The 115,343-nt window shown below is 62.0% G+C and carries 95 protein-coding genes (1 of these 95 running past the window's edge); 51 read left to right on the top strand and 44 right to left on the bottom strand.

Annotation, left to right across the window (positions count from 1 at the left end; genetic code table 11):
• Nucleotides 1–126, bottom strand: partial view of an MFS transporter gene (locus tag U5A65_RS27675; protein ID WP_321934224.1) — the beginning only. The gene continues 1,059 nt to the left of window position 1, outside the view; the window shows 126 of its 1,185 coding nt (coding positions 1–126); its start codon is at nucleotides 124–126; the stop codon falls past the left edge of the window.
• Between the two features lie 348 nt (nucleotides 127–474).
• On the opposite strand from U5A65_RS27675, the gene U5A65_RS27670 reads away from it, so the two are divergent.
• On the top strand, nucleotides 475–744 hold the full coding sequence (locus U5A65_RS27670; RefSeq protein ID WP_321913070.1) for a hypothetical protein: 270 nt from the start codon (nucleotides 475–477) through the stop codon (nucleotides 742–744).
• Nucleotides 745–810: 66 nt separating this feature from the next.
• Here U5A65_RS27670 and U5A65_RS27665 read toward each other — a convergent pair whose 3' ends face one another.
• The 3 genes from U5A65_RS27665 to U5A65_RS27655 all read right to left on the bottom strand — a co-directional run bounded on the left by U5A65_RS27665 (nucleotide 811) and on the right by U5A65_RS27655 (nucleotide 3,673).
• Complete coding sequence (locus U5A65_RS27665) at nucleotides 811–2,628, bottom strand: winged helix-turn-helix domain-containing protein (protein WP_321948540.1); 1,818 nt, start codon at nucleotides 2,626–2,628, stop codon at nucleotides 811–813.
• A gap of 87 nt (nucleotides 2,629–2,715) precedes the next feature.
• Nucleotides 2,716–2,895 (bottom strand): hypothetical protein, encoded by a 180-nt coding sequence (locus tag U5A65_RS27660; RefSeq protein WP_321948539.1) that lies wholly within the window; start codon nucleotides 2,893–2,895, stop codon nucleotides 2,716–2,718.
• The gene (locus U5A65_RS27655; RefSeq protein WP_321948538.1) at nucleotides 2,873–3,673 is read right to left on the bottom strand and encodes a crotonase/enoyl-CoA hydratase family protein; all 801 of its coding nucleotides are present in this window, start codon (nucleotides 3,671–3,673) and stop codon (nucleotides 2,873–2,875) included. The genes U5A65_RS27660 and U5A65_RS27655 overlap by 23 nt, the downstream gene beginning before the upstream one ends.
• Before the next feature lie 117 nt (nucleotides 3,674–3,790).
• Here U5A65_RS27655 and U5A65_RS27650 point away from each other — a divergent pair, with 117 nt between their 5' ends.
• Nucleotides 3,791–4,318: a plasmid fertility inhibition factor family protein gene (locus tag U5A65_RS27650; RefSeq protein WP_321913067.1), complete on the top strand. Its 528-nt coding sequence runs from the start codon at nucleotides 3,791–3,793 to the stop codon at nucleotides 4,316–4,318.
• 82 nt (nucleotides 4,319–4,400) lie between these two features.
• Here the strand turns inward: U5A65_RS27650 and U5A65_RS27645 are convergent, their stop codons facing one another.
• Nucleotides 4,401–5,381, bottom strand: a complete 981-nt coding sequence (locus U5A65_RS27645) for a LysR family transcriptional regulator (protein ID WP_321948537.1) — start codon at nucleotides 5,379–5,381, stop codon at nucleotides 4,401–4,403.
• A gap of 571 nt (nucleotides 5,382–5,952) precedes the next feature.
• Here U5A65_RS27645 and aspT (U5A65_RS27640) point away from each other — a divergent pair.
• The 3 genes from aspT (U5A65_RS27640) (at nucleotide 5,953) to U5A65_RS27630 (ending at nucleotide 11,150) form a co-directional block, all read left to right on the top strand.
• Entirely contained in the window at nucleotides 5,953–7,635 is a 1,683-nt protein-coding gene (aspT, locus tag U5A65_RS27640; protein WP_321948536.1) for an aspartate-alanine antiporter, read from the top strand.
• Between the two features lie 102 nt (nucleotides 7,636–7,737).
• Nucleotides 7,738–9,423 carry an aspartate-alanine antiporter gene (gene aspT / locus U5A65_RS27635; protein ID WP_321913064.1) on the top strand — a complete coding sequence of 562 codons (1,686 nt, stop codon included), beginning with the start codon at nucleotides 7,738–7,740 and terminating at the stop codon, nucleotides 9,421–9,423.
• Nucleotides 9,424–9,488: 65 nt separating this feature from the next.
• A complete protein-coding gene (locus tag U5A65_RS27630) occupies nucleotides 9,489–11,150 on the top strand; it encodes a bifunctional aspartate transaminase/aspartate 4-decarboxylase (protein ID WP_321948535.1) in 1,662 nt (553 codons plus the stop codon).
• Nucleotides 11,151–11,232: 82 nt separating this feature from the next.
• Here U5A65_RS27630 and U5A65_RS27625 read toward each other — a convergent pair whose 3' ends face one another.
• Nucleotides 11,233–12,495, bottom strand: a complete 1,263-nt coding sequence (locus tag U5A65_RS27625) for an MFS transporter (protein WP_321948534.1) — start codon at nucleotides 12,493–12,495, stop codon at nucleotides 11,233–11,235.
• A 475-nt stretch (nucleotides 12,496–12,970) separates the two neighbouring features.
• On the opposite strand from U5A65_RS27625, the gene xdhA reads away from it, so the two are divergent.
• The 3 genes from xdhA to xdhC are packed head-to-tail and all read left to right on the top strand — an operon-like array spanning nucleotide 12,971 to nucleotide 17,500.
• Nucleotides 12,971–14,512, top strand: a complete 1,542-nt coding sequence (gene xdhA, locus U5A65_RS27620; protein WP_321948533.1) for a xanthine dehydrogenase small subunit — start codon at nucleotides 12,971–12,973, stop codon at nucleotides 14,510–14,512.
• Between the two features lie 40 nt (nucleotides 14,513–14,552).
• Nucleotides 14,553–16,919 (top strand): xanthine dehydrogenase molybdopterin binding subunit, encoded by a 2,367-nt coding sequence (xdhB, locus tag U5A65_RS27615; protein ID WP_321948532.1) that lies wholly within the window; start codon nucleotides 14,553–14,555, stop codon nucleotides 16,917–16,919.
• Nucleotides 16,916–17,500 carry a xanthine dehydrogenase accessory protein XdhC gene (gene xdhC, locus U5A65_RS27610; protein ID WP_321948531.1) on the top strand — a complete coding sequence of 195 codons (585 nt, stop codon included), beginning with the start codon at nucleotides 16,916–16,918 and terminating at the stop codon, nucleotides 17,498–17,500. The genes xdhB and xdhC overlap by 4 nt, the downstream gene beginning before the upstream one ends.
• Before the next feature lie 57 nt (nucleotides 17,501–17,557).
• Here xdhC and U5A65_RS27605 read toward each other — a convergent pair whose 3' ends face one another.
• From U5A65_RS27605 to U5A65_RS27595, 3 genes are all read right to left on the bottom strand, one after another.
• The gene (locus tag U5A65_RS27605) at nucleotides 17,558–18,544 is read right to left on the bottom strand and encodes a LysR family transcriptional regulator (RefSeq protein WP_321948530.1); all 987 of its coding nucleotides are present in this window, start codon (nucleotides 18,542–18,544) and stop codon (nucleotides 17,558–17,560) included.
• Between the two features lie 143 nt (nucleotides 18,545–18,687).
• Nucleotides 18,688–19,341 (bottom strand): 2-hydroxychromene-2-carboxylate isomerase, encoded by a 654-nt coding sequence (locus tag U5A65_RS27600; RefSeq protein WP_321913057.1) that lies wholly within the window; start codon nucleotides 19,339–19,341, stop codon nucleotides 18,688–18,690.
• A gap of 79 nt (nucleotides 19,342–19,420) precedes the next feature.
• Complete coding sequence (locus U5A65_RS27595) at nucleotides 19,421–20,920, bottom strand: TAXI family TRAP transporter solute-binding subunit (RefSeq protein ID WP_321948529.1); 1,500 nt, start codon at nucleotides 20,918–20,920, stop codon at nucleotides 19,421–19,423.
• A 587-nt stretch (nucleotides 20,921–21,507) separates the two neighbouring features.
• Here U5A65_RS27595 and U5A65_RS27590 point away from each other — a divergent pair.
• On the top strand, nucleotides 21,508–21,861 hold the full coding sequence (locus U5A65_RS27590) for a BON domain-containing protein (RefSeq protein ID WP_321913055.1): 354 nt from the start codon (nucleotides 21,508–21,510) through the stop codon (nucleotides 21,859–21,861).
• 252 nt (nucleotides 21,862–22,113) lie between these two features.
• Complete coding sequence (locus U5A65_RS27585; RefSeq protein ID WP_321913054.1) at nucleotides 22,114–22,374, top strand: hypothetical protein; 261 nt, start codon at nucleotides 22,114–22,116, stop codon at nucleotides 22,372–22,374.
• A gap of 42 nt (nucleotides 22,375–22,416) precedes the next feature.
• Here the strand turns inward: U5A65_RS27585 and U5A65_RS27580 are convergent, their stop codons facing one another.
• Nucleotides 22,417–23,205 carry a sulfite exporter TauE/SafE family protein gene (locus U5A65_RS27580; RefSeq protein ID WP_321913053.1) on the bottom strand — a complete coding sequence of 263 codons (789 nt, stop codon included), beginning with the start codon at nucleotides 23,203–23,205 and terminating at the stop codon, nucleotides 22,417–22,419.
• 267 nt (nucleotides 23,206–23,472) lie between these two features.
• On the opposite strand from U5A65_RS27580, the gene rarD reads away from it, so the two are divergent.
• Both rarD and U5A65_RS27570 read left to right on the top strand, forming a co-directional pair.
• Entirely contained in the window at nucleotides 23,473–24,360 is an 888-nt protein-coding gene (rarD, locus tag U5A65_RS27575) for an EamA family transporter RarD (protein WP_321934213.1), read from the top strand.
• A gap of 145 nt (nucleotides 24,361–24,505) precedes the next feature.
• Nucleotides 24,506–24,886 carry a DUF5594 family protein gene (locus tag U5A65_RS27570; RefSeq protein WP_321913051.1) on the top strand — a complete coding sequence of 127 codons (381 nt, stop codon included), beginning with the start codon at nucleotides 24,506–24,508 and terminating at the stop codon, nucleotides 24,884–24,886.
• A gap of 30 nt (nucleotides 24,887–24,916) precedes the next feature.
• On the opposite strand, the gene U5A65_RS27565 is transcribed toward U5A65_RS27570, so the two are convergent.
• The 4 genes from U5A65_RS27565 to U5A65_RS27550 are packed head-to-tail and all read right to left on the bottom strand — an operon-like array spanning nucleotide 24,917 to nucleotide 27,798.
• Complete coding sequence (locus U5A65_RS27565) at nucleotides 24,917–26,536, bottom strand: TIGR01244 family sulfur transferase (RefSeq protein WP_321948528.1); 1,620 nt, start codon at nucleotides 26,534–26,536, stop codon at nucleotides 24,917–24,919.
• A gap of 29 nt (nucleotides 26,537–26,565) precedes the next feature.
• Entirely contained in the window at nucleotides 26,566–27,018 is a 453-nt protein-coding gene (locus U5A65_RS27560; protein WP_321948527.1) for a YeeE/YedE family protein, read from the bottom strand.
• Nucleotide 27,019: 1 nt separating this feature from the next.
• Nucleotides 27,020–27,454, bottom strand: a complete 435-nt coding sequence (locus U5A65_RS27555; protein ID WP_321948526.1) for a YeeE/YedE family protein — start codon at nucleotides 27,452–27,454, stop codon at nucleotides 27,020–27,022.
• Nucleotides 27,451–27,798, bottom strand: a complete 348-nt coding sequence (locus tag U5A65_RS27550) for a metalloregulator ArsR/SmtB family transcription factor (protein ID WP_321913047.1) — start codon at nucleotides 27,796–27,798, stop codon at nucleotides 27,451–27,453. The genes U5A65_RS27555 and U5A65_RS27550 overlap by 4 nt, the downstream gene beginning before the upstream one ends.
• Nucleotides 27,799–27,914: 116 nt before the next feature.
• On the opposite strand from U5A65_RS27550, the gene U5A65_RS27545 reads away from it, so the two are divergent.
• Nucleotides 27,915–28,802: an MBL fold metallo-hydrolase gene (locus U5A65_RS27545; RefSeq protein ID WP_321934208.1), complete on the top strand. Its 888-nt coding sequence runs from the start codon at nucleotides 27,915–27,917 to the stop codon at nucleotides 28,800–28,802.
• A gap of 83 nt (nucleotides 28,803–28,885) precedes the next feature.
• Here U5A65_RS27545 and U5A65_RS27540 read toward each other — a convergent pair whose 3' ends face one another.
• Nucleotides 28,886–29,989 carry an acyltransferase gene (locus U5A65_RS27540; protein WP_321948525.1) on the bottom strand — a complete coding sequence of 368 codons (1,104 nt, stop codon included), beginning with the start codon at nucleotides 29,987–29,989 and terminating at the stop codon, nucleotides 28,886–28,888.
• Nucleotides 29,990–30,259: 270 nt separating this feature from the next.
• Here U5A65_RS27540 and U5A65_RS27535 point away from each other — a divergent pair, with 270 nt between their 5' ends.
• Nucleotides 30,260–31,228 carry a zinc-binding alcohol dehydrogenase family protein gene (locus U5A65_RS27535; protein WP_321913044.1) on the top strand — a complete coding sequence of 323 codons (969 nt, stop codon included), beginning with the start codon at nucleotides 30,260–30,262 and terminating at the stop codon, nucleotides 31,226–31,228.
• A gap of 27 nt (nucleotides 31,229–31,255) precedes the next feature.
• Nucleotides 31,256–31,432, top strand: a complete 177-nt coding sequence (locus U5A65_RS27530) for a DUF1427 family protein (protein ID WP_321913043.1) — start codon at nucleotides 31,256–31,258, stop codon at nucleotides 31,430–31,432.
• A 72-nt stretch (nucleotides 31,433–31,504) separates the two neighbouring features.
• Here U5A65_RS27530 and U5A65_RS27525 read toward each other — a convergent pair whose 3' ends face one another.
• A complete protein-coding gene (locus U5A65_RS27525) occupies nucleotides 31,505–31,960 on the bottom strand; it encodes a host attachment protein (protein WP_321913042.1) in 456 nt (151 codons plus the stop codon).
• Nucleotides 31,961–32,302: 342 nt separating this feature from the next.
• Here U5A65_RS27525 and U5A65_RS27520 point away from each other — a divergent pair, with 342 nt between their 5' ends.
• Nucleotides 32,303–32,431, top strand: coding sequence for a hypothetical protein (locus U5A65_RS27520; RefSeq protein WP_321948524.1), 129 nt, complete (start codon nucleotides 32,303–32,305; stop codon nucleotides 32,429–32,431).
• A 35-nt stretch (nucleotides 32,432–32,466) separates the two neighbouring features.
• On the opposite strand, the gene U5A65_RS27515 is transcribed toward U5A65_RS27520, so the two are convergent.
• The 3 genes from U5A65_RS27515 to U5A65_RS27505 all read right to left on the bottom strand — a co-directional run bounded on the left by U5A65_RS27515 (nucleotide 32,467) and on the right by U5A65_RS27505 (nucleotide 35,359).
• Complete coding sequence (locus tag U5A65_RS27515) at nucleotides 32,467–32,601, bottom strand: entericidin A/B family lipoprotein (RefSeq protein WP_158757106.1); 135 nt, start codon at nucleotides 32,599–32,601, stop codon at nucleotides 32,467–32,469.
• Nucleotides 32,602–32,733: 132 nt separating this feature from the next.
• Complete coding sequence (locus U5A65_RS27510) at nucleotides 32,734–33,837, bottom strand: glycosyltransferase (RefSeq protein ID WP_321913041.1); 1,104 nt, start codon at nucleotides 33,835–33,837, stop codon at nucleotides 32,734–32,736.
• Between the two features lie 130 nt (nucleotides 33,838–33,967).
• Nucleotides 33,968–35,359, bottom strand: a complete 1,392-nt coding sequence (locus U5A65_RS27505; RefSeq protein WP_321948523.1) for a calcium-binding protein — start codon at nucleotides 35,357–35,359, stop codon at nucleotides 33,968–33,970.
• A gap of 584 nt (nucleotides 35,360–35,943) precedes the next feature.
• On the opposite strand from U5A65_RS27505, the gene U5A65_RS27500 reads away from it, so the two are divergent.
• The 11 genes from U5A65_RS27500 (at nucleotide 35,944) to U5A65_RS27450 (ending at nucleotide 50,733) form a co-directional block, all read left to right on the top strand.
• Entirely contained in the window at nucleotides 35,944–37,050 is a 1,107-nt protein-coding gene (locus U5A65_RS27500) for a sugar transferase (RefSeq protein ID WP_321948522.1), read from the top strand.
• 131 nt (nucleotides 37,051–37,181) lie between these two features.
• Nucleotides 37,182–38,423, top strand: a complete 1,242-nt coding sequence (locus U5A65_RS27495; RefSeq protein ID WP_321948521.1) for a polysaccharide biosynthesis/export family protein — start codon at nucleotides 37,182–37,184, stop codon at nucleotides 38,421–38,423.
• A 112-nt stretch (nucleotides 38,424–38,535) separates the two neighbouring features.
• Entirely contained in the window at nucleotides 38,536–40,734 is a 2,199-nt protein-coding gene (locus tag U5A65_RS27490; protein WP_321913037.1) for a GNVR domain-containing protein, read from the top strand.
• 309 nt (nucleotides 40,735–41,043) lie between these two features.
• Nucleotides 41,044–42,147: a glycosyltransferase family 1 protein gene (locus U5A65_RS27485; RefSeq protein WP_321913036.1), complete on the top strand. Its 1,104-nt coding sequence runs from the start codon at nucleotides 41,044–41,046 to the stop codon at nucleotides 42,145–42,147.
• Nucleotides 42,135–43,352, top strand: coding sequence for a glycosyltransferase family 4 protein (locus U5A65_RS27480; protein ID WP_321913035.1), 1,218 nt, complete (start codon nucleotides 42,135–42,137; stop codon nucleotides 43,350–43,352). Before U5A65_RS27485 ends, U5A65_RS27480 begins: the two co-directional genes overlap by 13 nt.
• Nucleotides 43,353–43,541: 189 nt before the next feature.
• The gene (locus U5A65_RS27475) at nucleotides 43,542–44,816 is read left to right on the top strand and encodes a hypothetical protein (RefSeq protein WP_321913034.1); all 1,275 of its coding nucleotides are present in this window, start codon (nucleotides 43,542–43,544) and stop codon (nucleotides 44,814–44,816) included.
• Nucleotides 44,809–46,107, top strand: a complete 1,299-nt coding sequence (locus U5A65_RS27470; protein ID WP_321913033.1) for an oligosaccharide flippase family protein — start codon at nucleotides 44,809–44,811, stop codon at nucleotides 46,105–46,107. Before U5A65_RS27475 ends, U5A65_RS27470 begins: the two co-directional genes overlap by 8 nt.
• 130 nt (nucleotides 46,108–46,237) lie before the next feature.
• Nucleotides 46,238–47,146 (top strand): glycosyltransferase family 2 protein, encoded by a 909-nt coding sequence (locus U5A65_RS27465; RefSeq protein WP_321948520.1) that lies wholly within the window; start codon nucleotides 46,238–46,240, stop codon nucleotides 47,144–47,146.
• Between the two features lie 21 nt (nucleotides 47,147–47,167).
• A complete protein-coding gene (locus U5A65_RS27460; protein WP_321948519.1) occupies nucleotides 47,168–48,262 on the top strand; it encodes an acyltransferase in 1,095 nt (364 codons plus the stop codon).
• Between the two features lie 255 nt (nucleotides 48,263–48,517).
• Nucleotides 48,518–49,624, top strand: a complete 1,107-nt coding sequence (locus U5A65_RS27455) for a glycosyltransferase family 1 protein (protein WP_321913030.1) — start codon at nucleotides 48,518–48,520, stop codon at nucleotides 49,622–49,624.
• A 32-nt stretch (nucleotides 49,625–49,656) separates the two neighbouring features.
• A complete protein-coding gene (locus U5A65_RS27450) occupies nucleotides 49,657–50,733 on the top strand; it encodes a glycosyltransferase (protein WP_321913029.1) in 1,077 nt (358 codons plus the stop codon).
• A gap of 224 nt (nucleotides 50,734–50,957) precedes the next feature.
• Here the strand turns inward: U5A65_RS27450 and U5A65_RS27445 are convergent, their stop codons facing one another.
• The 9 genes from U5A65_RS27445 to U5A65_RS27405 form a co-directional block, all read right to left on the bottom strand.
• A complete protein-coding gene (locus U5A65_RS27445; RefSeq protein ID WP_321948518.1) occupies nucleotides 50,958–51,875 on the bottom strand; it encodes a transcriptional regulator in 918 nt (305 codons plus the stop codon).
• 127 nt (nucleotides 51,876–52,002) lie between these two features.
• Entirely contained in the window at nucleotides 52,003–53,769 is a 1,767-nt protein-coding gene (locus U5A65_RS27440; protein WP_321948517.1) for a hypothetical protein, read from the bottom strand.
• 391 nt (nucleotides 53,770–54,160) lie between these two features.
• Nucleotides 54,161–54,616: a GtrA family protein gene (locus tag U5A65_RS27435; RefSeq protein ID WP_321934197.1), complete on the bottom strand. Its 456-nt coding sequence runs from the start codon at nucleotides 54,614–54,616 to the stop codon at nucleotides 54,161–54,163.
• Nucleotides 54,609–55,691, bottom strand: a complete 1,083-nt coding sequence (locus U5A65_RS27430; RefSeq protein ID WP_321948516.1) for a glycosyltransferase family 2 protein — start codon at nucleotides 55,689–55,691, stop codon at nucleotides 54,609–54,611. Before U5A65_RS27430 ends, U5A65_RS27435 begins: the two co-directional genes overlap by 8 nt.
• Nucleotides 55,692–55,886: 195 nt before the next feature.
• The gene (locus U5A65_RS27425) at nucleotides 55,887–56,873 is read right to left on the bottom strand and encodes a cupin-like domain-containing protein (RefSeq protein WP_321948515.1); all 987 of its coding nucleotides are present in this window, start codon (nucleotides 56,871–56,873) and stop codon (nucleotides 55,887–55,889) included.
• A gap of 41 nt (nucleotides 56,874–56,914) precedes the next feature.
• Nucleotides 56,915–58,135, bottom strand: a complete 1,221-nt coding sequence (locus tag U5A65_RS27420; protein ID WP_321934196.1) for an SGNH/GDSL hydrolase family protein — start codon at nucleotides 58,133–58,135, stop codon at nucleotides 56,915–56,917.
• A 31-nt stretch (nucleotides 58,136–58,166) separates the two neighbouring features.
• The gene (locus U5A65_RS27415; protein WP_321948514.1) at nucleotides 58,167–60,470 is read right to left on the bottom strand and encodes a condensation domain-containing protein; all 2,304 of its coding nucleotides are present in this window, start codon (nucleotides 60,468–60,470) and stop codon (nucleotides 58,167–58,169) included.
• A gap of 3 nt (nucleotides 60,471–60,473) precedes the next feature.
• On the bottom strand, nucleotides 60,474–70,397 hold the full coding sequence (locus U5A65_RS27410; RefSeq protein ID WP_321948513.1) for a non-ribosomal peptide synthetase/type I polyketide synthase: 9,924 nt from the start codon (nucleotides 70,395–70,397) through the stop codon (nucleotides 60,474–60,476).
• A gap of 433 nt (nucleotides 70,398–70,830) precedes the next feature.
• The gene (locus U5A65_RS27405; protein WP_321948512.1) at nucleotides 70,831–71,595 is read right to left on the bottom strand and encodes a 4'-phosphopantetheinyl transferase family protein; all 765 of its coding nucleotides are present in this window, start codon (nucleotides 71,593–71,595) and stop codon (nucleotides 70,831–70,833) included.
• A gap of 781 nt (nucleotides 71,596–72,376) precedes the next feature.
• Here U5A65_RS27405 and U5A65_RS27400 point away from each other — a divergent pair.
• From U5A65_RS27400 to U5A65_RS27390, 3 genes are all read left to right on the top strand, one after another.
• Entirely contained in the window at nucleotides 72,377–73,279 is a 903-nt protein-coding gene (locus U5A65_RS27400; protein WP_321948511.1) for a glycosyltransferase family 2 protein, read from the top strand.
• A 319-nt stretch (nucleotides 73,280–73,598) separates the two neighbouring features.
• Complete coding sequence (locus tag U5A65_RS27395; protein WP_321948510.1) at nucleotides 73,599–75,470, top strand: HAD-IIIC family phosphatase; 1,872 nt, start codon at nucleotides 73,599–73,601, stop codon at nucleotides 75,468–75,470.
• Between the two features lie 149 nt (nucleotides 75,471–75,619).
• Nucleotides 75,620–76,858, top strand: coding sequence for an acyltransferase (locus tag U5A65_RS27390; RefSeq protein WP_321948509.1), 1,239 nt, complete (start codon nucleotides 75,620–75,622; stop codon nucleotides 76,856–76,858).
• Nucleotides 76,859–76,988: 130 nt separating this feature from the next.
• On the opposite strand, the gene U5A65_RS27385 is transcribed toward U5A65_RS27390, so the two are convergent.
• The 5 genes from U5A65_RS27385 to U5A65_RS27365 form a co-directional block, all read right to left on the bottom strand.
• Nucleotides 76,989–78,170 carry a hypothetical protein gene (locus tag U5A65_RS27385; RefSeq protein ID WP_321948508.1) on the bottom strand — a complete coding sequence of 394 codons (1,182 nt, stop codon included), beginning with the start codon at nucleotides 78,168–78,170 and terminating at the stop codon, nucleotides 76,989–76,991.
• A gap of 467 nt (nucleotides 78,171–78,637) precedes the next feature.
• Nucleotides 78,638–79,063: a GtrA family protein gene (locus U5A65_RS27380; protein WP_321948507.1), complete on the bottom strand. Its 426-nt coding sequence runs from the start codon at nucleotides 79,061–79,063 to the stop codon at nucleotides 78,638–78,640.
• Between the two features lie 590 nt (nucleotides 79,064–79,653).
• Entirely contained in the window at nucleotides 79,654–80,745 is a 1,092-nt protein-coding gene (locus tag U5A65_RS27375; RefSeq protein ID WP_321948506.1) for a TAXI family TRAP transporter solute-binding subunit, read from the bottom strand.
• A gap of 58 nt (nucleotides 80,746–80,803) precedes the next feature.
• Nucleotides 80,804–81,847 (bottom strand): hypothetical protein, encoded by a 1,044-nt coding sequence (locus U5A65_RS27370; protein WP_321948505.1) that lies wholly within the window; start codon nucleotides 81,845–81,847, stop codon nucleotides 80,804–80,806.
• Nucleotides 81,848–82,227: 380 nt separating this feature from the next.
• The gene (locus U5A65_RS27365; RefSeq protein WP_321948504.1) at nucleotides 82,228–83,007 is read right to left on the bottom strand and encodes a sulfotransferase; all 780 of its coding nucleotides are present in this window, start codon (nucleotides 83,005–83,007) and stop codon (nucleotides 82,228–82,230) included.
• A gap of 493 nt (nucleotides 83,008–83,500) precedes the next feature.
• On the opposite strand from U5A65_RS27365, the gene U5A65_RS27360 reads away from it, so the two are divergent.
• The 5 genes from U5A65_RS27360 to U5A65_RS27340 are packed head-to-tail and all read left to right on the top strand — an operon-like array spanning nucleotide 83,501 to nucleotide 88,450.
• A complete protein-coding gene (locus U5A65_RS27360) occupies nucleotides 83,501–85,267 on the top strand; it encodes a glycosyltransferase family 61 protein (protein WP_321948503.1) in 1,767 nt (588 codons plus the stop codon).
• A gap of 25 nt (nucleotides 85,268–85,292) precedes the next feature.
• Nucleotides 85,293–85,736, top strand: a complete 444-nt coding sequence (locus tag U5A65_RS27355; RefSeq protein ID WP_321948502.1) for an FdtA/QdtA family cupin domain-containing protein — start codon at nucleotides 85,293–85,295, stop codon at nucleotides 85,734–85,736.
• Entirely contained in the window at nucleotides 85,733–86,842 is a 1,110-nt protein-coding gene (locus tag U5A65_RS27350; RefSeq protein ID WP_321948501.1) for a DegT/DnrJ/EryC1/StrS family aminotransferase, read from the top strand. Before U5A65_RS27355 ends, U5A65_RS27350 begins: the two co-directional genes overlap by 4 nt.
• 37 nt (nucleotides 86,843–86,879) lie before the next feature.
• On the top strand, nucleotides 86,880–87,839 hold the full coding sequence (locus U5A65_RS27345) for a glycosyltransferase family 2 protein (protein WP_321948500.1): 960 nt from the start codon (nucleotides 86,880–86,882) through the stop codon (nucleotides 87,837–87,839).
• Nucleotides 87,840–87,874: 35 nt separating this feature from the next.
• Complete coding sequence (locus U5A65_RS27340) at nucleotides 87,875–88,450, top strand: GNAT family N-acetyltransferase (protein WP_321948499.1); 576 nt, start codon at nucleotides 87,875–87,877, stop codon at nucleotides 88,448–88,450.
• 156 nt (nucleotides 88,451–88,606) lie between these two features.
• Here the strand turns inward: U5A65_RS27340 and U5A65_RS27335 are convergent, their stop codons facing one another.
• The 9 genes from U5A65_RS27335 to rfbF form a co-directional block, all read right to left on the bottom strand.
• A complete protein-coding gene (locus tag U5A65_RS27335) occupies nucleotides 88,607–89,965 on the bottom strand; it encodes a hypothetical protein (RefSeq protein ID WP_321948498.1) in 1,359 nt (452 codons plus the stop codon).
• Nucleotides 89,966–90,065: 100 nt separating this feature from the next.
• Nucleotides 90,066–91,070, bottom strand: coding sequence for a glycosyltransferase family 2 protein (locus tag U5A65_RS27330; RefSeq protein WP_321948497.1), 1,005 nt, complete (start codon nucleotides 91,068–91,070; stop codon nucleotides 90,066–90,068).
• Nucleotides 91,067–91,468 (bottom strand): GtrA family protein, encoded by a 402-nt coding sequence (locus U5A65_RS27325; protein ID WP_321948496.1) that lies wholly within the window; start codon nucleotides 91,466–91,468, stop codon nucleotides 91,067–91,069. Before U5A65_RS27325 ends, U5A65_RS27330 begins: the two co-directional genes overlap by 4 nt.
• Before the next feature lie 22 nt (nucleotides 91,469–91,490).
• Nucleotides 91,491–92,417 (bottom strand): transketolase family protein, encoded by a 927-nt coding sequence (locus tag U5A65_RS27320; protein ID WP_321948495.1) that lies wholly within the window; start codon nucleotides 92,415–92,417, stop codon nucleotides 91,491–91,493.
• Nucleotides 92,414–93,220 (bottom strand): transketolase, encoded by an 807-nt coding sequence (locus tag U5A65_RS27315; protein WP_321948494.1) that lies wholly within the window; start codon nucleotides 93,218–93,220, stop codon nucleotides 92,414–92,416. The genes U5A65_RS27320 and U5A65_RS27315 overlap by 4 nt, the downstream gene beginning before the upstream one ends.
• Nucleotides 93,217–94,263, bottom strand: coding sequence for an NAD-dependent epimerase/dehydratase family protein (locus U5A65_RS27310; protein ID WP_321948493.1), 1,047 nt, complete (start codon nucleotides 94,261–94,263; stop codon nucleotides 93,217–93,219). Before U5A65_RS27310 ends, U5A65_RS27315 begins: the two co-directional genes overlap by 4 nt.
• 10 nt (nucleotides 94,264–94,273) lie before the next feature.
• Nucleotides 94,274–95,587: a lipopolysaccharide biosynthesis protein RfbH gene (gene rfbH, locus U5A65_RS27305; protein ID WP_321948492.1), complete on the bottom strand. Its 1,314-nt coding sequence runs from the start codon at nucleotides 95,585–95,587 to the stop codon at nucleotides 94,274–94,276.
• A gap of 13 nt (nucleotides 95,588–95,600) precedes the next feature.
• Nucleotides 95,601–96,668, bottom strand: coding sequence for a CDP-glucose 4,6-dehydratase (rfbG, locus tag U5A65_RS27300; protein WP_415765702.1), 1,068 nt, complete (start codon nucleotides 96,666–96,668; stop codon nucleotides 95,601–95,603).
• The gene (gene rfbF, locus U5A65_RS27295) at nucleotides 96,668–97,438 is read right to left on the bottom strand and encodes a glucose-1-phosphate cytidylyltransferase (protein WP_321948490.1); all 771 of its coding nucleotides are present in this window, start codon (nucleotides 97,436–97,438) and stop codon (nucleotides 96,668–96,670) included. Before rfbF ends, rfbG begins: the two co-directional genes overlap by 1 nt.
• 1,057 nt (nucleotides 97,439–98,495) lie before the next feature.
• Here rfbF and groES point away from each other — a divergent pair.
• Both groES and groL read left to right on the top strand, forming a co-directional pair.
• The gene (gene groES, locus U5A65_RS27290; RefSeq protein ID WP_028202123.1) at nucleotides 98,496–98,786 is read left to right on the top strand and encodes a co-chaperone GroES; all 291 of its coding nucleotides are present in this window, start codon (nucleotides 98,496–98,498) and stop codon (nucleotides 98,784–98,786) included.
• Nucleotides 98,787–98,830: 44 nt separating this feature from the next.
• The gene (gene groL, locus U5A65_RS27285; RefSeq protein WP_321912987.1) at nucleotides 98,831–100,471 is read left to right on the top strand and encodes a chaperonin GroEL; all 1,641 of its coding nucleotides are present in this window, start codon (nucleotides 98,831–98,833) and stop codon (nucleotides 100,469–100,471) included.
• A gap of 148 nt (nucleotides 100,472–100,619) precedes the next feature.
• Here groL and U5A65_RS27280 read toward each other — a convergent pair whose 3' ends face one another.
• Nucleotides 100,620–101,465, bottom strand: a complete 846-nt coding sequence (locus tag U5A65_RS27280; RefSeq protein WP_321912986.1) for a hydroxymethylpyrimidine/phosphomethylpyrimidine kinase — start codon at nucleotides 101,463–101,465, stop codon at nucleotides 100,620–100,622.
• A 284-nt stretch (nucleotides 101,466–101,749) separates the two neighbouring features.
• Between U5A65_RS27280 and U5A65_RS27275 the strand changes: the two genes are divergently transcribed.
• The 9 genes from U5A65_RS27275 to U5A65_RS27235 all read left to right on the top strand — a co-directional run bounded on the left by U5A65_RS27275 (nucleotide 101,750) and on the right by U5A65_RS27235 (nucleotide 109,576).
• The gene (locus U5A65_RS27275; protein ID WP_008342674.1) at nucleotides 101,750–101,920 is read left to right on the top strand and encodes a rubredoxin; all 171 of its coding nucleotides are present in this window, start codon (nucleotides 101,750–101,752) and stop codon (nucleotides 101,918–101,920) included.
• Nucleotides 101,921–102,181: 261 nt separating this feature from the next.
• Nucleotides 102,182–103,687, top strand: a complete 1,506-nt coding sequence (locus U5A65_RS27270) for a hypothetical protein (RefSeq protein WP_321948489.1) — start codon at nucleotides 102,182–102,184, stop codon at nucleotides 103,685–103,687.
• A gap of 234 nt (nucleotides 103,688–103,921) precedes the next feature.
• A complete protein-coding gene (locus U5A65_RS27265) occupies nucleotides 103,922–104,500 on the top strand; it encodes a YqgE/AlgH family protein (RefSeq protein ID WP_158757151.1) in 579 nt (192 codons plus the stop codon).
• Nucleotides 104,497–104,931, top strand: a complete 435-nt coding sequence (gene ruvX, locus U5A65_RS27260) for a Holliday junction resolvase RuvX (RefSeq protein ID WP_321948488.1) — start codon at nucleotides 104,497–104,499, stop codon at nucleotides 104,929–104,931. Before U5A65_RS27265 ends, ruvX begins: the two co-directional genes overlap by 4 nt.
• 19 nt (nucleotides 104,932–104,950) lie before the next feature.
• Complete coding sequence (gene pyrR / locus U5A65_RS27255) at nucleotides 104,951–105,472, top strand: bifunctional pyr operon transcriptional regulator/uracil phosphoribosyltransferase PyrR (RefSeq protein WP_321948487.1); 522 nt, start codon at nucleotides 104,951–104,953, stop codon at nucleotides 105,470–105,472.
• A gap of 92 nt (nucleotides 105,473–105,564) precedes the next feature.
• Nucleotides 105,565–106,575 (top strand): aspartate carbamoyltransferase catalytic subunit, encoded by a 1,011-nt coding sequence (locus U5A65_RS27250; RefSeq protein WP_321948486.1) that lies wholly within the window; start codon nucleotides 105,565–105,567, stop codon nucleotides 106,573–106,575.
• 26 nt (nucleotides 106,576–106,601) lie between these two features.
• Entirely contained in the window at nucleotides 106,602–107,879 is a 1,278-nt protein-coding gene (locus U5A65_RS27245; RefSeq protein ID WP_321948485.1) for a dihydroorotase, read from the top strand.
• Nucleotides 107,880–107,934: 55 nt separating this feature from the next.
• Nucleotides 107,935–108,711: a lysophospholipid acyltransferase family protein gene (locus U5A65_RS27240; RefSeq protein WP_321948484.1), complete on the top strand. Its 777-nt coding sequence runs from the start codon at nucleotides 107,935–107,937 to the stop codon at nucleotides 108,709–108,711.
• A gap of 49 nt (nucleotides 108,712–108,760) precedes the next feature.
• Complete coding sequence (locus U5A65_RS27235; protein WP_321948483.1) at nucleotides 108,761–109,576, top strand: 2OG-Fe(II) oxygenase; 816 nt, start codon at nucleotides 108,761–108,763, stop codon at nucleotides 109,574–109,576.
• A gap of 21 nt (nucleotides 109,577–109,597) precedes the next feature.
• Here the strand turns inward: U5A65_RS27235 and U5A65_RS27230 are convergent, their stop codons facing one another.
• On the bottom strand, nucleotides 109,598–110,449 hold the full coding sequence (locus U5A65_RS27230) for a symmetrical bis(5'-nucleosyl)-tetraphosphatase (protein WP_321948482.1): 852 nt from the start codon (nucleotides 110,447–110,449) through the stop codon (nucleotides 109,598–109,600).
• A 416-nt stretch (nucleotides 110,450–110,865) separates the two neighbouring features.
• Between U5A65_RS27230 and rfbB the strand changes: the two genes are divergently transcribed.
• From rfbB to rfaE1, 5 genes are all read left to right on the top strand, one after another.
• A complete protein-coding gene (gene rfbB, locus U5A65_RS27225; RefSeq protein ID WP_321948481.1) occupies nucleotides 110,866–111,927 on the top strand; it encodes a dTDP-glucose 4,6-dehydratase in 1,062 nt (353 codons plus the stop codon).
• Between the two features lie 11 nt (nucleotides 111,928–111,938).
• The gene (gene rfbA / locus U5A65_RS27220) at nucleotides 111,939–112,832 is read left to right on the top strand and encodes a glucose-1-phosphate thymidylyltransferase RfbA (RefSeq protein ID WP_321948480.1); all 894 of its coding nucleotides are present in this window, start codon (nucleotides 111,939–111,941) and stop codon (nucleotides 112,830–112,832) included.
• Nucleotides 112,817–113,368, top strand: coding sequence for a dTDP-4-dehydrorhamnose 3,5-epimerase (gene rfbC, locus U5A65_RS27215; RefSeq protein WP_321948479.1), 552 nt, complete (start codon nucleotides 112,817–112,819; stop codon nucleotides 113,366–113,368). Before rfbA ends, rfbC begins: the two co-directional genes overlap by 16 nt.
• On the top strand, nucleotides 113,361–114,260 hold the full coding sequence (gene rfbD, locus U5A65_RS27210) for a dTDP-4-dehydrorhamnose reductase (protein ID WP_321948478.1): 900 nt from the start codon (nucleotides 113,361–113,363) through the stop codon (nucleotides 114,258–114,260). Before rfbC ends, rfbD begins: the two co-directional genes overlap by 8 nt.
• A 76-nt stretch (nucleotides 114,261–114,336) precedes the next feature.
• Nucleotides 114,337–115,311 (top strand): D-glycero-beta-D-manno-heptose-7-phosphate kinase, encoded by a 975-nt coding sequence (gene rfaE1 / locus U5A65_RS27205; RefSeq protein ID WP_321948477.1) that lies wholly within the window; start codon nucleotides 114,337–114,339, stop codon nucleotides 115,309–115,311.
• The last annotated feature ends 32 nt before the right edge of the window (nucleotides 115,312–115,343 follow it).

Raw genomic sequence — 115,343 nt, 5'->3', positions numbered from 1 at the left:
CATGCCCGCCGCCGGGATCGAGACGCTCAGGTCGCGCGCGACGTCGGGCAGCAGGCCCATGATCACAAATTCGGTGGTACCGATACCAAAGGCGGCAACGGCAAGGGCGAGCAGAGGCAGGGGCATGGCGTGGGGTCGGCGCGGTTCGGCAACGGGCTGAGCACGAAGCCGTTTTATTTAAGTCAACACGGAATTGTACTGAAACCTGACACAACGCATACGGCACGCTTTTCGACACTGTTGGGAAAACAACAGGTGCGCGCGCCGGACCTCGTTCACCGTTCCTTCATATTTCTTGACGATTTCTACAGGTTACGTGCATGGCGCAACGCGCTCCCGGGCCGCACGATACCTAACACGAACCCACGAGCGAAACCGTTCCCCATCCGGCCCGCCTGCCGGTGAGCGCGTCCTCGCCTCGTCCGTCCCGCGCATGACGGAACCGAACATGCGCAACCTTGCTGGAGCGATGACATGAACACGATGAACACAGTACGCATCGCAGTGACCGCAGCGGCCGCCTTCTTCGCAGCGAGTGCGTTGGCGCAGTCGCAGAGCGACGACCAGACCCAACAGGCCGCGACGCCGCCGGCGGCACAGGACGTGGGCGGCTCGCCGATGTCGACAGGCGCCTCGGGCGCGCCGATGGCGCTCACGCACGCGCAGGTCTATCAGGATCTCATACGCTCCGAGAAGTCGGGCCAGCAGAAGGCGCTGAGCGAAGGGCTCTATCACGGGAACTGAAGGGACTACGCAGACCAGGGTAGCAGGACGGCGACGCGACGCGCTCTCGCGCCTTGCGCCAACCGCTCAGCGTGTCGGGCCGCCGCCAATATGTTTTTCGATGAGCCGCATGCGCCCCGTTGGACGCCAGGGCGCGAACCACGGATTCGTGCGCAACTCGCATAGCCGCGAACTGCGCTCGGCCAGCGCCGTTTCGAGCCAGCGGAACATTTCGTCGGGCTGCGCGAGGCGCGCATAGGCCTCGGCGATGAGAAGCGGCGAGGTGTAGCGGGCCCGTCGCCGCGCGAGCAGATCTTCCAGATACCAGCGCAGCACCGCGTCATAGCCGCCCGCTTCCCAGCGGGCGCGGATGATGCCAGCGCGCGCTTGCTGGTTGCAGCGCTCGAGTGCTTCCACGGTCGCGTCCACGGCCTGCGCATACAGCTTCTTCACTTCGAACGCGGTTGCGAGCAGCTGATACACGAGCGGCGGATGGTCCATGTGCCCCGGCGCGAGATATTCGCTCACGACTTCCGCATGCCTGCCCGACATCACCATGCCGAACGCGCGCGAGCCCTGGAACGCCAGCGGATCGATGCGTTCGGCGCGCTCCATCGCTACGTCGCCCTCGGCGCGGCGGCCCGCCGCCACGAGCATGCGCGCATAGAGCCTGTGCGCCTCCGGGTAACTCGGATTGCGCCGCAGCGCGTCCTTGAAGCCGGCCTCGGCGAGATCCCAGTCCCAGTCGTAGAAGTAGCGCACGGCCGCGAGTGCGTGATGTGCCTCGGGCAGATCCGGATCGAGTTCGAGCGCGCTCTCGGCAAGCGAGCGCGCGACCGGCCAGCCATCGTCGGGGGCGACGAAGCCGTGCACCACCGTCGATCCGTAGTAGTTCGAAAGGCCCGTATAGCCGAGCGCGTAGCTCGGGTCGTGCTCGAGCGCGGACTCGAAGTACGTTCGGCTGCGCACGAAGTCTTCGCCGTCGATGCCGTGATGCGCGCAAAAGCCCGCTTCGAAATGCACGCGGCGATACCAGAAGAAACGCCCGCGCACATACGCGTCGTGTGCGGCGGGATCGACGGGCAGGCGACGCTCGAGGCGCGTGCGCTGCTGCTCGGAAAGCGTGGACGCGAGATTCTCGGCGAGCGCCGCGACCGCTTCCTTGAGGATGTCGAGCGCGCCTTGCGTGGCGCTCTCGTGCGCGCGGCTCCAGATCTGTGCTTCGTCGGAACAGCGGATAAGACGCGTGAGGATGCGCGTTTGCTGCCCCGCGCACGTGAGCGAGCCTTCGAGCACGTAGTCGAGCTTCAGTTCGCGCGCGATCTCGCCAATGCTCTTTTGCGTCGCGCGGTAACGCGCTGCCGTGGTGCGTGCGATCGTGAGCAGGCGCTCCGGGTTGAGCGCGCCGAGCGTGACCGAGATTTCGTCGGCGAGCTGGTAGCACAGGCTCTCCTGGCTCGCGTCGCCCGTGTGGTTGTCGAACGGCAGCACCAGCATGCGTACGGCGGGTGGCGCGTACTCGCTCTCGCGCGGCGTGTGCGCGTCGTGCGCGGGGGGCGATGCATCGTGAAGCTCGGAGCGCTCGGGCAGGATGCCGTCGAAGCGGTAGCCCTTGCCCTTCACCGTAATGAGGTGGCGCGGGCTGGCCGGGTCGTCGGTGAGCGCGATGCGGATCTTGCGGATCGCCGTATTCAGCCCGTTGTCCGTGTCGCGAAAGGGGCTGCCGGCCCACAGCCGGTCCACGATGTCCGCGCGCGAGAGCAACTCGCCGCGCCGGGAGGCCAGCAGGATCAGCAGATCCATCGGCAACCGCTCCAGCCGGACCTCCGCACCTGCCCGGCGTAGCTGGTACCGCTCGACGTCGAGTTCGAAGTCCGCGAAGCGGATGATTCGATCCGTCGGCATGAGATCTCTCCCGTGATGCGGGATCAGGGAAGGGGGCGCCGGGGCGGTTCGTCTGAAGATTGCCGTTAGACGCAGACGTGCTCAGCGTCATGAGACATGGCGGCAGGGGCGGGGGCAGCGGCGCGGATCAATTTCAATGTAGCGGGTCGCGCGCGCGCCTTCAAGCGCCAAGCGCAGCATGTGCTGGTCACTGACGCGTGCATCGTCCGCCTGGAAGGACGCGTGCGTGTTTTCAATCAGCGGTCTACGGATCGAGTGGTTCGCCATGACGGCCCTCGCCGGCCGCGAAGCGAGCGGCGAGTGCGAGCCCTTCGTCGAGCACCGCGCGATAGCCGTGTGCACCTTCGCGGCGCAACGCTTCGGCAATATCGGGCAGCATGCTGTGTTCGAGCGCGGAGCGGCGGTCCGCAAGCAACGCCGCTTGCGGAAGCGCTGCCAGTTGCGCGGCGAGTTGCGCGGCGGCCTCGCGCGCGCGGCCTTTTGCGACTACGCGATTGGCGAGTCCGAACGCGAGGGCTTCCTGCGCATCGATGGCGCGCCCCGTGAGGATCAGATCGAGTGCGCGCGAAAGGCCGATCAGGCGCGGCAGACGCACCGTGCCGCCGTCGATGAGCGGCACGCCCACGCGGCGGCAGAACACCCCAAGCACGGCATCTTCTTCGACCACGCGCAGGTCGCACAGCAGCGCGAGTTCGAGCCCGCCGGCCACGGCGTAGCCTGAAACCGCGGCGATCACGGGCTTGGTGAGCCACATGCGCGTGGGGCCGAGAGGGCCATTGCCACTGCCGTCCGCATGGATTTCATTGCGGCGTTCGGGGTCGGCGAGCGCGGTGAGGTCGGCGCCCGCGCAGAACGTGCCGCCCGCGCCATACAGCACGCCCGCGAGCCATGCGGGATTTTCCTCGAAGCGGGTAAACGCGGCGGCGAGTGCATTCGCTACAGGTCTGTCGATGGCGTTGCGCTGCGCGGGCCGATCGAGCACGAGAATTGCTACACGCTCTTGCGCTTCGATGCGCACGTGTTCGCCGAAGGTTTCGATGGTCATGTGCCGCTCCTCGATGCGCCCCGCATTCGTCATAAAAATTTCACGGTCCATCCGTAGCTTAGGCCGGTTTTAATTGCCCGAACCACGTTCTCCCGCGCACGCATGCAATCGACGTCCATGTCCAGCATCACCTCCGTTCCGGATTCTCCGTATCCTGCTTGTGGACCCTTCTGGACCGTCCCGTTGCCCAACCACGACGCGTATGACCATGTGCGCTTCAAGCGCGTCTTCACGACCGACGGCACGCGCCATGTCGTCGTGATCGTCGACTTGCACAAGCTGCTTCTCTGCGCCGACCGCGACGACACCGACTACGTGCTCAAGCCCGTCGACGACTGGCACAGCGGCAAGGTGCGGGGCATTCGCGAGTTTCTCGATCCCGACAACGAGCGCGTGCCGCAGATGCCGTACGTAACGATCAGCAAACGCCGCGTAGCAGGGCTGGCGGGTTGGTTCGGACTCGCGCACGAGGGCGTGGTGGCGTTTCGCAACGGCCAGCATCGTGCGCGCTACCTCGCGTGGGCGGGGGCGTCGTGGCTACCGGTGGAAGTGCACGAGCGCGAAGCGGCATTGCTGCACGAACTGTGCGGCGCGGGCGACCCGGGCCTGCTGGTTCCGGTCGACGGCAATGCGCCCAGGCCCTGAGGCGCCGCTCTTCGCGTAAGGTTGTTCTCGAACACATGTTCCCAAACCACGGGCGCGCGCATGGCGCGTGCCCGTTGTGTGTTCACGCTACGCTCAGCGGCCGGGCAGGCGCGCCAGGAGAATTCGACGGCGATGACGTTGCCGTCGTCGCGGGCGATGCGTTGTGCGCGTGTTCGAAATGCTCGACCGTGTAGTCGACGAAGCGGCGCGTCTTCGCGGGCAGATACTGGCGGCTCGGATAGACGATGGACATGCGCGCGTCCGGGTCGTCGATATCGTAGTCGGGCAACAGGCGCCGCAAGGTGCCCGCGGTGAAGTCGTCGGCAACGAGCGGCGCGGGCACGATCGCCACGCCCATGCCGGCAAGCGCCGCGAGGCGCACCATCAGCATGTTGTTGACGGCGTAGCCCGGCTGCAGCGTGACCTGCTGGGCCTGCTCGCCAGGCTTCGCGAACTGCCACGTCGCGCTGCGCTCCTCGGGCGGCAGCGCGACGGCCGCACACTGGGCGAGCTGCTCGGGCGTATGCGGCTCGCCGTGCTCGGCAAGCCATGCCGGAGCCGCGCAGGGCACGAACGTCGTGGTGCCGAGCGCGCGCGCCACGCATTCGCCGTTACGTGCGGGCGTGGCGCCGACAATGCCCACGTCGAAGCCATCTTCCACGAGATCCACGGGCCGCTCGGCGAGCGTGAGGCGCACGTTCACGCGTGGATACAGACGCCGGTAACCGTCGATGAGCGGTGTGAGCGTGGCGAGCGAGAGCGCGCCCGCGGCCACCACGCGCAGCGTGCCGCTCGGCTCGCTTTCCGTATGCGCCAGCGAGCGCTCCAGATGATCGAGTTCCTCGAGCACGCAACGACAGCCCTCGAGATAACGCAGCCCTGCCTCGGTAAGCGCGAGATTGCGCGTGGTGCGGTTGATGAGTCGTGTGTTCAGGTGCGCCTCGAGCATCGCGACGGAGCGCGTGACGAGCGCGTTGGAGACGTCGAGCTGCTGCGCGGCGCGACGAAAGCTCTCGGTTTCCGCAACCCTGACGAAGACGCGCATGGCGTGTATCTGGTTCATGTGTAGCCTCGTATGCTCGATGCATGGACCGGTTGAGGGGCGCTGCGACTGCTGGCGAAGTTGGGGAACAAAGCGATGTGCTGCGTTGTTCTGAACGATATGCCGCGAATGGACGAGGGCGGCAATCTAACAAAAATAATATTGACAGTCGCTGAGAATTACAATATCTATCTCAACACACGGCAGCATTTCGAAGCTGTAAAAGATTCAGTACTCAAATGGCATGTATTGAATGAGGAATGCGTTGCACGTTTTTGTCACTATCAACGATTTGTGCATTGCGGATAACGTGTTTGCGCCGTTCGCGCAGGCAGCGGCTATCCATTAGATCTGTCAGATTTACGACGGACTCGCCTTGCCTGCGGTAAATTGCGAGCCATTGCACTCTGTGAATACATCGTAATTCACAACCCGGAAATTAGCGCGCATTGATTCTTTTGCTGTGTGAAAGAATTGTTGCACATGGGGAAAATAGCGACCTGCATTGGCATTGCATGTTATTTAATGTGCATTGCCGCTCAATTTCGAGCACGCTTTCGGGCTAACTAAAACGTAAATCGGCAGACCAGACATGATCGTCGAATTGCTGAAGTCGCAACCCGAGATTGCCCTGTTCGTGAGCCTCGCGCTCGGTTATCTGATTGGTTCCATCCGCTTCGGGCCGATCTCCCTCGGGGGCGTGTGCGGCACGCTGATCGTCGCGCTCGTGCTGGGGCAAACCGGCGCGCGCATTGCGCCGGACCTCAAGAACATCGCCTTTGCACTTTTCATCTTCGCGCTCGGCTTCACGGGCGGTCCGCAGTTTTTCGCGAACGTCGGGCGCGGCTGGCGCTACGGTCTCCTATCGATCATCGAGATCGTCTCTGTCATGGCGCTCATCATGATCGCCGTCGTGGTGATGAAGCTCGATGCGGGTACCGCGGCGGGCCTGCTCGCGGGCGCGGCGACCGAATCGGCCGTGATCGGCACGGCTTCCGAAGCGATCACGAGGCTCGGCTTGACCGACGCCCAGGCGAGCACGCTGCAGGCGCATATCGTGACCGCGTACAGCGTGAGCTACCTCTTTGGCCTTATCACCATCGTGCTGTTCACGAGCCAGATCGCGCCGCTCATCCTGCGCATCAATCTGCGCGAAGAGGCTGCGCGACTGTATCGCAAGCTCGGCGGCGACGGCGTGCTCGACGACGGGCAACGCTTAGCGCTGCCGCCGCTCGTTGGGCGCGCGTTCAAGGTGGGTTCCGCCGCCGGCACGGAGGTCGCCGCCTTCGAGGCGCGCTTTGGCAACAACATCACGATCGAGCACGTGCTGCGCGAAGGAAGTCAGCTCGACGCCACTGCGCAGACCGCGCTGCAACCGGGCGACGTCGTGCTCGTCGCCGGGCGCCGCGAAGCGGTGATCGAGGCCGCTGGCAGCCTCGGCGAAGAGTTGCCGGGCGAGGGCTTGTTCAAGCTGCTCGCGAAGCGGGTGGACGTGATGGTCACGCGCCGCGACGTCAACGGCCTCACGCTTGCGCAGATGCGCGAGCGCGCCGCCCCGGAAGCGGGTCGCGGCATCTATGTGAGCGCGATTACGCGGCAAGACACCACGGTGCCGGCATTGCCCGGCACGGTCGTGCATCGCGGCGACGTGCTCACGCTGCTCGGTACGCCCAACGACGTGGCGCGCGGCGCGAAGCGGCTTGGCTACGTGATCCAGCAGACCCAGAAAACCGACTTTGTCTATCTCGGCCTCGGCGTCCTGGTCGGCATGATGATCGGGCGTTTCGGCGTGAACGTGGGCGGCGTCTCGCTCGTGCTCGGCACGGGCGGCGGCTGCCTGCTCTCGGGCCTCTTCTTCGGCTGGCTGCGTTCGCACTTTCCCGTGGTGGGCTCGCTGCCATCGGCTGCCGCGCAGGTGCTCAAGGACTTCGGCCTTGCCACCTTCATCGCGGCTGTGGGCCTCTCGGCCGGTCCCGACGCGATCAAGCTCGTGCGTGAGTACGGTCTTGCGCTGCCGCTCGCGGGCATTCTGATGGTGCTGATTCCGGGGCTTCTCTCACTCTGGATCGGGCGCATGTTCCTCAAGCTCGAAGCGCCGATGCTGCTCGGCGCGATTGCAGGCCAGCAGTGCAGCACACCGGCGATCAGTGCGCTCGTCGGCGTAGCCGGTAACTCGACTCCCGTGATCGGCTACACGATCACTTATGCGCTGTCGAACATCCTCTTGCCGCTCATGGGCCCCGTGGTGGTGGGGCTCGCGGCGAAGTTTGGCTGACAAGTTTGGCTGGCGTTTTTTGCTGGATCTGGCCGGCGCTGATGCACGCCTCACGGCCATCTCCGGCAGCAACGGGTGGTTCTTTCCCAAAGCGAGGACACGATGGAATGGCTACATGACATCTTTCACAAATCGCCGGAAATCGCGCTATTTCTTTCCCTGGCCGTCGGCTACTGGATCGGCCAGATCAACTTCGGCAAGTTCCAGTTAGGCGGCGTGGGCGGGTCGCTGATCGCTGCGGTCGTGATCAGCCAGGTTGGCGTGACGGTCGACAACGGCGTGAAGGCGGTGATGTTCGCCGTGTTCATCTACGCGGTGGGCTACGACTCCGGGCCGGGCTTCTTCAACTCGCTCAACCGCAAGACGCTGCGCGAGATCGCCATGTCCGTGTTCATGGCGCTGGCGGGGCTCGTCACGGTGCTCGTGTGCGCGAAGCTCTTTCACCTCAACAAGGGCCTCGCCGCCGGTCTCGCCGCGGGCGGCATGACGCAGTCGGCCATCATCGGCACGGCCGGTGACGCCATTGCACGCCTCGGTCTGCCGGCCGACCAGGTCAAAGCCATGCAGGCCGATGTCGCCGTCGGCTATGCCGTGACCTATGTGTTTGGCTCGCTGGGCGCGATCATCGTCTGCGTGAACATCCTGCCAAAGTTCATGGGCCGCAGTCTCAAGGACGCCTCCATGGACGCCGAGCGCGAGATGTCGGGCGGCGAAGCCGTGGCGGGGCCGGGCCAGATCACGGCGCTGCCCGAGCTCTTCGGCCGCGTGTTCCGCGTCGAGGCGGGTGCGGGCAAGACCGTCAAGCAAATCGAGTTGGCCGAACACGATTTCGTCGCGATCGAGAAGATCCGCCGCGCGGGCAAGGTGATCGACGCCACCCCCGACTTCGTGCTGAGCCGCGACGACCTCGTGCTCGTCGTGGGCCGCCGCGAGCAGATGGTCGAAGTGGGGGCGCTGATCGGGCCGGAAGTGCCGGACTCGGGCGGCATGAGCCTCGTGATGCAGACGCGTCAGATCGTGTTCACGGCGAAGGGCATGAATCACACGACGATTGCCGAAGTGCGCAAGAACGTGGACCGCGATATGCGCCACGGCGTGTACATCGAGAAGATCGAGCGCGTGGGCCAGCCCGTGCCGCTCCTGCCGGAAACGAAGCTGGAGCACGGCGACGTCGTGACCGTGTACGGCACCGCCACGGATACCAAACGCGCGGTGCAGGCCGCCGGCTACGAGCTTGCCTATAGCAACAAGACGGACTTCATCTACATGGGCGTGGGCCTCGTGCTCGGCTTGCTGATCGGTCTCGTCGTCGTGAATGTGGCGGGCATTCCGCTCACGCTCGGCTCGGGCGGCGGCTGTCTGCTCGCGGGTCTCCTGTTCGGCTGGATGCGCGGCAAGCACCCGATGTACGGCGTGATGCCGCCTGCCGCTTCGCAACTGCTCAAGGACTTCGGTCTTGCGGCGTTCGTGGCGGTGGTGGGGCTGAACTCGGGCCTGCAGGCGGTCGTGACGATCAAGCAAAGCGGCATCACGATCTTCCTCCTGGGCGTGGTCGTGACGCTCGTGCCGCTCTTCCTCACGATGCTGTTTGGCCGCTACGTGCTCAAGTACAACAACGCGGCGATTCTCGCGGGTGCACTGTCCGGCGCCCGTAGTGCGAACCCCGCCTTCGGCGGCATTCTCGACAAGGCGGAAAGCGCGGTGCCCACCGTGCCGTTCGCCATTACCTATGCGATCGCGAACGTGCTGCTCACGCTGCTCGGGCCGCTCGTGGTCGGTCTTGCGTGACATGAACTCAACGCGTGCCGCGCATGGACGCGCGGCGCGCGCAACGTCTTCCAATGGAGAACACCATGGCAACGAAAGCGAAGAGTAACGGCGCGAAGGAAAAGTCGGCCCTCGAGGCACTGAGCCCGTTCGAGCTGAAGGACGAACTGATCAAGGCGGCCGGCGGCGGTGCGACCGAGCGCCCGGCCAACTTCTCGATGCTCAACGCCGGCCGCGGCAACCCCAACTTTCTCGCCACCATTCCCCGCCACGGCTTCTGGCAGCTAGGCCTCTTCGCGATGCGCGAGTCGGAGCGCTCATTCTCGTACATGCCCGAAGGGGTAGGCGGCTTCCCGCAGCGCGCAGGCATTGTCGAACGCTTCGATCAGTTCCTGCGCGAGAACAAGGGCCAGCCCGGCATCGATTTCATCGGCGGGGCGGTTTCGTACGTGCGCGACCAGCTGGGCCTCTCGGCGGGCGACTTCCTCTACGAGATGTGCGAAGGCATTCTGGCCTGCAACTATCCCGTGCCGGACCGCATGCTCAAGCTCTCGGAAATCATCGTCGGCCAGTATCTGCGCCGCGAGATGATCGGCAAGCACCCGTTCGTCGGCGAGTTCGACGTGTTCGCCGTGGAAGGCGGCACGGCGGCCATGACGTACATCTTCAACACGATGCGCGAGAACTTCCTGATCAAGAAGGGAGACACCATCGCGCTCGGCATGCCGATCTTTACGCCCTACATCGAGATTCCCGAGCTCAACGACTATGAGCTCGATGTCGTGCATCTGAACGCCACCGTCGAGAACAACTGGCAGTACTCGAAGAAGGAACTCGACAAGCTGCGCGACCCGAAGGTGAAAGCGTTCTTCCTCGTGAACCCGAGCAATCCGCCTTCGGTGAAGCTCGACGACGCGAGCCTCGAATACATTGCCGAGATCGTGAAGGAGCGCCCGGACCTCATCTTCCTCACCGACGACGTGTACGGCACCTTCGCCGACAACTTCGTCTCGCTCTTCGCGCTCGCGCCGAAGAACACGATTCTCGTGTACTCCTACTCGAAGTACTTCGGGGCGACGGGCTGGCGTCTGGGCGCTATCGCCACGCATCGCGACAACGTCCTCGATCATCTGCTCGCGAAGCTGCCGAAGGAGGAGAAGAAGATACTGCACAAGCGCTACGAGTCGATCACGACGGAGCCGGACAAGCTCAAGTTCATCGACCGTCTTGTGGCCGACAGCCGTACCGTCGCGCTCAATCACACGGCGGGCCTCTCCACGCCGCAACAGGTGCAGATGGTGCTGTTCTCGCTGTTCTCGTTGATGGATACCCCTGACGCGTACAAGAACGCGCTCAAGCGCCTGATTCGCAGCCGCAAGCGCGCGCTGTTCGAGGCAATGGGCACGACCTACGACGAGGACGATCCGAACCAGGTCGACTACTACACGATTCTCGACATGGAGTACCTGGGCGAGAAGCGCTTCGGACGGGATTTCGTCGACTGGCTGCTCAAGCAGGTGAAGCCCAACGAACTGCTGTTCCAGCTGGCGGCCGAGGCGCGCGTCGTGCTGCTGCCGGGCAAGGGTTTTGGCACGGCGCATCCGTCGGGCCGCGTGTCGCTCGCGAACCTGAACGAGTCGGACTACCGCAAGATCGGCCGTGCGGTGGCCAAGCTCACCGAGGAATACGTGAAGCGCTATAACGAGGCGACCGGCAAGAAGCTCGATACGGCTGCGGTGAAGAAGTGATGGCAGGCGGCGTAGAGCCGCCTGCGGTGATGTCGTCTGAAGTCCGGGCCGCATCCGGCGCAGTTTGCCGGGTGCGGTTTTTTTATTCGGCTTGTTGCCCGGCGGGTGCGCTGGCGGCACCTGCGTTTTGCGCACTCGGCGCGCTCTGCGCGGCATGCGAACGCACGCTCTTGCGATGAAGCGAAACCGAAAGCGCCACGGCCGCCGCCGCCGCGATGGCGGCGAACAGAAACACCGACCCATACCCGAACAGGTTCGCCACATAGCCGGCGAGCGGGCCGGTAATGCCCAGCGAGAGGTCGAGGAACACCGAGTACGCCGAGAGCGCCGCACCGCGGCTTGCGGGCGGCACGAGCCCGACCGCCTCGACGCCGAGCGCCGGGAACACGAGCGCGAAGCCGAAGCCGGTGAGCGCGGCGCCCGCGAGCGCGACTTGCGGCGTGGGCGCGAGCCACAGCAGCAAGAGGCCTGCGCACTCGCACGAGAACGAGACGATGGCCACGCGGAAGCCGCCGAAGCGCTTGATCGTGTTTGCAAACAACAGGCGCGCGCCGATGAACATCAGACCGAACACCGTGAGCGTAAAGGCGGCGTTGGGCCAGTGGCGCGCGGCGTAGAACAGCGTGATGAAGGTCGCGATGGAGCCAAAACCCGCCGAGCCGAGCGCGAGGCCGATGCCATGCGGCAGCACGCGCGTGAATACGCTGCGGTACGACATGCGCTCGCCGTGCACGATCGGCACCGGCGCGATCGGGCGCGCGAGCCAGAAACCGAGCGCGGCCATCGCGATGACCGAAACGCCGAGCATCCAGTAGCCGATGGCGTGCGCCATCACCACGCCAAGCGGCGCACCGATCGCGAGCGCGCCGTAAGTGGCGATGCCGTTCCACGAGATCACCTTCGCGTTGTGAGCGGTGCCCACGCGGCCGATGCCCCAGAGGATCGCGCCGGTGCCGCACAGGCTTTCGCCGCAGCCGAGCAACAGGCGGCTCACCACCAGCAGCGCGAGCGAGAGGCCAGGCCAGTGATCGACGAGCGTGCCAAGGAGGAGCAGCACGCCGCTCGCGCCGCAGATCGTCAGGCCGATCGTCACGGTTCTCTTGGGGCCGAGCGTGTCCGCCGAGCGGCCCGCGAGCGCGCGCGAGCAGAGCGTGGCGATGTACTGCACGCTGATCGCCGCGCCTGCCACCACGGTGCTGAAACCGAGGTCGTTATGCACGTAGCCCGGCAGCACCGCGAGCGGAATGCCGATCGTCAGATAGCAGAGGAAGGTGAAAAAGACGACCGGAATGATCTGCAGGGTCGTCGATGCGGCGTTGCGCCTGGGCGCCAAATCAGCAGACATGGGGAAAACGCGGATGGAAAACGGCGGGAAAGGCGTGATTGTCCCATGGAACCGGTTTTTATGCAGAAGTTGAAAAGCTGTTCCGGCCGGCGGAACACGGGTTTTCTGCGGCGATGACAGCGGTTTGCGTCCGATCGCCCCGCCGCGGAGATCCCGCGATATTGCGCGACGTTGCCCGCAATTCGCGCAAGCGCGGTGGCTTTGTCCGACCGTTCGTGCGGAGATATCGGTGTTTGAAAGGGTTAATGCTCAGTCGAATATGTCCGATATTCACGAATAGACAACGAAATCGCGCAATCGAGACACGTCAACATAAGCACAGCCACCCCGCAGCACACCGATTTATCGATTCAACGATATATCCCCCATGCTCCTCTAGCTATGGGTTGCCAATATTGGCAGTGATAGTTTTCGAACCGTCCACTCGAGCGGCACACGCCTTTTGCGAGCCGCAGCCAACGACGAGCCAGAAACCATGAGCCAGCCGATCCGCTTTTACCACCGCAACGCGATTCGCGAAGTCAGCGACGCGGGCGTCACCCGCACCGTTCTCCAGTACCTGCGCGAAGACGCGCGCTGCACCGGCACCAAGGAAGGTTGCGCCGAAGGCGACTGCGGCGCCTGCACGGTCGTGGTGGGCGAGCGCAACGAGGCGGGCGGCGTGAGCTTCAAGGCCGTCAACGCCTGCATCCAGTTCCTGCCCACGCTCGACGGAAAGGCGCTCTTCACCGTCGAAGACCTGCGCCAGCCCGACGGCTCGCTGCATCCCGTGCAGCAGGCCATGGTCGATTGCCACGGTTCGCAGTGCGGCTTCTGCACGCCCGGCTTCGTGATGTCGATGTGGGCGCTCTATGAAAAGCACGGCCACGAGCACGCGGACCACGCCGGCCTCGGCGCGTGCGCGGGCAAGGGCGCCTGCAGCGTGCCTTCGCGCGACGAGATCGCCAACGCGCTCACGGGCAACCTGTGCCGCTGCACGGGCTACCGGCCGATCCTCGACGCCGCCGAGCAGATGTTCCAGGCCGGCGCGCCGAAGCAGCCTGTCGACGTGAAGGCGCTCGCGCAAACGCTCGCCACGCTCGAGCGCAAGGACACTTTCCACTACGAGAGCCGTGGCCAGCACTACGACGCGCCGCGCACCGTCGAGGCGCTCGCCGCCATCAAGGCCGAGCGTCCCAACACGCGCATCCTCGCGGGCAGCACCGACATCGGCCTGTGGGTCACGAAGCAGATGCGCGAGCTTGGCGACATCGTCTACGTGGGCCAGGTCGACGCGATGCGCCGCATCGACGTGAGTGACGCGTGGATCGAGATCGGCGCGGGCGTGACTGTGGAGCGCGCGTATGCCGAACTCGCGAAGCCGTACCCGGAACTCGAAGAGATGTGGCAGCGCTTCGCCTCGCTGCCGATCCGCAACGCGGGCACGATAGGCGGCAACGTCGCGAACGGTTCGCCCATCGGCGACTCGATGCCGGGGCTCATCGCGCTCGGCGCGCGCGTGGTGCTGCGCGGCGGCGATGTCGAGCGCGAGATGGCGCTCGAAGATCTTTACCTCGCCTATCAAAAGAAGGACATGGCCGAGCACGAGTTCGTGCTTGCGCTCAAGGTGCCCACGCGCACCGGTGCCCGCGCGAACCTGCGTTTTCGCACCTATAAGGTCTCGAAGCGCTTCGACTCGGACATCTCGGCCGTGTGCGCCGCCTTCGCGTATATCGCCGATGGCGACGTGATTCGCGAGCCGCGCATCGCCTTCGGCGGCATGGCCGCCACGCCGAAGCGCGCGACCCACGCGGAAGGCGTGCTCGCCGACGCGCAATGGCACGAAGCCACGGCCCAGGCCGCGATGATCGCGCTTGGCAACGACTACGCGCCGCTTTCCGACATGCGCGCGACGAGCGACTACCGCCTCGAAGCCGCGAAGAACACGCTGTACCGCTTCTGGCTCGAAACGCGTCCGCATAACCCGCTTGCGCCGCAAGCGATCAACGTTCGCAACGTCGCAGCAGAAACGGCTTGAAACATTCAGGAATCGGAAAAGAGATACGGAGAACGACACAATGAACCAGCAAGCCGAACCGTTCCTGGACGAACTCAAGGCACGCGAGCCCTTCGCGCAAGTGCATGTCTCGCGCCCGCATGAATCCGCGCATCTGCATGTGAGCGGCCGCGCCACCTATACCGACGACATTCCGGTCGTGGCCGGCACGCTGCACGCCGCGCTCGGCCTCTCGCAGAAGCCGCACGCGCGCATCGTCTCGATGAACCTCGACAAAGTGCGTGCAACGCCCGGCGTCGTGGCCGTGCTCACGGCCGAGGACATTCCCGGCGTGAACGACTGCGGCCCGATCATCCACGACGATCCGGTGCTCGCCGACGGCGTCGTGCAGTACGTGGGCCAGCCCATGTTCATCATCGTGGCGACGTCTCACGACACGGCGCGCCTTGCCGCGCGGCGCGCCGAGGTGCAGTACGAAGAGCTGCCCGCCGTGCTCACGGCGCAGCAGGCGCGCGCCGCGCAGCAGTCGGTGCTGCCGCCGATGAAGCTTGCGCGCGGCGAGGCGTCCACGCGTGCCGCGCGCGCCGCGCACCGCCACGAAGGCGAGATGCTGCTGGGCGGCCAGGAGCAGTTCTACCTCGAAGGCCAGATCGCCTACGCGGTGCCGAAGGACGACGACGGCATGCACGTGTGGTGCTCCACGCAGCACCCGAGCGAGATGCAGCACCTCGTTGCGCATGTGCTGGGCGTGGCTTCGCACAACGTCCTCGTGGAATGCCGCCGCATGGGCGGCGGCTTTGGCGGCAAGGAATCGCAGTCGGGCCTGTTCGCGTGCTGCGCGGCGCTCGCCGCATGGAAGCTGCTGTGCCCCGTGAAGCTGCGCCCGGACCGCGACGACGACATGATGGTCACGGGCAAGCGCCACGATTTCCACTACACGTATGAAGTGGGCTACGACGATCAGGGCACGATCGAAGGCGTGTCGGTCGACATGACCTCGCGCTGCGGCTTTTCCGCAGACCTTTCCGGCCCGGTGATGACGCGCGCGGTCTGCCACTTCGACAACGCCTACTGGCTGCCCGATGTGTCGATCGCCGGTTTCTGCGGCAAGACCAACACGCAGTCGAACACGGCGTTTCGCGGCTTCGGCGGCCCGCAGGGCGCATTCGCGATCGAGTACATCATGGACGACGTGGCGCGCTCGCTCGGCCTCGATTCGCTCGACGTGCGTCGCCGCAATCTCTACGGCAAGACGCAGAACAACGAAACGCCTTACGGCCAGGTCATCGAGGACAACGTCATTCACGAGTTGATCGACGAACTCGTGGAAACGAGCGGCTATCGCGCGCGCCGCGCCGCGATTCGCGAATTCAACGCGAACAACGAAGTGCTCAAGAAGGGCATCGCGCTCACGCCGGTCAAGTTCGGCATTGCGTTCAACGTCACGCACTTCAACCAGGCGGGCGCGCTCGTTCATATCTACACCGACGGCTCGGTGCTCGTGAACCACGGCGGCACCGAAATGGGCCAGGGCCTGAACACGAAGGTCGCGCAGGTCGTGGCGCAGGAGCTTGGCATCGAGTTCGGCCGCGTGCGCGTGACCGCCACGGATACGAGCAAGGTGGCGAACACGTCCGCCACGGCCGCATCGACTGGCACGGACCTGAACGGCAAGGCGGCACAGGACGCCGCGCGCCAGTTGCGCGAGCGCCTCGCCGCGCTGGCCGCGACGACGTACGGCAAGGGCGAGGTCAACGCCGCCGACGTGCGCTTTGCCAACGAATCCGTGATCGTGGGCGAGACGATCGTGCCGTTCGAGACGCTGGTTTCGAAGGCGTATCTCGCGCGCGTGCAGCTCTGGTCCGATGGTTTCTACACCACGCCCAAGCTGTACTGGGATCAGGCCACGCTGCGCGGCCGGCCGTTCTACTACTACTCGTATGGCGCGGCAGTATCGGAAGTCGTGATCGACACGCTCACGGGCGAAATGCGTGTGCTGCGCGCCGATGCGCTGCACGACGTGGGCGCGTCGCTGAACCCGGCGCTCGATGTGGGCCAGGTGGAAGGCGGCTTCATCCAGGGCATGGGCTGGCTCACCACGGAAGAACTGTGGTGGAAGCCGGACGGCAAGCTTATGACGCACGCGCCATCCACCTACAAGATCCCGACCGTGAACGACACGCCTCCCGAATTCAACGTGCGGCTCTTCAAGAACCGCAACGCGGAGGACAGCATCCACCGCTCGAAGGCTGTGGGCGAGCCGCCGCTGTTGCTGCCGTTCTCGGTGTTCTTCGCGATTCGCGACGCCGTGGCGAGCGTGGCCGACTACCGCTTCAATCCGCCGATGAATGCGCCGGCCACCGCCGAGGAAATCTTGAAGGGCGTGCGCGCGGTGCGGACGATGGCACGCGAAGGGGTCGCAAAATGAATCGCAATCCTGAGCATTGCGTGCGCGTCGACGAAACCGGGCGCGTGATCATTGGCCGCCGCAGCACGCCGGTGCCGCATTACGGGCCGATGCACATCGTGCTGTTCGGCGCGGGCCACGTAGGGCACGCGCTCGTCACGCTGCTCGGCATGCTGCCGTGCGTCGTGCAATGGGTGGACGAGCGCGACGAACTGTTCCCCGACGAAGTGCCCGCCAACGTGCAGATCGAAGCGACGGACACGCCGGCGGCCATCGTCGACGAAGCGCCGGTGGGCGCGTACTTCCTCGTGATGACGCACAATCACGCGCTCGACTTCGAGCTTTCCGAGCGCATCATGCGCCGGCGCGATTTCGCGTGGTTTGGCCTGATCGGCTCGAAAACGAAGCGCGTGAAGTTCGAGCGGCGGCTCATGGAGCGCGGCGTGGAAGCGGCGCGCATGGACGAGATGACGTGCCCGATCGGCGTGACGGGTATCGTCGACAAGGCGCCTTCGTCGATTGCGGTGGCGGTCGCCGCGCAGCTCATGCAGATGCGGGTGGCGCAGCGCCCGGCTGTCGTGAGAGCGGCCGCGCTCGTCTGATCCGACGCATCGTGCAAATAAAACGCGCGCCTCGACGATGAGGCGCCCGTTTGCATTTCAAAGCGCCTCGCTAGCCACGCTCGCGGCCTTCTTCGCGCTCGCGCGCTTCGTGCCGCGCTCGGCGGTGAGCGTATCCGATACCTCGTCGATCAAGCCGCGCAGCCATCCCACGTCGCTCGGCCGGTCTGGCTGCGGATGCCACATCTGATAGCAGTGAATGCGCGGAAACGCGATCGGCGTGTCCACGACGGCAAGCGGCATGAGCTTCGCGTAATGCTGTGCGAAGCGCCGTGTCGTCGTGAAGATCAGATCCGATTGCAGCAGGACCTGCGGCACGAGCCCGAAGTAGGGCAGCGTCGCGACGATGCGCCGCTCGGCCTTCGCCTTCGCGAATCCCAGATCGATCGCACTGGCGTGCGCGCCCGTATAGGGCGTGGGCGCGAGATGGGGCGCCGCGAGATACGCCTCGCGCGTGAGTTCGCGGCGCGCGAGCGGATGATCCGCACGCATCATGCAGACGACCTTGTCGGAGAACAGGTCGCTGCGCGCGAAACGCGGCTCGGGCTTCGGCCAGTTGCCGATCACAATGTCGAGTTCGCCCGCGTCCAGGGCGCCGTGATGGTCGAGCGTGGGCGAGAGCGAGAGGATCTCCAGCCGCGCCGCCGGCGCCGTCTCGCGAAAGCGGGCGATCAGCGTCGGCATGAAGAAGTCGTTGAGGTAGTCGGGGGCGGCGAGGCGAAATGTGCGCTTCGAGCGCTCCGGGTCGAAGTCGCCGTGCGGCGTGGCGACGAATTCCACGTCGCGCAGCACGCGCTGCGCGTGCTGCAACAGCGACTCGCCGTACTCGGTTGGCACCATGCCGGCCTTGCCGCGCACGAGGATGGGATCGCCCAGGATCTCGCGCAGACGGCGCAGCGCCGTGCTGATGGCGGGCTGGGTCTGGTTCAGGCGCAGCGCGGCCTGCGTGACGCTGCGCTCGACCAGCAGCGTGCGCAGGACTCGCACCAGCCAGATATCGAGGGTGAGGGCGTTATCGTCGTCCATGGGGCGTGGCGGGCAAGGGCGCGTGCGCCAGAGAAACCTGCGCGCGCACGCGTTCAGCCATAACCATAAGCCGCCTCGCGCGCCGCCGCCATAGGGTGCGCGGCATGACGGAGATCAGAAGGATGCTTCGGGGGCGTTGCCGCTCACTCGGCCACGGTCTTCGCGAGTCCCGAAGGCAGCGTGGTGATGCGTTTGACCTCGCGCGAGTCGAGCCAGTTCGGGCTGCGCGCGCAGTAGAGCACCATCGGCAAGGCGTCTTCGCCCCAGAAGAGCTGCTTGTTCATCCAGAACGTCGGCACGCCGAACACGCCCATGGCGATGGCGTCGTTGGTGTTGCGGCGCAACTGCGCGCGCACGGATTCTTCCTCGATCAGCGACTCGCCGTGCGCAATGCCCACGCGCTCGCAAAGCTGTTCGAAGCCCTCGTCGCTCGACGGGTCCCGCCCCTCGCGCCAGATGAAACGAAAAATCTCGCGCACGCACGCGAGATCGCCGCCCGCGGCGATGGCGAGCAGCATCGGCCTGACCGAGTCGAACGGGTGAGCGGGCGGCATCTTGAACGGAATGCCGAGTTGCTCGGCGCGAAAGAGCGCGTGCCGGTAGGTGAAGATGCGCTTGGCCGGGACCGCGGAGCCGAACGGCTGGCCCCAGTGGCGATATAGCTCGGACAGCAGCACGGGCGTCGGCACGAAGTCGAAGCCGGGCCACTTCTCGTGCTGTTCCAGCAACAGGTACGAAAACGGCGACACGAAGTCGTAGAACCAGGCCGGCTGGCTGGCGTCGATGCCGTCGATCATGCTGTTCCTCCGCTCTTGGGCGATTTCCGGGCCATTGATTGCATGGCCGATTGTTCGGTTCAAAATGCGTGCAGCGGCGCTAATGCGTGCGCTCGCCTGTTTCGTTGCCGCCGCTTTCGTCTGCATGGCTCGCCTCTGTACCCGCTGTGCCTGCTTCTTTGCTGGCGCCTTCCGGCGTCTCTGCCTCTTCGGCGCTTTGCGCTGCCTGCTCCTCTTGCGCAACAACGCTTGCGTCCAGCGCTTCGCGCGTGCCGGAGAGCCGCGCGCGCACGAAGCCGATGTGTTCGCGCAGCACGTAGAACTGCTCGGCATACGCGAGCGGCATTTTCATGCCGTTGACCGACTCCTCGATCTTGTCGAGCTGGCGGATCAGCGCGCTGCGCTCGGTGGGCGAGTTGTCGGCCATCGCGGCGCGCTCGAGTGCGATGAGCGAGCCATACCAGCGGTAGATCCGCGATTTTACCCGCCAGGCGTAGAGCGAAGGGACGATCCGCAGGCCCGGAATCAGCACGACGATGATCGGCACGAGCAGCACCACGAGCCGGTCGGCGAGGCTCGCCACCCAGAAGGGCAGCACGCGGTAGAGGAAGCTCTTGCCCGACTTGTAGTAGCGCGCGGCGTCGCCGCTGATCGGGAAATCCTGGGCGCGCGGCGCGGGGAACTCGCCTGCGTGCTGCAGGAGCGAGGAGCGGCCGTGCACCTCCTTGGCCGCTTCGATCAGCAGGTCTGAGAGTGCCGGGTGGAGCGAGTCGCGCGCGACCAGTACGGCCGTGGGCGCGATGATCTGCAGCGGCGTGGCAGGCAGATTTTTGCCGAGATCGAACGCGCCCATCGGAATCGTGATGGCCGTGAGATACGGGTAGCGGCGCGCGAAGGCGTCGGCCTGCACGAAGTCGAAAAAGCGCACACCCGGCGTGCGCATGAGGTGGCCCATGACGGCCGGCTGCGCGGAATCGCCTGCGAGAAACGCGACGTCGATCTTGCCCGCCACAAGGTCGCGCGCGGCGTCGTCGCCCGAGAGCGGCAGCAGTTTCGTCGCGCCGCCGGGCTGGATGCCGTTCGCCTTGAGCAGCGTGAGCGCGAGTTCGCGCGTGCCGCTGCCCTCGGCGCCAATGGCGATGCGCTGGCCTTCGAACTGCGAAAGCCGGGTGGCGACTGGGCCGTGATAGAACACCACGAGCGGCACATAAGCCACGCTGCCGAGCGAGACGAGGCCGTCCGGCACCTTGCTCGCGATGCCGTCCTGCACGAACGCCACGTCGACGTTCGACTTCGGATCGGCGAGACGCTGCAGGTTCTGCACCGAGCCTTCCGATTCGAGCACGTTCAGCGTGATCTTGTTGCGCGCGAGGATGTCCTTGTACTTTTGCGCGGCGTTCCAGTAGGTGCTGCCCTTGGGCCCGGCGCTCATGGTGAGCGTGTTGGGCGGCGCGGGCTGGATGAGGCGCACCGCGAGCCAGATGGCTGCCGCGCTCACGAGCAGGATGGGGCCGAACGTGACTGCCAGGTCGCGCCACGAGATCGCCACGAAGCGCGCGACGAGACGGGGAGGAGGTTTGCGGCCGGTACGGGACTTCATCGGGGTGGAGCGGGCCTCGGGTGGTTCGGGAGCGTGCGGGTCGGGTCCGCGTTGGGTCCGGCGCTGGCGCCGGGTGGGCTCAGGCTCGCGCGCCGCGCGGGCTCTGTGGAGCCGATGGTACATGAGAATCGGCGTTGCGGCGGCATGCCGCGTGCCTTGCCGAACACCTTGAGCGCATGCCACAGGCGCCTGCGCTAAACTCTTTGCGCTTGCGGCACAGCCAGGCTAAATTGTGATTCGCCTGCCGCGCCTGGCATGGCGCGCCGGGGACCGGAAGTCTGGCCAAAGCATCTGGCTCGCGCGGGCATCGACGCATCATCCATGCATAACAAACAGGAAACGGGCGCAGACCTGTCCGGGCGGGCGTAATAACCAAAGTCATTCGACGTCCTTTCATCCTTGCCTCTCGCATCGCGTCCAGACCCTGGCCGTGCACGCGCGCATTGCGTGCTGTACGCGGTCATCGGTAGTGGTAACCAAGCCGTCAGACCGTGGCTGACGAGCGGCCTTCGGGCCGTCCGCCGGCAAGGGAGGCGGTCCTATTCCAGGCAACACACCGCAACAACGCGAAGACACAAGGAGAAAACATGAAATCGGTCGCTATTCTGAAGACGCTGGGCGCGGCACTGTGCCTGTCGGTGGCATGCAGCGCGTCCTATGCGCAAGACAACTCGGCGAACGCACCCGCGGCTACGACCTCGGCCGCTCCGGCGACGTCGGCCAAGAAGGCCGACCGCAAGCTGGGCTACACGGTGCGCAAGGCGCTCTCGAAGACCCAGGGCGTCGACGTTTCGAACATCAGCGTGCGCTCGCACGGCGGCGCGGTCACCCTGGAGGGCACGGTGCCGGATCAGGGCCAGATCGACAAGGCTGGCGAGGTTGCGCAAGGCGTGGCAGGCGTGAAGTCGGTGTCGAACAAGCTGACGGTCATGCAGCAATAAACGCTGTCACGCGCCCTGGAAACAGGGTGCTTGCGGCACGTAGCAGGAAAAAGTCCGAAGAAAAAGCCCGGCCTCTGCAGGCCGGGCTTTTTTTATGCGCGTGTGTCTGGCATGCAATTTCGTCATGCTGCACTGCAGCCGCCAAAGTGTAGTTTGACACACAGTTTTCCCGCGGTTGGGGGTATACCGTGGATATCGCGCGTCTTCCCCGAGGTCGAGCGCGGCCTCATCGCTGGAAAGCAGGAAATCGCCATGACCATTCATACCTACACCGACTTGCCGCTCGTCGACCGGGCGGCCTTCGAACTCGCCTGTGCGCGGCACGGCTTTGCGCCCATGCAGTTCGATATTCGCGGCGAAGCCGATCCCAACGATCCGGACCACGGCGACATGCTGATCGTGCGGCGCGGCGCCTGGGCGCAGGCTTACCGCCTCGACGCGCGCGGCCAGTGGCTGCGCCAGTTCGAGGTCGATCTCAATGGCAGGTTCTTCCGCCAGGCGCCTCACGCCTGAGCGCGCCCGTGCCGCGCGGGATGTGTATGACGTGCGCGGCGCTCAGGAGAGCACGAGCCGCACGCCCACGAGCGTGAGCGTCGCGGCGAGCAGCACGCGCAGCAGCTTTTCAGGCGCTTTCGAAGAAAGCAGGCTGCCGATCGCGATGCCGGGCAACGAGCCGCACAAGAGCGAAAGCAGCATGTGCCAGTCGATCGAGCCGAGCAGCCAGTGGCCCGCGCCCGCGAGGAGCGTGAGCGGCACGGCGTGCGCGACATCGGAGCCGACGATGCGCACCGTGGGCAGCGCCGGGTAGAGCAGCAGCAGCACCGTCACGCCGATGGCGCCCGCGCCCACCGAGGTCAGCGAGACGAGCACGCCGAGCACCGCGCCCGTGAAGATCGTGAAAAACAGCGTGCGCGCTTCGCCGGGCTCGTGGCGGTGGCGCGAAGCGAATGCAGCGAGCTGCGGGCGGAAAATGAGCGCCACGGCCGTGATGAGGAGCGCCACGCCCAGCACGGCCTGGATCAGATGCCCTGCGCGCGGCGTGTCCATGCCATAGCGGTGCAGCAGAATCAGCGTGATCGTTGCGGCAGGCACGCTGCCGGTTGCGAGCCGCAGCGTCACACGCCAGTCCACCGAACCCTTGAGCCCGTGCACGAGCGTGCCCGTCGACTTGGTCGCCGCCGCATAGAGCAGGTCGGTGCCCACTGCCGTGGCGGGGTGCACGTGGAACACGAGGACGAGGAGCGGCGTCATGAGCGAGCCGCCACCCACGCCGGTCAGGCCGACCAGAAATCCGACGAACAGGCCGGACAGCGAATACAGCAGATCGATATGGGGGAAGGACATCGCGCGCGAGGAAGCCGGTTCAGGGGGCGGCGCCGCCTGCCGCGTTGAGAACAGCGCGCGCCGTAAGCGGCGCGTCAGGCTGGACAACGGCCAAGGCTGGCGGCGAAAATCCGCTATTGTCGCAAAACCGGCGGCTTGGCGCAGGGTTAAGCGAAATTGGGCGCGCACCGCCTGGCTTTCAATTGCCTTCGCACGGGCCCTGACCTTTTGCAAGCACGCGCCGAACAGCGCCGCGTAGGACTGGCGTCTCCATAACCAGAATCGAACATGAATCCCGGCATCCTCTACGCGTTCGCTGCATTCGTTCTCTGGGGGCTCTTCCCCATCTACTTCAAGACGCTGCACCAGATCCCCGCACTCGAAATGCTCGCGCACCGCATGGCGTGGTCGCTGCTGTTCGTGATCGCCGTGCTCGTCGTGCGCCACCACTGGCGCTGGCTCGGGCCCACGCTGCGCGACCGCCGCCTGCTCGCGCGCTTCGTCGCGAGCGCCGTGCTGCTTTCGGCCAACTGGGGCATCTATATCTGGGCCGTCAATGCCGGGCACATCGTCGAGGCGAGCCTCGGCTACTTCATCAATCCGCTCATCAACGTGCTGTTCGGCTATGCGTTCCTGCGCGAGCGTTTGCGCGCGCTGCAATGGGCCGCCGTGGCGCTGGCCACCGCGGGCGTCGTATGGCTCACCTGGCAGAACGGCGCGCCGCCCTGGATCAGTCTCGCGCTCGCCGTGACCTTCGGCGGCTATGGCCTCCTGCGCAAGACCGCGAAGCTCGGCGCGCTCGAAGGCCTCGCGCTCGAAACGGTCCTGCTCTTTCCGGTTGCGATCGTTTATCTGACGATCGTGGGCCTCGCGGGCGAGAGCCACTTCACGCATGCCTCGCGCGGTCTGCAACTGCTGCTCGCGGCCTCCGGCCCGATCACGGCGATCCCGCTGCTCCTCTTCGGTGCGGCCGCGCGGCGCATTCCGCTGTCGATGCTCGGTCTTATCCAGTACGTCACGCCCACGCTGCAGTTGCTCACTGGCGTGCTCATCTACGGGGAGCCGTTCGGCGCGGTGCGCGCCGTGGGGTACGGCGCGATCTGGGTCGCGCTCGGCGTGTATTCGCTCGAAGGCGTGCGCAGCCTTGTGGCTGCACGTGGGCGTCGGGCGGCGTGAGTGGCGTGAAGGGTCTGGGCCGCGAGGCGCTGTCGGGCATTGGCTGACACGCTGACGGCGCGGTAGGATGCCAGCACGATGCGCTGCACGGCCGCGGCCAACAGCGCCTTAACCCGCAGTCAATCCTCCGTGGAGCGCCCCGCGCATGAGTATCGAAGCCGTTCGCCGGTTCGAGGAAGAATTCGCACCGCGTATTGCGGCGAAGCTGGCGAAACAATTCGGACCTTCGGTGCACGTCGACGTCGTGCCCAACGCCGGGCACGGCCATCCCACGCGCGTGCGCCTTCGCGGTCTCGCGAACGAGCACCGGCATCCGTACGGGTATCCGTTGAATGTCTCGCTGACCTGGGACACCGAGGAGATCGAGCGCCTCATGGAGCCCGGCGGCGAAGCGCGCTTCGAGCACTACCTCGAAGCGACCGGGCGCAAGCTGGCGTCATGGGAGTCGGCTCGCCCTGTCGATTTCGCATCGCGCACGCAGGGCGAGCCGGAAGTGCTGCTTGGCGGGCTCGATTTCGAGGGCTGATTCAGCAGCCCTCTGTGCCCATCGTTCTCGTCAACCGCGCGCCGCCCGCGTGAGCCATTCGCGGCCTTTGAGCATGCCCCACCAATAGAAGCTCGGCAGCACGCTCGCCTTGAGCAGCCACATGAGGCGGCGCGGCCGTGTGGGGTCGAGCGGGAAGGTGGGCAAGAGGCGCCCGCCATAACCGAACTCGGCCAGCACGACCTTGCCCTTTTCCACGGTGAGCGGGCACGAGCCGTAGCCATCGTAGCGGTAGGCGAGCGGCGCGCCTGCGCGCGCGGCGAGCAGATTCTCGGCCACGATCACGGCCTGCTTGCGTGCGGCCGCGCCGGTCTTGGCGTTCGGTGCGGAGCACACGTCGCCGAGCGAGAACACGTTCGGATAGCGCGGATGCTGGAGCGTGGCGTGATCCACTTCGCACCAGCCGGCCTCGTCCGCGAGCTGGCTGTCGCGGATAAAGTCGGGCGCGACCTGCGGCGGCACGGCGTGCAGCATGTCGAAGCGCTTCTCCACACGCGTGACGTTGCCGTTCGCATCCTTCACTTCGAACGTGGCGAGACGCGCCGGGCCGTCCACGGCGACAAGGTTCGACGAGAACGCGAGATTCGCGTTGTAGCGCTTCACGTACTCCATGAGCGGCGGCACGAAGGTCGCCACGCCGAACAGCACGGCGCCCGCGAGATTGAATTCGACGTTGACCTTGCCAAGCACGCCCTGGCGGCGCCAGTGGTCGCAGGCGAGATACATGGCTTTTTGCGGCGCGCCTGCGCACTTGATCGGCATGCCGGGCTGGCTGAAGAGGGCGGTGCCGCCCTTCATCTGCTGCACGAGCTGCCAGGTGTACGGCGCGAGGTCGTAGCGATAGTTCGAGGTCACGCCGTTCTTGCCGAGCGTTTCCGTGAGGCCCGCAATGCGCTCCCACGCGAGCCGCAGCCCCGGCGCCACGATGAGCTGGCGGTAGGCCACGCGCACGCCGCTGTCGAGCTGCACGACGTTTGCCTCCGGCTCGACGCGCGTGGCGGCCGTGCGGAACCACTTCACGCCAGCGGGCATGACGCTCGCCATGGGGCGGCGAGTTTTCGTCACGTCGTAGGCGCCGCCGCCGACCAGCGTCCAGGCGGGCTGATAGTCGTGATGATCGCTTGGCTCGACGATGGCGATCTTCAGGTTCGGCTCACGGCGCAGCAGGCTCGAGGTGACGGCGATGCCCGCCGTGCCGCCGCCGATCACGACCACATCCCAGGTTTCGCCCTCCCACGCGCAGGCCGCCGTCGCAGCGCGCGCGGCAGTCGCGGCTTGCGTGGCCGCTGGCACCGGCGCGCCTTGCTGCGCGAGCTGATAGAGGTTGGTGGCGCGGTTGCCGCTGCGGCAGTACGCGAGCACGGGGCCGGGCAGGTCGACGAGCAACTGGGCGAACTGTGCGGCGGCGTCGGCGGTGATCTGGCCGGGCTTCACCGGCAGATAGGCGAACTGCAGGCCGAGTTGTGCCGCCGCCGTGCGCAGCGCCTGCGACGTGGGCTGCGCCTCGCCGCCTTCGCCATCGGGCCGGTTGCAGATGATCGAGCGATAGCCCGCCGCGTGGATGGCGGCGAGGTCGTCGGGTGTGATCTGGTCGGCGCTTGCGAAGCGCGCGTCGTGTTGCGTGATTTGCATGTAATTTTTGGTCCCGAGGCTGGCGCAGATTAGTGTGGTTTGGTGCTGCTCAATGTGGTTTCCTGCGAACGGCGGCGCTGCTCCAGCACCGCGTAGATCGCCATGCCGGCGAGCATGGCGGCGACGAAGAGCCAGGCGCGCGGCTGGCCGCCGCCCGCGGCGACGAGCGCGGGGCCGGGGCAGAAGCCCGCGAGCCCCCAGCCCGCGCCGAACAGCAAGGCGCCGCCGACCAGCCGGCTATCGATACGCCGCGACGTGGGCAACTGAATCGGCGCGCCGGCGAGGCTGGTTGTTCGCGTGCGCGCGAGCCAGAAGGCGGGTGCGGCGACCGCGATGGCGCCCGCCATCACAAAGGCAAGCGATGGGTCCCAGTTGCCGGTGAGGTCGAGAAAGCCGAGCACTTTGGCCGGATTGGCCATGCCCGAGACGAGCAAGCCGATACCGAACAGCAGACCGCACGCGAGTGCGCTAAGTTTTCGCATGTCAGCCTCCGACCAGGTGACGCACGGCGAACACGGTGGCGAAGCCCGCCGCCATGAACGCGCCTGTTGCGACGAACGAGCGCCGCGAGCCGCGCGCGATTCCGCACACGCCGTGGCCGCTCGTGCAGCCCGAGCCGTAACGCGTGCCGACGCCGACCAGCAGGCCCGCCACGACGAGCGTGAACGCGGACGCGTCGATCTGTATGGCCGGCAGCGCCGCGCGCAACTGCCATAGCAAAGGTGCGGCGACTAGGCCGACGACGAATGCGGCATTCACCCCGCGCTCGGCTCCCGAGCCTGGCAACAAGCCGCCCAGCAAACCGCTGATACCCGCAATGCGGCCGTTCACGAGCACGAAGAGCGCGGCGGCCGCGCCGATCATCAGGCCGCCCGCGAACGAGGCGTAAGGCGTGAAGTGGGCGAGGTCGAGGCTCATGACGCTTGTCCCGGCGCTTGCACCTTCAGCCGCCCGCAGTAGAGGCTCGACAGCGTCTGCATGACCTGGATGACCTCGGGGCTCGCGAGGCGGTAGTAGATGTATTTGCCTTCGCGGCGCGTATCGACGAGGCCTTCGTCGCGCAGCTTGCCCAGATGCTGCGAAAGGCTCGGCTGATGCACGCCGACCAGTTCCTCGAGCTCGCCGACGTTGCGCTCGCCCTCGGTGAGCTGGCAAAGCAGCAGGAGACGGTCTTCGTGCGCGAGCGCCTTGAGCAGCGCACAGCACTTTTCGGCGGACTCGCGCAGGGCCGCGAGCGCTTCGGGAGCGAGTGGTGAGTTCATTTGTCGCCTCGATGGACGAAGTTAAACGGCGATCCGCCGCATTATACTTTGTCTAAAAACATTATATAAATTTATAATATGTGTTTCAATAGAGGGTCACTTTTGTGGAGCCCGCGATGTCCAACCCAGCCCAGCTGCCAACACCCGAACCCAACGTCGAGCCGTTTTTCGACCCCGTCACGGCCACGGTCACCTACGTCGTGCACGCCGGGCGCGGCACGGCCTGCGCGATCGTCGACCCGGTGCTCGACTACGATCCCAAATCGGGCCGCACCTCCACGGAATCGGCCGGGCGCGTGATCGCGTTCGTGCGCGAATACGGGCTTCGTGTCGAGTGGCTGCTGGAAACGCACGCGCACGCCGATCATCTTTCGGCGGCGCCGTATCTGAAGGCGCAGTTGGGCGGGCGCATTGCGATTGGCGAGCATATTCGCGCCGTACAGGGCGTGTTTCGCGCGGTGTTCAATCTGGGCGAGACGCTGAGCCCGGACGGCAGCCAGTTCGACGTGCTGTTCCAGGACGGCGAGACGTTCCAGGTTGGCGCTTTGGAGGCCCGCGCGCTGCACGTGCCCGGCCACACGCCCGCGGACCTTGCTTACCAGATCGGCAACGCCGTGTTCGTGGGCGACACGCTTTTCATGCCCGACGTGGGCTCGGCGCGTTGCGACTTCCCGGGCGGCGACGCGCACACGCTCTTCCGCTCGGCGCGCAAGCTGCTCGATCTGCCGGGCGACACGCGCCTTTTCATGTGCCACGACTATCCGCCCGCTTCGCGCGGACCCTGCTTCGAGACCACGGTGAGCGCGCAGCGCAGCGGCAACATCCACCTGAACGAGAGCGTGAGCGAAGCGGCGTTCGTGGAGATGCGCACCGCGCGCGACCGCACGCTCGCCATGCCGAACCTGATCCTGCCGTCGATCCAGGTGAACATCCGCGCCGGCCGCATGCCGGAGCCCGAAGCCAATGGCGTGCGTTATCTGAAGATTCCGGTCGACGCGCTGTGAATCGTTGCTGTACGCGTTGCGCGATGTGCTTCTGGGAGCGGGGAAACCGTTTTTGAACGCACGCTGCCCGCGCTCTTCGCTGTTCAGTTCGCGTCCTCGTTGACTGGCAGGTCGTCGGTCGGCTCCTGGAGGGCAGCCTTGCCTGCATGGTCCGCGCCGGTGAACCGGGACCTGCGCAGCCGTATGGCCGGCACAGCGTGCAACAGACGGCGCGCGCGCCTGTGCAGTGGCCAGTCGACGAACTGGTAGAGCGCGGCGCCCATGGCCGTAGCCACGATCATGGTGAGCGCCACGCCGAGCGGCGCAGTCGCGTCAAAGCCGTCGATCGCGTCCGGCAGCAGTTTGCGCGCCGCTTCAACACAGTATGGATGGCTCAAATAGATGGCGTAACTCGCGTTGCCGATGAATATCGCCGCGCGAGTCACCCAGCCCGAACCCGTCGCCGATTCGAGGCTCAGTGTGCTGGCGATCAGCACGAAAGCGGGCAGGCCGTAATACAGCAGCGGTGCGTTAGACAGGTCGTGCCAGTTGATCCAGGCCATCCACGCATAGGCTGCAATGGCCATGCATCCGGCAAGCGGCAGCTTGATACGGACTCCGAATTTCCAGAGTTGGTAGGCCAAAATGCCGAGCGGGAACTCGAACATCCGCTGATTCGTATAGAACGCGGCAAATACCCCGTGCGAGTGCGATGCCTTCGCCGCGCAAAAGATCGCAAGGAGCAACGCTGACGTGAGCAGCAGGCGGTGACGACGCATCACGATCAGCGAGACGGCGGTGACCGCGTAAAACAGCATTTCGTAGTTCAGCGTCCAGCCGACGAACAACATCGGGAATATCTGGCCACTTTCCTTGCGATAGGGAATGAAAAACAGCGATTTCAGCAGATTCCCGAGGTCGGCGGTCGTCGAATTCAACAGCTCAGGAGCGATGAGTGCTCCGACGAATACGCCAAACGTCAGCACCCAGTACAGCGGCACGATGCGGGCAATGCGGTCCGCGAGAAAGCGCTGTGCGGTCAATTCGGGGTTGTCCAGCACGAGGGCGATGACGAAACCGCTTATGACGAAGAAAATGTCGACGCCAAATTCACCGAACGTGTGTCCAGTCGGCGACATGATGTGAAAGAAGATGACCGTTGTGGCTGCAACGGCGCGCAGCACGGTGAGCGACTTTAACTTTTGCATGTTGGGTGCGCGGTCTGCGCGTTCGCCAATGGCGGCCGGGACGGATGTGCTGCGTTTGATCGCGGCTATTCTGACATTGCTGAAAGTTATGCGAATGCGTAGTTTTGTGGGCGAGCGTACAGAAGTCAGCAATTAGTTAAAGAATTACCTTGTCCGAAATTCGAAAGTCTCTGTCCGCACAACCGGCCGGCAACACATTACATTGGCCTCCAGTTCGATACCGCGTTTGCATATGCAGTAGCGCGAAAGCCGATTCCACGGAGTGAAGCCATGAAAGCCATCCAGTTCAAGACCTTCGGCAAGCCCGAGGTGCTCGAATACGTCGATCTGCCCACGCCCGTGCCCGGCGCCGATAGTGCGCTCGTGCAGGTGCGCGCCGCCTCGGTCAACCCGAGCGACGTGAAGAACGTTTCCGGCCATTTCGAGCACACGGTGCCGCCGCGCGTGCCGGGGCGCGACTTCAGCGGCGTGGTGGTGGCGGGCCCGGCGCACTGGCTCGGCGCCGAGGTCTGGGGCACGGGCGGCGACATCGGCTTCACGCGCGACGGCACGCACGCCGAGTTCATCGAGGTGCCCGTGGCCGCGCTCGCGCGCAAGCCCGCGGCGCTTTCGCATGCGCAGGCCGCGTCCATTGGCGTGAATTTCGTCGTGGCGTGGCTTGGCACCGTCGATTACGCGCATCTCGCCGAGGGCGAAACGATTGCCGTGATCGGCGTGTCGGGCGGCGTGGGCGGCGCGGTCACGCAGATCGCAAAGGCGCGCGGCGCGCGCGTGATCGGCGTGGGCCGCGAGGCGCCGCTTGCCGGATCGCCGGCCGCGCGTCTGATCGACGCCTTCGTGCCCATGAACGAGCACACCGCCGAACGCGTGCGCGAGCTGACGGGCGGCGCGGGCGCGGACGTGGTCTACGACGCCGTGGGCGGCGTGGCGTTCGAACTGGCGCTCTCGCTTGCGAAGCGGCGTGGCCGCGTGGTCGAGATCAGTGCAACCGGCAAGCGGCGCGTGGAGTTCGACCTGATCGACTTCTATCACAACGAAACGCAGTTGCTCGGCGCCGATAGCGCGAAGCTCGGCGTCGCAGAATCCGCGCCGCTCATGCGTGCGATTGCCGAAGCGTTCGATGCGGGCCGGTTCGAGCCGCCGGTCGTGGCCGCGCATTTCCCGCTCGCACGCTCGCGCGAAGCCTACGAGGCGGTCGCGGCGGGCACGCCCGGGCGCGTCGTGATCGACATGGCGTGAGCGCCGGACGACGAACGGGAGAGGGCGATGAAGGGGTATCTGGTGTCGTTCGCGGTCGGCGCGCTCGCGGGGCTGCTCTACAACGTGCTGCAGGTGAAGTCGCCGGCGCCGCCGACCATTGCGCTCGTCGGGCTGCTCGGCATGCTGGCGGGCGAGAACGTCATCGGCCTCGTGCGCGCGTGCGTCGCGCACCTTGCGGGGTGAGCGGGCTGCGCGGGGCAATCGTTGCCCCGCGCGCGGGATAGCGGCCCGCGCGCATGTTACTGGGCAGCTAGCTCACGCCTCGGCCCGCACGAGCCGCTCAGGCAGGCGTGCGCGCAGCGCACGCGCATCGAGCGCCGCAAGATCCTTGTCGAGTTCGAGCGTGACGAGGCTGCGCGTTTGCGCGTCGATCGCCTTGCGCAGCACGCCGAGGAACGCCGGAGGCGCCGCGAGCACGAGCGTGCCGTAGCGCGCGTCGTTGCGGCCCTTCGTGAGCGTCGTCGCGATCTCCGCGGCGAACACGGTGGCTTCGTGGTCGTGCTGGCTGGTGTCAGGGTCGGTCGCGCTGCGGCCGAAACCGACGCGGTCGGTGGTGCGCCCCGGTTTGTCGGTCACGAGGTTCTCATCGAGCATGCGGCCCTGCAAATGCAGCAGCGTCTCGACTTCGTCGATGGCGCCCAGCGGGCTTTCTGCGGCGAAAATGCGCGCGGTCACACGGTTGGCGACGACAATCCAGATCGTTTTCGACATGTTCGACTCCCTGCCATGGCGTCCGGCGCATGAGGCAGCCGGGCGGTTGAGAGGACTCGCGCCACGCGGCGTGAATATCAAGGGTAGCGCGCTTCGGGCCGCACGGCGCGGGAAATGCCGCCGCGCCCGACTATGTGCCTCGTGCGCCGCCGGCATGCGCGTGGCGCGAAGCGTCGGGCCGGCGAGCCGCATGCCCCCGCAGGCCGTTTTTCTTTCCGGAATTCGAGAGGACGATTCTCGTTACTGCCGGATTCTCTTTTTTGGCGGAAGAAACTACTCTTTGGCCGCCGCGGCCGACTCCGCGGCGCGCAGCCTATTCCACAGCGCTTCGAGGCGGCGGACGTGAAGTCGGCGTTAGACGAGCGCGAGGCGTGCATTCGCGAACTGGAAGAGGCAGCGGCGCAACGCGAGGCGCGTATGCGCAAACTGGAGGCGGAAGTCGCGCGCTTGCGCGAAGGTGCCGCGGCGTGAGCGCTCGCTCGCACCGCAACTCATCCACAAGCGGCTTATTTGGCTTTTTCCGCCGAGTTGGTGATGGCTTGTCCGCCCTTCGAGATGTCCTCGCCCGCGCCAGCGATGGTGTTGCAGGCGGCGAGGGTGACGGCGAACAGTGCAAGCGCAAACGCGAGATAACGGCTCATATCGGCTCTCCCTGAATCGAAATGGACGTCGAAAAGAAGCGGCGGCGGGCATGAGGCATGCGCGCCGCCGTTCCTTTCGATTCTACGCGCGAAGCGGGGCCATATGCGCCGAGCTTGCGCAGCTAGCCGTTTTCAGCGCCTGCGCGTCCTGCGCACGACGAGCCATTTCGGCGAGCGAAAGCGCACGATGCTCACGTAGAGCCACACGTAAGTGAGCGCGAACAGCACGACGAAGCAGAACAGGTGCAGCGTGTGGCGCCAGAACAGCGTGGCCGGAATCACGGCAATCAGGCAGAGCAGCCACAGGTACGGCGAAGTGAGCGAATTGCGCCGCGTGAGTTCGCGTGCGTTGCGCGCGCCCACGACCCAGCGCATGAGGCGCTTGTAGACGAGCATGTGCAGGTGCACGCCATCGGGAATGCCGGGCGACATGCCGCGCACGAACTTCTTGCGGTAGATCGAGAAGCAGGTCTCGAAGATCGGATACATGAAAAGCAGCACCGGATACCAGGCCGACACGTCGCGGTTGCGCATGACGAGCAGGATCGACAGTTCGGCGAGCATGAAGCCGATGAAATACGCGCCGCCGTCGCCGAGGAAGATCAGGCCCGCCGGGAAATTCCACATGAAGAAGCCCAGCACCGCGCCCATCATGATGAACGACGCCGAGAGCACCACCGGGTCGTGCACCTGGAACGCCACGTAGGCGAGCGAGGCGAACATCATGAACGCGACCATCGAGGCGAGGCCGTTGAAGCCGTCGATGATGTTGATCGCGTTGGCGAGCGCCGCGACCGCGAGCACGGTGATGACGAAGGAAATCGCCGCGTAGGAAAGCAGGAAGTCGAGCGGCGGCACGCTGATGCGCGTGACCGCGATGCCGAGAAACCAGAACGCGAGCGCGGCGGCGGCCATCGTGCACAGGAGGCGCGCAAGCGGCGAAACGCGCTTGGTAAGGTCTTCGATCAGCCCCGAAGCGAACGCGGGCAGCCCGCACGCGACGATGCCGAGTATGCCGCCCGAAACGGCCGGATACGCGCCGTGCAACTGCGCAGCCGCCACGATGAGCCCGGCGAGGATGCCTGTTCCGCCAATGCGCGGGACGGGCCGCACGTGAAATTTCTGCACGCCCGCAAGGTCGGAGTCGACGGAGAACCTTTCATGCAGATGCGCGTAGCGCACGATCAGCAGCGTGACCAGCAGTGAAACGAGAAAGCCGAGGGCGAAACTGAGCATGAAAGGAAACCGCGACCGGAAGGAGGAATGCGCGATTATACAAAGGCGGGCACGCCGCACACGCCGAACCTCCTGAGGGCGTCGGCGCGCGTGGGCTCCGGTCAGGACAAGTCATTGACTGGCCGCGCGCTCAGGTTCCCGGTGTGTCCGCGGGAGTGATTTCGAGCAGGATGACGTGATCCGGCACGTTCACGGAGAGCTGGCGCAAGTCGCGATGGCTTTCAAGCGGCTGCGCCGAAGTGAGCGGATCGTACAGGTCGACACGCCTGGCTTTTCCGCCAAAGTCGACATCGACGCGCGCGGGGGGGCTCGCGAGCGGCGCTCCCGTCGCCCGGTTCCAGATGAGCGTTTCATTCCAGAGCACCAGTACGAAGCGCCCGTCCTTCTTCTGCAGCAGCAGGCTGTTTGCCGATGGCGGCATCTCCGAAAGCGTATATGCGAGCGTGCTGCGCGCCGCAGCGCTTGTGCGTCGCGTCGTGTTGGCGTTCAGGATCGAGGTGAGATTGCGAATCGCGTAGGCCACGGGTTTGGGGCTGTTGTCGTTGCGAAAGAGCCCGTAATGCATTTCGTCGTTCTTGCGCTCCGGATCGGGCTTTTCGTCGAGCAGTTCATACACGTAGAGCCGTTTCACGCCCGCTGCCGCAGCGTCCATATAGCCGTTGAGCACGCCCTTGGCCTGTGTCGCCTCGTCGACGCCGAGCATGTACCAGCCCGCCTGTGGCAGAGAGAAGTAGCCGAACTCGGTGATGACGAGCGGTAACTGAAATCTCTGGCCGAGGTGAATGGCTGCAAGCATCCACTTGTCGCCGTTTGCATTCCAGAGCGGTTGTTCGCCGTTTTGCGGGTAGACGTGCTGATTCGCGTAGTCGGCAGAATTCGTGCGCGTCTCGACTGACTTGGGGTCGAAGCCGGTCGCGTCATATACCGGCACACCTGCAAGCTCCGGCGTGCCGTGCACGCGTGCGTAAAGATCGCGCTGTACCGCGAGCCCGGCTGCGGCGCCGGTAAGTCCCTGGTAAGTGATCGAAAAATTGTTGAGCTCGTTGGGGCCTTCGATGGCCGCGACGCTGCCGGGTACCTCGGTGTTCAACTTCGCGGCCAGCGCGATTTTTTTCTCAAAGTCCGCGCCCATCAGAAAGTTGAATTTCACGCCGCGCTGCGCGAGATACACGTAGCTCGAGAACGGGATGGACGAGCCGGGCGCGTAATCGCGAACGTGGTGGATGCCGAGCCATGCCATATCGTCGGCGACGTTGTGCACGTTGACGTACGCGCCGTCGGTGTAACTGACGTGGGTCACGACCGCGAGCGTCTGGAGGAAGTCGTCGGCGGGCATTGCCTGTGCCGCGCCACTCGCGTGCGCCGCCGTTGCGCAGGCGAGCGCGCAAAAGCCGGTCGCGAGGCTTCCGGCGACACGCGTGCCAGGCCGCCCACGCGGTTTCGCCAGGCTTACGTGTCGCAAACGCTGGGAGGCGGTTCGTCTGGCGAGCAGGCCAGCGATGAGTGCTACGGGATGCTTCACGGCGTATTCCTCGCGTGGGGCGGCCGCCGCCGGATGCGCGCGCCTTGCCTCGTGGCGGCGTCTCGATGGTTCTGTCCCGGTTGGAGCGGATTTCAGGGCCCATTTTGATGCGCAGTTGCCGCCTTCGTGTGTGCGACGGCGAACGGATGGGCATTCCGCGAAAGCTTAAATTCCTGCTACAACCGATGCCTTACAAAAAAATAAGGAATCCTTCATATCAATCGGCCCCCTTTCGGGCACATCTGAAAACGGGCTGCAATGGCAGGACAGGAAGTCCTGATTCCACGCACCGTCACTCCCCCGCGAAGCGCATCGCCGTTGCGTTATGTGCGCGAACGCACATAGCGCTATGCGCGCATGCGCCCAGTCACACGGCTTGTGCATGACGCCGCCGACGATCACAGACAGTTGGTGGGATTGCGCACGGTCTGCCTGTTGCTCACACCGTAATGTGTTGTCGTGGCCGTCGGGCGAGCAGCGTATGCATGAATCGCTCGGGGCACGGGGTCCGTGTGTCCGCTCCTGGCGGACGAACGCATCGGCCACAAACGTCTGACGAACACGACACGCACTGGGGCAGGGACATGTCAGAGTTAACGCAACGGTCAGAGCTTACGCAACGTACGGTCGATATCGTGCTGCAACGTACGGTCGATGTCGTGCTGATCGTGCTGGGCGCGATATGCGCCGTACACCTGAATCTGAATTCCGGGCAGGTGGCCGCGGTGCATCACCCCGATCCCACGCTGGTGGCGTTTTGCGCGGCGCTTGCCCTCTCTGTCTTTCCCGCCTGCGGAACCTATGGCACACGTGGCAGCCGGTCGCCGATCAGCGTCGCGGGCCGTACGGCGTTCGCCTGGCTCGCGGTGCAGCTCTGCGGACTCGTGCTGCTTTATGCGATTCATCACGATCACTTGCTGGCGCTGCCGTGGTTCATGTACTGGACATTGACAACGGGTATTTCGCTGCTGCTCTCGCACACGCTGTTCTTTTCGGAATTGAGCGTGTTGCGCGTGACGCGTGCCTGGTGGCGCCGGGAGACGCTCGAGGTCGGTGCGCGCGACGCGGTTCGCAACGCCGTTGTCGGGCATGCCTTGAAGCGCCTCTTCGACGTTGTGGCGGCAGTTGGCGCGATTGTCGTGCTCTCGCCGCTGCTCGTCATGCTCGCGCTGCTGGTCAAGCGCGATGGCGGACCGGCGTTGTACGGCCATACGCGCGTAGGACGCCATGGCAAGAAGTTCCGCTGTCTCAAGTTCCGCTCGATGGTGATGAATTCCGAGCAGGTGCTCAAGGAACTCCTCGAGCGCGATCCCGAAGCCCGCGCCGAATGGGAGCGTGAATTCAAGCTGAAGAACGACGTGCGCGTGACGCGGGTCGGCCACTTTCTGCGCCGCTCGAGCCTCGATGAACTGCCGCAGCTCTGGAACGTCCTGCGCGGCCAGATGAGCTTTGTCGGGCCGCGCCCGATCATCGACCAGGAACTTGAGCGCTATGGCGAGGCGAGAAAGTACTACCTGATGGTCACGCCGGGTATTACGGGCCTGTGGCAGGTGAGCGGGCGCAACGATATCGACTACGCGACGCGCGTTTTGCTCGACGTTTCCTATGTGGAGAACTGGACCTTCCGGAAGGACATCGGGATTCTGTTCAAGACGTTTTTCGTGGTGATCCGCGGCACCGGCGCGTATTGAGCTGAAGACGGGCCGCAGGCGGGAACGGAAAGCGGGCTGCAAACGTGTTAGCGGCAGACGCGCTTGGCATATCAGGTATCCGGGTCACACGGCATGACCCGGAACGCGTGTAACGGATTGGGGGTGTTGCGATGGGACTCAACGCGATGAACTGGATCGGGACTGAGCACGCGCGTGTCGTGCGGGAATTCGGACTGGCGGGTGCGCTGCGCCGCGGGGCTGCGTGTGCCGTTTGCCTCGTGCTCACGGCGCTCAGCGGCTGTGCCCTTGCGCCGGGCATGACCTACACCGCCGGAGGGGGCGCCGCCGGGACGAACCCGGGCGCCGGTGCGGCATCTGGCACGGCTGTGCCCGAGAGTGTGGCGACCAAGGGAATCGCAGGGGCGCCATCCGGCACGCTCGTCGAGATTACGAGGGACCTGGTGGACAAGGAAGCTGCGGCGCGCCCCAAGGGCATTCCCGAGGACGTGGAGAAGATGTTCGCCAAGGCCACGCCGTATGAAATCGGCCCCGGAGATATTCTCACCATCGTGGTGTGGGACCACCCTGAGCTCAACCTGCCCGGCGGCGCCGGTGCCGGCGACGCTCCATCGGGCGCTAGTTCGGTTGCGTCCGGCTACACAGTCGATAACAACGGATTTATTCAGTATGCGTACATTGGTCCGCTGAAAGTCCTGGGTCTTTCGGAGATGGGCGTTCGCGACGTCCTCGCGCAGAAGCTCGCGAAATACGTGCGTCAGCCGCAGATCACCGTGCGCATCGAGACCTATCGCAGCAAGCGCGTGTATCTGGACGGCGAGGTCAAGACGCCGGGCGTGCAAGTGCTCAACGACAGACCGATGACGTTGCCCGAGGCGATCAATCGCGCGGGTGGCTTCACCGCCAATGCCGACCGCTCGCATGTGTCTGTGACACGTGGCGACACGACCGTGGATATCGATATGCCGGCGATGATCCGCAAGGGGTTCAATCCCGACCGGATCGTTCTGCGCGACGGCGACCTTGTGCGGATCTTTGCGCAGACAGACAGCAAGGTGTTCGTCGTCGGCGAGGTCGAGCGTCCTGGCGGCGTGATGTTCAATAACGGACGTATGTCGCTCAATGAGGCGCTTGGCAACGCGGGAGGGATCAACCAGTCGTCGGGCGACGCCTCGCAGGTGTATGTCGTGCGTGGACGCGATACCAGCCAGCCGGTCGTGTTCCATCTCGACGCGAGCAGCGCTTCTGCCATGGCCACGGCCGACTCGTTCGAGCTCAAGCCCAACGATGTCGTGTTCGTCGATACGTCTGCTCTCGTGAAGTGGAGTCGTGTCATCAGCCTGATATTGCCGACAACCCAGGCCGCGGCGACCAGCCGTGCGATTGGATATTGATGTCCATATGAAAAACACAAACCACACGAACCGCGTCAGCCGACCTGTTCGAAATCGGGGGAACACGATGAATAACCGCGACTTCCTGCTTGAAGGGCCAGCGGAGACGATCATGCCGATCGCCCCCGACGGCGGACACATGGGCAATCTGCTGGATACGCTATATGCGGGCCGCAAGACGATCCTGATCGTCACGATCATCTTTACGCTTATCGGCACCCTCTACGCGGTACTGGCGTCGCCCGTCTATCAATCGGACATGCTCATCCAGGTGGAGGAGAGCCCGAACGCGGCGAAATCGGCGCTGGCGGATCTGTCCTCCCAGTTCGCGGTCAAGACCCAGGCGTCGGCGGAAATGGAGGTATTGCGTTCGCGGATGGTCGTGTCGTCCGCCGTCGATGCGACGAAGCTTTATATCAAGGCGACGCCGCGCTACTTCCCCGTGGTGGGCCGCTGGGCTGCGCGGCATCTGAGCCTCGACGGCTGGTCGGGTTGGGGCGGATATGCATGGGGTGCCGAGGCGATCGAGGTGACGCAATTCGACGTGCCGGCGCGCCTGCAAGGCAGACCGTTCGTCTTGACCTACCGGGGCAACGGCGCCTACACGCTCGAAGGCGCCGGCCTCACGCTCGAAGGGCATGTGGGACAAGCGCTGCACGCGCCGACCGTGGGCGGCGCGATCGACCTCCTCGTGGGCCGGATAGACGGCCAACCGGGCACGATCTTCAACGTGATGCGCGTGTCCGAACTGAGCGCGATCCAGTCGCTGCAGACGGCGGTCGCCATTACGGAAAAGGGCAAGGAGTCCGATGTCATTGGCGTCGCGCTGGATGGCGAAGACCCGGTTCTGACCAGCACCATTCTCAATGCAATCGGCAACGAGTACATCCGGCAGAACGCCCAGCGCACGCAGGAAGAAGCGGAAAAGCAGATTGCCTTCCTCGACCGGCAACTGCCTCTGCTCAAGGCACAGCTCGAGAAGGCCGAGAACGAGTTCAACACGTTCCGCTCCGAGCACGGCGCGGTCAATCTGGATGCCGAAGCTTCGGCGCTGTTGCAGAGTTCGGCACTGGCGCAGCAGCGTATCGCCGACCTGCAGCAGCAACGCGCGCAGGCGATGGCCCGTTTCACCGACGACAATCCGGCTCTCGTCGCCATCAACGGGCAACTGTCCGAAGCGGAGAAGTCGCTGGAGCGCCTCGCTGGACAGACCCGCGCGCTGCCGCCGGTTGAGCAGCAGCTCGTGCGCCTGCAGCGCGAAGTCACCGTCGATACGAATATCTACACGAATCTTTTGAACAGCCGCGAGCAGTTGCGTCTGATCAAAGCCGGGCGCGTGTCGAATGTGCGCATGATCGACGCGGCGGTGCCGCCTGAAGGACCGATCCGGCCGAAGCGCGCCATCATCGTGGTCGCGGCCGTGTTTACCGGATTGTTTGCCGGCGCGGCGCTCGTGCTGCTGCGTCAGCGGCTCAACCGCGGTGTCACCGTCGTGGACGAGATCGAAGCGGGCACCGGGCTGGCAGTCTTCGCCGCCGTACCGCGCAGCCGCATTCAGCATTCGCTCACGCGTCGCTTGCCGCACGGCGCGCCGGATACGAACACGGTGCTCGCCCACAAGGCCGTGTTCGATCCGGCGGTCGAGAGCCTGCGCAGCTTCCGCAGCGCGCTCGAACATTCGCTGGAGGAGGCAGAAAACCGTGTCGTGCTGCTGGCAGGGCCGACACCGATGGTCGGCAAGTCGTTCGTCTCGGTCAACCTGGCGGCCGTATTCGGTGCGTCGGGCAAGCGTGTGCTCCTCGTCGACGCGGATCTGCGGCGCGGCACGTTGAACCAGCATATGGCGGTGCCGGGCATGCCGGGCGTCACCAACATTTTCGAGCCCTGCCAAAGCTATGACCACGTGGTGAATCGCGACGTGATGCCAGGCGTCGACTTCGTCGCGACCGGGGGCTATGTGACCAATGCCAGCGAACTGCTGCGCAAAGACGCGTTCAGGAACTTCGTGGCATGGGCCAACTCGACGTATGACCTCGTGCTGATCGACGCACCGCCGATTTTGCCGGTGGCCGACGCCGGGATCATCGGGAGGCTGGCTGGCACCGTGTTCGTGATCGCGCGCCAGGGTGCGACGAGCGTCGCTGATCTGCGCGAGTCCGTGCGTCGCTTTGAACAGGTTGGCGTGCCGATTCGCGGCGTGATCTTCAATGACATGACTTCGCGTCCGGGGCGCTATGGCAACGAATATGCCGCGTACGGCTATTCGAGCTACGGCTTTGCCAAGGATACGGGCGCGGCAAGGGCGGAATAGCCGCGTACTGCCGGCAATTGCCAGCCAGGCGGCGCCTCAAAAATGGGCTGGAGCGGATTCGACCTGCTTCAGCCCGCGCCTTCGGCGCGAACCCATCACGCTCTCCTGTCACCCGTCGTTCGCACTAGCGGCGACTTTCCGTGGCAATTCGCAAACGACTCTTCGAAAACGCCTCGAGACGCGTGAGTTGGCGCGACATGAGCGACGGCGAACATTCGCCGGTGCCAAGACCGGCGACACTTCAAGACATATGAATTGCATGGCGCAGCCCGTCGGATTCCGGCTGTGCGCGATGCCTTCCACCTTGGGATGAAACACGTGCTTGCCCCCAATCTGACGATTAACGGCCGCTTCCTTGGACGCCGCGCGACGGGTGTCGATCGCTTTGCGTTCGAGACGATCCGTGCACTCGACCAACTGATCGAGTCGGGCGATCCACGCGTCGCCGGGGTGCGGACCGAAATCATCGTGCCCGAAGCGCTGGCCGCCATGCCGAATCCGTTTCGGCACGTCGCGCTGCGAGCGAGCGGAAAAGGCGGCGGCCTGCGTTGGGAGCAACTGGCGCTCCCTCAAGCTGCACGCGGCCGATTGCTGCTCAATCTCTGCAACTCCGGGCCGCTGTTGTATCGCCGTCAAATTACGGTGCTGCACGACGCGGCGCCTGCGCGCGTGCCGGACAGCTATAGCCGGTCATTTGTCGCCTGGTATCGCTTGATGGCGCCGCGCCTTGGCCGCATTTCGCGCCGCGTGATCACCGTGTCCGAATTTTCGCGGCGCGAGCTGTGCGATGCCTACCGCATTCCTGCGGAGAAGATCGGTGTCGTGTCGGAGAGCGGCGAGCACATGTTGCGTGTGCAACAGGATGGCGGCAAGGCGGCAAATTCGTTCGACGAGCGTCCATTCGTGCTTGCGGTGGGCAGCCTCAATCGTCACAAGAATTTTCAGCTTGTCGCCGATGCGGCGCGACTGATCCGCGACGCGCAGTTCGACATCGTCGTGGTGGGCGGCGGCGATGCACGAGTCTACGGAACGGGGCAAGACGCGTTGCCCGCGTTCGTGAAACATCTCGGGTACGTGAGTGACGGCGAACTCGCGGCGCTCTACCGGCGCGCAGCGTGCTTCGTTTATCCGTCGCGCTATGAGGGCTTCGGACTGCCGCCAGTCGAGGCGCTGGCGCTTGGCTGCCCGGTCATCGCTTCGCGGTTGCCGGCTGTCCAGGAGGCGTGCAGCGACGCCGTGCTCTACACCTCGCCGGACAATCCTGCGGAGCTCGCGAGCTTGCTTGAGCGAATCACGAGCGATGCCGCGTTGCGTGACAGTCTGCGTGAGCGAGGCCGCGCCCGGACTGCGGAACTCACCTGGCAAGCAACTGCCACCAGGTTGATCGAGGAGATCTCGCCGTGGCTAACGTAACGCTCGCATCGAATCTCGCTAACGATACACGCAGGTTCGGCCGTGTCGCGGTCGTGCATGAGTGGCTCGTCACCTACGCGGGATCGGAAAAAGTCGTGGAGCAGATTCTCCAGTTGTTTCCACAGGCGGATCTCTACAGCGTCGTCGACTTCTTCCCGGAGTCGCTGCGTGGCGTGCTGGGCGGCAGACACGCGACGACCTCGTTCATTCAGCATTTGCCGCGGGCGCGCAAATCGTTTCGCAGCTACCTTCCGCTCATGCCGCTCGCCATCGAGCAGTTCGATCTCTCGTCATACGATCTCGTGATTTCTTCGAGCCATGCGGTGGCGAAGGGCATCTTGACGGGGCCGAACCAGGTGCACGTCAGTTATGTCCATTCGCCGATTCGCTACGCGTGGGATCTGCAGCATCAATATCTGTGCGAGGCGGGGTTGCAGCGAGGCATGAAAAGCTGGGTCGTGCGTGCATTGCTTCACTACATGCGAATCTGGGACCAGCGCACGGCGCATGGCGTGGATGCCTTCGTCGCCAATTCCGCGTTTGTGGGGCGGCGCATTCGCAAGGCCTACGGCAGCGAAGCCGCCGTGGTCTATCCGCCAGTCGATGTGGAACGGTTCGAATTGGCTGACCGCCATGAAGACTTCTATTTGATCGCCTCGCGCATGGTGCCGTACAAGCGCATCCCGCTCATCGTCGAGGCATTTGCCACGATGCCGTCGCGGCGTCTCGTGGTGATCGGCGACGGCGCCGACTTTGCCCGCGTCAAGGCGTGCGCGACGTCCAATGTGACCTTGCTCGGCTATCAGCCCGACACGGTTCTGGTGGACTACATGCAACGCGCACGCGCTTTCGTCGTCGCCGCGGAAGAGGACTTTGGCATTTCGGTTGTCGAGGCGCAGGCGTGCGGCACGCCGGTCATCGCTTTGGGGCGTGGAGGATCGCGCGAAATCGTGGTGGATTCGCCGGACCCCGAACGCGGCACCGGGATTTTCTTCAGCGAACAGAGTGTGGAATCGATCGTTGATGCGTTGGAGCGTTTCGAACGGCTGCCACCGATCAAAGCGGAAGTCTGCCGTCGCAATGCGATGCGCTTTACGCAAGAGCGATTCAAGCAGGAGTTTTTAAGCGTCGTGGAGCGTGCGATGGATGCCGACAAAGGGTTTGCCGATGTGCCGCCTGTGGTGCGGCGCTGGCACTCAGCCTGAGTTGGCGCGATAACGAGATCGTTCACGCACGAATGCTGGGTGAACGGATGGGGGCATCGGCAAGTGGAACTGACGATATTCGGAGTCATCGTGTTCGTCGCCGGACTGGCGGCGCTCTATGTGTCGTATCGCGGCGCGATTTACGGCATGGCGGTGTTTTCCCTGTTTGGATGCACGCTCGCGCTCTCATTGGGCGGCATCGGCATTCTGCCCGCGCAAGTCTTTCTCGCATTCTTCGCCATCAGGGCGTTCAATCTCGCGGGCGGCAAGGGCCTTGCCGACGCGGTCACGCTGGACAAGCCCGGCTTCTGGCTGCTTTGTACCTGCCTGTGGGGTGTGACGGGTGCCATTCTGCTGCCGCGATTGCTGAGCGGTGCGACGCTCGTGTTCCCCGTCGACCGCAGCAGCCAGTTCATCATCTTGCAGCCGCTTGGCCCTGTGTCAGGCAATCTGTCTCAGTCGATCTATTGCATCGCGGACGTCATCGTGTATTGCTCCATGTTTGCGTTCCTGCAATATCGCGGTGTGTACCGGACGCTCGCAAACGCCATCTTTTTGCTTGCCTCGCTTGACGTGCTTGCCGGCGTCATCGACATCGTCGCGCACGCGGCGGGCCTCGACATCCTCTCGACCATCAAGACGGCGCAGTTCGCCGATTTGACCGGCCAGGAAATGGCCGGGATGGTTCGCATCAGCGGCACCTTCAGTGAAACTTCGGGTTTCGCGGCTTTTACGCTGCCGATCTTTGTCTTTTGCCTGAATCTCTGGCTCGTCGGCTATCGTTCGAAATTGTCCGGTCCGCTGGCTATTTCAACAGGATGCCTGCTGCTGCTGTCGACTTCGGGAACGGCGTATGTCGGGTTGGGGGTGTATCAGTTCGTACTGCTCTTCAGCCGGCCTGGTGTTATCTCGCGTTTTGCTCCCGTACGCAAGCAACGGCTGTGCGTTATCTCGGCTTGCGCGGGCCTGTTGGGTGTGCTCTATGTGATCGTCTTTCTGCCAGGCGTGGTGAAAGTGCTCGGGGATTTCGTCGACGCCGCGATTTTGAGCAAGGCGGATAGTGATTCCGGCGTCGAGCGGATGGGATGGAATTCCCAAGGGATCACCAACTTCTTCGAGACGTATGGAATAGGCGTTGGGCTGGGAAGCATTCGCGCGTCGAGTTTCCTGGTGGTGCTGGTGGCAAGCCTTGGTGTCGTAGGGATAGTGTGTTACGGGACGTTCCTCGGCAAGACGCTGCTCGCGCCCGTGCCTGCCCATTATCCGTTCACGGAGCGCGCCATCTCTTATTCGGCGCGGCACGCCATGATCGCCACGCTGATCGTCGCCTCGGCCTCGCTTAGCGTTTTCGAACTCGGTTCTTGTTTCTATATATTCGCGGCCGCAGCGGGCGCACTCTCGCCGCGTGTGCTGCGACGTGTGCCCGCGCGTGGTGGGTGGGTTGCCAGGGGGGCTCATGAATAAGGTGCAGGCGTCGCTATCCAAGCTTGAATTACTGGCCGTTTATTTTTCGTACGCAATTCGTTACCTCTACCCGCTCATCCTGATTCCTTATTACGGAAGAGTGCTCGGTTCCAGTGGTTACGGTGTGGTATTGGCCGGGCTGTCACTTTCCAGTGCTCTCTGGCTGGTCGTCAACTTCGGGTTTTCTACCATCGGGGGACGGGATATCGTCCATACCGAAATCGCGAGCGAACGCGATACGATTTTTCGGGATCAATTTACGGCCCGGCTGCTATTGAGCATTCCCGGTGCGATCGTAGGAGGCATTGCGGTCAGCAGGTCGGAAATTATTGCCAATGTGCCTTTTGCAGGCCTTTTCGTCGTCGCGGGAGGGTTGCTGTCCGCCTTCAACATCGGCTGGTATTTCACCAGCACGGGACGTCCGCGCACGAACGTCCTGATCGAAGTACTGGGACTTCTGCTTTCGCTCGCGCTGATCTTCACCTTCATTCGCAAGCCGACTGACGTCGACCTGGCGTTTCCGGTGATTTTCACCTCCAGCATGATCCAGACGCTGGTGGCATATTGGCTGGTTCGAAAGGAATACACCGGCTTCACTGCACCCGTGCGTGCGGCAGTGGGTCTGATCAAGCGCTCGGCTACGATCTTCATATACAGCGGAACGGCAGTCCTGGTGCTGGATGCATCCACCTATATATTGTCGCTACTGGCCGCGGCCCAGGAAGTGAGTGCCTTTGGTCTCTCCGAGCGTCTGGTGGGAGCCGCGCTGAGCATCATGGCGCCCGCCGCGCAGATCCTGGCGCCGAAGGTCATGTATCTGGTGACCCGCAACCCGGCCCGAGCGAATCTGCTTGCCCGCCGGACATTTGCTGTCTTTTTTGTGGGAGCGGTAGCCGGTGTGATCCTCACGAGATTGCTCTCTGAATGGCTCATACCGCTGATATTTGGACCGGAGCTGCGTCATGCCGTACCGGTTCTGAATATTATGGTGTTCATTCTGCCGCTTACCGTTTGCACGCGGGTATTGGGCATTTATTTTCTGATTCCCCGCAAACTCGAGAAGCTGCTTGCCTGGAGCGGTGTGATCAGCGCAGTGGTGAACCTGGTGGCGGCCATTCCCCTTGCCAGCCACTGGGGGGCCGCGGGCATGGTGTACGCGCGGATACTGGCGGAAGGATCATTGCTGGTGATGTTGATTTTCGGGATCTGGAAGGCGGGGTTGTTCCGCGAGATTCTCGGGATCAACGAAGGCGTCTCTTTACCGGCGAGATTTGGAAGATGGCTCGAATAGCGACATACGCGAATCGTTTTGCACATGCGTTGTGGTGTACGCGTGAAGACAGCCCATACGTCTTGCGCATTCCTGCGGGCAATGGTCGATGAGGTCAATGATGGAATCGAGCTTCAGTTCGCGAGTCACGATGGCCGAGCCAATGAGTCGGCCTCCATTTGGCAAGGATCCGAAAATCTGCCTGATCTTTGCAACGCGTGGTCGCGCAGACATTCTCAAGGACGTCGTTGCCTTCGCCAACGTGCAAACGGTGAAGCCTGATCTCATTATCGTGTCCTGCGTCTGCGATGAGGATGTTGGCGACCTGGCCGTCCAACCTGGAATGATCGTGCTGAAGGGGCGCCCTGGGCTCACGACGCAACGCAATCACGCGTTGGATCATGTGCCGAACGATGTCGACGTCGTGATTTTTCTGGACGACGACTTTCTGATGCACAGCGAATGGATTGCGCAAGCGCTCAAGGCTCTGGATAGCGATCCGTCTATTGCGTGTGTCACCGGCACCGTCATCGCGGACGGCATTCATGGGCCAGGCTATTCCTTCGATGAAGGGCGCGCACTCGTTGCCCGGATCGGCGAAGTGCCGGAAAAGATGATCGTCGCGCCGACCGGTGGCCCTTATGGGTGCAACATGGCGTTCCGCGCCAGCAGCATCGCTGGCCTGCGCTTCGATGAGCGCCTCGTTCTTTATGGCTGGCAGGAGGATCGTGATTTCGGAGGCCAGATCTGGAACCGGGGCGATCTCGTCGTGCGTATCAATACTGCGCTCGGCGTGCACCTGGGAGTCAAGCGCGGCAGGGTGTCCGGATGCAAGCTCGGCTATTCGCAGGTGATCAACCCGCTCTATCTGGTGAAAAAGAAGACGATGCCTTTGCGCCCGGCGGTCGATCATGTCATGCGCAATATCGCGAGCAATATTGTTCGAAGCTTCGCACCGGAGCCATGGATCGACCGGCGAGGGCGTCTGGTTGGCAATTTGATCGGGTTGTGGGACTTCCTTCGAGGAAGGCTGACGCCCGAGCGACCCGAGAGCTTTTAGAGAAAGTGGCAGTCGCTAGCGATGAACAAAGACTCCCATTTGGCGGTGCCAGATTGCCTGCGCGGCCTCGCAGCCATATCTGTCCTGCTCTTTCACCTCAATCACTGGCTTGGGATCCCATGGTTGGCCCCCAACGCGGGCATTGCTGTCGACTTCTTCTTTGGCCTGTCGGGTTATGTCCTGTGCGTGGCGTACCGTGGCCGCTTCGAAAGAGGGATGAGCGGAGCGCTTTTCGCGCGTGTCAGACTCATACGGCTGATGCCGATGATCGTCATCGGAACTCTGTTGAGTGCATCGTATCTGGCGGCGAGATATGTTCTCCTTCACGATTCCGACATTTCGCCAGGCTGGCTCGCGGCCGCCACGCTTCTCGGTCTATCATGCATTCCGACCTTCGGTGCTCCGCATGCGATTGGAGGGCCACAGGTTTTTCCGCTCAATGGCCCCGAATACACGCTTTTTCTCGAGCTGGTCGTCAATCTCTTCTGGATGCTCACACGCCGATTTGACGGCATGAAGTTCGCACTCGTCATGGCGATCGCGGGCTATACGCTTACCTCGGTGTTTGGCATGGGAGGCGATACACCGCAGACTTTCCTTTCCGGTTTTCCACGCGTATTTGGCGCTTACTATCTGGGCGTCCTGCTTTATCACGGCAATGTGAAATTCGGGCTGCTCTCGTTGAAGATCTGGAAATCGCTATTTCTTCCAGCGTGCGTGATGACCGTGGTCATTATGGGGTGGAATGGCCAGATCCCCTTCTTCGTACAGTGGCTGTGGGCTGCCGCCGTGATGCCGTTGCTGATCCTCGGCGGGTCTTCGATTGCGCTCACCGGGCCCGTGCGGGCAGTCGCGCTCGTTCTTGGCGAACTGTCGTATCCGGTGTACGCGTTGCATTACCCCACGTTTGTCTGGCTCAACGGCACCTATCAGCAGTTGATGCACAGAAAGGATCCGATTCTGGAGGCTGTCGTGTTCTTGCCAGCGATCCTGCTGGCGAGTTATCTCATCATGCGGTTCATCGATACGCCGATACGCGCCTGGCTCGTTTCCCGATTTGGCCGATCGACGCCTAAACCGGTTCTCGACACCACGGCGGCCGACACACCCGTTTGAGCCGGCGCGCGGCGCTCGCCCGCGGGCACGCTGGATATGCGCGCGTTTGCGTGCGGTATCCAGCAGTGCCGCGCTGGCTGTGTCGATAGCATACGCGTCGGAGAAAACAACATTGCCCCGCGTAAGGGGGAAGGCGCGTTTGCGCGAAACTGCCCGGAAACTCCGCGGCTATCGCCGTGGCCGTTCGAGCGGTCATCCGATCGGTTGCCTGGACACGGTGTGAGAAGACTTGACGCTTGAACGTGGGGGTGGATTATGAAAACGATCGCGTCGAAGACGATAGCTTTCAACGGCAAGTTCTTCGGGGCAGGGCCGACGGGCGTGCATAAGGTCGCCGAGCAACTCGTTGCCGCGATCGACGCGTTGATTGCCGGGCAAACTGGCAGCGGCGTCGATTGCGCACTCGTAGTCAGAGACCGCGTCGAGATCCCGCCCTACCGTAACATTTCGTGCGTTCGCGAGAGTCGCTGGGTCCGCAAGATTCACCGGATCGCGTGGGAGCAATGCTATCTCCCGCTGGCTCGCAGAAGGGACTTCATACTCAATTTATGCAACCTCGGGCCACTGATTCACCGGGATTCGGCGACGATGATACACGACGCCCAGGTGTATTCGGCCCCCGAATCCTATTCGCTTCCTTTTCGGCTTTGGTACAAATCGCTCTACTTTTTCATCGGTAAGCGGCACAAGATCATTTTTACCGTATCCGAGTTTTCTAAGGGCGAGCTCGTCCGCTATGGCGTTGCCGACGCCGACAAGATCGTCGTTGTGCATAACGGCTGCGACCATGTCCTGCAGGTTCAGCCCGACGCGCGGCAGCTTGCTGTGTTGGGCCTGAAGCCGCGGCGCTATGTGCTCGCACTCGCGAACACGCAGAAGCACAAGAACATCGGCATTCTGCTGAAGGCCTTCGCAGGCGCACAGCTGAGCGACGTCGAACTCGTGCTGTTCGGCGGGGCGACGCAGGCCGACTTCGAATATCTCGGGCATACCGTGCCTCCAAACGTGCGATTTACCGGACGCATTAGCGATGCCGAGCTCGTTGGGCTGATGAGCCATGCCGGCGCACTGGCCTTTCCCTCGCTGACGGAAGGGTTTGGTTTGCCGCCGCTGGAGGCGATGGCGCTAGGTTGTCCGGTCGTCGCTGCGCCGTTTGGTGCGCTTCCGGAAGTTTGCGGCAAGGCGGTGCTGTATGCCGATCCGTTGGACCCGGACGCATGGCGGCTGAATATTCTGGCCATACTCAACGATGAAAACGTGCGGCAATCCCTGATATCCGCTGGACTCCGGCAGGCAGGCGGCTTCACCTGGAGACAGGCGGCGCGCAGCGTGTTCGAGACCGTGAAGGCCGCGAGCGGCTGAACATCTTAAAAGAGAGCTTTCGGGGGCACGCAATGTCTATTGATGTCGACTTCTCATTGGCGCTCAATGATCGAACCGGCAAGCTATTTTTGGGGAAGGACATCATTTCGACGCTCGGAGCCAGGGTGACGAGGGTGCACTACGGACGATTTCACGAATTTCCCCACAGCGACCTGATGCGCCGGGTCGTCGGCCGGTTGACTCACAAGGAAACCATTGCGCGGGTACGCCACTCCCGGCTGGTTTCATTGTTGCCGGCCATCCGCGATCCACGCCCAACGCTGCATCTCGATCCACTGAGTGTCGTGCGCCATCGTCTGGAAGCACGCGACATTGTGCTCTGCCACGATGTGGGTCCGATCACGCATCCGCAGTACTTCGCGCCGGGTGTGAAAGACCTGTATCTCCTCGCCTATGAGCAGATCCAGCGAATGAAGCCGCACATGGTATTTGTCAGCAAGACTTCCCAGCGGGAATTTCACCGGCTGTACGGTGATGACTTCGCCTCGTCGAACGTCATCTACATTCCCACTCGCCTGGGGGTCAAGGAAGGAGAGGTGCGTCCGGTGGAAGGCGTTTCGCGCCGTTTTCTGCTGACGGTGGGGAGTATCGGAGATCGCAAGAACCAGGCGCGTTGTATTGAGGCGTTCTCGGCAAGCGGTCTCGTGGAGAAAGGCTGGCAGTATGTCATTGTCGGCGGGCGCGAGTCTGGCGCCGACGTCGCTATTGAACTCGCCAGGCAATCTCCCGGTGTGGTGATGCCGGGATACACGAGAGATGACGAGCTTCGTTGGCTTTACCGCAACGCATCCGGTTTCGTGCTGATGAGTCTGCTGGAAGGATTCGGAATGCCGGTGATAGAGGCGATAGAGCACGATTTGCCATGCCTCGTTTCCCGCGCGAGCATCTTGACGGAAGTCGGTGGCGACGCGATGTTGTGCGCCGATCCGCTTGCTCGTGAATCGATCGCGTATGGGATGTACTCGCTAGCCGAAATGCCGGAAGAGGAGCGCCTCCGGCGAATTGCCCAGGCGCGCGCGCATCTGCGGATGTTTGCGCGCGAACCGATACTCGCCAGTTGGAGAGATCTGGTCGAGAAGGTCGGGTAATCCGCTCGATCGTGCTGGACCGAACGCCGCGGGCTCAATGACCGCTGGCGATCTCGCACATTAAAAAAGCAAGGCCCGCCACGGCGGGCCGGGCGGGCCAGGGCAATTCCGGAAACGCGGTCGTGACCGTCCCGGTCTTTCGTCCAAGCCGGAGCTTCACGCGCCGCAGGCCGAGTATCGTCGAGGCCTGGGGCGGGCGAATCACTCCTGGTAAGAACGTAATACTAGTCGCCGCCCCCTTTAAAAGTCGACATCGCAGCTCGCCGGGTGGCATTCACCGCCGAAAACGCTGCGGCCTTGGCGCGATCGCGCACGGCGCTTCGTCCCGGCGGAGTGGGGTTGAGTCCGAGTTTTCGAAGGTAATAGTTGGCCCGATAGACGTCGGCGCGCAACGTGTTCAGAAACTGGAAATTTACGCTCAAGGTCACCGAGATATTGTCGCCGTTCTTCAGCCAGTGCGGGCAATTGACCGGAACGTGCACGCCGTTTCCGGGAGCCAGTCTGTACGTCTTCGCCCGGTCCTGCAACTCGGGTCGATAGTTCGGCGCGTTGTGGTCGACGGTCCAGAATCGCTCGAGTTCCGCCTCCGGCAGAACCTGCCGGTCTTCCCGATCGAACACGTACAAATCCTTTTGCCCGTGGATTTGAAGGATGAAATTGCATTCGCGGTCGATGTGATACGCCGTCACCCGCTTCGGTGACGTCACGAAAATAATGAGGTCTTCCCGCTTGATCATGGATTCGATGTCGCCGCCCACCATACCCTTGATTTCCGCCATCGCATGCCTGTACAGCTCGGCGTAGGCAGGATCTTGTTGCGGGCCTCTGAAGATGAACCAGGCGTTGGAATCTTCCAGCTGCTCTAATGCATTCAGCGGCGAGAACGCGCGATTCGTGTCTTTCCATTTTTGACCAGGCGAGACGTCACCCATGTCGTAGTAGAGGTCAGCTGGACGCGTTTTCAGGGTCCGCTCCGCCAATTCCATCAATTGAGGAAGTTGCAAGAGCGGATGGGATGCCAGATGGTGGGAGACGTCGAAGCTCTTCCGCTCGAAATTTTCCCGAAACACCGCAGCATCCGCGTCGATCCACTTGTCAGGCAATGTCGCTTCGAGAACCGGGGGAACGGTAGTGGTCTCCATGTGATCGCTCCTTTCAATCTAATGAGGGTTGGGATAAGCAATATCCCTTGGTATTTGGGCACCCAATTGCGTTGGACCGCGCGAAACACGTACAACTCGTTATCTAAAGTCAGTTGCGGCCTGGGGTCTATTTGGCCGCATCGGCGAACCTGTAAAGCCACGCGGGCGTTCCCTTCAGGGCTACCCAGCCAGGGCCGGGTTCAATGTTCGGCATCGCTAGCGACACGACCGCTCGCGCGCCGGTTTGACGGAACGCCTGCATGACCTCATCACGCTGTTGCGCCGTGAGCTGCGTCCAGAATGTCTCACTGAAATTCGGCCAGAGGACTTCGTCTTTGCGGTCAAGGCGGTTGCGGTCCTGGGGCTCGACACGGTACGGGAGACCGCCAAACTCGGCGACGATGCGCAAGCGCGACACGTAGGCCCAGCTGACCCTGACAGTGGGATAGCTATCCCGGATCACAGCGATCGGGTCGCCCGGCTGCAACCCTTGGGCAGTCAGCGCGTCGGCAATCCGCCATTTCGGGTCGTCGTGAAAGTCCGCTTGACGGGCCGCCGCCACGAACGAAGGCCCATCTGTTATTGCGAGTTCTCCGATCAGACCGGCGCTGTAGATGATGGCGAGGGCTGTGGTGAGCAGGCGGCGAGATTGCAGCGTGACATCGAGCAATGGCGCCCACGTGAGAAGCGCAATGACCATGACGAACGCACTGAGGTAGCGATCTTCGACATGAACAATGAAATAGGTGGCAAAGCCGCCGACGGTCGGCAACAGCAATGGCCACGTTCGAATGATTGCCTTGACGAGCGATGCACGCCATGAACGTCTGGCAACGATAAACAAGAGGGCCGCGGCGAGCGAAAGCACCGTTGGATGTTGCTTGATTATCTGCTGCAAGCTCCACAGCGACCGGCCCATTGCGATCAATTGCATTTTCAGGCTGAAGAACGACTTGAAGCCCTTGTACCAATATGCGACGTCGTTATAGGGGGGGTAAGTCGTGTGGAAAGGGGTGCCAAAGCCGAAAGCAGGCAGGCCCGCCACAAGCTGACTGGTCGGATGGATTGGCCGGCCGAACTGCGCCGGGCCGCCCTGCCAATTGGTCAGGTGAGGCAGCTCGTTCACGTGCCAGGGGACATTCAAGGCACCGGAAGCGCCAAGCGTAAATTCCCCATAAGACCAGGAAATCCCCGCGATATAGACGGCAAAGAAAACACCGAAGGTTCCCACAACCGCACCTAACGATTTCCACAAGCCGCCCCTCATGCAGCAGTAGATGAAAAGCGTCAGCAGGAACAGGCAGGCGAATGGAGTGAAGACGCCTTTTACCCAAACGCCGAGACCAAGGACGAGACCAAGCAAAGTCGCAGTGAGCAGGTCCCGACGGCGGATCAGGGAGAGGAGCAGTCCCGAAGCGAGGATAAAGCCCGTGGTCACGAGCAAGTCGGGGCACGCGGCCGAAACGGAGTCCAGCGCCAGACACGCGCCGAGAAAAACGCAAACCCCGATCCAGATCGTAAATGGGTGCTTGCCCAGCGCAATCGAATCAGGCCAAAACAGCGCGAGAGCGCTCCGGATCAGTCCGCGCCAGGCGGCATAAGCAACCAGATAGATGACCCAGTTGATTGCCGTTATGGCATACCACTCACCCTCCGGAGTGGGGGCCGCCAGCGCCCGGGCACCGGCAACCAATGCGGGATATCCTGGATTCCAGAAGGGATTGAAAATCTCGCGCCAATCGAGGTGCGTGACGGCCCAGCTCACATTGAGATAGGAGATCCAGTCGCCATAGTATTGCGTCCGCCCGTAGAGTCCTTCGACGATACCGAGTACGCCGACAACGATCCAGGACAGGATCAGATGCACATTCCCCCGTGACCACTTTATTGTCATGTAGCACCTCCACGCTCGCAGCCAGAAGATCAATCGATAAAGGGTTAGTCGCCCAGTGGTCCAATCAGCGAAACGAGCTGCTAACGCCCAATATCAGTCGAAGTATGAGCACGGGCCGATGATTGCCATGTCGGCCGCGAACGCCGCCAAGATCCGGAACTTTCCCGCGCAGTGTGGCGAACCTCCCGGAATCTGTAGCGTGTGTCTGCACGCCTCGTTCATCGCTCGATGTCGTCCCGGCCGTCGTGTGACAGCAGGGCGTCTCGCTTACGTCCGTGTAGGCAAGTCACGCGACGAATGTAGCCGGTGGATTCGAACCGCTCTGTGCGTTGGGCAACGCGGCTTTCGATCGCGCGAGGCGAATGGGCGTGCGTTGCTCGTTGCGCAACGTTCAGGACGACGATGTGTCGCCTGCCGTCGGGACCTTGGCAGGCGCAGTGGGGGCCGCTGCGGAGAAGCGCCCCTTCTCATTGAACGTCCACGCGGAGTTGAGCAGGTAGGTCAAGCCGAGAACGAGGGCAGTCGTAACCAGCTGGGCAATCAAATAGTTCATACCAAGACTGGTGACGAAGAACTTCATGCACAAGCCGTTCGTGAGCACGCCAAGCAAGGCGATAATGGCGAACTTCGGCGCGGTCGACAGTGGATTGCTTTTGCTTCGGAACGTAATCTGGCGGTTCAGACTGTAGTTGACGATTGCGCCGAAGCTCGCCCCGACCATCGAACTGAGGGCCGGAGAAAAGCCGGAGCGAACCATCGCAACCAGGATCGCATACTGCGTGACAGTGCCGATCGCACCGACGCCCGCATAGACCACAAACCTTCGTGCCGCGCGCAGATCAGGCATCGTTGGGGCCTGCGGATTGATAGCGTCTGCGAATCAGGTAGACCGGCCGGCTCTTCGATTCGTGGTAGATGCGGCCGATGTATTCGCCGAGCACGCCTATGCCGATCAATTGAACCCCGCCGAGCAGAAGGACGGCGGAGATCAGCGAAGCGTAGCCGGGTACGGCGACCCCTTGAATCAGGGTGCGCACAATGAGGAACGACGCATACAGGATAGCGCCAAGCGCCACGAAGCTGCCGACATAGGTCCATACGCGAAGCGGCAGCGTGCTGAAACTCGTGAAGCCCTCCAGGGCGAAGTTCCACAGTTTCCACCCGGAAAACTTCGACCTGCCGGCCAGACGCGGTTCGCGCACGTATTCGACGACCGCAGTCCGGTATCCGACCCAGGCGAACAGGCCTTTCATGAAGCGGCGCGTTTCCGGAAGCTGCTTGAGGGCGTCCACGACCTCACGCGTAATCAAGCGGAAATCACCGACGTTTTCCGGAATCTTCGTGTCGCACATCGCATTGTGTATGCGGTAGAAGATGGCTGCGGTCTGGCGCTTCAGAAAGGAGTCCGTGAGCCGGCTGACGCGTTTGGCGACGACGACGTCATGGCCTTCCCGCCATTTCTCGACCAATAACGGAATGACTTTCGGCGGGTCTTGCAGGTCGGCGTCGAAAGGGATCACGATCGAGCCGCGAGCTTCGTCGAGCCCCGCGGACAGTGCTGCCTCCTTGCCGAAATTGCGCGACAGATCGATGACGCGGATGCGGCTGTCGTCATTGGACCTGGCGATCAGCATGCGCAGCGTGTCGTCGCGGCTGCCGTCGTTGACGCAGACGATCTCGAACTGTGTTCCGTCGATCGCTTCGAGTACGGGAATCACCGCGCTGAAAAACGCCCCGATCATCTCCTCCTCGTTGTAGAACGGCACGACGAGCGACAGAAGGCACGGTTCGTCGACCACGGGCGTTTGCGCGAGCGCCGGATTGGACTGGGCGGTCGTATCGCGCGAAGCGGCCGGCGGGGTTGGCGCTTCCCTCAGAAGCGTCTCCGGAACCAGAAAGTGAGGTCGGCCGACATAGTCCATGGTTACCTCGCGGAGATGCCGCGGTTGTCCGGCTGGTGTAACGGTTTCATCGCAAACGTTGTTCGCGGCTTGCCCCGGCGGTCTGTCCGTTCAGGACTTGCTGCAAAGCAGAGCGCCCGAACAGCACGCACTTAAAGTCTAGAGCGATGCGTGCCCGGCGTTCGTGCGCTCGGGCACACTGATCGCCGTAGCGGTTCAGCGTTTGACGAGGCGCAGAACCGCATCCAGCGGGGACTTTAATCGGGTCACCGGCCAGTGAACGACTTCCGAAAAGGTCTTGGGGTCACGGTGTTCCAGCGTCGAGATGACCTTCCTTTTCAGCTTGTCGCGCAACGGCGAAACGCCGGGCGGCAGCGGCTTCAGACCCATCTTGCGCAGAACGTAGTTGGCCTGATAGACCCTGGCGCGTTGCTCCAGCGACTTCATGCAGTAGTTGATGCTGATGCTCACCGAAACATTGTTGTCGTTCTTGACCCAGTGCGGCGCCAGTGACGGGTGATGCACTACCTCCCCCGGGTTGAGCCGGAAGATCGTTCCGCGACTCTGCAACTGACAGCGATAGCGCGCCGCTTCGAAGTTGCCGGCGTAGTAACGTTCGACTTCCTGGTCGGGCACCAGCTCGCGATCGGTTGCGGGGAAGAGACAGACGTCCTTCGAACCCTGCAACTGGAAGAGGAAGTTGGTTTCGTGATCGATATGGAAGGGCGTCGAGATATTGGGCGAGGAGACTAACAGTGTCATCGTCACCAGGGTCATGTCGCTGCGCAGCGGGAAACCGGACAAATCCTCGAGCTCGGATGTGATTGTATCCAGAACCTGAGCATAGTCGGCATCGAACAGGTGTGCCTGGGTGAGCTTGATCCATGAGTCGTTTTCGTGAACACGGGCAAACGCCTCGGCCAGCTGCTTGCTATGCGGCATGGCGCTGAACTTGGCATCCAGCGCGCTATTCTTGAAGTTGATCGCGCGAGCGTTGCCGTTCTTTTCGAGCATCAGTTGGGCGAGTTCGGCGACCCTCGGGATCTCGAACAATCCACTCTCATGCAATACGTGATTGAACTTGAATGGATGAAGATTGAAATTGCTTTTGAATTCGGTGCTGGAAGCGTGCAGGATTTTGTCGTCTGAGGTCAGTCGGCGTGATGCATCGGCCAACACCGTACCATCGCTAGTCACAGACATGGCACACCTTCGTAGGTAGGAGGGACACTGCCTGCAGGCTACTATTGCGCCTCTTCACCCGATGTGCGTTGACGAACATCCAAACCCGTTTTGACGTTTACCCGGAACTGGGCGGTTTCCCTGGCTGGTTCATGGCGGGACGCCGACGCTGTGTCAGCGGCTTTGAAGCTGGGTCGCAGAAAATCAACGACCTCGGCATCCGTAATCGGCTTGATGTGCAATCTGAAAGCGTTGTTCAGCGAGACGACGAGGTACTGTGTCCAAAGCGCATTCCAGACTACGCCGGCGTGGCTGTCTGCAAGGAAGACGTTGTGCGGATCGTCGCCGGAGGTATTGGTGATGGCCCAGCCAGGCGACAGGCGAACCGTCTTGTAGTTTGGCCGACCTTGGGCGTCGCGCTGACCCCACATGCTTCTGAACCACGCGTTGTCTTCGAGAACGTAGACATGGCGATCCGCCGCAGCGAGCGCGCGCAAGCCATTGTTGAAGTGCTCGACGCCGGCGTCGATATTGGCTATCTCTCTGGCGGATTGCCAGCTGTCGAACTCGCCCGGCCAATCCGCGCCGCTGGCCGCGGTTGAGAGCACGACATAGGTATCCGGATGATTTATGCGGATCAGCGAGACGGCTTCGCCAATCGACTTGATGCAGGCGTCCATCACGGCTGCGGGGTGCGGTGCAGCGGGATCGCGCGACATCTCGTCGAATAGCTCGTGGCTGCTGAGATCGTTGTCGCCGATGCGAATGAACACGATGCCGCCTCGCCAGGCTTGGGGTTCTGTGTCCATCAAATCGACGAGACGGATGGCCTGGCGCTGCGATTTGCCCATCAGCTGGTCGCAAGTCGCGCCGCTAATCGCGAAGTTATAGCGGTAGTCCACCTTGGGGGGCGTGCGAGAGAGGGAACCGAGGGCTTCCCCGACAATGGCGCGGTACTTGCCTGTGCCCCAGGCGCCCCATTCCCCGAGATCGATCTGGTCACCGCGCAGCTGACCCAGGACCTCGGTCCACTGCCAGGTGGTCGCGCTCCACTTGCCGCCTCGCGTGCCCGGACCACCCGGCGTCAGCGTGTCATGGTACGACTCGCTGTTGGAGTCTCCGAGCACTGCGAGTCGTATCCTGCCGGATGGGGCTTCCGCCGCGACAGCGACAGCAACGGGGGCGCGGCGAAAGAGGCCGGGAAGGGCGAGCCTGGCAAAAAGACCGGCCACGGTCAGCGCGCCGAAGCAGGCGACCAGCAAGAACTTGCGCGAACGGGACATAGGCCAATTACCTTGATGTGACGCATCGAGATCATGGTCCCTCAAGCGCGCTTTCCTGTTTGCCTCGCACGGTTGCGGCCAGACGTTCAAGCAGTTGCTTGCCCATGACAGCAGCGCCGGCCGCGCGGAACATCTGGTTGTGCATGCCGGGAACCTCGGTGACGACCAGCTTGCCGGTGACCACTTCACCCCAACCCATGTCCTGCGCGAACAGGCGGCCCTTGAGCACCTGACCGCTGCGGAAGATCTGGACATTGCCGTCATAGGCCTTCGGGCGATAGCGCACCTGCTGTTCGCGCAGATAGCCGATATTGCGGCCGTACCAGAGGTTGTCGTCGATCATGTTGTTCGCGTTGTCGTTCTTCAAGAGTCCGAACTTCACGGCGAGCTGGGTGAGACGAAGCAGGCGAACCGTGCGAAACTGCTGGAGGAACGCAATCATGGACATCTCGCCGCGCCTTGCGAGGCGATAGTCGCGCGGGATGTCGTCCATGCGCACCTGGAACTTGCGCAACAGGCGATCGTACCAGGGCATCGTCTCCCGGTAACCCGGGCACCAGGAATCGGTGAGCACGACGAGTTCCACCGTTTCGCCCTCGCGGCGCAGCTGGTGGGCCGCTTCCAGCGCCATCGCGCCCAGCACGCAGTAGCCCATGAGGATATAGGGGCCATGCGGCTGGATCAGCCGGATGAGCCGCACGGCGTCCGCGGCGAGATCCTCGAAGGCGCGCAACGGGAAGTTGGGCTGAGGCGTCTTCGGCACCATGGGTACGTCGACAATGGTTCGCTCGTCACCGACCTGTTTGGCCAGCTCATAGAGAACCGCGATGTTGTTGAGCACGATGATGGGCGTTTGCGAACCATCCTCGTTGAATCGCACGATGTTGTGCGCTTTCGCCTCCAGCTCGGCGCGGCTGAGAAAACCGCTCACGCCCACACCGCCCGCAACTTGCGCTGTCTCGCTCCCGGCCGCGGGCGCGAGCGGGCGTTGCGGCATGACTTCTGCCGTTTCCAGTACCTCGCGCCAATTGGCGAGATGCCGGTCGATCGTCTCGATGTCGTAAAGGTCCGTGTCGCCTTCGCAGGAGATGCGCCAGCCTTCCGGGCGCCGCACCATGAAGAAGTTGAGGTCGTAGAGCGCGCCCGCGTTGAAAGAGGGCGAAGTCGTCGCGGCGTAATCCTGGCGGCGCACCTCGTCGCCCATGCCAACGAAGCTTTGCTGCAGAGCGAAGTTGACGGAGCATAGCGGCGGCCGATTCATTTCGGACACTTCGCCCGCCATTTCCATCATCTCTTCGAACGGCAGGTGAAGATGCTCGATGGCGTCGCTGAGCTTGCCGCCGCACTGCGCGGTCACGTCGGCAAGGGTGCTGCCATCGGTCACGTCGAGGCGCAGGATCACCGTGTTGATGAGCGGCCCGACGACGCCCTCGAGTTCCTGCTGATCGCGCACCGACATCTGCGTGCCCATGGCGACTTTGGCCTGGCCGGTCGCCTTTTGCAGTGACATCGCGAGGGCTGCGGCCGCCACGCTGAAGAGGGTGACGCCTTGCGCCTTGGCGGCCGCGATCAGGTGTTCGCTCAGCGTGTCCGGCAACAGAATGGAGCGAATGACGCCCTGGAAGCGCCGTTCCGATGGCCGGGGGCGATCGCCCGCCACATCGAAACGGCTGAAGCCCTTAAGCTCCTCGCGCCAATGCACGCGAGCGCGATCGATCGCCGCGCTGGCCAGGAACTCGCCCTTCCACAGTGCGTAGTCGCCGTGGTGAAGGTCGACGTCGGGGTGGTCGGGATCGTGGCCCGCGCGCAACGCCGCGAGCCCTTCTACGAGTTCGCGCACGAGGATCGCGAACGACCAGCCGTCCATCACGAGCGAATGGAAGGTCAGCTGCAATTCGCCTTGCGTGCCCGACCTCGGCAACCACACGGCGCGGAAAAACGAGGCGGACGACAACTCGAAAGGCGTGCGGGCCTGCGCTTCACCCACACGCTGCGCCGCGGCGAGCGCCGCCTTTTCGTCCAGACCGCCAAGATCCACGACTTCCAGCCGGAAGGGGGCGCGGCTCCAGACCTGCTGGCGCAGCCCCGCGCCCGTCATCAGAAAGCCGGTGCGCAATATCTCGTGCCGCGCGACCAGTTCGGCTAGCACCTGTTCGATGCTCGCGGCCGTGAGCGGTCCCGACAATTGCAGCCGGAAAGCGATATTGAGCGCGGAGGCCTTCGGCGACGCCTTCTGCTCGTGCCAGTAGCGTACCTGGCAGGCGGTCGCCGGGAACAGGGCATGGCCCGCCTCGACCTCCTGCACAGGCGCGATATTCAAGGCTATCCCGTTCATCGCTCAGGCTCCTTCAGCAATCCTGCGCTTGAAGTTGAGGATCGACGGCCTCGCCACGGCGGGCGCCTCGGCCGGCTCGTCCGTCTGCGTGCCGTCAAGGCTGGCTGCCAACTGCTCGATCGTGACGTTCTTCATGAGCTGGCGAGCATCGACGCCCAGCCCGCGCTCGTTCATCCGCGCGACGATGCGGAACAACTGGAGGCTGTCTGCGCCAAGGCTGAAGAACTTCTGGTCGATGCCGACATGCTGCAGGCCAAGCACATCGCCCCAGATCGCGGCGATCGTGGTCTGCGTCGGCGTCAGCGTCACGGGTTCGGCCACGGCGGCGGTGATCTGCGCCGGTTCGCTCGCCTCGGGTTCGGTGGCCGCGGATTCGACCGGCATCGGCGCTTGCGGCACGACCTTGAGCGCAGCGTGCGGCTGACGCACCGGCGTGGCCACCATGTCCGGCGTCGGCACCGGCAGGGCCTTGCGGTCGAGCTTGCCGTTGCTGGTCTGGGGCAGGGCGTCGAGTGTCATCCACAGCGTCGGCACCATGTAGGACGGCAGCTGACCGGCGACATAGGCCGCGACCGCGCCCTGGTCGGGTTTGTCGGAGCCCGCACCGACGAGGTAGCCCACGAGGCGCGCGCTGTCGCTCACCGTGTGCAGGGCGACGGCGGCTGCGGCAACGCCGGGCGCCTTGCGCAAGGTGGACTCGATTTCCTCGATCTCGATGCGGAAGCCGCGCAGCTTGATCTGCTGGTCGCGGCGGCCCAGATGCTGGAGCGAGCCATCGGCGAGCCGCTTCGCAAGATCGCCGGTACGGTAGAGCCGGCGCGGCGCAGCGCCTTCGATGGCAACCGGTTTGAACGCGGCATCGGTCAGGTCAGGGCGGTTGAAATAGCCCTTTGCCAGGCCTTCGCCGCCAATCCACAGGTCGCCGCTCACGCCTTCCGGCGCCAGATGCAGGTCGTCGGTCAGCACGTGCAGGTCGGTATTGGCGAGCGGCGCGCCGATCACCACGGGTGCGTTCGCAACGACACGCGAGGCCGAAGACCAGATCGTCGTTTCGGTCGGGCCGTAGAGGTTCCAGACCTCAGCGCCGGTCGCGAGCAACTCGTCGGCGAGGTCGCGCGGCAACGGCTCGCCGCCGCACAGGATCTTGAAGCCCTTCGGCGCCTTGAAGCCTGCCTCGAGCAGCATGCGCCACAGCGAAGGCGTCGCCTGGAGAACGGTGGCGGCTTCTTCCCTCAGGCGGGTCACCAGCTCAAAGCCGGTGCGCACTTCTGCGTGCCCGGCGATGAAGGTGCGGCCGCCGGAGATGAGCGGCAAGAACAGTTCGAGACCCGAGATATCGAAGGAGAACGTCGTCACCGCGACGATGCTGTCCCTGACCGAGAAGCCCGGCGCATTCGCCATCGACAACAGGAAGTTGCTTAGCGCGCGGTGGCCGATCTCCACGCCCTTGGGCTGACCCGTCGAGCCCGACGTGAAGATCACGTAGGCCGAATCCGCGTCCGTGACGACGGGCAGCGCGATCGTCTCGTCATCGTCCTGCGCGAGGAGCGCGTCGACGTCCAGCACGCGATGCGCACCCGGTTCCAGCAACGTGAGGCTGGCTTCATCGCTGAGGATGGCGGCGATGTCGGCGCCATCGAGAATCTGGCGCAGACGTGCAGGCGGCATCGTCATGTCGAGCGGCACATAGGCGCAGCCGGCGCGCCATACGCCGATCATCGCGGCGACGGTCGTCGCAGTGCGCTCCATCGCGATGGCGACGCGTCCGCCTGAGGCGATTCCCGCGGCCATCAGCCGGCGGGCGATCTGGCTCGCGCGCGCATCGAGTTCGCCATACGTCAGGCTCGTCGACTCGTCCGACACGGCCGTCGTATCCGGGGCTTGCCAGGCCTGCGCGGCGATCAGCGCCGGGGTCGTCTGCGAGAGATCGTAGTCACGCTGCGACGCGTTCAGTTCGTCACGCAGATGGTGGATTTCGGCATCGCTGAGCAGCGGCAGCGCGGCGACCGGCGTTTCGGCATCGCGTGCGATCGCGCTCAGCAAGGTTTCGTAGTAGCCGAGCCAGCGCTGGATCGTCGTTTCGTCATAGACGTCGGTGTTGAAGTCGCAATCGAGACGCAGACCTTGTGCCGATTCGATCACGTTCAGGAACAGATCGAAGTTGCTGTACGCTTTGGCGTTCGGCGTGAAGTGCGTGGTCACGCCGGCCATGTCGAGTTCGCCGTCGACCTTTTCCAGATTGAACTGCAGATCGGTCAGCGGCAGCCGGTTCAGATCGCGCTTGATGCCGAGATCGCGCACGAGCGCACCGTACGTGTAGTTCTGCCGGTCGCCAGCATCGTAGAGGTGATCGCGCACCGCCTTCATGTGTGCGGCGAAAGGCTTTTCGCGGTCGAACTTCACGCGCAGCGGCAGGAAGTTGACGCAGTGGCCGACCAGCAGCGCTTCGCCGGCTTGCGACTGGCCGGCCATCGGTGCGGCGATGACCACGTCGTCATTGCCGGACAGACGGCCGAACAGCACCTGGGCCGCGCCGAACAGCGTGGCGAACAGCGAGCAGCCCTGCTTCGAGGAAGCGGTCTTGACCTGCTTGAGAAGGTCGGCTCCCAGATGGCGGGTCGTCGAGGCGCCATTGAAGCTCTTGCGTTCGGGGCGCGGGCGATCGCCGGGCAAGTCGGGCTGCGGCGCCGGCTCGCGATGGACGTTCATCCAGAAGTCGCGCGTTTCCTTGTCCACGCCGATCGCGTCCTGCTCCTTGGCGAAGGCGAGGAAGCTTTGCACTTCGTCCAGTTCCGGCTGCGTGCCCCAGACTTCCGCCGCATAGAGGGCGGCCAGGTCGCGCAGGATGATGTTGATCGACCAGCCGTCGCAGACGATGTGATGTGCCGTGAACACGAACGCCCACTTTTGCGCTTCCAGGCGCACCAGCGCGGCGCGCGCGAGCGGGGCGCGGGTGAGATCGAAGACCTCGCGGGCTTCCGCGTCGATGATGGCCTTGAGCTCGCCCGTCGGATCGGCGTGGCCGGAAAGGTCGATCGGGACCAGCGCAACGGTCGTCGCCGCGTCTGCGAACATCGTGTCGCCGACGCGCGAGAAGTGGACGCGCAACGCATCGTGGCGGGCCACGGTCGCGGCGAAGGCGCGTTCGAACGCGGCCTCGTTCAGCTTGCCGTTGAGTTCGAGCGTGAACGACTCATTGAACGCGAGCGAGGCTTCGTGGCCTTGCTGAGCCGACATCCAGATTTCCTTCTGGGGCTCGGTGAGCGCAGACTGCGTGAGCGGCGGTTCGGCCGGCGTATGCGCCGCGGCGTCCTGCGCGCCGCCGAGAATGCCGACGCGCTGGAGCGCGTCGATGCTCGCGATGAAGGCGTCGCCGATCTTGCGGATGTCCTCGTCCGAATGGCTCGTCGTCAGGAAGCAAGGGAAGCCTTCCATGATATGCACGCCGAGGTAGCGCATGTACGGATAGAAGAGGCTGCCGAGGCGATCTTCACCCGCGAGATTCACATAGAACCAGCTCGAGAAGGACTCCGCCCGCGCGGCGATGCCGACTTTCTCCAGATGCGCGTTGACGCGCTGCACGAGTCCTTCCATGCGTGCGCCGAGCCCTTCCTGCAGCGCCGGGCCAGCCTCCTTGAGGTGCAGGAGGACGGCCTTCATGGCGGCGAGCACCACGGGGTGGCGCACGAACGTGCCCGCGAAGAACGTAGGCGGAACTTCGGGTACCGAAGCATCGCCGAATTGCCACTGACCGCCGTCGAGCGCATCCATGTACTGCGTGGTGCCCGCCAGCACGCCGATGGGCAGGCCGCCGCCGACCACCTTGCCGTAGGTCGCCATGTCGCCCTGGATGCCCCACAGGCCCTGCATGCCGGCCGGATGCACGCGAAAGCCCGTCACGACCTCGTCGAAGATGAGGGCCGAGTCATTGGCCGCCGTGACGTCGCGCAACTGCTGCACGAACTCCTTCGGACGCAAGTTGGGATGGCGCGACTGCACAGGCTCGATCAGCACCGCTGCGATATCGTCGATATTGGCCTTGATCCATTCAAGGCTTTCGGGACGGGCGTAGGGCAGCACGACCATGTTGCCCACGGAGGTCTGCGGAATTCCCGGGGCGAGCGGGAACGCGCGCGGCACGCCCGCTTCGCTGCCGGGCTTCACCAGCACTTCGTCGAACTGGCCGTGATAGTCGCCGTCGAAGCAGACGACCTTGTCCTTGCCGGTCACCGTGCGCGCGAGGCGCATCGCCGCCATCACGGCTTCCGAGCCGGTATTGCAGAACGTGACGCGCTCATGGCCCGTCATGTCGGAGAACATCTGGGCGACTTCGCCTGCAAGCGGCGACTGCGGTCCAATCGCAAAGCCTTCCTCCAGTTGCGCGTTGACCGCGGCGACCACGAAATCGGGCGTGTGGCCGAATGCGGTCTGGCCGTAGCCGTTGACCACGTCGATATATTCATTGCCGTCTACGTCCCAGATCTTCGAGCCCTTCGAGCGCTGGGCGACGATCGGATAGACAAGCTCCTTCCATTCCTCGCGGAAGCCGCTGGCGGTGCGCGGGTCGGCAAGCACCGCCCGGTAGGACTGCGTACGCGCCTTGGAGGTGGCCGTTTTGGCCGAGTAGCGCGCCGCGAGATCGGTGATGAACGCCTTCTGGGCGTCGGTCATCTGGGCCGAGTGCGAGGCGCCCGGCTTGTAGGCGGTAAAGCGCGACGGGCGATTTTCCTCGAACTTGATTTCGGGACCGGCGGCGGCGCGCGCGGGCGCTGCGGCTGCCACGGCCGGGGCGGAGACGGTGGGCGCTGCGGCCGGCGCGGAGATCTGCACCGCTACGGGTTGCTGGACGGCCAGCGGCGCGCCTTGCAGCACTTCGAGCTGGCGCGCCATCACGGACTGCATGGCGGCGAGCTGGTCGCGGATCACCGACTGGAGGTCGCCCGTGGCCGTCGCAACAAGCGCTTGCACTGCGACGGGCGCGCTGACCTGCACTGCCGCAACGGCGGCAGGCGCGGCGGCCGCTTGAGCGGCGACAGCGACCGGCGCACGAGCAGCTTCGGCAGGCACTTCCGGGTCAGGCGGCATCGCGCCATCGAGGAACTGCGCGAGGGCGGGCAGCGTCGGATAGTCGCTCATGATCTGCCGGAAGCTGATCGTGACGTCGTAGCGGCGGCGCAGTTGCCGGGAGACTTGCCCCATGAACAGCGAGTCGTAACCGAGATCCCAGAAGGTCACGTCCGGGTTGGACGTATCCGGTGCTTCGCCGGACATCTCGGCAAGCAGTGACGCGAGTTCGGCAATGAGACGCGGTTTGCGGTCGATTTGGACGGTCTGGGTCATGGCGGTCTGAGGAATATCGTTTAGGGCTTCGGACGAGGCTTGCGCGGCAATCGCCGGGGCAACGGTCGTTGGCTGACGTGAAGAGGCGGTTGCCGGGGCGTCAATCCAGTGCCGTTCCGGCTCGAAGGGATAAGTCGGTAGCGAAACGCGGCGGCCCGTTTCAGCCCGCAGCGCTTTCCAGCTCGGCTTGACGCCGTTCAGCCACAGGCGCCCGGTCGCCTCGGCGAGCACGGCAAGCTCGCGCTCGCGTGTCGCGAAGTCGGGCAGCGAGGCAATCGCGCCCTGATGCCGGTCCTTGGGCAAGCCCTGCAGGACGAAGGTCGAGAGCGTGCGGCCGGGACCGATTTCAAGCAGAAGAGGCTTGCCCTCCGCCGTGACCGTGGCGAGCGCGTCGCTAAAGCGCACGACATTGCGGCAGTGGCTCGCCCAGTACTGTCCCGACACCGGCTGATCCATCGACGCCCATTGCCCGGTGACGGAAGACACGTACGGGATCTTGGGCCTCGCGAAAGCAAGGCTGTTCGCTATCTTGGCCAGATCGTCGACGACGCCGGACATCATGCGCGAGTGGAACGCGTGCGACGTGTGCAAACGTCGATGCTCGATATCGCGTGCCTTGAGCGTGGTCTCGAATGCCTCGATGGCCGCGAAGGGGCCGGCCACGACGCTGAGCGTCGGCGCATTGAGCGCGGCGAGATCGACGTCGCCGGGCAACATGGGGCTGAGTTCCGCCTCCGCCAGGCGCACGACCAGCATCGCGCCCGGTTCGGCCGACTGCATGAGCGCGCCGCGCTGTGCGATGAGGCACAGCGCATCCTCGAAGGCGATCGCCTCGGCCACGCAAGCGGCGACCAGCTCGCCCACGCTATGGCCGATCATGGCCGCCGGCTTGATGCCGCGCGACATCCACAACTGCGCCAGCGCATATTCGACGAGGAAAAGCGCGGGCTGCGCATAGATCGTCGAGCGGATGGGGTGCGGGGTGTCGTCGCCCTCCGGCGCCTCGCTCAGCAGCAGCGTGCGGATGTCCAGCCCGAGATGCGGCGCCAGCGCCTCGGCGCCCTTGTCGATCCACTCGCGATAGACCGGCTCGGCGCGATAGAGCGCGGCTCCCATGCCCGGATACTGCGCGCCCTGGCCGGGAAACATGAAGACGACCGCAGGCGCGGCCTGGGGCGCCTGTGCTTCGATTGCGCCTTTCTGGAGCTTGGCCTGGGCCTGTTCCACGCTCTCGGCAACGACGACGGCGCGGTGCGCGAAATCGCGGCGTCCCGTTTGCAGCGTCGCGGCCACGTCGGCCAGTGCGATTTCCGGATGGCTCGCGAGATGCGTGGCGAGATTCGCCTTCGCGCGTTCGAGCGCCGCCGTGCTCCGGGCCGATAGCGGCAGGATCTGGAGTCCGTCGCTTTGCTCGCCCGAGGCGTCGCGGCAAGGCGCCTCCTCGAGCACCACATGGACGTTCGTCCCGCCGACGCCGAGGGAACTCACACCGGCGCGGCGCGGCGCGGCGCCGTCAGTCCATGGACGTGCCGCCACGTTGAAGTAGAACGGGCTGTTAGTGAGGTCGATGCCAGGATTGGGCGAGCGGAAATGCGTGAGCGGCGGCAACGTGCGGTTGCGCAGGGCGAGCGACGCGGCGATGAAACCCGTCACGCCCGCGGCCGCGTCGAGGTGCCCGACATTGGCCTTCGCCGAGCCGAGCGCGCAGAACTGGCCGCCTTCTGCGCCACCGAGCCGGAAGGCCTGCACGAGGCCCGCGAATTCAATCGGATCGCCGAGCGGCGTTGCCGTGCCATGGGCCTCGACATAGCCGATCGAGGCCGGATCGATGCCCGCTTCAGCGTGCGCGATGGCGACGGCGCGTGCCTGGGCGTCGACGCTCGGCGCGGTGAAGCCGACCTTGTCGGAACCGTCGTTGTTGATGCCCACGCCGCGGATCACGGCGTAGATCGAATCGTCGTCGGCGATGGCGTCTTCGAGCCGTTTGAGCAAGACGACGCCCGCACCGCTGCCGAACACCGTGCCCTTTGCGTCGGCATCGAACGGGCGGCACACGCCGTCGGGCGCGCCCATGCCGCCTTCTTCATAGAAGTAGCCGCGCTTTTGCGGGAACGTGATCGAGACGCCACCGGCCAGCGCCATGTCGCAGCGACCGGCGCGAAGGTTCTCGACGGCGAGGCTGATCGCGGTGAGCGAAGTGGAGCATGCCGTCTGCACGGAGACGGCCGGTCCCGTGAGCCCGAGCTTGTACGCGGTGCGGGTGGCGACGAAATCACCGGCCCCAACGAGCTTTTGATACTCGCCGATCTGGAACTGGCTCGTGAATTCGTCGATGACCCCGCGATCGGACAGGATGTGCTTGAGGAAGTAGGTGTTCATCGACGTGCCGGCGAACACCCCGACCGCGCCGGCGATCGTCGCCGGGTCGTAGCCGGCATCTTCGAACGCTTCCCACGCAATCTGGAGGAAGAGCCGCTGCTGCGGGTCGGTCAGCGCCGACTCGCGCGCCAGCATGCCAAAGAAGCCCGCATCGAAGTGGTCGACATCCGTGAGTATCGGACGTGCCTTGACGTAGCTCTTATCGCGGCGCAAGCCGTCGTCGAAGCTGTCTTCGAGTTCCGCCACGTCGAAATGCGTGATGCAGTCGCGTCCCGCGAGGATGTTGGCCCAAAGTTCGGAGACGTTGCGTGCGCCCGGAAACCGTCCGGACATGCCGACGACGGCGATGGCGCCGCTTTGCACGCCGCGGCGTTGACGGACTGGCGCTGTGTTCTCGAGCGGGAGCGTCGTGCGCAGATGCGAAGCCAGTGCCTCGACATTGGGATGGCGGAAGAGATCCACCAGCGCGACCTTGGCGGCGACGTCTCGCGCGATGATGGCGTGCGCGCGCATCATATCGAGCGAACGCAAGCCGAGATCAAAGAAGTTCGAGCGCCGATCGACGGGCTTGCCGAGGAGGCCTTCGAATACGGACGCGAGCTTGTCGGCAACATCGTCGTCCACTGGCGCGGGCTGCGCCGATGATTCGGATTGCGTATCGATAGTCGCAAGCAGCGCTTTGCGGTTGATCTTGCCGTTGGGCGTCAGCGGGAAATCCGGCAGCACGCGCAGCTCCGCCGGCATCATGTAATCGGGCAGGGCGGACTTGAGATACGCGCGGATTGCGTTCAGAAGACCTGCGGCGTCGGCGGCGTCGGCCTTCACGAAGCCCGCGATGGCCTTGCCGTTGCGTCCTTCGAATGCCGCCACGGCCGCATCTGCGACGCCGGGCGCCACGCGCAACGCATGTTCGATTTCGTCGAGTTCGATGCGTTTGCCTGCAATCTTGATCTGCCGGTCGTTGCGGCCGAGAAATTCGATGGCCCCGTCCGGGCGGCGGCGCACGAGGTCGCCGGTGCGGTAGAGTCTGGCGCCAGGGGCGAAAACGTCGTCGACGAACTTCTCGGCCGTCAGTTCGGGGCGGTTGAGATAGCCGAGCGCGACACCGTCACCGCCCGCGACCAGCTCGCCGACTTCTCCATCGGCAACCGGCGCGAGCTTGTCGTCCACGATGTAGGCGCTCGTGCCCGCGATGGCGTAGCCGATGGGAATGGCCTCGCCATGCGCGAGCGACTCGCCGTCGCGCGCAATGCGGTAGCAGCAGGTAAAGGTCGTGTTCTCGGTCGGGCCGTACCCGTTGATGATCTGCAGACCCGGGTGGGCCTCCATGACCTTGCGTACATGGACGGGGGACAGCACGTCCCCGCCCGTCAGCGCCTCCTTGAGCGGAAGAAAGGCTTCCAGCCGATAGTCGGCGAGCGCATTGAAGAGGCCAGCCGTGAACCAGGCGCTGGTAGCGCCGAGTCGCGCTATCTCGGACGCGATCGTGTCGAGAGAGGGCTGGACCTCGTTGATGATGGCGGCGCAGCCGCCGTTCAGGAGCGGTCCCCAGATCTCCAGCGTGCTCGCATCGAAGGCGAGCGGCGCGAGGTTGAGGAAGCGCGTGTCCGGCGAAAGCTCGGTGAACGTCTGGCCCTGCACGAGGCGCAGAATCGCACGGTGCGGCACGATCACGCCCTTGGGCTTGCCGGTCGAGCCGGAGGTGTACATCACGTAGGCAGCGTCGTCACGATTGCAGGCATGGAGCGCAGCGGGCTGCGCGGCCTCCGCAGCCGCCACGACATGTTCGAGATCGGCCGTGACGCCGTTCAGCTCGCCAACGCTGGCGAGCGCTGCCGCCTCGGCGATGATGAGCTTGGGCGAGCAATCGGAAACGATGAAGTCGAGCTGCGCCTTGGGGTAGGCGCGGTCCAGCGGCACGTAGACGGCGCCCAGACGCAGGATCGCCAGCATCAAAGCCAGCGTGTCGCGGCTGCGCGAAACCATGATCGCGCAGCGATCGCCCGGCTCCAGTCCCATTTCGTGCAGGACGGTGGCGAGCCGCGCCGAACGTTCGCCAAGGGCGGCATACTGTTCCTCGCCCGTGGCGTCAATCACAGCAAGATGATTGCCGAACCCGGCACATATGGCATCGAAGCGCGCTGCCACGCCAGGCACATGATCGGTCCCGCCCGGCAAAACGCCTGAAAGTCCATCTCTGTGTGACATTTGCTACTCCCCCACAATTTTGACGAAGGTCCGGTGCTGAGCAGGCTTGGCGATGGACTCGCGGCGCTTGCGCAGAACGGCGTCCGGTCACGGGAAGCGCAAGCGGCAGGTGGCTTTGCGCACCTGGCTTGTGTCCCAACTTTGAAATTTGCTGTAGGAGGAAGTTAATCTTCCGCGGGATACCTATCCGTTCGCCGTCGCACACACGATGTGCTGCAGCAACACATTGCAGCGGGGTGGCACGGGTGCGTCGGCGCGCAGGCTTGCGCCCCGCCTGCCGCCGTGCGGGTGGGTTTGGCGACGATCGCGACATTGGCCGAGTGCGTGTTGCATCGAGGCGAGGACTGGCAATTCGTGTGCGGCGTTGTGCGTGGCAACAACCCGATCGAACCGCTGGGCGGGACGAGAGGAGTTCGTCCGAGCCCTTGTCGGGTCAGTTCATGTGGATGACCGACCAGCCAGTTTGGCGCGCCGCTACCGCTCCCGCGCAGGCCGGACCGGGTGACAGCGCGCGAACGCGCCAATGCGAAGCTTCGTCCGCCGCACCCCCGACGAAGCGGGGCATGGTGTCGCCATGATCGGAAAGATCGAACTCAAAATGCTCGGGCGGCAGGATGAAGCCTGTGCCGAGCGCTTTCAGGCTGGCCTCCTTGCGCGCCCAGGTTTCAAAGAAGACCGTTTGCTGTTCTGATGGCGGGAGCGCGTCGAATTGTTCACGCTCCCGTGACGAGAACACCTGGAGCGGCATGCTTTCCTCGATCGGGCGTATCTGTTCTACGTCGATACCTACCTCGAAACCGCCCGAAACGGCGAGCGCCGCCGTATTCTCGCTGTGGCTCAGGTTGAAGCAGATCCTCCATCCAACGGGTTGGTTCGTGCAAAATGGTTTGCCTTCCGAACCATATTCGAGTGCGACCGCCTGTGCGGGGAGCGCGAGATAGCGGCCGAGGATCTGTCTGAGTTTTCCCCTCCCGGTCACGTAGCGGCGGCGATGCAACTCGAAGCGAAAGTTGCCGGCGCGCTCGTGCTCTTGCATGGATAGCATGTCCCGGTGCCGGTCAAATTCGCCACCGCAGGCATCGAGGTCCCATTGCCAGACATGGACTTCCTGCATGGTTGGCGGCGTGAGTGGTGGCGCGGACATGGATAGCCTGATTTGCCTTGCGGTGGGAAATGCCGACTCGATGAGGTGCAACATGGGGCGACGCGCGCCATCCGTTTGAGTCACGCAGTGCGAACGATTCACGCCCGTTGCATTGTCGCCTGGCCGAGGAGCGGCTGACGCACGAGTGAATGTACACATACAACTCTCGTGGATTTGTTGGGCAACCCACGGAACGATACCAGGGACACGTCCTACGATCTGTCAGAGCGTGATGCAATTACGCTGCACGGCGTGCGTGCGTGCGTGCGTGCGTGCGTGCATTGCGCTGGCGCCAGGACTTAGCGGCAACGAAGGCGTATTGCGACGTGCCAGGCATCGCAGCGTGCTGTTTCGGGACACGCTCAAGCGTATGGCAACGTTCGCCGACAAGCCGTCGCGGCAATTGTCGAAATATGGCGCCGACATGAAACCTGTGAGGCTCTCCGAAAGTAGCCGGGCTGCAGGGTCTTTTGCGACTCGATGCGGTGCCGGACGGATCATCTATTGCTTTGGTTTCCAGAACGCCTGCGGGTTGCGTTCGCTATTCATTTGAGTCAGCGCTATGGCCTTCGAGAGGACTGGTCTGAAAACCATTGGGAGCAGGTTTGTCCACCATATTCGAATGCAATTGGAAAGTATGTTTAATGATTGTGTAAGGTTAATCGTGGATTTGCAAGGGATGGATAAGTGCCCGGTAAGGAGCGGTAAGAATATGTGTGATTGACGCGCTATCAGATCAAGACAGATAGTTTTACTCTTTGCACGAGGAAGTTGTCGAAATTCAGAATCGAGGTGCGGGATGCGGTGTGATTTTGACAATGTCTACAACGTAAGTGTGATCATTCCACACTACAACAGCCTTGATTTGCTGTGGGTGGCAATAGAATCGATATCCAGTCAAACCGTTGCCCCGCTGGAAATCATCGTTGTAGACGACGCGTCCGGTCTGCAGTTCGACTTGCCGAGTCGTTGCGGAGACAACATTGTCTTGAGACTGATTCGGGAAAGCGAGAACCATGGCGCGGCGTGGTGTCGAAACCGGGGCATTGAAGAGGCCACCGGCGATCTGATCGCTTTCCTGGACGCTGACGACCGCTGGCTTCCGGACAAGCTCGAGCGCTGCATGGAGGCTTTCGGCCCCAAGCCCGCCGGGAACGAGGCGAAGGTGCTGTTCAGCAACGTCGTGCTAACGGATGCCGGCCGGCGCATCACGGGTAATCGCTCTCCCTACGATGGCCGGCCAATGCTCGACTTCATCCTGCTGGAGGGGGGCTATATCCAGACGTCATCGATCATGATGTGGCGTCATCAGTACCCGCTGATCAGTTTCGACGGGGCATTGCGCCGGCATCAGGATTGGGATTTTGCCATTCGAGCTGAAATGGCCGGATGTGCATTCGTTTATTTGCACGATGCGCTGGTCGAGTATTCCTTGAGCGAGAGTCCCGCAAGAATATCGAAGGCGGTCAGTTGCGAACCCAGTCTCGTATTTTTCGAGAAATATGAAAAGCTGATGTCAAAGGGGCATGTCTCGTCATTTATATTTAATGTCTTGATTTACAAGAAAATGAGTATCACCTTGAGACTTGCCATTGTCGAGCGAGTTTTGTTGAGAGAGATAGAGATTCCCAGCAAGGATTGGGCGTCGCTGTTTGCGAGGCTGGTTATTGGATGGGGAGGTGTAAATTTAATCAAGCAGTTGATGCGGATAATCCAGACTCAGGATTATTCAACCTGAACTGTATCCGCCTTGAAAAATAAAAGTGATAGCCGGCACCCCGGCAATCTTCCATCCAGTTTCATCCCCGCCAGTCCGCGCCTCTGAAATCCGAGGCTATCGGCAACCACTCGTTCTTCCCCTTTTTTCGTCTCTGCGATCGGCCCCCGCTGGGTCGAGGACGTTTATAAACGTCACGCATGCCGCTGCGAGGGCCCCGCAGCGCCGCACCCGGTTCGGGTTGTGTCTGTCGGCGCACAGATGGTGCATCGGCGCTCTGCTTTAATCTCAAAGCCGATACCGGCCGCGTGTGGAGTACGTTTCGACTTCGAGGTCCTAAATGCGTCAATTTGTCCGCGATTTGTTCTACTCGTCCGTCGCCGATAAACAGGTCAATTTACCGCTGCCGCCGACGTCGCTTGCGATCCATTCGCGCAAGCTCAATATCTTGCTGCTGGGCACGTGTTCTGTGGAGATGCTCGTCAAGCGAAGCGCGAACTCCGGGCACAACATCCGGCACATATTGATGGGCTCGAGGCGCCACGCCCCTGTCCCGGATGCCGCGCCAAGCGACGATGTCGTCGTCGTGAATCTCACGCTCCGTCACATTCTCGGCGAAGTGACACAAACGCCTGAACCCGTGGTGGACATGGCTTTCGCGCGCCTGCGTTCAGACGACGATGCTCGCGACTTCCTGGAGAGGACAGGGGAATATATCGCCCAGAAGGTGGCGCAGGTCGCCGCGCAGATCACGTCGGCTCCGAAAGTCTTCATGTCGTTTTTCGAGCCGAGCTTCAATTACGACGGCGATCTCATCGATCCATTCGGTATGACGTCGCCTGGAAATCTGGTGCGCGAGATCAACCGGCTTTTGTCCGACGCGGTGCGCAAGACAAATAACTGCTATTTTCTCGACGCCAACGAAATATTGAATTTCATCGGCCGCCGGCACCTGCAGGACGATGTCCTGTTGAGCAGTTCACATGCCTCGTTCATCAACGATTGGGACTTCAAGCTAGATACGAATCGGCTGATTGCGCCCAAAGCAATTGGAAATATCCTCACGTATGAGGTCGCGTCTCGCGAATTTACCCTCGCGTTCCTGTCGCGGATTGAGGCGATCGTCAAGGTCATCGAGCAGCAAGACCCAGTGAAGCTCATTATCGTCGACCTCGACGACACCATGTGGCGCGGCGTGGCAGCGGAAGGCGAGAACGTGAGCCTGGAGCAACGCATCGAAGGCTGGCCGATCGGCCTGGCTGAAGCCTTGCTGTTCTTCAAAAAGCGTGGAGGATTGCTGGCGATTTGCAGCAAGAATGAGGAAGCGTCCACCATTGAACGGTTCAACGCCATCTGGCGCGGCGCCATTGCCATGGATGACTTCGCGTGCGTGCGTATCAACTGGAGGCCCAAGTCGCAGAACATCCTTGAAATTATCAACGAGGTGAATCTGCTTCCGGGCAACTGTGTCTTTATCGACGACAACGACCGCGAGTTGTCGGAGGTGAAGGCGGCGATCCCCGCCATTCGCTGCCTCGGCGGCAATCATTACGACTGGCGGCGAATCATTCTGCGATCGGCCGAAACGCAGGTCCCTATCGTCACCGAAGAGTCATCGCGTCGCACCGAACTCGTGCGCGCAATATCGCAGCGCGAGGCCAGCGCCGACGCCAATGACGGTGTTTCGCGCGAAGAGTGGCTGGCCTCGTTACAGCTTCGCCAGTCATTCTTTCTGATCAAGACGCCGCAATCCAGATACTTTGATCGGGCGTTCGAACTCATCAACAAGACGAATCAGTTCAACACGACCGGAAAAAGATGGGAGCGCTCGGAGTTTGAGACGTTCATCAGTCAAGGCGGGTACTGCGTGGTCTCCTCTTTGCGCGACAAGTTGATTGACAACGGCATCATCTCCGTTTGCCTGATCAAAGGCGAGAAGATCGTCCAGGTCGTGCTGTCGTGCCGCGTGTTCGGGCTTGGTGCAGAGTTGGTCGTCGGGGCGATTGCGACGCGGTTGGCGCTGAAGTCAGGCTCTGAAGTTTGCGCCGAGCTCGTCGATACCGGAAGGAATGCGACCTGTCACGACTATTTCAAACGCCTCGGTTTCTCCCAAACGGCCGCGGGTTTGTACTCGCGCACCGCGAACGAACTGCCGTCCTACATCGAGATCGAGAATTTAGGCACGGCCGAGTTTCCTCCAGTGCGGATTTAGTGCAGCGCTTGATTGAGGCGTTTGCAAGCGCAAGCGCCTCGCACGCCATCCATAGCGGTCCCATGAAGGTAACTGAGACTCAATGCGTCTTCGGTAATACTTCAAGAACAACTCACTGACTTCTGGGCGGGACGGCCCGGTATGCAGATTTGGCGCTCGCGCAGCGCTGGTTCTACAGAGAGGCAAAAAGAATGATAAGCCCGACTAGTCCATTCCCGGTGTTTGCAGCCGTGCTCCTTGCACTCGCGACTGCCAAAGTCTTGATCTGGCGATTCGGTGCCCCCAATGCTGCAGGACGCTTTGCGACGATTGATGGATTGAGAGGATACCTGGCGTTTTTTGTTTTTCTGCACCATTCCTGCATTTGGTACTTCTACATCAGAACCTCTCAGTTTGACTCCCCTCCGTCGAATTTCATGGCAAATATCGGGCGAGCAAGCGTGTCCCTGTTTTTCATGATTACCGGTTTCTTGTTCTCGACAAAAATAATCAATGACAAGGAAAGAGGCGTTGACTGGGTCAAGCTTTACGTCTCCCGAGTCCTGCGGCTGACACCATTGTATGTGTTCGCGATACTGCTCCTTTTCGTATCCGTCGCATTCATGTCAGGTTTCACGTTAGCGCAATCTCCTTTGACGCTGGTGGCCAATGCGTTGAGATGGGTAGGATTTTCCAGTTTTGGTGAGCCGGATTTAAACGGCGTACCGGACACGAAACTCATTTTATCGGGGGTGCCGTGGACGCTCGCCTATGAATGGGGATTCTACCTCTGCCTCCCTTTGCTGGCAGTCGTGATCGGCGCTATTCCGTCGTTTTCGGTATTGATAATCGGATTTGTTGGGGTGCTGGACTTTGTTCATTTTCATGCAGAATCAAGATTCCTGACGCCGTTTCTTGGGGGCATCATTGCGGCAATTCTCTGCCGTCAAGCCTGGTTCCGTAACCTTTCACAAAGGAGCTTCGTCTCGCTGATTGCAATCGCTGCGATCATCGTGGCGATCACCCTGTTTCCAACGACGTATGCGCGGATCCCGTTGGCGCTTCTTTCATTGAGTTTCGCCGTGATTGCGGGCGGCGCGACCTTGTTCGGCGCACTGACCAGTCAGCTATCCCGCATGCTGGGAGAGCTCGCCTACAGCATCTATCTCCTGCACGGATTCATTTTGTTTACGCTCTTCAATGTAGTCATTGGAAAGCTGGGCGCGAGAGCGTTCACCCCGCTGGAGCACTGGCTTGCGATCCTGCTGACCACCCCCGTCTTGATTCTTGTCAGCTATACGACGTTTCGATTGATCGAGAAGCCTGCCATGCAACACACCGAAAGCGTTAGCAAGTGGGTACGCCAGGCGATACCTGCAAAGCGCGGCGCTTTGGAAGAGTCGCTTTGAATGGTCTGGCGCCGCTTCTACTTTCACGAAAATTAGCAGCAGCCCAACGTGATCGAATTCACGGGGACATCGGCTTGCAGCTGGATCCGGGCATTGATTCGGGCGCGGCGTAGTTCGTGCCGGTGCGAAGTTACCGCTCGTGAGCGACGCAGGCAGGTGCTTTCGACCATGAGGCACGCAAGGGCCAATGGCAGGCCAGTGCCGCAACCAGCAGAACGTAGGTAGCGAGGAAGTAGTAGGTCAAAGAATGCACTCGAATATCAAATAATCCTTCGAGACAGAGAGGCAGGATGGTCACAAAGGGGAAAAGCTTTAAAAAAAGCCCAACCCAGCCATCGCCTCGCGATGAGAGGATCATGGACAAATAGAGGCAGACCGAAAAAACGCTGAAGTCATACGACATCAACCGCGGGTTCAGCAGAATGAGGATGGCGAGGAAATAAAACAACTCGCTCGCGGATCTGATCTGTATAGAGCGTTGCCCATGCCTGTACCGAAGCGCTGCCGAAATAAGTACAACGAGAAGCATCAGGAAAAGATGGAGAATGAAGCCGACTTTTCCCATCCCAAGTCTGGAAAACACGCCAAAAATCGTCAGCCCGGCGTCCCCATGCTGGACGATCTGATTGTAGATTGCGCCCTGGAATCCCGCCCACAGTTGCGGGTAAAGGGCTGGTTGCGCTATGTAGATCCCGGCGACCGATAGCATCACCCCGGCGAACGCGGCCAAACTGCGGCGGGGCAGAAAAAAATAGAGCAAGGCATAGGCAAGGAAGTAGGGCTTTATGGCAGAAAATAAAATGATCGCGATCGCGTGTGCCGTCAACGTGTAGCCCGATCGTCTCGTGTATAGAAAGTAGGATAGGGAAACGAGGAGAAGGTGCGCGAAGACGCTGATGTTGCCCGTCTGGATCGAAGCAAACCCGGATCCGCCGATCAGGAAACCAAGAACCAGGCAAGGAGCCAGACGACGATAGGGGATAAAAGACTTGAGACTAAGGCTAACGCAAACGCAAACGATGCCTGCGGCGGCGGCTAGAACCAGGAAAACAAACGCCGTGCGGAAATCGAATACGGAAAATATCTTGAGAAAGATGGGCGGGTAAACAAACGGAAAGTCGCCCGATGCGCACACGTAAGGGTCCGGTCCCTGCGAGTAGCAACTCAAGCCTTTCTCATAGACATGGTAGTCCCAGAAAAACGAGCCGTTTGTTCCGCTGAACGCGAGAACCAATAGGAAACAAGTGGCGGCAGATAAGCTCCATAGGGGCCATGCCTTGTTGTCTGTATCGCTCGCTATGTCTAGCTTCAAGTACGCCCCCGTCTCTGTTAATGACCTGCAAATCTTGCGGCGGGCCAATCGCTGAACATGAGCCCCGTTTGCGAAGTCCTGAATCAGTCGCCGTGCAGTTCGCGCCGATTTTGATCGGGAAGACGATCGTGGAATCGTGCATGCGTTGGGGAAACGCGAGGAATCCACCACGACTTAGCCCATAGAGCGAAAACGCGAGCAGCGTCCTTAGGCTTTTCGGACGGCCGCACACGCACTCTGCCGGATTCAGTGGTCAACCGTAGAGCATGGTTGGGATTGGGTCTGTACGCCAGCGTACGTCGCCCGACCATACGAAACACCGCTTGCACTGTACCAGGACGGCGACGCATGGATCGCTCGCTAGCACGCGAACGGGGCGCGGTCCCGGCGGCACATGCGCGGTCCGCGATCCTTGGCGCGATCGAAGCTATGGACCACCTGCTGGCTCGATGCTTCTGCAATCGAACTCAAGCAAACGTAAAGCGTTTATCCAGCTGGTATTTCGTGAAATAGCCGATCACCAGACCGAGTGCGCCACCGGCAAGCCGTCCGGCTTCGCCATGAAAGAGCGCGTTCGCGGCGAATTCGACGGACCAGAAAAGGAGCGTGGTGCCAAGCCCCATGGCAACGTACATCGAGAATGTGCGCACACCGTGTGCAACACTTTGGTGTTCGTAGCGGAATATCCAGGCTTTATCGAGCAGATATTTGACGACAAGGCCAACACCTGTGCCTACGCACACCGAAAGTGGCACCGAAAACGGGCCTTGGTACAAGTGAAAGGCAAGGCTTTGACTGCCGAGATTGGCGCCGATAGAAATGGCGGCGAACGTTGCGTACCAGAACACGAGCCGCGTGCGGCTCAGTGACATGCTAGCAGCGGTGCTGCTCATAGCGTACTCCTCTTGAACGCCGCACCGGGCAGCGCGCGGATGACAAGCGTGTACTCGGCCCGGGAACCGCTCGCCTCACCACGCACGACGCCGCCTTTCCAGTCCATTGCGATGAAAGCGGTCGCAATGGCCTCAGAAAGCGGGCATCGAAACGCTTATGACGTGGGGTCGCCGGATAAAGGAATGGCAGTTGACGCATGTTAGGCAAACTCCGCGGGGACCACCGTTCGCCGGAGCACAAAGCTCGCCTTCTCGCTTACCCGCTCGTCCTTGCTGGCGGCGCCCTGAATGGAAAATCGATGCGTGGCGACGTAAGCCGGAGGCGAGCGAAATGCTTGGCGATTTCGTGACTAGTGCGCTGTTATTTCTATCGCATCCGTGAGCGGAGCTGCGTTGAGTGGCGGAACAAGCCTGCCATTTGTCGGGGCGCAGACGCACGCGACTCTGCCTGCGGCGAGGCTGGCAAGCGCTCTAACAGGCAGTTGGTCGATATCGATGCGCTTATGCCGGGCGCATAGCTCGTTCATCGGCTAAGCGCTTAGGGCGTCGCGCGGTTCCGCGTACTCGTTGCGCCTAATGTCGATTCCGTGTCATTGCTTGCAAAGCAGCAGCAGGCGCTCCTGATCCGAGCATGGCCGCGCGTTGACTTGTTGCGTGGCGGCGGCGGAGGCGCGCGGCGGTGCGGCTGCCTGCACTGCGGCGCGATGCGCGAAACACGCCTTCAAACGCCGCTCGACGGGCTGATAGTATTGCCAGCCTTTGCCGAGGCTAGGCAGTTCGAGCTTCACCTGCTTCCACTTCGGATGGCCGTGCTCCTGCAGGTTGTCGAAGTTCGTGCAGAGCGAGTCGGCAAAGCGCTTCAGGTTGCCAACCGTGTCGCGCAGGTTGTAGTCGTAGGTGACGAGAAAGGCCTTGACTGTCCAGGTCGGCACGTCCTCCTTCAGCCAGTTCGGGTAGCTCGACACGTGAATGGTCGCCGGATAGTAGGTTTGCTTTGCGCGCGCCGTTTCCGGGGCGTTCGGATCGACGCGCAGGAAGCGGATCTGCTGCAGCAGTTCGGGGTTCATTTCGGTAAAGAGCTTGGCGGGTTGCCCGGCGACGATGATCGCCACATCGATCTTCTTGACGATGAGCGCCGCAAGCGCGTCTTCATTGCTCAGGTGCTGCGCGTTCTGCTCGGGAATGGGCTGGCCGAACATGAGGCGGTAGAGCGTCGTTGCCGACTGCGCGGTGCCGCTGCCGATCAGGCCGACGCTCATCACTTTGTCCTTGATCTCGTTGATGTTCTTCATTGGCGAGTCGTTACGTACGACGAAGTAAATCTCCTCGTCATAGAGCGGCATGATGAGCCGCAGCGGCCGTATCAGTGTGCCGGCCTCTTCGTTGCCGGAATTGGCCATATCGACGTAGGCCTGATAGACGTCGGACTGCACGAGCGCGAGCTTCACGCCGGGCTCGAAACGCATGCGCTGCACGTTTTCCGCCGAGCCTTTCGATGGAATCACCTCGAGGTCGATGCCGGCCGGCGGCGCCACCCATTTCGACAGATCCTGGCCGATCTGAATGTACGTGCCGCGCTCGGGGCCGGTCACGATCTTGTAGTTCGCGTCTGCGGCGACGGCGAGCGCCGAGAAAAGCAGGGCGATCAGCGTCGCCACTCCCGCTAGAGTCGTTTTCAACATGGTCTCTCTCCCGCCTCTGTCCAGGTTGTACGGCAGACGTTATGTTCTGTAATCGTTCTCAATGTGCAGCTTCGGTGGATGAAGCGTGCTTCCACCCAAGCTCGAGAATCGCGCGTTGCTGCGCATCGACGCCGCTGTCGCTGCTGTCCGCACCGACGGCATCGGCGGTTGCGGAGTCGCTCGCGGCGGTTGTCGCAACGCTTGCACTCGCACTGCTGACATCCGGTGGGTTCCCGTTCGTTGTTGTGCTGGTCGCGTCCGGCAGCGGGGGAGGGGACGCGATTGTGGTCGGCTCGTTCTTCGGTACGGCCGGCCTCGCTGCGCCCCAATCATGCGACGAAGGCAGCGGCACGGTGGCTGCACCACGCGGCAGTGGCACGCTCGCTTCGGCTTGTGCGGTGGTGCTATTCGGCGAACGCAACGGCGACCAGCCCGCCGCCAGGATGGCGCGCTCCATCAACGATCGCGCGTGCAGGCTGCCCGGATCAATCGCGAGCGCCTCTGATGCCTGTTCTCGCACGCAATCCCATGCGCGTTGCTCGGCACATCGGTCCGCGTTTTGCAGCGCGTTATCGCGGCGTTGCTGCGCTGGCGCGCCGCCGCGCAATATCTCGTGCGCGTCCTCAGTGTTCGCGTCACGCGCGAGTGCGGCATTCGCGTTTGGCGAGCTTTGCTCCGCGACGCTCGCACGCGTGGCGCGTACTTCTCTTTCCTGCCGATGCCTTGCGCCGTACAGCAGAAACGCAGCGTATGCGATTGCGACAATGAGCCAGGCGAGCAACACGCCGTTCGCGAAGCGCCCTTTACCCGTGTGCCAGAACGGCCGCTGTTCCTCGAGTTGATAGTTATGCAGATAGTCGGCCTGCACCGAAGGGCGATTGGATGTGGCCGCGCCGGCGAGCGATACCTGTGCGACGGCACGCAAAGGGGCTGCCGCGGAACCAACGACTGCTAACGTGGCTTTCGGGCGCGCGGGCGCAGCCGCGTCGAGCGGGCGATCCGTGCCGCAGTAAGGGCAGAGATCGACGTGCAGGTAGAGCACTCCGCCACAAAGCTTGCACGGTGTGGGGATACTCTGGTTACCAGTCGTCTGAGCGGACATGCTGTCGTTCCACCGTCATGGCGACGCCATTTCGGCATGTTCAGGATCGTCGTTGAAGCGATCGGCGAAGCCTCGCGGAACCCACGATCTGCATGCGCAGGAGAGCGGCGGTGCCTGAACCGGCGCAGCCGCTCGAAAGATCATATGAGTGATTCTCCATTCAGACGTTATTTGCCGGTGTTGCCTACCGCACATATCCGTTGCTTGCCGGACGCTTCGAAGCCAGCTTGCGCAGGTGTCAAATAGCTCCAGCAGAGCTAACGGCCGAAACGGGCGGCGCATCCCTCAGCGGATGGGCGCGCCTGGTTCTGAGACTCTCGGCAGGTGGCGCGTCGCTTTGCCAAATGGCTATCCGCTTACTGTTATATGACCAACTCAAGTTACCACCAGCCATAAACCTGGTTATATCCCGCAAAGGCGTCCTGGATCCGTGAAAGCTCATTTGCATTGAGGGTGCACTGCTTTAGCTGATTCGATTTAATTGGATTTCCATAGTTGCTTGAGTGTGTCGGATCATTTGTGTCGAGTTGAAACGAGATTTTCTGAAAACCTGTGCGACCTATTTTATATCCCAGATAGCTTTCCAGCGCTAAAAATTCCTGTTCATCCAGAGTCAGAATTTTCTCAAATTGGACGAAATGTATTTTTCCTTGTTTCGCCAATTCAGACTGTGAAACACGCCAGTAATAATTAAATACAGTGGAAATCAGGGAGTCCACTGATTCATCAACGCTCTGACGATGCCGTACTTCAACGAAGGAGGTAATAACATCTCGTGGATCCCGGATTACACACACGACTTTAGAATCTCCGAAGAAAAACGGAATATAGTCGACGTAAATCGAAAGGTCGGGATCTTTAAGAATCAAATGGCTGTGTGCAAGCGTAGCGAAATGACTGTGAGCCGTATAAACAAAGCTCTCGATCGTCGGCGCGAGAATGGTTGCGAGATGCTCATTTGACAACGCATATGCGTCGAATCTGGGTTTGTCTGAAAAGGACACCAAATCGTGATAATACTGAATAATCCGGGTGATAAAAGTGCATTCAGGCAGCATGGGGAAGACCGTCGGTCCTTCGCTTAACAAGCTGCTCAAGAGTGTCGTGCCGCTACGAGGCGCCCCGATGCAAAACGTCAATTCAAATGGAAATTTGAGCATGTTTCCTGTATCTTACCGGTTCTTTCATGCGACCATTGGCAACGGGCGTGATCCTTACAGAATTGGCTGTCGGCCAGCTACCGGTGGCTAGGGGGAGGCGGAAATCCCCCTACTTCATTGTAGGATAGTTTAGCAAAGCCGCGCGCAACTCAGGGACCAGGATTGGGCCAAATGCGATGATTCACGAGGATGCAGAAGCCGATGCGAATACCCAGATAGGTCGTTGCTGCGAAATTAGTTGCCAAACGAAATCGTCGGCTGGGCGCGCTTCCAGGATCGACACGAACGTGCTAATCCGATCTCGCTGCAGCCTCTGCGAAGGCTCGGGACTCGGAGTCCGGTTGACAGTTGTTAAAGAACAGATTGACGGTTCACGTAGAACTGAAGCAGCGCGAGCTCTACGTCAGTCCGTTCGGGCACCACACAAGGTATACGTCAATTGATACAAGGAACCGCATTGCTTCGACGAATGCTATCGACGGCGAAACGATATATGGGAAAGAGCGCTATCACAGGCATTCAATCTCCGAACCAAAATGACGACGATGTAAAATCGAATTGCATGGTTGTTGGTGAAATGGAAGCTGCTGGTCCACGAGAAAGCGAACAGGAGTTTCAGGTTTTGTTTCTTAGGGACTGGTATTTAAAGGAAAATCCGGACGTTGCCGCGGCTGGAGTCGATGCTTTTGCGCATTTCATGGAGCATGGTGTCGCAGAAGGCCGAAATCCATCCCCATATTTCGATGTCTCATGGTATTTGGATCGCTATGCCGATGTTCGCGATCAAGGGGTAAATCCCGTACTGCATTATCTGCGCCACGGCGCTGCGGAAGGGCGTAATCCCAATGCCTATTTCGACACGGAATGGTACGCAGCAAGCCATGCGGAAGAAATGGTATCCGGATGCAATCCGCTCGTTCATTTCGTCGAGATCGGAGAGGCCCGAGGCGATCGCCCGAGCAAACGATTTGACCCTAAGTTATATCGCCGCCTCAACCCGGAAATTGAGTCCACGGACCTGAGCCCGTTTGCGCACTTCCTGAAGTATGGACAAAGCGAGGGGCGGGCATTTGTCCGTGACGATAATCATTTCGCATACGCATCGGACCTCGCCGACTTTATATCGTCGGTCGCGCCATCGACAAATGGCACCCCCGCCAGCGTAGAAATGGACGTTAGTTCGGTTGAGGCTGCTATGGCAGGGGCGATCGTACAGGGCGCTCAGGCTAGCCTTCAGCGGTTCAAGGCCTCGGGCGAAGGCTTGGGGACGAGTGTTCCGGCATTTCCTGGTGCGCCGTATGTCGCTCGCTTGAACAACGTCCGTCTTATCGCCGGCACACGTTACCTTGTGTGCGATCATGATCTAATTTTGCATGACGAGGAGGCCGCGCTAGGACATCGCGACGACGCCGCGCTAAAGCATCAGCGCGCAAAGCGTCTCGAAAACGGGCAGCTTTTACTGCAGTTTGATGTTCGCCAGGCAGCGTGGATCGAGTCCGGCATCAATGCGATGCATGAGTATTCGAACAATTACTTTCATTTTGTCGCTGAAACACTTCCGCGCCTTGTGTTAGCGGAGGAGGCGGGGATTGCCGAAAACGTCCCGGTTCTGTACGAAGCAAATTTGCACAGAACGATGGTGGATTTGCTGAAATCAGTATGCCCCCCTTCGCGGCCACTTTTGCCTCTAGAACCGGGAACAATTTATTCGGTCGATACCTTGTATCAACTCTCTGACTTGTCCTCGGTTATAGACGCTTACGAAGGCGGCGAACTTGCGACTCAAGCGGTGCTCGACGTCGAGAGAATTCGCAAGGCGATAGCGAAGTGCAAGCCGCATTTTATCGGCGAGTCGTCGCAACGTCGTCGAAAGATTTATGCCGGGCGTTCCTCGAAAAATCGCCACCTTTTGAACCAGCAGAGGCTGGAAAGCGCATTGGTTCAGTTGGGCTTCGAAATTCTGCGGTGCGAAGACCTTGACCTGGAGACACAGATCAGGATTTTCAGCGAGGCCGAAATCGTGATCGCGCCAACCGGTGCACAGGTCACCAATATCGTTTGGTGCCCGCCGGGGACCAGGTGGATCGTACTGGCATCCGACCATCCGCACCATCAGCTTTATCTTTGGGAACTGCTTGGCAGGGTCTCCGGTGCCGCTGTTGAATATTCTCAAGGCCTGCGCGCATTTACTCGCGACGACCGTTATAGCGTGCACGACGACTACACGGTTGATATCGACAAGATCCTGAGCGCGATTTGACAACTTTGATGCTTCTGACCAGAAAATGAGCAATCGTTCTTCGACATCTTTCTCCATCGATGATGCTATTTCGATTATCGATGTTCCGAAAATTAGTGACCCGCGAGGGAACCTTACCTTCATAGAGGGTACGCGACACGTCCCGTTTGACATACAGCGTGTCTACTATCTCTATGACGTCCCCGCCGGTGAGTCGCGAGCGGGCCACGCGCATTACGCACTAAAGCAACTGATCATCGCTGTTTCCGGCAGCTTCGACCTGCTGGTGGATAATGGCCATGAGAGAAAGACAATCACATGTAACAGGCCTTACCAGGGCGTCCTGATGAACTCACTGGTATGGCGCGAACTAACCAACTTCTCGTCAGGTGCGGTTTGTCTGGTCTTGGCTTCCATGCCTTACGAGGAGTCCGATTACATTCGCGATTACGACCGGTTCAAGCAAGTTGTCGAACAACGGAACAAATGATGATCCCCTTTTTTGATTTCAGCGAAGTCCATCGCGAACTCGGCTCACGCCTGACTGCCACCTTCGAAAGTGTCATGAGCCGGGGACACCTGATAATGGGGCAGGAACTCGAGGTGTTCGAAGACGAGTTTGCAAAATACTGTGGCGCGAAGTACTGCGTCGGCGTCGGTAACGGTCTCGATGCGTTGGCACTCGCGCTCAAGGCGCGGGGCATTGGTTCCGGCGACGAGGTGCTCGTTCCTTCGCAAACTTTCATCGCGACGTGGCTCGCCGTGTCCATGGTCGGTGCAACGCCGATTCCGGTCGAAATCGATCCGGCAACTTACAGCATCGATCCGGAGAAGATTGCGGAGAAGTTGTCGTCTCGCACGGCCGCTATTATTCCGGTCCATCTGTACGGCCTTCCCGCCAACATGGGTGCAATTCGCCAGTTGGCCGATACCAACGGCTTGTTCGTCCTCGAAGACGCGGCGCAATCGCACGGTGCGATGTTTGAAAACAAGCGATGCGGCTCACTCGGCGACGCTGCGGCATTCAGCTTTTATCCGACCAAGAATCTTGGTGCGATGGGGGACGGCGGTGCGGTTGTGACCGACGATAAGTCGATCGCGGAAAAGGTTCGCATGCTGCGCAACTATGGCTCAAGGGTGAAGTACGTTCACGAGGTCGTTGGGGGCAATACGCGTCTGGACGAACTGCAAGCGGCGCTGCTTCGACAAAAGCTCCCGTTGCTCGATGGTTGGAACGCAAAGCGTGGCGCGATTGCAAAGCGTTATTCCGAAGGTCTGGCTACGCTTGATGAAATCGTCCTGCCGACGGTCCCCGCGGACCGCACGCATGTATTTCACCTTTACGTTATTCGTTCGAAAAAGCGGGACGCACTTGCTCGCAGTCTCCAGGAGCAAGGCATTGGCAGCGCGGTTCATTATCCGATTCCGCCTCACCTGCACGGGGCCTTTTCGGACAGTGGATTCGCTAAGGGGTCTCTGCCCATCGCCGAGACCGTCGCACTGGAGAGCCTTTCCTTGCCGATGTGGCCGCAGATGCCGTTGGAGTTCGTAGACGCCGTCGTCGACCACATCAAACAGTTTTACGCCAAGGCGTGAAGCGGTAGTCCAGCCACTAATCCGGAAGTCCCTCATCTTGAAGAAGACGTCAGCGCCCCTCGCATCGGTGATCATTCCGATCTACAACCAGGCTCATTTTGTAGTCGAGACGGTTCAGAGCGTCCTGGATCAAACCTACCCGAACGTCGAGGTGATTGTGGTCGATGACGGGTCGAGCGACGATGGGGCGCTGCAACTGACATCTTCGTTTGCGGATCAAATTTCAATTGTTCGTCAACGCAATCTTGGGCCTGGTGCGGCCGTCAATGCGGGGGTGAGGGCGGCTAGTGGCGAGTATGTCGTTCTGTTGGGTGGCGACGACAAGTGCATGCCGGAACGCGTGGAGCACCAGATTGAAATTCTGGAGGGATCCAGCAGCGATATCGTTTTCTGCCGTCCGACGTTGATTGGCGACGCTGGCGAGCAACTATCTGATGATCAAGAGAAAGTATTCTTCAGAAAGGACGTCGCGCCTGTGATCGCGTTGGAAGAGCTTTTTTTCAAAGAGAATTTTCTATGCGCTCCGACCGCGACAATGCGTGCGGATGTCTTTAAAAAACTCGGGCGATTCCATGAAGGCCTGATTCAATTGCAGGACTATGAGTTTTGGTTGAGGGCGCTTGCCCAGGGCCTCACGCTGAAGCTATTTGAGCGCCCGGTTGTAAGCTATCGTCGCCACACGAACAACCTCTCCTCAAACGCTCGGGGCGACGCTGCTGCGGCGGAAATGCCGGTTGTTCTCCTGCGAACGTTGCAGCGAGGAAGCCCGCTGATCGTGCGTGAAGCCTTTGGGAATGTTTTGCCGAAAAATGCGCGGTCAAACGCTCCTTTGAGCGATTTTGAACTCAGCCTAATCCTGTTGGCGCACACCAGGCGAGAGGTCCGTATACGAGGCCTGGAATTTGCAATAGATCTGCTCGAGGATGTGGATTTTTTGCAGAGCCCGATCGCGAACCGGTTGAACACGTTTCGATATATTTATAACTCAATCCGATAGATTGATTAGGTCGACATTGTGGAAAATGATGCCAAATGAGCTTTGATAACCAAAACCCGGAAATAAGGCGCGTCGAGCGCATCATCGGCAACAAGATTGCTCTGCGCGGCGTTGCCATCACCGATGCGGAATTTATCCTCTCACTACGAACGGATCCCAAAAAGAGCGCGTTCTTGTCGTCAGTGAAGGGAGATCTCGAATCCCAGCAGAAGTGGATCGAGAATTACTTGTCGGGCTCCGGGCAAGCTTACTTCATCATTGAGGACGCGAACGGACGAAGCGTCGGCACGGTGCGCGTGTATGGTGCAAGAGAAGATAGCTTTTGCTGGGGCAGTTGGATCGTTGTGGAGGGCGCGCCTACCGCGGTTTCGGTCGAATCGGCGTTGCTTGTCTATAAATTTGGACTAGATCTCCTTGGCTTCAAGTCTGCGCATTTTGAAGTGGATAAACGCAATACTTCCGTTTGGGCATTTCATGAGCGGTTTGGCGCCAAACGCGTAGAGGAAACTGACATCGAATACAAATATGTTATCGATGAATCCTCGATCAGAGCGTCTTTGGACCGCTACAAGCGATTTCTTCCCGGCCAAATTGAGGTTCGTGAAATTTAGCGGACTATTGGCATAGTCACTGACATCGACAGCGAATGGTTGCCTCGAAGTGATACCGATTCACTGGTCTCACCGAGGCAACCGCTATTTTCGAAAGCGCCCGGCCGAAGTGCGGCGTACATGATTTCGTAGTGCACAGCAAAGCCGTCGAAGCAATTATTTCGCGGAAAATACGCCAATTTCGCCGCGCCGTTGCGATGTTTGTAACGTCCAGGTAAGGCATGCCAGAAGCATGCACATCGAGAAACCAAAAATCTTGACGAGGTAGAAATACCGTGCCTCGAACGCTACGAGCGAAAAAACGACAAAAAATGGGCTGAAGAACGACAGGTTAATCCACAATAAAAGTGGCGACCAGCTATGCCTTCGTATTGCAATCTGCAGCGGTACGATAGCAACAGTAAATATAAGAAGAATCGCGTTCCAGACGATGTCCAATTTAGTTGCCGGGAAGCGCAAAATGCCGGTGTTCTTCAAGGATGAAAACCAATATTTTGGAGCAAGGGATATTTTCACCTTCTCCCATTCTGGAAAGTGGCGAACAAATGCGCTAAAGAAAAAATGCGTGTCGGTTTTTCCGCAATACGATGGTTCGAATTTGCAGGACAGATCGCCTCCGCCCTCGATCACGAATCCGCCGTTTTTCTCGAGGAGATATTGGTTCGTGCTCAGGGAGTTTGACGCGACAACGTCCATCGTTTGCACCCAACGGAAAGACCCTGCATCGATCTTGTTGTGGATGCGCCAAGGCAGCATGAGCAGTTGGGCCGTGATGACGAAAGCAATCACGGCGCGTAGCATAAAGCGACGGGCAGTCCGTTGCGCGTCGGATCTTGTGCCGCGTAGACCGATCACAAGCCATGCTGCGAGCGGAATCGCGAGTGCAGTGTAAGCCAGCACAAGTAGTTCAAACTGCGATCGAAAGTAGGCGGCCAGTGCGAGACATATTCCGCCAACAATCGCCCACCGAACCTGACGCCGCTGCAACGCCAACACCACGAGCGTGACGCTGGAAATGAACAGCGACACCGAAAATGTCTCGCCCAGGACGACACCGAGTGGCTCAAGAAGAAACTGGCGGGCCACCGGGAGCAGCAGAATCGACAGCGGCAGTATGGAGGCAGGCAGTGCCCCGATCATGGGCTTCAAAAGCATTCTCTGAAGTAGCATCATTGCGGCAAGACACGCGGATGCCAGGATCTGCAAAATGAGAACGACAGGCGTTTCCGGGCCGAATACCTTCAGTATCGCTCCTTCCAGCAACATGAAGCCCGGCGGCCATAAGTGAATGAGCCACATATTCACAGCCGTAAACCAGCCATGCAGATAAATATCTTTGGCGCCCAACGCGAACGATCCCGGATCGCTCATGTCATGTGTGCCGTCAAGAACGTGATTAATGTCGGCCAGGAAGTGCGGTTGCCCGCCGCCGTCACGCACCGTTAGGCCGATTACAAGTAGAAGAATAAAGGCAATGACGAAATACGCTAACGATTCAGTCTTGGAGGATCGCATTTCCCGCCCGGCGTGTTGTGCAAGTCCGGGTGCTAGCCGAACGCATGATAATCAAAATTTTACGCTGCTGCCGCAGCATTCTGCTTACGCCATACCGGCGTCAGGAAGCCGATGTTGGGCCACCCATCGTTGCAGCACAGGAAACTGGACTACGCGGCTCTGTCTCCGGATCTGTTTCGCCCTCAATGCGCTCTTGCTCGACCACAAGCGGCCGCTTCTGGACATACGTGAGAATGGCGCCGACATATTCCCCTAGCATCCCGATGAAGAAGAGTTGAACGGAGGAAAAGAAGAACAGGCCAATCAGCATTGGAGCGCTTCCCATCGAGAAGCTATCCCAATAAATGAGCTTGAGGACGAAATAGGCAAGTGACACAGCGAGGCTAAGCGCCGAAAGTCCAAAGCCGGTTATGGTTGCAAGCCGCAGCGGCACCTTTGAGTGGGACGTGATGCCCAGCATCGCGATGTCGTACAGCGTATAGAAATTGTTCTTCGATATCCCACGTTTGCGTCGGGGTTGCACGTACGGCAGCCGAACGACTTCGAAGCCAATTTCGCAGATCAGCCCGCGAAAGTAGGGATACGGGTCATCAATCTTGCGCAGAATCTCGATGATCTTGCGATCGTATAGCCCAAAACCCGTGAAGTTCTGAATGAGCTTCACATTGGCGATTCGCGTGACGAACCGGTAATACATGCGGCGAAGTGCGAAGAAGAGGGCTGACTCTTTTGCCTCGGGCTTCACGCCAATCACAATGGGCGACCCCGCCAACCAGGTCGTGACGAACTCGCGCATGAGTTCTGGAGGGTCCTGCAAGTCCGCTACGAGCAGGATGACGGCGTCGCCTTTCGCCTGGAGCAGGCCGTACATGGGAGAGCGAATGTGTCCAAAATTCCTGGCATTGACGATTACGCTAACCGCAGGATCGGTAGCGGCAATGTCGCGCAGCTTGGCAACCGTTGCGTCAGTCGACGCATTGTCGATAAAAAGGTGGTCGTACGTCACCTGCGGGAGGGTGGAAAAGATACGACGCGTCTCGCTATAGACCGCTTCGACGTTCTCTTCTTCGTTGAAACAGGGCGTGACAACTGTAATGTGTTTCATGGGAGGTCGAAGACAAACTGACGATTGAGAGTGAAGGCAAGTAAGCTGAGCGGAACGAGCATGATTGCGTTTGCTACGTACACATTTGCGCCGAGGCGCAAGAGCAAATGCACACTGCCAACATTGACCAGATAGACGATGCAATAAACACCGACGAATCGCCAGAAGCGCGATTGGGGGGCCCCTCCAAACACCATGCGTCCGATGCTCTGGAAATTGAACAGCACGCCGCCGATCGTCGCGAGACCGATGGCGACCGGATACACGACTCCGACGAAAGTCAGAATCGCGAACAATGAGTATCCGAAGCCGGTGTTGAGACCACCGACGACAAAAAAGCGAAGCAATTGGCGGGGGGCTTTCGAGTTTGATCGCGCAGGCTTGAGCGGTTCGTCCACGGAGTCGCCGTTAGATTGCCTTTTAGTCGAATTGGAAGTTTGCATCAAGTGCCTTTCTAATTCGACGTTCGACCGCCTCAGGAGCCAGGCCGTGGCTTTCCATCACGAACGGGTAGTTCCCGCAGACCGTGCTGAATCGCTCGTCAACGCCAATCCTGACGAAGGTGCCAACGAATTGGCCCATCAGGGTTTCGGCAACCGCGCCGCCAAGGCCGCCGCAGATGGAGTGTTCTTCAAACGTGACGATCGCCTCGCGCCCTTGGGCCAGCTTGCGTAAGGTGTGCGCAGGAAATGGCTTGAGACGCGGCACCGCCACCACGTCGGCATTCGTGATGGTGGCAGCAACCTTCTGCGCGAGCTTGACGCCCGAACCGGTCGCGACAAACAGATAGGGGGAGTTGGTGCTACTCACCGGCAGCAAATCGCCGTTAGTCCAGTTCCGGATCGGACCATCGTGTATGTCGCCGAGGTCGGCTTTGCCCATGCGAAGATAGGCCGGTCCGGGATGTGCGGCGATGTGCTCCATGCAAGCTGTCAATTCGAAGCGGTCCGCCGGAGAGTAAATCGAAATCTGCGGCACGGCTCTTAGCGCGGCAATATCTTCGGTGCTTTGATGGCTGGCGCCGAGTTGAGCGTACACGACCCCCGCACCGTCACCGATAAAGGTGACCGGCAAATCCTCGTAGCACACATCAATCTTGATCTGTTCGAGAACCCGAATCGGTACGAACGCGGCGAGACCATAAACGAACGGCCGGAACCCCGCTTTTGCCAACCCAGCCGCAACGCCAACCATGTTCTGCTCGGCAATGCCGCAATTGATGTACTGGTCGGGGCAGTTGCGTCGGAACGCATCGAAGAGCGCGTAACCGTGGTCTCCGGTTAGCAGGAGTACCTTGGGATCCTGCTGTGCGGCGCCGACCAGTGCATCGGAGAAAGCGTCTCTCATGCTTGACCTTGAAGTTCTGCGACAGCGGCCTCGTACGTCTGAGCGTTGAGCCGCGTGTAGTGCCAGATATTGTCGTGTTCCATGAATGACACTCCCTTGCCTTTAACTGTCTTCGCAATCAACGCTTTCGGCCGACCGTTCTTGCGAGTTTTCAGTTTCTGGTACGAGTGATCGATGGCCGTCTCGTCATGGCCATCGACTGTCAGGACGTCAAAATCGAATGCAGAGAATTTTGCGCCAATGTCGCCCAGACTGATGACTTCGTCGGTCGTGCCCATGGCTTGAAAGCCGTTCACGTCGACGATCACTACCAGATTGTCGAGTTTGAACTGAGCGGCAAACAGTGCGGCTTCCCAGATTGTCCCTTCGTTCAGTTCTCCGTCGCCAACTAACGTGTAGCACATCTGGTCTGCATTCTTCATCTTGGCTCCGAGCGCGAGACCAACGCCCACGGGTAAGCCATGACCAAGCGTCCCAGACGTTGCTTCGATGCCTGGAACGTGAGCGTCAGCCAAACCCTTCAACCGTGTTCCGTTCTGGAAGTAACGTGCAATATCGTCGTCAGACAGCCAGCCTATTTCATGCAGGCAAGCGTACTGCGCCATCACACCGTGTCCTTTGCTGAGCACCATGTAGTCGCGGTCGTCGGCGCGCGAATTTTCTGCGTCGAACCGCAAATGGTTTCGATAGAGCACCGCGAGTAGTTCCACAATCGAAAAGGCGCAGCCGATGTGAACCGTTGAGCCCGAGAATGCCATGTCAAGAACGGTCTTGCGGACGCGTCCCGCATCGAATTTTTTCATCCCGTGACCGTCGAGCGGCTCCAGTTAATCGTCTTGGACAATGCCAGGTCCAATGAAGTGGATTCTTCAAGGTTGAGCGTGCACCGCGCTTTCAATGTATCCGGCAGGTACCGGGGCGGCGGCTCGGCGGTGGCAGGGGTTGAGGGTACCGCCGGCGTCACGCAACCACACAAGCGTTCAATCAGGCGAGCGAGGTCCAGAATCGAAATCTCCCGTTCTGAACCGACGTTATAAGCCTGTCCGCGTTCGCCCGAAAGGAGAATTCGCAAGAGCCACACGCAGGCATCTGCCGCGTATAGATAGCTGCGCAGCGGGCGGCCGTCGCCCGTTATGGCGATTTGCCGTGCGGCTAGCGCGTCGCGAATAAAATTGCCTGCCGCAAGCGGCCCGTTCAGGGGGATCGCTGGGCCTACCATGGCAAAAATACGAGCAATGGATACGTGCAGGGCGCTTTGCTGCGCGTAAGCGGTCGCAAGCCACTCCGCTGCACGTTTGCCTTGTCCGTATGCGGTGCGTACGTCGAGCGAATTGGGCGCTCCGGCAAACGTCTCGGGTATGCGTGGCAGATTGGATGGTTGCGCACCATAGACAGCGCCGCTCGAGGTAAGCAGGAAATGCGTTGCGCCGTTAGCTTGGGCGCAATCAAGCACCCTGCGAGTGCCGGTTACGCCAGTGTCGAACATGCGAAGAGCACTCTCGGTCTTCGCTGGATCGGCTACATCGGTCGCAGCATGGATGCAAAGATCGATGGCTCCGATTTTGGTGTCGAAGTCGGTGACGTCGCCTTTCACGAGCGTCACGCCATTTTCGCGAAATAGATAGGGTGCCTGAGCAATAGCACGTTCGGGATCGCGACTCAGTGCGACGACTTCGATTCGACTGCCGCTCACACGATTGGAATGCCGTACCGCCTCCAGGAGCCATGATCCGATGAAACCTGTTCCGCCCGTGATGAAAAGTCGCGCGCGGTCGAAAGCGGACCAAACGTCGGCGGTCCGCTCAACGACGAAATCGAGATCTTCCTGGGGTAACGGCTTTCGCATAGTGTGTGCGTTAGAAGTTCACGCCGAGAAACGTCTCGATTTTTTCAACGACGAAGTCGAGCATTTCACGGCTGAGCCCGGGGTAGACGCCGATCCAGAACGTCTGATTCATGACGATATCGGTGTTTGTCAACTCGCCGCTTACGCGATACTCGAGGCTCGCCATGTACGGCTGGCGAACCAGATTGCCGGCAAACAGCAAACGTGTGCCGATCTTGTTTTGGTCGAGATAAGAGAGTAAATCGACGCGCCGGAATTCGACTTCCGGCTTTAAGGTAATCGGGAAGCCAAACCACGACGGCTCGGAATTCGGTGTCGCGTGCGGCAGTATCAGATAGTCCTTGCAGCTTTGCAGGCGGTCGTGCAGATAGGCAAAATTATCTCGACGCGCCTGAATGAAGCCTTCGAGCCTGTCCATCTGCGCCAGCGCACATGCGGCTTGCATGTCGGTAATCTTGAGGTTATAGCCGAGGTGCGAATACGTATATTTGTGGTCGTAGCCTTCAGGGAGATTCCCCAGCTTCCAGCAGAAGCGCTTGCCGCACGTGTTGTCTTGACCAGGAGCACAGTAGCAATCGCGGCCCCAGTCGCGGAAAGATTCTGCGATGCGCCTCAGGTCCGGGTTATTGGTGAATACCGCACCGCCTTCGCCCATTGTGATGTGGTGAGCGGGATAGAAACTCAGCGTGCCGATATCGCCGAACGTGCCCACAAGTTGACCGTTATAGGTTGCGCCGAGAGCGTCGCAGCAGTCTTCTATGAGCCACAGATTGTGCTTCTTGCAAAGTGCCGCAATGACCTCGAGGTTGTACGGATTGCCAAGCGTATGGGCGAGCATGATCGCTTTGGTCTTCGGCGAGATCGCAGCTTCGATTTTGCTTGCATCGATGTTGTAGGTGCCCAACTCGACGTCGACAAACACAGGTACTGCACCGAATTGCAGAATGGGGTTGACGGTAGTGGGGAAACCCGCAGCGACGCCGATCACCTCGTCACCCTGTCGAATTGCCCGCTCGCCGAGTTGTGGTGATGTGAGCGTTGAAAACGCTACGAGATTGGCGGACGAACCTGAGTTCACCGTAATCAGATGCCTGACGCCGAGATAAGCGGCGAGCTTCTTCTCGAATTCGTCATTGAAACGACCCGTCGTCAGCCACCCGTCGAGGCAGGAATCAACCATCAATTCCATTTCCCTTGCCCCGATAACTTTGCCTGATGGGGGAACAGTAGTTTGTCCCGGTCGAAACGCTTGTGCTTGCGTAGCCAACTCACCGTAATTACGTACGAGTTGGATGATCTGTTCGCGAATTTGATCTTTGTTCATGCGGAGCCATCTTTCAAGATTGTGTGTAGGCGTCAATTTGAGCGAGGGTCACGGCGTTCAGGTCTTCTAGGCGGATAGCTGCCCTGTGCCAGGTGACGATGCTATCTATCGTGTGACGCAAGTCCCACCGCGGCCGCCAACCCAGACGCGCGCGCGCCTTGGAGCAATCGAGCTTAAGAAAAGTCGCTTCGTGGGGGTGATCCCTGCCATCCAGTTCCCAGCGAGCGTTGTCGCCCCATCGTGACGTGAGTTCCTGCACGAGCATCTGTACCGGTTGGGCGTCTGCATCGTTCGGTCCGAAATTCCATGCTTCGGAGTACTCGGGGCCCTCGTGATAGAGCTTCTCCGCCAACAGGAGATACCCGCTTAGTGGTTCAAGCACGTGTTGCCACGGCCGGATTGCGTGCGGGTTGCGAACCTTGACCGTTTGCCCTTGGGCAATGGCGCGAATAGTGTCCGGAACGATACGATCCGCCGCCCAGTCGCCGCCGCCAATGACATTGCCTGCACGTGCGCTGGCGATTGCTACGCCGTGTCTGGCATAGGCAGACGGGTTGAAGAACGATTTCCGATAGGCGGACGTCGCGAGTTCAGCGCAGGCCTTGCTGTTACTGTACGGATCGTAGCCACCCAGCGATTCGTTCTCGCGATAACCCCATTCCCACTCACGATTTTCGTAGCACTTGTCGGTCGTGACGATCACGACCGATCGCGCGCCTGGGACATGCCTGAGAGCATCCAGCAGGTAGACAGTGCCAAGCACGTTTGTTTCATAGGTCTCAACCGGATGTACGTACGATTTTTGTACAAGCGACTGCGCTGCCATATGAATAACGATTTCTGGACTTGCAGCCTTGACTGCCTTGAGCAACTTATCGCGGTTGCGGATATCGCCGATGACAGACTCGATGCCATCGCCGGCGCGAGCGAGCGAGAAAAGGTTGGGGCTGGACTCGGGCGCAAGCGAGTAACCGGTGACCTCGGCGCCAAGTGCACGAAGCCACAATGTCAGCCAACTGCCCTTAAAGCCGGTATGTCCTGTCAAAAAGACTTTCTTGCCGTGCCAGAACGAAGCGTTCATCACCAAACCTTCCAGGGAGCGTTACCAGTCTGCCAGAGCTCTTCGAGATATGTCTTGTCGCGCAATGTGTCCATGGGCTGCCAGAATCCATCGTGCTCGTACGCTGAGAGCTGCCCGTCTTTTGCGAGGATTTCAAGCGGCTCCCGCTCCCACACGCAGTCATCGTCTGGGATGAGATCGATGACCTTTGGAGACAATACAAAAAAGCCTCCATTGATCATGCCGCCATCACCTTTCGGTTTCTCCCTGAAGGAGCTGACTTTGTTGTCGCGGATATCGAGTGCGCCAAAACGACCCGGCGGGTAGGTTGCGGTGAGCGTCGCGAGCGTTCCTGTCTGGGTGTGATACTCGACAAGCGAAGAGATATCGATATCACCCACGCCGTCTCCATATGTGAAGCAGAACGCGTCTTCGTCTTTCACAAACTCTCTCACGCGGCGTAACCGACCGCCCGTCATCGTCGCCTCCCCGGTATCTACTAGAGTCACTCTCCATGGTTCGGCGTACTGTTGATGCACCTGCATTTCATTGCTGCGCATGTCGAACGTCACATCAGACATATGCAGAAAATAATTTGCGAAGTATTCCTTAATTACGTAGCCTTTGTAGCCGCAACAAATCACGAATTCGTTGACGCCATGCGCTGAGTAGATCTTCATGATGTGCCACAGAATTGGCTTTCCGCCGACTTCAATCATCGGTTTGGGACGATTGACCGTATCTTCAGAGATTCGGGTTCCAAGCCCGCCAGCGAGAATTACGGCTTTCATTTGGATCCTTTGCGGCATCGACGGCTTACGCGAGAAGCATCGTCTGATCGGTGGCATGCAACGCCGGTCATTAAGTTTATGAGATGGCTGCGGTTCGAGCGATCCGTTGTATCAGACACCGACGTGAAAGTCGGTTGCCGGCTCGCGCCTGGACTAGTTTATTTGACGGCTGACCTGTGACTGGATTGACCGGTTGAACATTATAAGATAGCGGCCTGCGCTTGGCGATGGGGAGGCTGACGGCGCGCTTCGCGTTACCTGCGTCGGAGCGATCGACCGACCTTCCCAAGGGGCGTGTTGGCGAAACGCTCGGCTTACCCAATTGCGGCGCCGCAGTCCGTGCCGTGCCTTCTAATTCCCGGAAGCGATCATCTGCGTCGACCGTATAGTGTCACCGCCAATGCTCGAAAGCAGCGGCGGAACGACAACGGTTGGGCCGCCTCGGGTTGTCGACAGATCTGGCCCGTTAGCACAAAGGATGGACGCGCTGACATCGCGCGGCACCGCGAGGCGAGGCCGGCGGGGCGGGGAGCGCCGAACCGAGTGCCTGTGTTTGGAAACTGCAAGGCGGGAAATTCGGATCAATTATGCGTATTGGTAGCGGCCAGTTCGGGGTGCTCGGGGCGGCTCGCGTCCCAGGGCCCCGGCGAGATTGGGGATTTCCCCATGCCGTCCACGCCTGGGAGGTGCTGCATTGTCTTGTTCTCGCATCGGGATTGCGGGAAGCGGAGATTGGCGATTTGCGATTCGAAGCAGCGGTTTCCTCTGTCTACTGCTTTGTTTTAATTGAGAAATTATGCGAATCGCCTCGGTCGGTTGGCCTCCCGCCATTGGGTTTGGTTTGAAAAAGTGCCAGATTGAGTGCATTCCCGTAGGTCGATAGGCTCCGCCCCGCGTTCCGCCCCCCTTCTTGAATTTGTCACCACTCGTCCATATAATTAGCACTCACCGCATGAGAGTGCTAACAACGCTCGGTGCACAAACATCTCTGGCTGGCGGTTGCCGGCAGCCAGGTTTTCTTGAGTCTCTTCAAGTCCCAATCAACAGAGGAACATCCATGAACCTTCGTCCTTTGCATGATCGCGTGATCGTCAAGCGCCTGGATCAAGAAACCAAGACCGCTTCGGGCATCGTGATCCCGGACGCAGCGGCAGAAAAGCCGGATCAAGGCGAAGTCCTGGCCATCGGCCCGGGCAAGCGCGACGACAAGGGCGCCCTGATCGCGCTCGACGTGAAGGTCGGCGATCGCGTCCTGTTCGGCAAGTACGCTGGCCAGACCGTCAAGGTCGATGGCAACGAACTGCTCGTGATGCGCGAAGAAGACATCATGGCCGTGGTGAACAAGTAAGTTCATTCCACCGCTCACTATTCAAGAATTCAAGGAGTTAGAAGATGGCAGCTAAAGACGTCGTGTTCGGCGATTCCGCCCGTTCCAAGATGGTTGAAGGCGTGAACATTCTCGCCAACGCAGTGAAGGTCACGCTGGGTCCGAAGGGCCGCAACGTGGTGCTCGAGCGCTCGTTCGGCGGCCCGACGGTCACCAAGGACGGTGTCTCGGTCGCAAAGGAAATCGAGCTCAAGGACAAGCTCCAGAACATGGGCGCGCAAATGGTCAAGGAAGTCGCTTCCAAGACCAGCGACAATGCCGGTGACGGCACGACGACGGCTACGGTTCTGGCCCAGTCGATCGTCCGCGAAGGCATGAAGTACGTCGCATCGGGCATGAACCCGATGGACCTGAAGCGCGGCATCGACAAGGCCGTCGCAGCAGCAATCGAAGAGCTGCGCAAGGTCAGCAAGCCCTGCACGACCAACAAGGAAATCGCTCAAGTCGGCTCGATCTCGGCCAACAGCGACACGTCGATCGGCGACCGTATCGCTGAAGCGATGGACAAGGTTGGCAAGGAAGGCGTCATCACCGTCGAAGACGGCAAGTCGCTGCAAGACGAGCTGGAAGTCGTCGAAGGTATGCAGTTCGACCGCGGCTACCTCTCGCCGTACTTCATCAACAACCCGGACAAGCAAGTCGCCGTGCTGGAAAGCCCGTTCGTCCTGCTGTTCGACAAGAAGATCTCGAACATCCGTGATCTGCTGCCGGTTCTGGAACAAGTCGCGAAGGCTGGCCGTCCGCTCTTGATCATCGCTGAAGACGTCGAAGGCGAAGCGCTCGCAACGCTGGTCGTCAACAACATCCGCGGCATCCTGAAGACCGTTGCCGTCAAGGCTCCGGGCTTCGGCGACCGTCGCAAGGCCATGCTGGAAGACATCGCGATCCTGACCGGCGGTCAAGTCATCGCGGAAGAAACCGGCCTCACGCTCGAAAAGGCAACGCTGAACGAACTCGGTCAAGCGAAGCGCATCGAAGTGGGCAAGGAAAACACGACGATCATCGACGGCGCTGGCGAAGCCGTGAACATCGAAGCGCGCGTGAAGCAAATCCGCACGCAAATCGAAGAAGCGACGTCGGACTACGACCGTGAAAAGCTGCAAGAGCGCGTTGCCAAGCTGGCAGGCGGCGTGGCAGTGATCAAGGTCGGCGCTGCGACCGAAGTCGAAATGAAGGAAAAGAAGGCACGCGTGGAAGACGCGCTGCACGCAACCCGCGCTGCCGTTGAAGAAGGCATCGTCCCGGGCGGCGGCGTTGCGCTGATCCGTGCACGTACGGCAATCGCCAACGTGAAGGGCGCCAACGCAGACCAGGACGCTGGTATCAAGATCGTCCTGCGCGCGATGGAAGAGCCGCTGCGCCAGATCGTCACGAACGGCGGCGAAGAAGCGTCGGTGGTCGTGGCAGCGGTTGCCGCTGGTTCGGGCAACTACGGCTACAACGCAGCGACCGGCGAATACGTCGACATGGTTGAAGCCGGCGTGGTCGACCCGACGAAGGTCACGCGCACCGCGCTGCAAAACGCAGCTTCGGTTGCTGGCCTGCTCCTGACGACGGACGCAGCTGTTGCTGAAGTGCCGAAGGAAGATGCTCCGATGGCTGGCGGCATGCCCGGCGGCATGGGTGGCATGGGCATGGACATGTAATTACGGCTTGCGCCGAAATTACATCGAAGTGCGGGGGACACGCCGCGAGGTGTGTTTCCCCAGCCCAGAAAGAAAAAACCCGCAGCGATGCGGGTTTTTTTCGTCTGTGCGGTTTGCGCGTGGTTCACGCGCCGCCGCGCCGCGAGCGTTATTGCTTCGCTTCGCCGGGCGAGGCTTCGTCCGCGTCCGAGTCGTTGCTGCGCGCCCAGAAGAAGCGGTCGGGCAGCCACGCCCCCATGCCCGGCCTGAACGCACTCTGCACGGCCTGATACACATATTCCTGCGCCTCGCGCACGGCCTCGGGCGGCTCCTGGCCGTTCGCGAGCAGTGCGGCAATGGCGGCGCCGAGCGTGTCGGTCACGCCCATCATCGGCTGCGTGGAGCGGTCCCACAGATCCTGGCGCAGCTGGCCGTCTTCGCAATACAGCGTGTTGACCACGCGATGCGTGCCCGTTTCCATCGCCAGAATGTACTCGCAGCCCGTGGCGAGCAGGTGCGCGATAGCCGCGTCGACGCTGGGCGCTTCCGCGTCGCCGTCCGGCTGCGCGAGCGCGATGAGCGTTGCGGAATCGGCAACAAGCAGCGTGGTCTGCGGCACGAGCAGGTCGGCCATGGCTTCGCGCAGTTCGTCGGCGGCGAGCACGTGTTCGTCGTCGAGCGTGAAGTCGGGGGCGAGGATCAGCGGCACGTCGTCGTAGTCGGCGACCACTTCCGCGATCGCGCTCACGACTTCGGCGCGCGCGCCAGCGCCCACCTTGAACGCCGCGATGGGCATGTCTTCGAGCAGCATGCGCGCCTGGGTGGCGACGGTTTCCGGATCGAGGCCGGTCACTTCGTCGCAGCCCGCGGAGTCGCGCACCGTGTAGCCGGTCAACGCGGTGACGCCGTGGCAACCCATGCTGGCGAGCGTGAGCAGGTCAGCCTGGAGTCCGCCGCCGCCTGTCGGGTCGGAAAGGCCGAAGGTGAGGACGATGGGAGGGGTGTCGCTGGGCATGAACGTGGCGAGATGGATTGGACTTCGGGCACGGTGTACCGCGCCGTCATAAGAGAATGCTTCAATTATGCGGCTTATCGTTGAATCCGGGGGACGGATGACCCCGGCGCGCGCGAGGATTTTTTCGCGCTGCACGAACCGCGCGCGGCGACGCATTCGGTTTGATCCCGTGCAGGCCAGATTTCCTCTTGCTAGGCATGGAAACGGCAACAAGGTACCATCATGGCTCTCGTTTCCCCGATTTTTTTTCCGACTGGTTTCGGACTTTTCGACGCGGCATAAGAATGGAATATAGAAGCTGGATGTGCCTGATCTGCGGCTGGATTTACGACGAAGAAGCCGGTTTGCCAGACGAAGGCATTGCCCCCGGCACGCGCTGGGAGGATGTCCCGATCAACTGGACCTGCCCTGAGTGCGGCGCGCGCAAGGAAGACTTCGAGATGGTCCAGATCTGAGGCCACGCTCGCGGCGGCGTGCGGTTTTCGCGCGCTTCTGACGTGTTTCTCACGCGTTTCGCAGATATAGCGGGCGAGGGCCGGTGCGCGGTCTGGCTGCAGATTCCAGGAGTGTGGCGGGTGTCGAGTGCGGTGCGGCTCGCGATGTCGCGACGGCTGGCACCGTATTTGCGCTTGCCGCCGCGGTTGTCGATACTTGTGTCGATGCTTTGGTCGAGATCGCCCGCCTGGTTGGCCCGCTAACGTTTTCGGCGCTGCCCTATGAGTCATCCTCCAAGCTCTGATGTGCGGTTCGAAGCGTTGCCGAATCCGCGCGGCGGCACGGTGCCGTTCGCGCACGGCGCGCTCGCGCAGGCGCTCGCCGCGCTCGAAGCGCAGCGTGACGTTGCCCGGCCGTTGCGCCAGGCTGCCCGCACGCTGCACGACGCCGGCTGGCTCGCCGCCGCGCGCTTTGCCGACACGCTGCTCCTCGCTTCCCCGCTCGCGCTTGCCGCGCCGGTGCCCGTAGCGCCGCCGCCGGGCCTGCCCGCGCGGCCGCTCCATGCGCCCGAGGAAGCGAAGGACGCTGAAATGCGTGCCTTGTTCAGCGAGGCGCTGCACGATCTCGTCGCTGCGCTCGAGCGCCGCAATCTGCGCGAGCTGGCGTGCTCGCCCGCGCTTTTCGCGCGGCAGCACGCGCTCGTGGCCGCGCTCGCGGAGCACATGCCGGGTGTCGCGCTCGCCTACGAGGACATCGCACTGCTCGGCCGGCCGCTCGCGCCCGCTTCGCTGCATCCGCAGCCGGCGCAGCGCTTCGGCCAGGTACGCGCGCGCTTCGAGCAGGCGCTCCTGCTTGCGCTGAAGTCGCAGCCCGGCAACGGCAGCCGCGCGGCCGATGCGCTCGCGCTCGCTGCGTTCGACGAAATGGACGCCTGCATGGCCGAGCTCTCGAGCGCCGATCCGTACGACTTCTGGCGTCTTGCTGCCGCGTGTGCACGCGCGCTGCGGCGGGGCGTGGCGTCGTGGGGAGAGGAAGGTGTGCGGCGTCTTTACGCGCGCTGCAATCTGCTGATCGGCGAGCACGCGCACGGTCTGCGCTTCGCGCCACAAACGCTCGTGCGCTCCACGCTCGCGTTGCTGTGGCGCGATTACGCGCTCTTCGGGGCCGCCGCGGAAGACACCGCCGACGTCGATCTGCTGCATGACTACGGCTTGACCGTCGAGTGGCACATTGCCGGCACGCAGGCCTCGGAGGCGCTGTGGGAGGCCGGCAGCGTGCAGGCCGGCGCGCTCGCGGCGCGCGTGGCGTCCACGCGCGAGCTGGGCGCGCTGGTCGTGAACGGCAACGCGTATGAAGATTTTCTGCAGACCGCCGATGCGGCGATGATCGCGCTCGGCACGCACTCGCGCACGCTGACGTTGCGCGGCGCAGGCGCGAGCCCGGAGCCCGCAGACGCGCTAGTGGCCGCCGAAGCGGCGTATCGCATTGGCGCCGCCGCCTGGGCGCTCGGGCTTGGCCATATTGGCCAGCTCGCGGACGCGCTGGGCCTCGCCTGGCGGCGCACTGCGCATGCGGCGACGCTTGCGACGCTCGAAGCGCGGGGCGCACCGTCGATTCAGCCGCCCGGCGCCGAGGCGATCGAGCATGCCAGCGAGGCGCTGCGCGCCATGCTGCACAAGGTCGCGGCGGGTATCGCGCAGCCCGACGCCACGCCCGCGGTGCGTGCGCTTGGCGTGGCAATCGTCAACGGCGCGGCGCAAAAAGCGGTGCAAAATATTGCGCACTGACTCCGCCGGGCCTGAGGATTCGCGGCGCTGGCCGTGCCTTGCAGAGGTCAGGCATCGGCCTTGCGCCATCGGCCGATTGCCTTGCGAGGGCACAGCGCGCGCGTGTTAGAGTGAGCCATTACCTGCAATGCGCAACGCGCCGCGGCTGGCAAGGTGTGAGGCCACCATCGGGCGCCCGACCTCCGGCCTGGCAGCGCGCCGCCATTGCGCATCGTCTTTGCTAGAATTCAAACCATGTCCAAGAGTAACGATCGCATCAATCTAACCAACCAGTTCCTGATCGCCATGCCGAACATGGCGGACCCCACGTTTTCAGGAACGGTGGTCTACCTTTGCGATCATTCGGAGCGCGGCGCGCTCGGTCTCGTCATCAATCGGCCCACCGACATCGATCTCGAGGCGCTCTTTTCCCGCATCGACCTCAAGCTCGAAATCGAGCCGCTCCTGCATGTGCCCGTTTATTTCGGCGGCCCGGTGCAGACCGAGCGCGGCTTCGTGCTGCACGCGAGAGCCGAGGGCACGAGCTACACGTCGTCGATGTCGGTGCCGGGCGGCCTTGAAATGACCACGTCGAAGGACGTGCTCGAAGCCGTTGCGAACGGCAGCGGCCCCGAACGCTTCCTCCTCACGCTCGGCCACGCCGGCTGGGGCGCCGGCCAACTCGAGGACGAAATCTCGAAGAACGGCTGGCTCACGGTCGAAGCCGACCCGAAGATCGTATTCGACGTCCCCGCCGAAGAGCGCTTCGAAGCGGCGCTCGCGCTGCTCGGCATTTCCTCGTCGATGCTCTCGGGCGAGGCGGGTCACGCATGAGCGTGGCCGCTGGGCGAGGGGCCGGCGAGGCCACCTTGCTTGCGTTCGACTATGGCGAAAAGCGCATCGGCGTTGCGCTCGGCAACGCGCTCACGCGCAGCGCCCGGGCGCTCACCGTCATTCCCAACAAGAGCCGCGATTACCGCTTCGAAGCGATAGGCGAACTGCTGCGCGAATGGCAGCCCGATCTGCTCGTGGTCGGCCTGCCGTGCCATCCGGACGGCACGCCGCACATCATGACACAGCACGCGAAGCGCTTTGGCAACCAGCTGGGCGGCCGCTTCGGCCTGCGGGTGGTGTGGGTGGACGAGCGCTATTCGTCCGTCGACGCCGAAGCGCGGCTGCGCGAGCGCGGCGAACGCGTCGAGCATGTCGACGCGGAAGCTGCCTCCGTGATTCTCCAGCAGTACCTCGACGAACTCCCGCTCTAACTAGCCTGCGAGTTGCCCGATGATCATTCCCGACGCTGAAGCGCTGTATTGCGCCCTTCTCGACGAGATTCGCGCGGCGTATCCCGCCGATGCGTTCGGCGCGCCCGGCGGCCTGGCGATCGTCGGCATTCATAGCGGCGGCGCGTGGATCGCCGAGCGGCTTGCCCATGACGTCGGCGCGCTCGAATGGGGCGTGCTCAACGTTGCGCTGCACCGCGACGACTATGCGAAGAAGGGCTTGCACAGCAAGGCGAGCCCGACGGCGCTGCCGTTCGCGGTGGAAGGCCGCCACATCCTGCTCGTCGACGACGTGCTGTTCACTGGCCGCACCGTGCGCGCCGCGCTCAACGAACTGTACGACTACGGTCGGCCGGCTTCCGTCGAACTCGCGGTGCTCGCCGAACGTGGCGGGCGTGAATTGCCGGTGTCCGCGCGCTTCACCGGCGGTACGGTGAGCGTCGGTGCGCGCGAGACGCTTGTGCTCGCACACAGCGCCGACGGTCTCTTCGCGTTTCACGTCGAGCCGGGCAGCGGCGCCTGAGGCGCGCATCGAACACATTCGGCGGCAGCGGCGGCACACGCACAGGCGCGCACGCCGGCTACGCGCCGCCCATCACATCCAGGATTCACGCGATGAACACACAGCCCACGTCCACAGTGGACGACAAGCGTTTCCGCTATGGCTTTCTCAAGGGCAATCCGCAGCTCACGAAGCATGGCGAGCTCAAGCATCTGCTGTCGATCGAGGGCCTGTCGCGCGCAATTCTCACGCACGTTCTCGACACCGCCACGCAGTTCGTGAGCGTGACCGACCGCGACGTGGAGAAGGTGCCACTGTTGCGCGGCAAGTCCGTATTCAACCTGTTCTTCGAGAACTCCACGCGCACGCGCACCACATTCGAAATCGCGGCCAAGCGTTTGTCGGCCGACGTGCTGAACCTGAACATCAACGCTTCATCGACGAGCAAGGGCGAGTCGCTGCTCGATACCATCGGCAACCTTTCGGCGATGCACGCCGACATGTTCGTCGTGCGCCACGCTTCGAGCGGCGCGCCGTACCTGATCGCCGAACATTGCGCGCCGCACGTGCACGTGATCAACGCTGGCGACGGTCGCCACGCGCACCCGACGCAAGGCCTGCTCGACATGTACACGATCCGCCACTACAAGCGCGATTTCACGAATCTGCGTGTGGCGATCGTGGGCGACATCCTGCATTCGCGCGTGGCGCGCTCGGACATTCACGCGCTGACCACGCTCGGCGTGCCCGAGGTGCGCGCCATCGGCCCGCGTACGCTGCTGCCGGGCGGGCTCGAACAGATGGGCGTGCGCGTGTTTCATAACCTCGACGAAGGCCTGAAGGACGTCGACGTCATCATCATGCTGCGCCTGCAGAACGAGCGCATGAGCGGCGCACTGCTGCCTTCTGCGCAGGAGTACTTCAAGAGCTGGGGCTTGACGCCCGAGCGCCTCGCGCTCGCCGCACCCGACGCGATCGTCATGCACCCGGGGCCGATGAATCGCGGCGTGGAAATCGACTCGCAGGTCGCCGACGGCCCGCAGTCGGTGATCCTCGACCAGGTGAGCTTTGGCATTGCGGTGCGCATGGCGGTGATGGGCATCGTCGCCGGTAACAACGATTGAAGCGGCGAGAACAATAAGGGCAGCACATGAAGATCCATATTCAAGGCGGCGCGCTGATCGATCCGGTGGCAGGCACCGAACAGCGGCAGGACGTGTACATCGAAGCGGGCAGGATCGCCGCGCTTGGTGCGGCGCCCGCGGGCTTTCAGGCGGACAGAACGATCGATGCGCGCGGCCTCGTCGTCGCGCCCGGCCTCGTCGATCTGAGCGCGCGCCTGCGCGAGCCGGGTTACGAACACAAGGCCACGCTCGACTCGGAGATGAACGCGGCGCTCGCGGGTGGCGTGACGAGCCTCGTGTGCCCACCGGATACCGACCCCGTGCTCGACGAGGCAGGCCTCGTCGAGATGCTCAAGCACCGTGCTGGCAAGCTCGCGCGCGCGCATGTGCATCCGCTCGGCGCGCTCACCGTGGGACTGAAAGGGCAGGTGATCACCGAGATGGTGTCGCTGACCGAGGCGGGCTGCATTGGCTTCACGCAGGCCGATGCGCCGATTGCCGATACCCAGGTGCTGCTGCGCGCGCTGCAGTATGCGAGCACCTATGGCTACGCCGTGTGGCTGCGGCCTCAGGATACGTATCTCTCGAAGGGTGGCGTGGCCGCGAGCGGCGCGGTGGCCTCACGCCTGGGCCTCTCCGGCGTGCCGGTTAGCGCGGAGACGATCGCGCTGCATACGCTCTTCGAACTGATGCGCGTGACGGGCGCGCGCGTGCATGTGCAGCATCTTTCGTCGGCGGCGGGCGTGGCGCTCGTGCGCGCCGCGAAAGCCGAGGGCTTGCCCGTGACGTGCGACGTGACGGTCAACCACCTGCATCTTATCGACATGGATATCGGCTATTTCGACGCGCAGGTCCGGCTCGATCCGCCGCTGCGCCAGCAGCGCGATCGCGAGGCGATTCGCGCGGGTCTCGCCGACGGCACGATCGACGCGATCTGCTCGCAGCACACGCCCGTGGACGACGACGAAAAGCTGTTGCCTTTCGCCGAAGCGACGCCGGGCGCGACGGGCCTCGAGCTGTTCCTCTCGCTCACCGTGAAATGGGCGCAGGAAGCGCGTGTGCCGCTTGCGATGGCGCTCGGCCATGTGACGTCGGCGCCGGCTGCCGTGATGCAACGCGACGCGGGACGGCTTGCCGTGGGCGCGAGCGCGGATGTCTGCGTGTTCGATCCCCATGCGCACTGGCGTGTCGAGCCGCGCGCGCTCAGGAGCCAGGGCCACAACACGCCGTTCCTCGGCTACGAACTGCCCGCAGTGGTGCGCGCGACGCTCGTGGAGGGCCGTGTGGGCTTCGAGCGCGCATGACAGATTTATGTCATGTGTGTCTGCTAGGATCACGCGATTCAGCCATTCGTAGACCATGAGCCTCTTCATTCGCAAGACCCGCCTGCTCGCGCATCTGCTGCGCGGCGCTTTGACTGTCGCGATCCGCTTTCCGCGTGCGAGCGCCGATCAGCGCCACGCCATGAACCGGGCATGGTCCCTCAAGATGCTCGAGCTGTGCGGCTTGAAGCTGGTCGTGCACAACGACGCGGCGCGGCTCGACGCGGGCGCGCTTGTCGTGAGCAACCACATTTCGTGGATCGACATCTACGTGATCAACGCGTGGCGTCCGACGCCGTTTGTCTCGAAGGCTGAGATCCGTCATTGGCCGCTCATTGGCTGGTTCGCGCATAACCTCGACACCGTATTCATCGAGCGCGAGAAGCGCAGCGACGCGAAGCGCATCATGCACGAACTGGCCGAGCGTCTTACGCGCGGCGAGCTGATGTGCGTGTTTCCTGAAGGCACGACAACGGATGGTCTTGCGCTCAAGCCGTTTCACTCGAACATGTTCCAGGCGGCGGTGTCGGCTGGGCGGCCAGTGCAGCCGCTTTGTATTCTGTATGAGGATGCGCAGGGGCGGCAGTCGGTGGCGCCGGCGTATATCGACGATCTCTCGCTGAAAGACTCGCTCGACGCGATGCTCAAGGCTGGGCCGCTGACCGCTCATGTTTATGTCGGTGAGGCGATCGAAGCGGGGGATGACCGACGCAAGCTGGCGGCGCGTGCGCAGGAGGCGGTGGGGCAGGCGTTGGAGACGATGCGGGGTGAGCCGGCGCATGTGTCAGCAGCCGGGGCCATTCAGGTATCGTGACACTCCAGCGCGTCATCGAAAGCAAAACAATCAAAGCAGGCAAGTGATCATGGATCGCACGGAACTCGGCGCGCGCATCTCGGAGCGCCTCGAAGCAGAACGCGCTCGATTGCGCGAACAATGGACGCAGACGGCGCCCGTCAATCACTTCCATATCGACGACGTACTGCCGGAGGACGTAGCGCGAGCGATTCGCGCAGCCTTCCCCGACACGTCGAAGATGATGCTGCGCAAAAGTTTGCGCGAACTCAAATACGTGTCGGCGCAAATGGACGCGCACGCGCCGCTGCTCGAAGAGATCATCTTCGCGTTCCAGATGCCGCGCGTGGTCGAGCTCGTCAAAGAGATCACCGGCCTGCGCTCGCTTTACCCGGACGAGCATCTCTACGCCGGCGGCATCTCGATGATGGGGCCGGGCCACTTCCTCAACCCGCATCTCGACAATTCGCACGACAAGGATCGCGAACGCTATCGCGTGCTGAACCTGCTCTATTACGTTTCGCCGGACTGGTCGCTAGAGAAGGGCGGCAACCTCGAAGTCTGGCCGCAGGGCACGAAAGCCGAGCCCACGACGATCGTGAGCCGCTTCAACCGCCTCGCCGTGATGGTGACGAACCAGCACTCGTGGCATTCGGTGTCGCAGAACGCGAGCGCGGAGCAGCGCTGCTGTGTGTCGAATTACTACTTTTCGGATCACCCGGTAGGGGACGCCGAATACTTTCACCCGACGTCATTTCGCGGGCGGCCCGACGAGCCGGTGCGTGATGTCGTGCTGCAGGCGGACGCCGCGGCGCGCGGACTCGTACGTCGCGTCTTTCCGAAAGGGGTGAAGAGCACCACGCACGTGTACAACAAAAAACGCTGAAAGCGCGCAGCGGCGAGACTCTCAGCCGCTTATCGCGCGGCAGCTCTCGCACGGCACCTGGGTGAGGATGCGCTGTGACGGATCGGCATCGAGGTGAATGGCCGAGAGCTGTTCGCCCCAAACGCAGCCCGAGTCGAGCCCGACCACGTTCTTGCGCAAGGTGAGGCCGAGCGCCGCCCAATGGCCGAACACCACTGTGATGTCGGCTGTTTTGCGTCCCGGCACATCGAACCACGGCATATAGCCCGGCGGCGCCGAGTCGAGACCGCCGCTAGTGGTGAAGTCCATCACGCCGTCGCGATTGCAAAAGCGCATGCGCGTGAGCGCGCTGCACGTCACGCGCAGCCGGTCGATACCCTTCAGGTCCTTCGACCAGCGGTTCGGCTCGTTGCCATAGAGGCCTGCGAGCGTTTCCTTCCAGTTGTCGCGCCGCAACGCTTTTTCGAGTTCGTGCGCGAGCTCCATCGTGAGATCGACGTCCCATTGCGGCAGCACGCCCGCGTGCACCATGAGCATGCCGTTCTCGTAGTGCGCGATCGGGCGGTGGCGTACCCAGTGCAACAGGTCTTTTGCGTCGGGCGCGTTCAGGATGCCGTCGATGGTGTCGCCCTTTTTCGACTTGCGGATGCCCGCCGACACCGAAAGCAGATGCAGGTCGTGATTGCCCAGCACGGCAACGCTGCGCTCGCCGAGCGCGATCACTTCGCGCAGCGTTTCGAGCGACTCGGGCCCGCGATTGATCAGGTCGCCCGCGAACCACAGCGGCGTGTGGGCAGAGGGCGCGGCCTTGGCGAGCAGTTCGCGAAACGGTGTGAGACAACCCTGGAGATCGCCGAAGGCGAGGGGGGCAGTGAACGGCGCTTGCTTGGTCATTAAATCGGGATCAAATGCGGGACGGCGCGGGACAAGGGGGTGACGGTATCACAGGAATAGTTTTGTCGCCTGATGTGAATAGCTGGTGACGCAAGTCATCGATACGACCAGACGATACACCCGGAAAGCGACCGACTCATCGCTTCCCGGCGAAAGGGACGCGCAATTAGCGGAGTGCATACCCCGGTTGGTGTCGAATCGGAATTTGTCAAGCTGTTTCAAGATGTTAGCGGTATGGTTTTCGCTCGGGCTGGCCTTATAATTGTCGGGCATAAAATCAGAGCCAGAGTATGCAAAGTGGTTAAAAGGCGGGCTTTCACTCGCCAAACGGCCATTTTTACAGCATTCTTTCGGGCACTCTGCGTCCGGGGGCGTCAGGCCAGAGTTGCTATCAAACAGAGCTATAAAGGATTTCCATGATTCTCGTGACGGGCGGTGCCGGCTTTATCGGTGCCAACTTTGTGCTTGACTGGCTGCGTCAATCGGATGAAGCCGTTCTGAACGTAGACAAGTTGACCTACGCGGGCAATCTTGGAACGTTGCAATCCCTGCAAGGCAATGCTAAGCATGTGTTCGCACGCGTGGACATCTGCGACCGTGCGGCGCTCGACGCGCTTTTTGCTGAGCACAAGCCGCGTGCAGTGCTGCATTTCGCCGCAGAAAGCCACGTCGACCGCTCGATTCACGGCCCCGCCGATTTTGTTCAGACGAATGTGGTCGGCACCTTTACGCTGCTCGAAGCGGCTCGTCAGTACTGGAGCGGTCTGCCCGAAGCCGAAAAGGCTGCATTCCGTTTCCTTCACGTGTCCACCGACGAGGTGTTCGGCTCGCTCTCCGCAACCGATCCGCAGTTCTCGGAAACCACGCCGTACGCGCCCAACAGCCCGTACTCGGCGACCAAGGCCGGCTCGGACCATCTCGTGCGTGCGTATCACCACACGTATGGCTTGCCTACGCTCACCACGAACTGCTCGAACAACTACGGCCCGTATCAGTTCCCCGAAAAGCTCATTCCGCTGATGATTGCCAATGCGCTCGCCGGCAAGCCGCTGCCTGTGTACGGCGACGGCCAGAACGTGCGCGACTGGCTGTACGTGGGCGACCATTGCAGCGCGATCCGCGAAGTACTCGCGCGCGGCAAGAGCGGCGAAACGTATAACGTCGGCGGCTGGAACGAGAAGAAGAATCTCGAAGTCGTGCATACGCTGTGCGACCTGCTCGACGAACTGCGCCCGAAGGCGGCAGGTTCGTACCGCGACCAGATCACCTATGTGACTGATCGGCCCGGCCATGACCGCCGTTACGCGATCGACGCCCGCAAGCTCGAGCGCGAACTCGGCTGGAAACCCGCCGAAACGTTCGAAACAGGTCTTGCGAAGACGGTGCGCTGGTATCTCGACAACCAGCCATGGGCTGACGAAGTCGCTTCGGGCGACTATCGCAAGTGGGTCGAAACGAACTACGCGCAGCGCGCGTAAGGGCGGCAGACATGGCGCGCAAAGGCATTATTCTCGCCGGCGGTTCCGGCACCCGGCTCTATCCGATCACCCATGCAGTCTCGAAGCAACTGCTGCCGGTGTACGACAAGCCGATGATCTACTACCCGCTGTCGACGCTGATGATCGCGGGTATCCGCGATGTGCTCATCATCTCGACGCCGCAGGACACGCCGCGTTTCGAGTCGATGCTCGGCGATGGCAGTCAGTGGGGTATGAACATCCAGTATGCAGTGCAGCCGTCGCCGGACGGTCTCGCGCAGGCGTTCATCATCGGCAAGGAGTTCGTCGGCAACGATCCGTCGGCGCTGATCCTTGGCGATAACATCTTCTACGGCCACGATCTCGCGAAGCAGCTCGAACGGGCCAATGCGCAGGAATCGGGCGCAACGGTGTTCGCGTACCACGTGCACGACCCGGAGCGCTATGGTGTGGTCGAGTTCGACAAGGGCTTTCGTGCGCTGTCGATCGAAGAAAAGCCCGCGCAGCCGCGCTCGAATTACGCGGTCACGGGCCTGTACTTCTACGACAACCGCGTGTGCGACATCGCGGCGGACATCAAGCCGTCGCCGCGTGGCGAGCTGGAGATTACCGACGTCAATTCGCGCTATCTGAGCGATGGCGCGCTCAATGTCGAGATCATGGGGCGCGGCTATGCGTGGCTCGACACCGGTACGCACGACTCGCTGATCGAAGCGGCGACGTTCATTGCGACGCTGCAAAAGCGTCAGGGGCTCGTGGTCGCATGCCCTGAGGAAATTGCCTACCGTCAGTCGTGGATCAACGCGGAGCAACTTCAGGCGCTTGCGAAGCCGCTCGCCAAGAACGGCTACGGGAAGTATCTGTTGAACATTCTCATGGATCAGGTCGCATGGCCATCACGGTAACTGCTACGGCACTCCCGGAAGTCAAGATCATCGAGCCGAAGGTGTTCGGCGATGCGCGCGGCTATTTTTACGAGAGCTTCAACGGTCGCGAGTTCGAAGAGCTTGTCGCGCCGGGTGTCGTGTTTGTGCAGGACAACCATTCGCGTTCGGCGAAGGGCGTTTTGCGCGGCTTGCATTATCAGATCCAGCATGCGCAGGGCAAACTCGTGCGCGTGGTGGAAGGCGAGGTGTTCGACGTGGCCGTCGATCTGCGCCGCGACTCGCCGAACTTTGGCAAGTGGGTGGGCGTGAGCCTCTCGGCCGGGAATCATCGTCAGCTGTGGGTGCCGCCGGGCTTTGCACACGGGTTTGTCGTGTTGTCGGAGTCCGCGCAGTTCCTCTACAAGACGACCGATTACTGGTTCCCCGAGCACGAGCGCAGCATCGTGTGGAACGATCCGGCGATCGGTATCGAATGGCCGATCGACTTCGAACCGTTGCTGGCGGCGAAGGACGCGGCGGGCAAGTGGCTCGCCGAAGCCGAAGTGTATGCGTGAGGTGGCGATGGACAAGCAAGCGACCATCCTCGTCACAGGAGTGAATGGCCAGGTCGGCTTCGAACTCCTGCGCAGTTTGCAGGGGCTAGGGCGCGTGGTGGGTTGCGACCGCGCTGCGCTCGACCTCGACGAACCCGATGCGATTCGCCGCGTTGTGCGTGAGGTCAGGCCGACGATCATCGTCAATCCCGCAGCCTACACGGCTGTGGACAAGGCCGAGAGCGACGTGGAGGGCGCGCTGCGCCTGAACGTGGAGGCCCCGCGTATTCTTGCCGAAGAAGCGAAGCAACTGGGCGCCGCACTAGTTCACTATTCGACCGATTACGTGTTCGACGGCACAAAGGACTCGCCTTATGTCGAAACCGATGCGGTGAATCCCCAGAACGTCTATGGCCGCACGAAGCTGGAAGGTGAGCAGGCGATCGCGGCGAGCGGCTGTGATCATCTGATCTTGCGCACGAGCTGGGTATATGGCACGCGCGGCAAGAATTTTTTGCTGACGATGTTGAAGCTTGGCGCGGAGCGTGAAGAGTTGAGCGTGGTGGCCGACCAGATCGGTGCGCCGACGTGGTCGCGAACGATTGCGACGACGACCGCGCACGTGCTCGCACAGGCCGCCAGGGTCGAGGATCGCGGTCAGTGGTGGGCGCAACAATCAGGCGTCTATCATCTGACGGCAGGCGGCGCGACTTCGTGGCATGGATTTGCCGAGGCGATCTTCGAATTGTCGTCTCTCGTGAAGCGTCCGGTCGTGAAGCCCATTCCGGCGTCGTCCTATCCGACGCCGGCGAAGCGCCCGGCAAATTCACGGATATCCAACGACAAGTTCGCTGCGGCGTTTGGGGTGCGGGCACCGGACTGGCGAGAGGCGTTGACGCTGTGCATGCAGTAAGGGCAGGGCGTATACGAAGCGCCTGTGCGGCGTATCCAATTTTCTCCAGAAGTCTATGTCCGTAATTGAAAGTTCAATGGTGAAAGCGAAGTCGGAGCCCACGCTGCCATCGGTTTCTCGTGATCGGCTGGCGGGGGCTTCCGTGCTGGTCGTCGGCGACGTGATGCTCGACCGTTACTGGTTCGGCGACGTCAACCGCATTTCGCCAGAGGCGCCTGTTCCTGTCGTGCGCGTGCAGCGCAGTGAGGAGCGTCTGGGCGGCGCGGCAAACGTTGCCTGCAATATTGCGGGATTGGGCGCCGACGCCGCGCTACTTTGCGTGGTGGGTGTGGACGAACCCGGTGAGCGGCTCATGACGCTACTCACCGAAAGCAACGTCAAGGCTTACGCTGAACGCGACCGTTCGATCTCGACGATCATCAAGCTGCGGGTCATTTCCCGGCAACAGCAGCTCTTGCGCGTCGATTTCGAGGAAACGCCCAACAAGGAGATTTTGCTCGCCAGCCTTGCACGTTTCGATGTGTTGGTCGAGCATGCGCGCATCATCCTGCTCTCTGACTACGCAAAGGGCGGCCTCACGCACGTTTCCAGCATGATCGCAACCGCGCGTCGGCTCGGTAAGCCAGTGCTGATCGATCCGAAGGGAGCGGACTGGCAACGGTATCGCGGTGCGAACCTGATCACCCCGAATCGTTCCGAACTCCGCGAGGTGATCGGGGCATGGTCGTCCGAATCCGATCTGACGTCCCGCGTTGCGCAATTGCGAAAATCGCTCGACATTGACGGCCTGCTTCTCACACGGTCCGAGGAGGGCATGACGCTCTTCACCGATCACGATCCGGTGCACGTCCCTACAGCGGCTCGCGAAGTTTTCGATGTGTCCGGTGCTGGCGACACCGTTATTGGCACCGTCGCGGCGATGTTGGGTGCAGGCTTGCCGCTGCTCGATGCTGTTGGCTATGCGAATCGTGCTGCGGGAATAGTCGTCGGCCGGCTCGGGACTTCGCCCATCTCTTACGAGGATTTGTTCGTCGAACGAGTCGCGGTCTGACCGCCTCATCATTGGACGACTCAAGAAATACT

Origin of the sequence: Paraburkholderia sp. J10-1, assembly GCF_905220165.1 — a bacterium.
In the GTDB taxonomy this organism is placed as follows: domain Bacteria; phylum Pseudomonadota; class Gammaproteobacteria; order Burkholderiales; family Burkholderiaceae; genus Paraburkholderia.
The sequence above is the reverse complement of the archived record's forward strand: the minus strand, read 5'-3'. Positions and strand labels throughout refer to the sequence as shown.

Excerpts from the sequence above, each read along its gene's own strand:
- U5A65_RS27455 (WP_321913030.1), top strand. The coding sequence starts at position 48,518 with ATGAAAACGATCGCGTCGAAGACGATAGCTTTCAACGGCAAGTTCTTC.
- xdhC (WP_321948531.1), top strand. The coding sequence starts at position 16,916 with ATGAATCGCAATCCTGAGCATTGCGTGCGCGTCGACGAAACCGGGCGC.
- U5A65_RS27410 (WP_321948513.1), bottom strand. The coding sequence starts at position 70,397 with ATGTCACACAGAGATGGACTTTCAGGCGTTTTGCCGGGCGGGACCGAT.
- aspT (WP_321913064.1), top strand. The coding sequence starts at position 7,738 with ATGGAATGGCTACATGACATCTTTCACAAATCGCCGGAAATCGCGCTA.
- U5A65_RS27650 (WP_321913067.1), top strand. The coding sequence starts at position 3,791 with ATGTCCAGCATCACCTCCGTTCCGGATTCTCCGTATCCTGCTTGTGGA.
- U5A65_RS27490 (WP_321913037.1), top strand. The coding sequence starts at position 38,536 with ATGCCGATCGCCCCCGACGGCGGACACATGGGCAATCTGCTGGATACG.
- aspT (WP_321948536.1), top strand. The coding sequence starts at position 5,953 with ATGATCGTCGAATTGCTGAAGTCGCAACCCGAGATTGCCCTGTTCGTG.
- U5A65_RS27545 (WP_321934208.1), top strand. The coding sequence starts at position 27,915 with ATGTCCAACCCAGCCCAGCTGCCAACACCCGAACCCAACGTCGAGCCG.
- U5A65_RS27470 (WP_321913033.1), top strand. The coding sequence starts at position 44,809 with ATGAATAAGGTGCAGGCGTCGCTATCCAAGCTTGAATTACTGGCCGTT.
- U5A65_RS27375 (WP_321948506.1), bottom strand. The coding sequence starts at position 80,745 with ATGTTGAAAACGACTCTAGCGGGAGTGGCGACGCTGATCGCCCTGCTT.
- xdhA (WP_321948533.1), top strand. The coding sequence starts at position 12,971 with ATGAGCCAGCCGATCCGCTTTTACCACCGCAACGCGATTCGCGAAGTC.
- rfbF (WP_321948490.1), bottom strand. The coding sequence starts at position 97,438 with ATGAAAGCCGTAATTCTCGCTGGCGGGCTTGGAACCCGAATCTCTGAA.
- U5A65_RS27500 (WP_321948522.1), top strand. The coding sequence starts at position 35,944 with ATGTCAGAGTTAACGCAACGGTCAGAGCTTACGCAACGTACGGTCGAT.
- U5A65_RS27450 (WP_321913029.1), top strand. The coding sequence starts at position 49,657 with ATGTCTATTGATGTCGACTTCTCATTGGCGCTCAATGATCGAACCGGC.
- U5A65_RS27530 (WP_321913043.1), top strand. The coding sequence starts at position 31,256 with ATGAAGGGGTATCTGGTGTCGTTCGCGGTCGGCGCGCTCGCGGGGCTG.
- U5A65_RS27585 (WP_321913054.1), top strand. The coding sequence starts at position 22,114 with ATGACCATTCATACCTACACCGACTTGCCGCTCGTCGACCGGGCGGCC.
- U5A65_RS27235 (WP_321948483.1), top strand. The coding sequence starts at position 108,761 with ATGGATCGCACGGAACTCGGCGCGCGCATCTCGGAGCGCCTCGAAGCA.
- U5A65_RS27645 (WP_321948537.1), bottom strand. The coding sequence starts at position 5,381 with ATGAACCAGATACACGCCATGCGCGTCTTCGTCAGGGTTGCGGAAACC.
- U5A65_RS27665 (WP_321948540.1), bottom strand. The coding sequence starts at position 2,628 with ATGCCGACGGATCGAATCATCCGCTTCGCGGACTTCGAACTCGACGTC.
- U5A65_RS27655 (WP_321948538.1), bottom strand. The coding sequence starts at position 3,673 with ATGACCATCGAAACCTTCGGCGAACACGTGCGCATCGAAGCGCAAGAG.
- U5A65_RS27580 (WP_321913053.1), bottom strand. The coding sequence starts at position 23,205 with ATGTCCTTCCCCCATATCGATCTGCTGTATTCGCTGTCCGGCCTGTTC.
- U5A65_RS27515 (WP_158757106.1), bottom strand. The coding sequence starts at position 32,601 with ATGAGCCGTTATCTCGCGTTTGCGCTTGCACTGTTCGCCGTCACCCTC.
- U5A65_RS27510 (WP_321913041.1), bottom strand. The coding sequence starts at position 33,837 with ATGCTCAGTTTCGCCCTCGGCTTTCTCGTTTCACTGCTGGTCACGCTG.
- U5A65_RS27485 (WP_321913036.1), top strand. The coding sequence starts at position 41,044 with ATGAAACACGTGCTTGCCCCCAATCTGACGATTAACGGCCGCTTCCTT.
- U5A65_RS27230 (WP_321948482.1), bottom strand. The coding sequence starts at position 110,449 with ATGACCAAGCAAGCGCCGTTCACTGCCCCCCTCGCCTTCGGCGATCTC.
- U5A65_RS27395 (WP_321948510.1), top strand. The coding sequence starts at position 73,599 with ATGCGTCAATTTGTCCGCGATTTGTTCTACTCGTCCGTCGCCGATAAA.
- U5A65_RS27415 (WP_321948514.1), bottom strand. The coding sequence starts at position 60,470 with ATGAACGGGATAGCCTTGAATATCGCGCCTGTGCAGGAGGTCGAGGCG.
- U5A65_RS27380 (WP_321948507.1), bottom strand. The coding sequence starts at position 79,063 with ATGAGCAGCACCGCTGCTAGCATGTCACTGAGCCGCACGCGGCTCGTG.
- U5A65_RS27660 (WP_321948539.1), bottom strand. The coding sequence starts at position 2,895 with ATGGCGAACCACTCGATCCGTAGACCGCTGATTGAAAACACGCACGCG.
- U5A65_RS27550 (WP_321913047.1), bottom strand. The coding sequence starts at position 27,798 with ATGAACTCACCACTCGCTCCCGAAGCGCTCGCGGCCCTGCGCGAGTCC.
- U5A65_RS27310 (WP_321948493.1), bottom strand. The coding sequence starts at position 94,263 with ATGCGAAAGCCGTTACCCCAGGAAGATCTCGATTTCGTCGTTGAGCGG.
- U5A65_RS27330 (WP_321948497.1), bottom strand. The coding sequence starts at position 91,070 with ATGAAACACATTACAGTTGTCACGCCCTGTTTCAACGAAGAAGAGAAC.
- U5A65_RS27440 (WP_321948517.1), bottom strand. The coding sequence starts at position 53,769 with ATGACAATAAAGTGGTCACGGGGGAATGTGCATCTGATCCTGTCCTGG.
- xdhB (WP_321948532.1), top strand. The coding sequence starts at position 14,553 with ATGAACCAGCAAGCCGAACCGTTCCTGGACGAACTCAAGGCACGCGAG.
- U5A65_RS27370 (WP_321948505.1), bottom strand. The coding sequence starts at position 81,847 with ATGTCCGCTCAGACGACTGGTAACCAGAGTATCCCCACACCGTGCAAG.
- U5A65_RS27630 (WP_321948535.1), top strand. The coding sequence starts at position 9,489 with ATGGCAACGAAAGCGAAGAGTAACGGCGCGAAGGAAAAGTCGGCCCTC.
- U5A65_RS27465 (WP_321948520.1), top strand. The coding sequence starts at position 46,238 with ATGGCCGAGCCAATGAGTCGGCCTCCATTTGGCAAGGATCCGAAAATC.
- rfbC (WP_321948479.1), top strand. The coding sequence starts at position 112,817 with ATGGCCATCACGGTAACTGCTACGGCACTCCCGGAAGTCAAGATCATC.
- rfbG (WP_415765702.1), bottom strand. The coding sequence starts at position 96,668 with ATGAACGCTTCGTTCTGGCACGGCAAGAAAGTCTTTTTGACAGGACAT.
- U5A65_RS27420 (WP_321934196.1), bottom strand. The coding sequence starts at position 58,135 with ATGTCCCGTTCGCGCAAGTTCTTGCTGGTCGCCTGCTTCGGCGCGCTG.
- U5A65_RS27625 (WP_321948534.1), bottom strand. The coding sequence starts at position 12,495 with ATGTCTGCTGATTTGGCGCCCAGGCGCAACGCCGCATCGACGACCCTG.
- U5A65_RS27355 (WP_321948502.1), top strand. The coding sequence starts at position 85,293 with ATGAGCAATCGTTCTTCGACATCTTTCTCCATCGATGATGCTATTTCG.
- U5A65_RS27560 (WP_321948527.1), bottom strand. The coding sequence starts at position 27,018 with ATGCGAAAACTTAGCGCACTCGCGTGCGGTCTGCTGTTCGGTATCGGC.
- rfbB (WP_321948481.1), top strand. The coding sequence starts at position 110,866 with ATGATTCTCGTGACGGGCGGTGCCGGCTTTATCGGTGCCAACTTTGTG.
- U5A65_RS27445 (WP_321948518.1), bottom strand. The coding sequence starts at position 51,875 with ATGGAGACCACTACCGTTCCCCCGGTTCTCGAAGCGACATTGCCTGAC.
- U5A65_RS27570 (WP_321913051.1), top strand. The coding sequence starts at position 24,506 with ATGAGTATCGAAGCCGTTCGCCGGTTCGAGGAAGAATTCGCACCGCGT.
- U5A65_RS27315 (WP_321948494.1), bottom strand. The coding sequence starts at position 93,220 with ATGAAAAAATTCGATGCGGGACGCGTCCGCAAGACCGTTCTTGACATG.
- groES (WP_028202123.1), top strand. The coding sequence starts at position 98,496 with ATGAACCTTCGTCCTTTGCATGATCGCGTGATCGTCAAGCGCCTGGAT.
- U5A65_RS27320 (WP_321948495.1), bottom strand. The coding sequence starts at position 92,417 with ATGAGAGACGCTTTCTCCGATGCACTGGTCGGCGCCGCACAGCAGGAT.
- U5A65_RS27430 (WP_321948516.1), bottom strand. The coding sequence starts at position 55,691 with ATGGACTATGTCGGCCGACCTCACTTTCTGGTTCCGGAGACGCTTCTG.
- U5A65_RS27460 (WP_321948519.1), top strand. The coding sequence starts at position 47,168 with ATGAACAAAGACTCCCATTTGGCGGTGCCAGATTGCCTGCGCGGCCTC.
- rfaE1 (WP_321948477.1), top strand. The coding sequence starts at position 114,337 with ATGGTGAAAGCGAAGTCGGAGCCCACGCTGCCATCGGTTTCTCGTGAT.
- U5A65_RS27250 (WP_321948486.1), top strand. The coding sequence starts at position 105,565 with ATGAACACACAGCCCACGTCCACAGTGGACGACAAGCGTTTCCGCTAT.
- U5A65_RS27425 (WP_321948515.1), bottom strand. The coding sequence starts at position 56,873 with ATGTCTGTGACTAGCGATGGTACGGTGTTGGCCGATGCATCACGCCGA.
- U5A65_RS27405 (WP_321948512.1), bottom strand. The coding sequence starts at position 71,595 with ATGTTGCACCTCATCGAGTCGGCATTTCCCACCGCAAGGCAAATCAGG.
- U5A65_RS27275 (WP_008342674.1), top strand. The coding sequence starts at position 101,750 with ATGGAATATAGAAGCTGGATGTGCCTGATCTGCGGCTGGATTTACGAC.
- U5A65_RS27335 (WP_321948498.1), bottom strand. The coding sequence starts at position 89,965 with ATGCGATCCTCCAAGACTGAATCGTTAGCGTATTTCGTCATTGCCTTT.
- U5A65_RS27280 (WP_321912986.1), bottom strand. The coding sequence starts at position 101,465 with ATGCCCAGCGACACCCCTCCCATCGTCCTCACCTTCGGCCTTTCCGAC.
- U5A65_RS27360 (WP_321948503.1), top strand. The coding sequence starts at position 83,501 with ATGGGAAAGAGCGCTATCACAGGCATTCAATCTCCGAACCAAAATGAC.
- rfbD (WP_321948478.1), top strand. The coding sequence starts at position 113,361 with ATGCGTGAGGTGGCGATGGACAAGCAAGCGACCATCCTCGTCACAGGA.
- rfbH (WP_321948492.1), bottom strand. The coding sequence starts at position 95,587 with ATGAACAAAGATCAAATTCGCGAACAGATCATCCAACTCGTACGTAAT.
- U5A65_RS27555 (WP_321948526.1), bottom strand. The coding sequence starts at position 27,454 with ATGAGCCTCGACCTCGCCCACTTCACGCCTTACGCCTCGTTCGCGGGC.
- U5A65_RS27535 (WP_321913044.1), top strand. The coding sequence starts at position 30,260 with ATGAAAGCCATCCAGTTCAAGACCTTCGGCAAGCCCGAGGTGCTCGAA.
- ruvX (WP_321948488.1), top strand. The coding sequence starts at position 104,497 with ATGAGCGTGGCCGCTGGGCGAGGGGCCGGCGAGGCCACCTTGCTTGCG.
- U5A65_RS27340 (WP_321948499.1), top strand. The coding sequence starts at position 87,875 with ATGAGCTTTGATAACCAAAACCCGGAAATAAGGCGCGTCGAGCGCATC.
- U5A65_RS27265 (WP_158757151.1), top strand. The coding sequence starts at position 103,922 with ATGTCCAAGAGTAACGATCGCATCAATCTAACCAACCAGTTCCTGATC.
- U5A65_RS27605 (WP_321948530.1), bottom strand. The coding sequence starts at position 18,544 with ATGGACGACGATAACGCCCTCACCCTCGATATCTGGCTGGTGCGAGTC.
- pyrR (WP_321948487.1), top strand. The coding sequence starts at position 104,951 with ATGATCATTCCCGACGCTGAAGCGCTGTATTGCGCCCTTCTCGACGAG.
- U5A65_RS27245 (WP_321948485.1), top strand. The coding sequence starts at position 106,602 with ATGAAGATCCATATTCAAGGCGGCGCGCTGATCGATCCGGTGGCAGGC.
- U5A65_RS27365 (WP_321948504.1), bottom strand. The coding sequence starts at position 83,007 with ATGCTCAAATTTCCATTTGAATTGACGTTTTGCATCGGGGCGCCTCGT.
- U5A65_RS27590 (WP_321913055.1), top strand. The coding sequence starts at position 21,508 with ATGAAATCGGTCGCTATTCTGAAGACGCTGGGCGCGGCACTGTGCCTG.
- U5A65_RS27565 (WP_321948528.1), bottom strand. The coding sequence starts at position 26,536 with ATGCAAATCACGCAACACGACGCGCGCTTCGCAAGCGCCGACCAGATC.
- U5A65_RS27240 (WP_321948484.1), top strand. The coding sequence starts at position 107,935 with ATGAGCCTCTTCATTCGCAAGACCCGCCTGCTCGCGCATCTGCTGCGC.
- U5A65_RS27495 (WP_321948521.1), top strand. The coding sequence starts at position 37,182 with ATGGGACTCAACGCGATGAACTGGATCGGGACTGAGCACGCGCGTGTC.
- rarD (WP_321934213.1), top strand. The coding sequence starts at position 23,473 with ATGAATCCCGGCATCCTCTACGCGTTCGCTGCATTCGTTCTCTGGGGG.
- U5A65_RS27600 (WP_321913057.1), bottom strand. The coding sequence starts at position 19,341 with ATGATCGACGGCATCGACGCCAGCCAGCCGGCCTGGTTCTACGACTTC.
- U5A65_RS27540 (WP_321948525.1), bottom strand. The coding sequence starts at position 29,989 with ATGCAAAAGTTAAAGTCGCTCACCGTGCTGCGCGCCGTTGCAGCCACA.
- rfbA (WP_321948480.1), top strand. The coding sequence starts at position 111,939 with ATGGCGCGCAAAGGCATTATTCTCGCCGGCGGTTCCGGCACCCGGCTC.
- U5A65_RS27670 (WP_321913070.1), top strand. The coding sequence starts at position 475 with ATGAACACGATGAACACAGTACGCATCGCAGTGACCGCAGCGGCCGCC.
- U5A65_RS27595 (WP_321948529.1), bottom strand. The coding sequence starts at position 20,920 with ATGAAGTCCCGTACCGGCCGCAAACCTCCTCCCCGTCTCGTCGCGCGC.
- U5A65_RS27435 (WP_321934197.1), bottom strand. The coding sequence starts at position 54,616 with ATGCCTGATCTGCGCGCGGCACGAAGGTTTGTGGTCTATGCGGGCGTC.
- U5A65_RS27270 (WP_321948489.1), top strand. The coding sequence starts at position 102,182 with ATGAGTCATCCTCCAAGCTCTGATGTGCGGTTCGAAGCGTTGCCGAAT.
- groL (WP_321912987.1), top strand. The coding sequence starts at position 98,831 with ATGGCAGCTAAAGACGTCGTGTTCGGCGATTCCGCCCGTTCCAAGATG.
- U5A65_RS27525 (WP_321913042.1), bottom strand. The coding sequence starts at position 31,960 with ATGTCGAAAACGATCTGGATTGTCGTCGCCAACCGTGTGACCGCGCGC.
- U5A65_RS27350 (WP_321948501.1), top strand. The coding sequence starts at position 85,733 with ATGATGATCCCCTTTTTTGATTTCAGCGAAGTCCATCGCGAACTCGGC.